Source organism: Parapedobacter pyrenivorans (genome assembly GCF_014636865.1).
GTDB classification, from domain to species: domain Bacteria; phylum Bacteroidota; class Bacteroidia; order Sphingobacteriales; family Sphingobacteriaceae; genus Parapedobacter; species Parapedobacter pyrenivorans.
In genome coordinates this window covers 1279132-1394474 of record NZ_BMER01000001.1, presented here as the reverse complement: position 1 = coordinate 1394474, position 115343 = coordinate 1279132, and the positions used below count along the sequence as shown (strand labels likewise).

The following is a 115343-nucleotide window of genomic DNA, read 5'->3' as shown; positions in this document are numbered from 1 at the left end:
AGAAACGCAAAGTACGGATCATCATCCCAGGCAAAGACGAGGGCATGATTACCATCGAGAAATCAGATAAAACGTACGAGTACAAAAAGGATGACGACGACACCAAAGCGCATGACGTAAAAGTGACCACAGACCATCCCCGCAAATCGTATCCCATTTATGGCATTACGTTTTCACGGATAGATCTCGGCTTGGTGAAGCTGATTGACAACGGTAGCTTCACGCTTTCTGATGATAACCGTGATTTCCGGTACCGCCCCGGAAAGACCGTCAACTTCGGATTCGACCTCTTGCAGGCGGGCTATCGGTTCAACGACAATTTCCGCATCTTCCTGTCCGGTGGATTCGATTGGACCTATATCCGGCTACGGGAAAACATCGACTTCCTGGAGAATACCACACCGCTGGAGTGGGTGGATTCCCCCGTGGATTATTCCAAAAACCGGCTTACCGCCACCTACCTGCGATTACCCCTTACGTTCGAATTGCGCAGTACGCATCACAGTGGGCTTGGCCGGCTACGATTTGCTTTCGGGCCCGAAGGCGGTTTTCTTCTTAAAGGAACGCAACGCTTCAAGAGCGACGAGCACGGCAAGCAAAAATTCAAAGACGACTACAATTTCACGCAATTCCGCTACGGGGCATTTGCCCGATTCGGGGTCGGCTCGTTCGGCATCTACGCCAAATATTACTTCAATGACCTGTTTGAGAACAGCCCCGCGCAAGCAGGCCTGCAAAACATGGCTTTTGGTTTGACGCTTGGGTTTTAAAAGTGCACAGCGGGGCACGGAGACCATAGTTACATAATATTTCCTTATTTTTGTGCCACCCCGGATATATCGGGGTGGCTTTTTTATGGCGATACCCACCACCCATTTCCCATCTTGTTCGGTACCGAATGATGTACAGCGCGAAGGCCTTCCATTGATCCATGGAGAAAGCCTCAGCCGCTCCTTTCAGGCTAAAGAACGGGTTGTGGCGATCAGCGAACTGACATTCGGCATCCGTGAGGGGCAGATTACGGCCATCATCGGCGAAAGTGGCAGTGGGAAGAGCACACTGCTCAAGCTCATCTATGGGTTATTGGAGCCTGATGGCGGCGAGGTGCGCTATAGGGGATGGCGGGTACCCGGCCCCAGGGAAAAACTCATTCCCGGCCATGACGCCATGCGCATGGTATCCCAAGGGTTCGACGACCTGAATACCTACGCCAACGTGTGGGATAATGTGGCATCACAGCTGTCCAACACCGATTTAGAGGCTAAACATCGGAAAACGGAAGATAGCCTGCGCCGCCTGCGTATCACTCATCTAGCCAAGCAACGGGTGGCAGATCTGAGTGGCGGCGAGAAGCAACGGGTAGCGCTGGCACGGGCATTGGTTAATGAGCCTGAGGTGCTGCTGATGGACGAGCCTTTCAATCAGGTAGACGCATCTTTTAGTGAAATCCTGCAGCAGGATATCCGCAGCATTGTGGAAGAAACCGGCCTTACGGTCGTATTGGTATCGCACGATCCGGCCGAGGTCCTTTCGATGGCCGACGAACTGATCGTGCTGAAAACGGGGCGTTTGGTAGCAGCGGGTCAACCTGCGCGGCTGTACACCCAACCACCTAACGCCTACACGGCTCGGCTGCTGGCAAAGAGCAACATCCTCACCCAGGCCGAAGCTTCACTATTGGGAATCTGTGCTGGCACGGATGTCGTAATCCACCCGGAATGGCTTTCACTGAAGGAAGATCCGCGTGCGGGCTTCGACGTGGTGGACACCCAATTCAAAGGCTTCTACCAAGTCCTTACCGTCCGCCATGCCGGCATGACCTTACATGCGCTTGCGATGCCCCATGTCGATTTCCGAAAAGGCATGCGTGTCGCTGTCCACGTCACCCGTTTTCATCCGGTAAACGCTTAACGAGCGGACACCAACATCTCCCCATTGTAGTATGCTAAGATCCGCTGCCGGAGGTGCCATTGATAGCGAGCAATGACCAGGTTGGCGTTCGCATTGTCCATTTTGTTTTTGGCAATGAGGAATTCCACAGAGTTGATGGCACCGGCCTCGAAACGCACTTCCGCTATGCGGAATGACTCGGTATAATGCGCCACCTGATCTACCAGATTCGTATACCGCTCCTTCGCGGCGTCCAGATTGAAAAGCACCTGGCTCGTAGTTTGCTGCAATTCATTATGTTGCGCTGTTGCCACGTTCTCCGCATTCAACAAATCGAGCTTCGCCCGCGCTACGTTATTCCGCACCTGCAACCGATTTAAAATCGGAATGGACAATGTAAACCCCAAGTTCCGTCCAATACGGTCCTGTACTTGTTCGATATACGGCCCGTTGCCGTGTATGTAACTGCTGCCTAGTCCGGCTCCGACAGCGAGCGAGGGCAAATAAGACGAGCGTGCCGCTTTAAGTCCAAAACGTGCCGCTTGCTCCCAGTTTTCCACCGCCTTAATGATTCCCAATCGCTCAGCGGCCGTCGCATAGAGCTGTTCCCCTGTTGATATCCCCGAGTCGTCAAGCGGCAATTCTTGAAGGGAAGTGAGCTCCACTTCGGCGTTGTACGGTAGATTAATCAACCGGAACAGATTGACAAGTTCCTCGTTGAATCTGTTTTTAGCATCGTTCAAGCTGTTTAAATCATTGGCATACTGTCCTCTCAGATCATAGTAGTCGCCCGGGGACGCTGCTCCCTGCTCAAAAAGCACGGTACTTCGCTCTACCTGACGGCGTGTTACCGCGGTAAGGCTGTCTACCTGGGCAACCACGTCCCGTGCGGCAAGTGCCTGAATATATGCACCGGTCACGTTAAGCGCCACCTGCTCTCTAGCGTACTGTTCATCCAATTGCGTGGCCCGATAACTGTATGCTTGCTGTGTGATGCTACGGAACATCCGCAGTCCATCAAACAATACCATGGAACTGGATAGCCCTTGGCTTCCTGAGCGGGTGGTTACATTATCGAGGTACTGATTGGTTTCCGGGTCGATGTTCCGGCCTACTTGAAAATCATGACTTAACCGCGCATTCAGATCGGGCAGTAAGTTATGCTTCGCCTGTCTCAGGTCTATGCCCTGACTTTCCGTCCGGATACGGGCCTGCTGTACATCAAGGTTTTGTTCCATCGCCAATTGGACGCACTGTTCGAGGGTCAGTGTGTCTTGTGCAATCGTTACTTGGTTCGCCAAACTAAGGATTGCTACCAAGCAAATCAGATAACGGATATAATTAAACATTTTGTCGCTTCATTTTTGGCATAACGCTGTACACAGTTTGCGCCAAACTCGTAACTGCAAGATTATAAAATGCTTGCAAAAGCTTGTACTAGCGAGCTTGTTCGATATCGGGCAATAGGTGTCCGAAAACGGACAGTGTGCGCGGCACCCCAGTATGCTTCCACTATCCGGTGGCATGCGGCTTATCGGCCAGCCGTTTAATCATGGCCGAATATGAAGCGCCTATCGGAAGTATGCTTCCATTTACCGTAAGCTGGTGCCGTTCTATTTTTTGCACCTTCCCCATCGCCGTGATGAAGGAGCGGTGGATCCGCAAAAACCGGTCGGTCGGCAGCAGCTCCTCGCATTCCGTGATGGTCATCCGGCTCAGTACATGGCGCTCCCCCAGCACAAAGTTAACATAGTTGCCCGTCGCTTCGAGGTAGTCGATGTCGCCGAAATCCACCTTTACCTGATCATACCCTGTCTTGACAAAGATGTATTGCGGCTTGGAATCTGTGTTGCGTAGTTGCAACCACTCCTGCGCCTTATTGCAGGCCTTGAGGAAACGGGCGAGGGAAAATGGCTTAAGCAGGTAGTCTACGGCATCCAATTCGAAACCAGCAACCGCATGCTCCGAGTAAGCCGTGGTAAAGATAACCAACGGCTTTTTGCTCAGGCTTCTGAAAAACTCAATGCCCGAGATATCCGGCATCTTGATATCGAGAAACAGCAGGTCTACCGGGTGTTTCTGCAAGTAGTCCATGGCTTCAAAAGCATCGGTAAAAACAGCCCGAAGATCCAAAAAGGGCACTTTTGCGGCGTGGTTGTTCACCACATCAAGTGCAATCGGTTCGTCGTCTATGGCAATGGCGGTCATCATTTTGCTCCAAGGTACTAAGTTTACAGGTATTCCTCCAGTTGTTTCAGCAAATTTTGCCCATCGCTTGGCCTTTTAATATCGTCGACCATCAGATTTCCTTGCTTATCAAATATAAAGTAAGTCGGATACCGACCGTGACGGGAAGAATCATCAGGCAACAATTCTTTCCAGATGGCTTGTATGTCCTCATTATTTTTTCTCAAATGCACACCGGTAATGGCATTTGCCTGAATATATTCCCGCCACTTGTTGTCCTTTTCATCATCGTCCATATCCAGGTAGAGGAAGACAATATCTTTTCCCTCCAGGTGTTCTTTGATGGATGGCAGGTATCGCATCTCTTCTTTGCACGGGCCACACCATGTGCCCCAAATATCCAAGTACACAACCTTTCCCTGGAATTGCTTTACGAAGGTCTTGATCTGTTGGAAAGTCCGGTAGTCATCAGGAACGATGATATCGTTGTTTATGGTAGCCATTCTTTTCATCAGCGATGCACGTATGCTTGCCAACGTGTCCAGGTAGGTACTGTTCCGATTATGCAATTCAAGTGCGTCGAGCAGTTTATTACCGGTGGAAACTTCCCCGTCGTCGTATTTTTCCTTGACTTGCTGAGCCAGGTAACGTTCAGTTGTATTAGCGTCGAATGCCCGTTTTACAGCCATCCAGTTGAGGAATGTTTCGCCATGTTCGCGAGCTAAAGCCATCAGGCTATCGAAACTGTTTACACCATATACCGAATCCAGTGATGCAGCAAACCTTGTCGGGTCATCGCGGTTGGAAAACGCACGGTTCGCTAAAAAACCAACGTATGCATCAATAAACGAATAGTACATCGGCCCCTGCAATGCCGATTTGGGTTGGGGTGTTTCCCCTTGCATAAATTCGATGATAAAATTCGACCACTCCTTACGTGGCCAACGGGCAGTGCGCACATACAGGTCAACGTAGCCAATGAAGTGATAGTGCAGTTCGGCTTTTAGGAACTCTTTTTCCGGAGGTGTGAGTGTGCTGGCATCTACCTTAGCCATTTTAGCGGCCAGCTGTTGCATATAGGGCTGAATAACACGATCTTGCATTTCATTGGCCGCTACCCGTTTGCTGTCGGTAAAAAACAGGGGGGCTTTCCACAATTCCAGCTCGTGGAGCAGCTTATTGGTACCACCCATCTCACCGCCAAAAGCGATTTGGCCGTTGGAGCCGTCTAGCTCCACGGTTAAGTCGGTGCCAGGCCTCATCCATAGGAAAGCCTGGCGGTCTCCCCAACGCAGATAGCCAATCTTTTCTTCGTCCAATGGCAGCGTGACACTAAAATTCCCGTCTTCATCGGTGGTTAAGGGCGTTTTCATGTCATCAAAATACCCGAATACAAAGGGCGCATTCACCATCACGGTCTCCCCGATCGGTAGGTTTTCAATACGTCCCTTCAGATCAAATTGCGCGTACGAAAATAAGTAGCCGCTCACGGCCACAACGGTCAGTATGATTCTTTTCATATCCCTTAGCATACGATAGTCAAATGTACAAAATACTCCTGCGTGGTTTCCCGGATCACCAGGTCGTGCCTGTCGGGATACAGCATCGCCAATCGCTGCCGCACATTTTCCAGCCCAATACCCGAATGGCGTTGCTCGGGGTCCGTTTCCGGCTTGCGGTGGATGCTGTTATGGACGTCGAAATATACCTTTCCTTCCGCTTCGTACAAGCTGATTTTTATCCACGATTTATCTTTCAGGCTGATGCCATGCTTAAACGCATTCTCAACGAATGGAATAAGCAGCATCGGCGCAATGTAGGTACCTTCCAATGCATCGTTGATATCGCATTCAACGGTAATACCCGTAGAAGTGGCCGTACGCAGCAGTTGCAGGTCGATGTAATTGCGGAGATAATCAATCTCGCGTGCCAAAAGAATGCGATCCTGATTGTTTTCATGCAGCATGAAGCGCATCATGTCGCCCAGTTTCTGAATACCTGTAGCCGTACGTTCGGCATCTTCCTGCAGGGCGGTACCGTAGAGGGTATTCAAGATGTTGAACAGGAAGTGGGGATTGATCTGCGACCGTAGGAAACTTAGGCCAGCCGATGTCTGTCCAAGCTCCATTTTGAGGTTTACCAATTGGCTGATACGCTCCTTTTGCCGCTTATACACAAAGATAGCTAATGGAATCACAACGAGGTTGAGGCAAATCCATATCACGAAATACAGATCCTCCGCCGAACGCATAACATTCAAAAAGAATAATCCGGATGGAATGAAGGCGACGAACGATATCCCGACCGCCATAAGCCCATATAATTGGGGGCTATACCCTCGCTTCTCCTTCAACGGCAATAACCAGTAAATATTCAGCGCAAAGATCAGGTAAGCATAAGGGACTACCGCCAGCCAGAATGCCGCGAGTTTTTCCTCAACCGCCATCAGCATCACAAAAATCAATGTTCCCCCGCCCAGTACCACCAGGCTTTCCTTTGCAATGCGCGTTGCGAGCGTACTGCGAGTTTGCTGCAGGTAGCGGATAAGCCGCTTAATCCCTTCATAGGCAAAGAGCAGCAGGAATACGAGCAAAGCGCCCCCCAACGACTCCCCGCGCTTCAGGTGGGGCACAAACCGGCCGTCGTCCCACTGGTGGTAGTCGCGTAGGTGATAATCGCGTACCCACATACAGCCCGTGAGCCCCAGCCAAACCAAAAAGAAGAGCAACAGCGTGAGGGCTATACCCGCGTCGATTTTACGGACGCGGAAAAATACCGGCGAAATCCATTGTGTAAAGACCAGATATGCGCCATAGATAATGGTGGCGTACGCCATGAGAGAAACGACATGTCGTGTACCCCAAGCGTGACTCTGGTTGCTGAAAATGATAACAAGGACAAAGAGATAAATCCCTGTAGCCAAGATGGTTTCAATACGATTCAATTTCATAATAAGTATTTTCAGCAAAAAACACCAATTGTTTGCCGGATCGCAATCAAATGGGGTGAAATAGGTGGGTTTTGTGACGAATGGAAGATATTTATCAGGTTTAGTCTTCCCAGAGCTGGGCTTTATGCTTGTCCATACCCCGCTGCACCTTGATATCGTACACACCATCTACGATCGCCATTTCCGCATCGCGATCTTTGCCAGATCGGTGGATATCTACGGCCTGCCGGTCTTTTAGAGCGATGTCATAGGCATCCCGCGCACTCATCAGTTTGACAAATACGGGCAGGCATTCGAAGAAGATAAATAGCAGCATGATGAAGGTGATCGACCAATAGTTCGAACTGTTCACGGTACCGTCGCTATGGTACTTCAGATCGCCCAGCGCGGCATTCCGGTCGGCAAACCCAGCCCTGTTCACGGCGCTGTCCAGCTGTGCTCCCGTCAGTAGCCGTTCATCCATCAACCCGTCAAATTGCTTGCGCTGCTGGATAAAGGCCTCCCGTTGCCTGATGGTCGACCTTAAGGTATCGAGGTATTGTTCCTGCTTTTCCAGGTCAGCCTGCCGCTGCTTGGCGTACGGGCCGTACCCGACAATACCGGAAGTTTCCACGGTCTTTTCACCAAAAGTCTCCAACTTCAATTTGAGCCGATCCGCTTTGATTGTTGCCTCCAGTGAATCCCGCTCGGCTTTCAATTCCGTAATTTTACCCAACTCAATGGTGTACTTGCTATCGAATGCGTGGTTGAGGGTATCGATACTCGCCCGTTGGCGGTCGAGGTAAGTCACCCGCAGCTGATCACGGATTTCCTTGTCGAATACCTTGATTTCCAACGGCCGGGCTATAACGATACCGATCAGTACGGCCAGTAGGATACGTGGGGTAGCTTGCAGGAATTGCCGGGATGCGGAGGCGTTCTTATTGATGCTGGATACGATATAGCGGTCCATATTGAAAATCGCGAGGCCCCACAGCAAGCCAAACAATACGGCATACCCGATGGCACCCCCATCGCCGCTAAACACAAAGTACAGTGCATAGCCGCCCGATAATGCCGCAAACAATCCGGTAAAAAAAATGGTCGCACCGATGCCCACATATTTGTTCCCCTCGGCGGGGTAGTTGCCCAGCGTATCCTGATGCGCACCACTGCACCACCAAAAAAAATTCGTCAATTTTTCCATCGCGTCCGATTATTTCTTTAATAAGACAACTTGAAAGCCAAAATGTTACGCTTCCAGTTATCCTGCCCACAAAATTAAAAATCGTGGGATAAACCGTTGACCAAGTGGGACGAAAGCGCAAAATGACGGGATGAAATACAGGTCTTTGCACTTTCGCTCATCTTCCGTACTTTTGTCCGCAATGGATATGTTCGATGACATATTGACGAGCTATCTGGAAAAGACAGCCGATGTGGAATCCACATTGCTGGGGCACATCAACAGGGAGACTTACCTCAAAGAGCGGGCTCCACATATGCTGTCCGGCCACTATCAGGGAAGGCTGCTTGCCCTGCTGAGCAAGTTGGTATCGCCCAAAAAGGTCCTGGAAGTCGGCACCTTCACGGGGTACGCCACGCTATGTTTGGCGGAAGGCCTTGCGCCGGGGGGCGAAATCCACACGATAGATAGCAATGCCGAGCTGGAAGATCGGGTACGCGGCTATTTCGCCCAGTCGGGCCTGGATCACGCCATCCATTATCACATCGGTGATGCTGCTGCAATCATCCCCAACATCGACGGCCCCATAGATCTCGCTTTTATTGATGCCGATAAAAAGAACAATGGCCGCTACTATGAACTCATCATGGAGAAAAGCCGGACCGGCAGCCTCATTCTAATAGACAATGTATTGTGGAAGGGTAAGGTGGTTAACGCAGAAGCCGATACCCAAACCCAGCAGATTGCCACACTGAATAACCAGCTTGCCCATGACGAGCGCGTAGATAAACTGATTCTCCCTGTTCGCGACGGACTTTTCCTGTTGCGAAAACGATAAGGAATTAAAAACCATGACGTATGAGCGTATCCAATAAAACTACCCCAATCGTCCTATGCCTTACGATGTTGCTTATTGCCATGTCGACCACCCTCACCATTGCCCAAGAAAACAGTTCACAAACGTACATCGAGACCTACAAAGACGCGGCCATCCAGTATATGGAGGAATACGGATGTCCGGCCAGCATCATTCTCGCCATTGCCATGCACGAGAGTGCAAACGGAACCAGCCGGGTAGCCCGATACCTCAACAATCACTTCGGCATCAAAGGACCCAACGACAGCAAGGAAATCCGATCGGCTTACAAAGGCTATGACACCGTGGAGGAATCCTACGCCGATTTCATCGATTTCCTGAAGCGGCGCGAAAGCACTGAAAAACTATTCGACCTCTACCAACCCCACGAATACCAAAAATGGGTAAAAGGCATCGCCCGCTCGGGATACGCGCACAGTTCCTCCTGGTCATCCAAAGTCATCGGTATGATCCGCAAATACAACCTGCATGAACTGGATATCCAACCCGATGCAGGCACGGCAATTGCCGCCACCGCCGAGCCTGATGACGCGGAAATATATACGGTGCAAAAAGGCGACACGTTGTATGACATCGCCCGGAAATACGGCACCACGGTAAAGGCCATACAACTCGAAAACGGGCTTACCCATTCGCGGTTGCGTATCGGACAACAATTGACGCTGTAATGAAGGGAGTATTATACGCGCTGCTTACGCTGCTATTGTTTGCTTCCTGCTTGTCCAAACATGAAGTGCTCCAAAACCCCCGGGTGAGCAAAAGGCCGCCGCCGGTTCATCGGCCCGGCAAGGAGGCCGCCCGCCCGGCTAAGGAAACCACCCGCCCTCCTACCCCTGCCACCAGTACATCCGGCTACGACTACATCGAACAATACAAAGCCATCGCTATCGCCGAGATGAATCGTTATGGCATCCCTGCCAGCATCAAGCTCGCCCAGGCGCTCCTCGAATCCGGCAATGGCAACAGTACCCTGGCCCGCGAGGCGAACAACCACTTCGGCATCAAATGCACACCCGAGTGGGCCGGAAAGAAGGCCTATCAGGATGACGACTACCGCGACGATTGCTTCCGCGTCTATCAGCACGCCGAAGAATCATTCAAGGACCATTCCCAGTTCCTCCTGCGCAAACGGTACGCGGCGCTCTTCGAGCTCGATAAAGACGACTACCGCGGGTGGGCAAGAGGGCTTAAAGCAGCAGGTTATGCCACCAACCCACGTTATGCAGACCTGCTGATCAACCTCATCGAGCGCTATCAGCTCCACCAATACGACCGGCCGGAAAGCCAAAACGAAAAGCGCCAGCGTGAAGAAGTGGTCCAAACGGAAATCGTCGAAAACAAGCCGGAGGAACTGCAGGTTGCTGAAGCCAAAGCGCCCGTACGTATCGATATCCACGAAGTGAAACAGGGCGATACCCTTGCCGCCATTGCCCGAAAATATGGCATGTCTACCGGTGACGTGATGGATTTGAACGGCCTGAAAACCGAATCGCTCTTTGTCGGCCAACTGATCCTGGTGTCACAATAACCCAGCGGAATTGCAAAATGATGTTAAATTTTTCGCCGACTGCAAACTTAGCTGTAGTTTTACGACGGTGAACTCGATCGGCTGTTTTTTCTGTGGACTGCTTCTCAGTATGTGTTTCGGCTACGCAGTGGCCCAAACCCCCATTCAAGGTATCGTATTCGATACGCAGACCAAGCAACGCATTTCTCAGGTTTATGTGTACAATACGGCAAACGACGCCGGTGGTTATAATAATACCCGCGGAGAATTTACAATAGCTGCTTCGCCAGGTGATATTTTGATCGCTGCGGCAAAAGGGTACCATGCGGATACGCTGGTCGTATCCGAAAAGCGGATCGTACTGTTCAACATGGAGCGATCCACCCGATGGATAGACGAAGTATCTGTCGTCGCCAGGCGCAGCCCCGAAGAACGGCTGCTGGAAAACAAACGGGCGTACAGCACGGCTTATTCCAAGGGAGATGCAGGCTCCATCTTTTCGGTGGGCCCCACCGGAGCGGGTGTGAGCATCGATGCGTTGTATAAACTGATCAGCCGGGAAGGCAAAAATTCCCGCCGGCTCCAGGAAATCATCGAGCACGATTATCGCGAAACCGTTATCGACTACCGGTTTACACCGGATTTGGTGAGTAGCGTTACGGGCCTCCGGGGAGAAACCTTGGTCGATTTCATGCGGCAGTACCGTCCCTCCTATTATTTCGTGCTTAGCGCCAATGATTACAACCTTGCGTTCTATATCCGTTCGTCATTGGTCCGCTATCGGCAAAACCCCGCCGCCCTCCGGCTTCCGCCATTTCCCAGCGCGGAGCCCAGGTAAAAGCCCCTCATCGTGGAAAAAAACATCCACAATGAAAAACAGCACGATATTTGTTAATTTAGCAGCAATTATGAGACAACCGTTTTACTTTTTGCTTGCATGCCTGCTGCTTGGTACACTGGCAACAAATGCCCAGGACTACGATCTTGATGATTTGCGGCATAAACCCGACTCCAACAGCCTGAAAGTCGCGGTGCCTGAACTCGACATTCGTCCGGTCACCCTGCCCATATCGGCCTTGGATCTCCAGGTCATCTATTGGCGGCATTGGTCTTCGTTCGGCATCAACGCCAACCAATCGTCTTTCAGTGATAACTGGACCGGGGGTGGGGTAAACTCCATCTCGGTAGGCCTGCTGCTCAACCACAAATCCGATTATACGCGCAACAATACCAACTTCGTGACGGAATTGATGTTACAATACGGTAAACAAAAGAACAAGGACCAGCTCCCCCGAAAGAACAATGACCGGATATTCTGGGATAATAAACTCTCTGTAAAAGTTTCCAATCATTGGTCGCTTTTTACGTCGCTCACGTTTGAAAGCCAGTTCGATATCGGCAACAGCTACGGTAAAGACGCCGACGGGCGCGACAGCATTACGGGCATCATATCCAACTTTATGGCACCGGGATACCTCACCGAGTCGCTCGGTATCGAGTACAAGCCCGATAATACGTTTTCCGTGCGTTTCGGTACCGGTACCGCACGCCAAACCTTTATCCTTGATGATCGTTTGGTACCTACTGAAGCTACAGGGCCGCGCTTTGGTATAGAGCCCGGTGAGCGCTTCCGCAATGACCTGGCTTTTCAAGTCACGGCATTTCTGGATCGCAACATCGCCCAAAACCTCAACCTCAAAAGCCGGTATAACCTCTTCGCTAACTACGAAGAAATCACTGACCCCTCGCACCGGTTGGACGCCACGCTCACCGCGTCGGTTACCCGTCTCATCAACGTAACCCTCAGCGGCATCCTACTGTACGACAGCCGACTGCACGAGAACATCCAAACAAGCCAAACCCTGGCATTGGGGCTAATGTATAAAATCCCAAGGTAACCATGGCCATCCGGAGCATGCAGCTAAAAGATGCCGCAATAATCGTATTGACGGCACTGCTATTCTCCGCATGCAGCACAAACCGCTATGCCAAGACCAACAAGATTTACAAACAGCAGGTAAAGGCCCTTACCGAGCAGATCAGGCAACCACTGCCCTATGCCACGCCGCGTCTCGTTGCCACGTATGATACATCGGGAGCTGTCGTCGTATCCGAAGGTGGCCATGCAAAGCGCCATGCACAGTGGGCCGGGGCCATTCATTTCAACCTGCGTAAACCGAATTACGTCATCATCCACCACACCGCCCAGGATAGCCTGGCGCAAACCCTGCGCACCTTTACGGTGCCCCATTCGGAGGTAAGCGCCCACTACGTAATCGGTCGTGAAGGCGAAGTCTACCAAATGCTTAACGACTACGTGCGCGGATGGCATGCCGGAGCAGGCAAGTGGGGCAGTGTAACCGACCTCAACTCCATATCATTGGGCATCGAGCTCGATAATAACGGGAGCGAACCTTTTTCCGAGCCACAGCTCTACAGCCTGCTGAATCTCTTGGATACCCTCAAGCGGAAGTACAACATCCCGGCAGCTAACTTCATCGCCCATTCGGATATCGCACCCGGTCGGAAAGTCGATCCCAGCGCACTCTTCCCCTGGAAACGATTAGCCGAGCGGGGATTCGGCTTGTGGCCGGACGAATTGCTGACAACGCCACCCGAACACTTCAATCCCCTGGATGCGTTGCGCATCATCGGCTACGACACCCGCAATCCCGAAGCAGCCATCAAAGCCTTCAAGCTGCACTATATCCAAAACGATAGCAGCGCCACGCTAACGGATCATGATCTGAGCGTATTGTATAACCTATACCGGCAGCACGAATAACACCTCACTAATAATCGGAATATTCCGTAGGGTATAGAAAGAGCTGCTGGTTTCTGGATACATTGTTCTGGTATTCGGGCATGGCTGAGAGTTCCTTCCAGTATTCGTCTTTACCAAACGCAGCCCAGTGTTCATCGCGTGATTTTTTGTTTTCGAACGTCGTGAGGTACATCAGGTTGGGCATCCGACTTCCCGCCACCACTTCACCGTAGAAAACCGCATTGAATCCCAATCGCTTGAACAACCCGATTTCGTCGCCCTTGTTAAACATCTGCACTTTGTTGTGGTAGTAGGCTTCCGTGGGCCCTTCGTAACTTCTCAGCTCATATACCCGGTCAGACCGGGGCGAGGTCAGGTCCGGAAGCTGGAGTCGCGGACTGCCCGCAAAGGCGTTCAGCAAAATGGTTTCGATCCGGTCATAAGGTGGCGCATCATGGCTAGCAAGCAGGTACGCCTTACCGGCCTCCTGATAAACTTTATCACCCTGTAAACGGTCATCCAACGCCGCAAACTGGTCGTAAGACGGATAGGGAATCAATATATAGGTGAGTAATCCACCGTCCGTTACAGCAATCGGCTTGAACACCCCCACGTGGTTTATGCCAGCCCGGTGCAAGGCCGGTAGGTAGGCGTGTTCCAAAAAGTCATCCAACCGTTCCGCCTGGTGTGCCGTTTTCAGGTGATAGATTTTCAATTGATAAAAATCACGCTCCGCAGCCAAAGCGGTGCATACCGAAAAAGCGAGTGCTGCAAAAAGCAACAGGGTTTTAGTTCTCATGGATATTAGATTAAGCGATAATAGATCAAAGCCGAAAGACAAATCGCGATCAACAAACACAAAGTAACGGTAATTTTTGTTATTATTGCGTAACAATCCGGCAATAAAAACATGGCAAATCTATTCAAAAACAACTGGTTTCTAGCATGTGCATTCAGCCTTGTATTCGTATCCTGTATGCGAAGCGGCAGTCAATTGGTTATCGATCCGGAAAACGCCGGCTTGGTGTTGCCCGATGGCTTCGGGGCCCTGAAGGTAGCGGATAGCACGGGCACCGCCCGGCACCTCGTTGTCAACGCCAAGGGCGATGTTTTCGTTAAGCTGCAGGAGCCCGTCGATGGCAAAGGCATCATCATGTTGTCCGATGCGGATGGGGATGGCCGGGCCGATGCGCAAACCGGGTTTGGCAACTACGGCGGCACCGGGATTTTCATCAAAGACCGCTTCCTCTACGCCTCGTCCAACAGTGCCGTTTTTCGCTATGCATTGGGTGAAGACGGGCGGGTAACCCACCCATTGAAGCCCGATACCGTTGTTACGGGGCTGATCGACCGCCGCCAGCACAATTCCAAGTCGATTGCCCTCGATGACGCCGGCCATATCTATGTCAATATCGGTGCTTACTCCAATGTTTGCCAGGAGCAGGATCGCGCACCCGGCTCGCCGGGTATACGGCCTTGTCCCATCCTGGATTCAGCGGGCGGCATCTGGCAGTTCCGAGCCGATGGCATCAAGCAAAGCTATGGTGACGGCGAGCGCTATGCCACCGGGCTGCGCAACGTGGTGGGCCTCGACTGGAACCAACAGGCCGGGGCGCTGTTTGTCATGCAGCACGGCCGCGATAACCTACACGATTTTTATCCCGACCTGGTCGGCGCCGAGGCGGGCATCGATCTGCCTGCTGAAGCGATGTACCGGCTCAGCCCTGGAGCCGACGCCGGCTGGCCATATAGCTATTACGACCAGCATCAGCGCAAAAACATCATCAATCCGGAATTTGGCGGCGACGGCAAAAAGGAAACGGAAGCCGATGTGCTTGATCCCGTAGTGGCTTTCCCGGGCCATACCGCACCCAATGCCCTCCTGTTTTACACCGGCGATATGTTTCCCGACCGGTACAAAAACGGCGCTTTCGTGGCCCTCCATGGGTCGTGGAACCGCGCGCCCGACCAGCAGGGTTATCTCGTCGCCTTTGTGCCCTTCACAAATGGGGAGCCCAGTGGCGATTGGGAGGTATTTGCCGATGGATTCGCCGGTGTAGACACCATTCCCGCACCAAGCGATGCTAAGCACCGTCCATGCGGCTTGGCGCAGGGACCCGATGGGTCGCTCTACATTTCGGACAGCGTAAACGGCACGATTTACCGGATTGTCTACACCAACGGCCACTAACGCTGGGGTACCATGGAGCTCTACCTTGTCGTCATTGCCCTCATTGTCCTCGTCGTTGCCGTTATTTTATTGATGAAACGGCCGCAGGGGGCAGTCGTTACACGCGAGCTGACCGAGCTGCGCAAGGAAAAAGAAACGCTCACCATTGCATTGGCCCGTGCGCAGCAACAGGGCGAAAGCCTCCTTGCCGAAAAGGAACGCATCACCGCCATGCTCCGGGAAGAGCAGCAACGCCTCCTGTCCGAACTCCAGGCAAGCCGGGAGCAGCTGGCGCAGGCGGATAAATCGCTGGAAAATCTCCGGGCTTACCATCAGTCCCAGCGGGAGAAACTCGACGAGCAAAGGGCCGAGATCGAAACCATCAAACGGCAGTTCAACACCGAGTTTCAGGTCATCGCCAACCAGATCCTGGAAGAAAAGACGCAAAAATTCACCGAAGCCAACAGCAAATCGCTCGACCTCATCCTCAACCCGCTCAAGGAAAAAATCAAAACCTTTGAGGAAAAAGTGGAAAAGACCTACCAGCATGAGGCAGCCGAGCGCAATTCACTGAAAGGGGTAGTGCAACAGCTGATGGAACAAAGCCTGCGCATCAAGGACGAGGCCAACAGCCTCACCCGCGCGCTCCGGGGCGACAGCAAGAAGCAGGGCAACTGGGGTGAGGTCATCCTCGAGCGCGTACTGGAACGCTCCGGACTGGTCAGGGACCGGGAGTATCGCCTCCAGGCCTCCCTTCTGGACGACGAGGGGAAACGCCTGCAGCCCGATGCCATTATCGACCTGCCCGATGAGAAGCATCTGGTGGTCGATGCCAAAGTATCACTAATCGCTTACGAACGATGGGTGAATGCCGATACGGATGAGGAGCGCGAACTTGCTGCCAGGCAACACATCCAATCGGTAGAAAATCACGTGAAGGGACTATCGGCCAAAAACTATCACGACCTGTATCAGATCAATTCGCCCGACTTCGTCTTGCTCTTCATGCCCATCGAGTCGGCATTCAGCATGTCCATTACCTACAAGGCCGACCTGTTCAGCGACGCGTGGGACCGCAAAGTGGTCATCGTCAGCCCGTCTACCCTCCTGGCCACACTGCGCACCATCGCCAGCATGTGGAAACACGAGCGGCAGACACGCAACGTACTGGAAATTGCCAAAGAAGCCGGAGCGTTGTACGACAAATTTGTCGGCTTCCTGCAAGACATGGACAAAATCGGCGAGCAGCTCAACCGCGCCGTGCGTGCACATGAAGACGCAACCAAAAAACTCGGCACCGGTCCGGGCAACGTTATCAAGAAGGTCGAAAAGCTCAAAAAGCTAGGCGCCCGCGCTAACAAGCAGATCGATGGCGATCTGCTGGATGACGGGAACTAATCGCATCACACCCGCTTAAACACCACCGTCGCATTGTGCCCGCCAAAGCCAAAGGCATTGCTCATCGACACGTCGACTTTCCGCTCCAGGGCTTCCCCTGCCACAATACGGAAACTTTGCGGAATCGCCTCATCGCGATCGGTCATGTTGATGGTCGGCGGAACGACACCGTCCGTGATCGCTTTGATGGCCAGGATGGCTTCAACGGCTGCAGCCGCACCCAGCAAATGGCCGGTCATGGATTTTGTGCCGCTGATGCTGAGGTTTCCGGTATCACGGAAAACCTTGCCTACCGCATTCAGCTCCGCGATATCGCCGATCGGTGTAGACGTGGCATGCGGGTTGATGTAATCGACCTCCGCCGGATTTAGCTGTGCTTCCTGCAGCGCCAGTTCCATGGCTTTGGAGGCGCCGAGCCCTTCCGGATGCGGTGCCGTCATGTGGTACGCATCAGCGGTCATCGAAGCCCCTACAATTTCCGCATAGATATGTGCACCCCGTTTCTTGGCATGTTCGTATTCCTCCAAAAGCAGCGCACCCGCCCCTTCCGCCATAACGAATCCATCGCGGCCTTTATCAAACGGCCTACTGGCATGCGTAGGGTCGTCGTTGCGGGTAGACATCGCCTTCATCGCCGAGAAACCACCGATGGAAGCCGGTGTGATGGGCGCCTCAGAGCCGCCTGTAATGAACGCTTTGGCCTTACCCATCCGGATGTAATTAAATGCATCCATGATTGCTGTATTGGCCGTTGCACACGCCGATACGGTCGTATAGTTGATGCCCTGCAAACCATATTTCAAGGAAATTAGCCCCGATGCCATATTGGTGATGAGCCGCGGCACAAAAAACGGACTGAATCGCGGCACATAGCCTCCCTCCACATAATTGGTTACTTCGGTTTCGAACGTCTGCATCCCACCTTGGGCAGCGCCCCAAATCACGCCAATATCGAACGGATCCATGGTGGATACATCCAACCCGGCATCTTCCATCGCCTCCGCAGCAGCAAACAGCGCAAACTGGGTAAATAGGTCGCTGCGTTTAATCTCATTCCTATCCAGGTATTTTTCAGGCGCAAAGCCTTTTACTTCGCAGGCAATCTGCGTCCTGAATTGTTCCGCATTGAAGCGGGTGATCAATCCGGCGCCGCTGGCACCGCTTACGGCCTGTTGCCAAAAGGTTTTTACATCGTTCCCAAGCGGGGTAACGGCACCCATTCCGGTAATAACCACTCTCGTCATAAATACGTTATGTTAATGTTAGTTTTTCTTGATAACCGTTCAATCCGACCCGACACCGCAAACGCGCTGCTATCCGGATTTAGCTCGCAAAGGTAAACATCATATATCGAACCGTATAATAATATTCACTCGTGTATCCCCACGCATACGGAAACTACAGCTGAAGTCCGTAAATAACCGCAGCTATATTTTTATTACTTTTGCAAAAAACCAATTATGAAAAGACAACCACCAGCCACTATTCCCTTGTTTTTTGCATTGTCCATCCTGATCCTATTTACCTCCTGCAAAAAGGACCCGACCGTCGAACGCGGATACCAGGGGCCGCTCCAGTTCATCGTCGAAGCCGCTCACAATCCCGGGCTACCCCAAAACATTACACTGTACGCCTACCATGACGGCACCGTGAGCGGTCTGATCTCCGCCTCGCCGGCGATCGAAGACTATACGCTTACGTTGAAAATACCTGAGCACCAGCAGCTGTGGGTGGGCGATAGCCTGTACGCTGCCGATACCATCACCCTCCGCATGGGCGACCCGCTCGATTGTGTAGTCATGGATGACGACAGTACCCGGAGCGAATACCGCATCCAACTTTTCCCCGATGCCGGCATCCCTGTATTCTGGATAGAAACCGAACAACAGCAACCCATTGTTTCCAAAGACGATTACCTCAACGCCACACTGAGGGTCGATCCGGGCACGGCATATGAGCAGGAAAACCGGCTCATCGAAACCGAAATCCGCGGCCGTGGCAACAGCACCTGGGGCATGCCAAAAAAGCCCTACCGCATGAAATTCAAGGAAAAAGAGCCTATCCTCGGATTTGAACCGACCAAAAACTGGGTGCTGCTGGCCAATTATGCCGACAAAACCCTGCTGCGCAATTACGTCACCTTTGAAATGGGTCATTTGCTGATGGACGGCTTTACGCCGCGCACGCGGTTTGTGGAAGTGTACCTCAACGGTCAATACGAAGGCGTATACCACCTTACCGATCAGATTCGCGTGGAGGAAGACCGTGTAGCCATCGACGAACTGGAAGCGGATGATACCGATAGCGAACGCATCACCGGCGGCTACCTCCTCGAAATCGACGAGCGGCTGGATGCCGACCGCTGGTTCCGTTCCGCAGTAATGGACTTTCCGTTTACGTTCAAAAGCCCCGAAGAACCCAATACGCAACAATTCGAATACATCACCGATTACGTCAATCAGGTAGAATCCATCATCGCCGACCCGCAGGTCGGTGAGCGGTCTGCCGAGTATGAAGCGCTCATCGATGTGGCCTCGTTCGTCGACTTCTACCTCATCAGTGAAGTGGTACGCAACAACGACACCGGCGGTGGCGGCATCGGCATCTACCTATACAAGCCGCGTGGCGGCAAACTCGCCATCGGTCCGCTGTGGGATTATGACATCGCCATGGGCAACATCAACTACAACGGCAATGACCAACCAAAAGGTTGGTGGATCAAGACGGACAACCGGTGGTATAAGGCCCTATTTAACGATGCGAAATTCACGCAGGCGGTAAAGGCCCGGTGGCAAGAGATCAAGCCCACGCTCTTGCCAACCATCCTCGATAAAATCGATGAAGCAGCATTCGAAACCCTCCAAACCGGCCAGCAACGCAACTTCCAACGCTGGGACATTCTCAACGAGCAGGTGTGGCCCAATCCGGTGGCACTTGGCAGTTACGAAGCCGAAGTGGACTACCTGAAAACATGGCTCAGCACGCGGATCGATTGGATGGATACGGAGATCAGCGCGTGGTAGGTACGAACTTTTCGTAAATAAATTCGTCTTTTTCGTAACATTACTATATTTTCGTAGAATTATTAAAAATTCGAATATTATGGAAAAGAGCATTTTGAGCATCGCGTTAAGCGTCAGCAGCTTGCTAGCCCTATCGGCACATGCCCAACAAGCCGAGCCCGCACTGGCCAGGGTGATTTATGAATTCATGCACATCAATGATACCCTTCAGCCCGATAAGCCCCACAAGGAGGAAATGGTGCTGTACATCGGGCAACAGGCATCGCTTTATGGTACATATGCCAACGAGCGGGTCAACCAACAGATCAAGAAGCAAATGGAAAATCCCGCCTTCGATGGCAATCTCACCATCACCGGCAGCGGTCGCACCACGCGCGAGTCATATTATGCGCGGCCAGCCGAGCAGGTACTCAAGCAATTGAGCGGCCTCGCCGGCGATCAATACCTTGTCGATGATGATTACCCGGCTATCGACTGGCAGCTCACCGATGAAACCAAAACCATCGGTGGCTATACCGCCCAACAAGCGACCGGTCGCTTCAAAGGCCGCGATTATACCGTATGGTTTACCACCGATGTACCCTTCCAAGCGGGGCCGTGGAAACTGCTGGGGCTCCCCGGGCTCGTCCTCGAAGCCACGGACAGCCGCAGTGAGGTGGCTTTCCACTACGCAGGCTTCGAAACGCTGGCGGAAGGTGATGCCTCGGTTGCCGCGCCCGAAAATGCGATCGTCACCACACGGAAAGAACTGGATAAGCTTACCGCGGCCTTCCAGAAAAATCCCCAGGCATTCATGAATGCACGGGCACAATCGGGCGCACAGCGCCCAGGGAGCGGCTCAACCATCAATGGCGACCCCATTATGGACCCTTCCCGCATCAAGAGCATCAACATCAATAAAGACGATTCACAAACGTCATCCGTTACGAACAATCCCTTGGAGCTGGAACAGTGACCGCATACTCGAAGTCGGTGATCACTGGTCTGTGGCCGCTGGTTATTTGCCTGTGGGCCATGGATGCTTACGCGCAAAGTGCTACCATCCTCGGTTTACTGAAGACCACCGATGGCCGTCCCGTAGCACATGCCAGCGTCACGGTGCGCAACATGCACGGACGTATCGTGGCGTTCAGGGCCAGCGATTCGGCAGGACATTTCCGCATCATCCTACCATCGACACCCGTACCGGATAGCCTCCGGCTGCACGTCAACCACCTGGGCTATGCCAACGTAGACCTCCCACTCACAGCCGGAAGGGCCCGCTATGACCTCACGCTGGTCGAAAAGGCCATCGACCTCTCGGAGGTGGCAGTCAAAAGCCGCCCCCGCATCGATTCCCGGGGTGATACACTTAGCTATGATGTCGGCTCCTTTGCCAGGGTCGAAGACCGCAGCATCGGCGACGTGCTGCGCCGCATGCCGGGCATGGAGGTGAGCGAAAGCGGCCAGATCAAATACAACGGCCAAAACATCTCCCACTTCTACATCGATGGCGACGACCTGCTCAACGATCAATACCGCATCGGCACGAAAACCATTCCCCACGCCATGGTGCAGAAACTGGAAGTGCTCCAAAACCACCAACCCCTGAAGGTACTCAAAAATAAAACCTTCAGCGACCAAGTGGCCGTCAACCTCGTTATCAAAGACGACGCCAAGCTCAAACTCACCGGGCAGGCCAAGCTTGGTGCTGGCCTACCCCGTCAATACGACGGCGAGCTCAACACCATCCTCTTCAACAAAAAGTACAAGCTGCTGAATGTGCTGAAAGGAAATAACGTTGGGGATGACCTTGCCGCAGATTTCAACGCCTTCGGCTCGGCTGATCGGCTTTCCGGAGCAGGTCATTCCCTGCCGCAGGCATTGCTCTCATCCGGCACGGCAGGCAATCCGCCATTGCCCAAACAGCGGTACCACCTCAACAACTCCGCCTCGCTCAACGCCAACAACCTCATCAACCTCAAAAACGGCCTCCAGCTCAAATTCAATAGCAATGGGCTGCTAGACTACAATACGCTGGCTTACAGCAGCCTGAGCGAACGCTACCTCGGCAGCGACACCATCCGCTATACCGAGCGGCAGGACATCGGCAGGCACCCCTTCCTCACCGAAACGAACCTTACGGCTATGGCCAACGCTGATACGTATTATTTCAATAATGTGCTCACCCTCACTTATTCCGGCGAAGCGGGTGCGTCTACACTCGTGAGCAACGACATCGCCATGCGCCAGCACTTAGGCAGTCGCATCCGCAATTTTTCCAACACGCTGACGTATGCCCCTGCACGCAAAAATGGGGATGTCGTCAACCTCCATTGGTACGTTAACCATTACAACCAGCCGCAGACACTCACCATCAACCCCGGCATCAACGCCGAAGTGCTCAACGACGGAGAACCCTTCGCCGGCATCCGTCAATTTGCCGAAACGCCTACCTGGTTCAACCGCCTATCTGCTTCCTATCGGCTTGCAACAGGCCTCATCAAGCAGCGCTACCGCGTGGGCATCACCAACGAATGGCAGCAGCTCCGGTCGGCATTGCGGCTCACCCAGCTCGACGGCACCGAGCACCCCTACAGCGGCAGCGACGACAACCACCTGCACTGGCAACGCCATCAAGTATTTACCGATGGTGTCTACGAATACAAGCGTCGGCGTCTGGAAGCCGTACTGACACTCCCACTGGCTGTTCAGCGCACCGCCTATCGCGATGCAGCCTTCGCACTCAACGAAACGGAGCACCGCCTCCTGATCAACCCCTCACTGCGGGCAAAGGTGATGACCAACGTCGAAGATTACCTGTCTTTCACTTACCATTTCGGTAACGACTTCGGCAATAGCAACGGCGTCTACCGCGGAGCGGTATTGGTCAACTATCGGAGCATCCAAGCCAACGATGCCCAATTGCAGGAGCGGGATAGCCATACATTCGGCCTGCGCTACAACTACCAGCGCGCCATCCGCATGCTCTTCATCCATGCGGGGATCACTTATAGCCGCTCCACGGCCAACACCATTGCTTCCAGTGTCATCACGGACGACATTGCCCGCACGGTGCTCCTGCCCTTTGCCAACGATGTGAGCAGCTTCAGCGCCAGCGGCGGCATCAGCAAATTTATCTTCGCACTGGGAGCCACGGCCAGCCTCAAGGCCTCCTGGAGTACCAGCCGCTTCAACCAACTGCTCAACAGCGAGGCACTGCCCTTCCACAACCGGTCGTTTACTGTCAGTCCCGGTGCGGAAGCCCGCCTCTTCAACCGGGTCAGCATCAACTACAACGGATCGGGCACCTGGACCACCAGCCGGTTGGTGGAGCGCGAGGCCAGCACCCAGGTAGCCAACCGTCAAATCCGGCAATTCGACCAATCGATAGGCCTCACCTATTCACCATTCAACCGGATGTTTTTGCGGGTGGATGGGCGGCACCAATACACCAGCCAACAGCAGCCATCCACCGTCGCCTACTTCTTCGCCGACGCCCATCTTCGCTACAGGCTCGCCAAGTGGCGTACCGATCTGGAGCTCAACCTCACCAACCTGGCCAACGTTACATCGTACGAAACCTATTCGCTGTCTGCCAATCAGTTCGGGTATAATCATTACCAGCTTCGCGGGCGCATGGCAGTCGTGAAGGTTACGTTCCAATTGTAACGAAAAAAAACAGAAGTTATCCGAAATTTAGTTACTTTTGACCACCGGATTGCAGCCACGAAACTAGCCTAACCGGGATATCGAATAAATTAACAACCTAAATGAAAAGAGCAGCAAAATTTTTCCTGTATGCCGCCATCGCATTGGTGGTGATGATTACACTCGCGTTAAGCTATGCCTTCCTTGGCCTGCCCAATGTCGATGATGCACCCCCGTTGGTTGTGGAATCCACGCCCGAGCAGGTGGCACGCGGCCGCTACCTCGCCTACCACGTGATGGTATGTGCCGATTGTCATTCCCAACGCGATTTTTCGGTCTTTTCCGCGCCACCCACACCCGGCACCGAGTTTGTCGGGGGTGATGTGTTTGATGCCTCCATGGGATTCCCCGGGCGCTTCATTTCGCCCAACATTACGCCCCACGGTGTCGGCGATTGGACCGACGGCGAGCTGTTCCGCCTCATTACGACAGGCGTCAAACGCGATGGCGACCCCATTTTTCCGGTAATGCCCTACCATGGCTATGGCAAGCTCGATCCACAGGATATCGAAGCCGTTATCGCTTTCCTGCGCACCCTCCAACCGGTGGAAAGCGCGCACCCGAAGTCAACCGCCGACTTCCCGATGAATATCATCATGCGCACGATGCCCAAAAACGCCGAAATGGCCCCCAAGCCCGCCGAGAGTGACCATGTGGCGTATGGCGGGTACCTGTTTACGGCAGCCGGCTGCGCCGATTGCCACACCCAATTTGAAAAAGGCGCATTTGTTGGCCCGGTAGGCGGGGGTGGCCGCGAATTTAAATTTCCCGACGGCAGCATCCTCCGGGCGCCCAACCTCACCCCGCACGAAACGGGTCTGCAGCATTTCACTAAAGAAGCCTTTGTACAGCGGTTCAAGCAATATACCGACTCCGCTTTCGTCTTACCCCAGGTCAAGCCCGGGGAAATGCAGACGCTCATGCCGTGGTACATGTATAGCGGGATGACCGAAAGCGACTTAGGGGCCATCTACGATTACCTGCGCACGTTGGCGCCTTACGACAATCCGGTTGAGCGGTTTGTTTCGGCCAGGTAGGTCGAGACGGGCCCCGCGATTGGCAGGCTGTAGTAAAAACATGCACCCCCCTCCGGATTGTTGATCGCCCAGATGCGGCCATTCATTTTCGTGATCATCTCATGGCACACAATGAGTGCCAAGCCCGATCCGGCACTAACCGTTTCCGGCCGTTCCTTGGCAAACACGTAGGGAAGCAGCTGTTCTGGAATGCCCTTACCCGAGTCGGCGATGCACACGATAACCCGGTTGCCATCGCCGTCCCGTTTGGCGGTCAACACAATCTTTCCCCCCTCCGGCGTATACCGCAGCGCATTGCCGAGGATGTTGCGGTTCACAAAAAGCAGCATTTCACTTTGCGCAAGCAGGTCGATGGATTCCGGAATGAAATCCATGACGGCGATGCCCTTCTGAGCGGCCAACGCACCGTTATACCGCAAGGCATCACGCATATTTTCCTTCAGGCTCACCACGGCGGGCGTATAAGCCAATCCGATGGTGTTCAATTTCATCCAATGCACCAGGCCATCCATCGCCTGCAGGCTCGTCCGGGCATTCTGGCTAATCTGGTCAAATACATACTGCCGCTGCTCATCGCTCATTTGCTCCACCATTCCACCTTCACCCAGCATCAACATCGCCGATAGCGGTTGCCGCAGATCGTGCGACATGATGGAAATCAATTGCTGATGGAATGCATCGTTATCTTCGAGCCGGTTGTTTTGCGCCGCCAAGCGATCATTGCTGTCCTTCAAAATCCTGGCGAGTCTGCGTTTTTTCCGATACATGCCAAAAAAGAGCAGCGAAAAGATAATGGCCAGTAGGCCGATGACGCCCCATAGCACGCCAAGCATACGCCGTAGCCGTAGTTTGGCCTGTGCCGCTGCGACCTCCTGTTCGTTGAGGGCCAGCTGCAGGAAATCCATGCCCGTCTTTTGATTTTCCAGCGATTTCTCCCGCGAGCGCTCCAGCAGCCTGCGGCCGTACACGTTCGCTTGTGCAGGCATCGGCTGTATGCGGGCCAACGTCTCATACGCCTGGGCCATCGTTTGGAAATGGAGTCCTTCGTAGCCCGTTTTTTCCGCCAGCCCAATGGCCCTGTCGAAATAACGGAGCGCGCTGTCGGTATGCAGTGGCAGGTACATATTCGCCAGCTCCATGTAAGCCAGTGCGGTAAAATACTCATAGCCCAATTCCTTCGTTGTCGCAATGAGTGCATGCTGATCAGCGATCACCTCATCAGCCGGTACCCCATTCCGGAAACGGGCACCGTTGCGTGTCAACCTAGCAATCACCACAAACCGTTCATTGCCCTGCTTTTCCGCCAGCTGCTCGGCTTCATCCACCAAGGGCAACACATCGGGCGCACCCGGAGTGAATGACTGTGCCAATGCCAGGTTGAGCATCACCAATGGTTTGATGGAGTCCTGCACCAAGTGCTGGCTGAGCGCATACGCCCGCTGATACTGCGCCATTGCCTGGTCCATTTTACCCTCGTAGCTCAGCAGTACCCCCACGTTCATCGTCAGTTCGCAGACTTTCGGTTTGTTACCCAGCCGCTTGAAGGCCACGAGCGACTCATTGACGTATTTATAAGCCAGGTACGGATTGTCCTTCTCGTTGTAGTAAAATGCCAGCACATTCATGGCTTCCGCCTCGCCCGGTCTGTCTTTGATGCGCTTGGCCAGATCCAACGCCCGCGCGCCGAAATAGTAGCACGAGTCCAGTGAGCGGTTGGTATACAACATACCCAGGCGCGCATAGAGCGCCACCCGCTCGGTACTGTCGCGCAGGGTAGGTATACGTGCTCTCAGTGCCGTGATGTCCTTAATCTGGCCCACTAGGGAACTACTCAAGATAAGCATCATAGGCACGATGCACGCCAGTTTTCGAACAAGGCGTTTCATAGCTGTGGTATCAAAGGTAAGGAAAGCCTTCAATAAAACCGCGCGCGTATTGGCGAACTAAAACCGATACATCACCCCCAGCTTCAGGTGCAGGTTATTCTTATCCTGCGGGTCAAAGCCCCAATAATCATTCTTATCTTCCGCCGGTTGGAAGTTATATTGGTAATTGTAGGCGTGGATGTATTGCAAATGCGCGTTGAAGATGAACTGTTTGTAATCCCAGGAGCCATAGGCGGCCACGCTCGCGTCCACCCAGTTGCGGCGGCGATCTTTGATGGTATGTACAGCAAAATCTTCATTATGCACGTACCGTTCAATCATTAAGCCCAATTGCTTTAGCTCGCTAATCCAACTGAGCTGTACGGTCTGGTTGTTACCCCCCGGGCCGATGCCCGCGCCCAGCATCTGCCCGCGATGGGTATAGCCGTCGCTGACTTGATGGTGGATATACCAAGAAGCTGCTGACCTTACCCCTCGGGTATTCGATACGGCGATCTGTGTAACCTCCCCAGCCAATTGCAGATACCCGCCGAAACGGTTGTGTAACGGAACCAACTTGCGAAGCCCAACGGTATACGCACGCGTATGGTCAAGTTGAATCATCCCATCCCTACTATCCCAGTTGTGATCGTTTTTGGCATACTCCCCGTAAAACTCCACGTTCGCTTTGGGCACCATATAACGGAAATGGAACGAAAGCATTTGATCGCGGGGTATGCCATCGTCGGAGCTACTATCCACCGCGATCTTATTTTTACTAAAGGCTTCCAAAAATGGTGCATAGTACCTTAATCCACGCCCCATGTCTTTCTGGTTTGTATTATATGTGCGGATGAAGCCCAAGAACAAGCCCGGAACCCATTTGGGTTGGTAGTTGAGCGTAATTCCCGAAAAATACCGCCAACCCTCAGGCTTTACCCTCGCGTATTGTTGATGTGCACTGGTATCACCCAGCAATGATGACGGATAACCCGACTTTTCCAGATGCCCGCCCACAAGCTGCGCTTCAAAGGAGCCGATATAGGTCTTGATGGGTTTGGAGGTATTCAGCGTTACATGGTTAAATCCCGGTGCCGTATTGCTCATCAATATCGAGTTACGCAGCCCCGGGCCCCACCACAGGTTTTCGGTGGAGAAACCCAGTGAAACCGGATCGAGTGTCAACCGAATACTACTTTGCCCCAAAAATGCTTTCGTATATCCACCGTCCCCAAATAGCTCAGGCAGGTCAATCCGGTTTCCATACCAATACCAATCGCTGTCAGGACCTGCCGCTCCCCCGTACCCCTCATATATCCGGTTCTGCGACGCCACCAGTTCCGGTCGGAACTGCACACTTAGCCACCGGTACTTGGCAAAAAAACCTGCACTCAAGTACGTCTGTACGCCCCTTGCAGGAATCATCGGCCCGTCATTCCACCCATAGGGATAGGCCGTGTTCAATTGATTTTGCCATACCACCGGCAATACTTGCAAATGCCCATGGCCATCGGCGCTTTCCCACACCACATCGGTGCGGCTGCTATCCGGATAGTGTAGGTATCTGCTCCGGTCTAAGGCCTGGGCGGTAATCGGGCGAATGGTAAACGAAATTGCGGAGTCCACGTTACCCAACAGCTGCTGCTGCCGGTAGTAGTCTTCCAAAACAGGCAGCCCCACAGGAACTGTCTGCGCATGCAGTACTGCCGAACCTATCGTTGCAATGAGGCCTGTACTGATGGCGAGCAGGTATTTTTTTATCATTGTAAAACGCATCATAGACACCCTGATTAAAACCGATAAGCCACACCCAACCGCATCAAGAAGTTATTCCTATCCTGCGGTTCAAAGTTCCAAAAGCTATTCCCTTCCGGCATCAAGAATTCGTGCCGGTAGTTGTAGCTGTGTACCTTCTGTATTCGTGCATACCCCAGAAAGCGGTCGAAATCCCATTCCCCATAGAGCGACCACCCAAAGTCCGCCCACGATCGGCGGATGTCTGCCACGTACATGTAAAAGAAGTCCTCGTTATGCATCAAGCGCTCCAGCTCAAACCCGATCTGTTTAATTCCACGTACCCATGCTATGCTCACCGTCTGCATATTACTTCCCGGTCCTATACCCGCTCCCAGCACCTGGCCTCGATGCGTATAGCCATCGCGCACTACATGGTGCGTATACCACGTCGGGTACGCTCGGTTCACCCGATTTACAAAGTACGTATTGTTCATCGACAATTCTGTGGCTTCCGCACCCAGTTGCAAGTAGTCCCCCGGTGAGAAGCCCAGCGGCACCAACTTACGGAAACCGAGTACGTACCCCCGCGAGTAAGATGGCTGCACCATCCAGTCGCGGCCATTCTCCGCTTTCACATTCCGCCCATATTCCCCATACACTTCGAGTTGGCCTTTTGGCATTACCCATCGGAAAAACACCGAGCCATAGCGATCGCGTACTTCCGTACTGGTTCGCTCCACACCCGCCCCATCGAGGTACGTCGTTTCTTTCACCGATGGCTTAAAAAACGGCAAGTAATCGCCGAAGCCTTTCATATCGTTGTCATTCACCACAAAGGAGCGGATGATACCCAGTGACAATCCCGGTATCCACTTCGGCTGGTAGCTCGCTACAAACCCAGAAAAATACCGATTCACGTCCGGCTTCTCTACGGCATATAGCTCATCGTGCAAACTTTCCGGGGTCAAGGACGTCGGGAATCCCGAAGCGCGTAATGTTCCACCTACCAGCTGCCCTTCAAACGAACCGATGGGTGTACGCACCGGTTTGCTCGTATGCACGGTAAAATGCGGGAATCCCGGCGCATTATTACTCATCAACAGCGAATTTCGCATACCCGGCCCCCAATACAGATTTTCCGTCGAAAAGCCGAAGCTCACCGAGCCAAAGGTCGCCTTCAAGCTCGATTGCCCCAGCAGCGCCCGGGTATACACGGTTTTTCCGAAATACTCCGGCATATCGATTACATTGCCTACCGCCCTATACCATTCCAATCCATAACCGGGAGAATTCGCCATCCCTTTATATTTATTGTTCGTGGCGTAGATCAGTTCCGGCTGTAGCTGCAAGGTCAAAAACCGGTATTTTGCCAGTATGCCACCATAAATCCGCACCTGCCCCCCGCCAGTCGGCACCATAGCACCATCATTCCAACCATAGGGGTAGCTACCGTTCAGCTTATAATCCAATCCGATCGGTAACGCCTGAATATATCCCGTTCCGTCAGGCCGCGTATACAGGTTACTGTCGATTCCCCACATGCCATCTGGGTTAAAGACGTTGGTTTGGCCCAACGCCTCGGCCGAAAGTGGCCGAACACTGAAGGATAGGGAAGAATCCACCTTGCCCAGTAGTTGCAGCCTCCGATAGTAATCTTCCAGCACGGGAGTGCCTACCGGTAACGTTTGGCCCAATACGTTTTCTTGCAAGACCGCAATCAAGCATAGGCTATAGAGTAAATATCGGATATGCATATAATCGATAATGTGCCTACAAAGAAGCAAAAAATATTCCATTATCAGGTTTTGCAACAAGCGAAAGCTTGATATTACAACTTGCTAAAAGGCAAAGAACAAAAATGCAAAGTGCAAACTGACAAAAAGTTTATCTTTGCCGAATGATTTACGGGGTTATCACTATCCTATTATTTTTGGCGATGCTGGCGTATTTTCGCGTTGCAGCGCGCTACAACATTATCGACAAACCAAACGAACGGAGTAGCCATACCGTTATAACCATAAGAGGCGGAGGCATCGTTTTTTACCTCGGTGCGGCGGTGTGGTTTATCTGGAGCGGTGCAGCCCACCCGTATTTTTTTGCAGGCCTTACCCTTATCACCCTCATCAGCTTTCTCGATGATATCCTCACGCTGTCTAATCGCATCCGCATCGGCGTCCACCTGCTCGCTGTTTTATTGCTATTGGTCGAGGTTCAGCTTTTTACGCTCAATTGGTACATCGTCCCTATCGCTCTGGTCTTAATTATCGGCACGATCAATGCTTACAATTTCATGGATGGTATAAATGGCATCACCGCGATGTATAGCTTTGCCGTGCTTTTGCAACTTTGGCTAGCCAATCGGGAAATCCATTTTATAGACGATCGTTTGTTATACTGCACAACCCTCGCTAATGGCGTATTTGCCTTTTTCAACTTCCGCCAGCGTGCTAAGTGCTTTGCAGGCGATGTGGGTAGCGTAGGGATAAGTTTTATTTTGATATTTGCTACGTTGAGCCTTATCCTTTCCACAGGCAACCCAATCTATGTCTTATTTTTTGCTGTATACGGCGTAGATACGGTGTTGACTATTATCCACCGACTTTTTCGGAGGGAGAACATCTTTAAGGCGCATCGGTCGCATTTGTATCAATACTTGGCAAATGAGGGTAAAGGCAATCGATTGGTGATTGCCGCTTGCTATGGTGTATTGCAAGTGGGAATAGGTTTACTCACACTTGCTACCACAGCCGAATCTTCTGGAACGCAGATCCGTGTAGTCCTTTGTGTCCTGTTTTTAATGGCAGCACTCCATATTGGTATTCGGCACTACATTTTGCGACCAATTAAAACAATATTGCATTCTAAAAACACCTAAATCATTATTATACTATTTCCCTCATCTTTTCTATTACACGGGTCGGAGTCCACCCCAACTCTTCCCTTGCTTTTCGATCATCGAATGTTAATGTAGAAGTGATTTTTCGAAGCTTATTTGAATTAAACGGGGAACGACTTCCAATGATATCTCCCGCAAGCGCCAGTCCATTAGCCACCCAATACGGAACGCTAATAGGTCTAGTTTTACCCAATGTCAAAGAAATATTTTCTTCAAGTTCTCCAAATGTTGGATGGTATCCGTCCGTTAGGTTGAATATTCCACCTTTCTCAGCAAGAACTGGGATGATTTCGGCAACATCTTTAATCCAAACCATACTTTTCCTGGCATCAGCTTTGCCAATACTTAAGTATTTTCCTGATTTTATCCCTCTGATCATTGCACCGAGATTACCCGGTGGATTAGGTCCAGCAATCAAGGGTAAACGTAAGATCCCCAATGTTATCTTATTATCTTCTGCCCATTGTTGAAGCCAATACTCCGCCAGGATTTTACTGTCTGCATAAGGCGTACCTCCATTAAGCGGGTGGCTTTCCGATATTCCAGCACCCTCATCTGCTCCATAAACAGCCACGCTGCTGATAAAGATAAAGCTCTTAGGTATAGTCTGCAACCCCTCTAGTGCAATACAAAGGTTTTTGGTGCCCTCTAAGTTGGTGTCATAAAAAGCTTGCCTCTCATCCTCGGTTTTAGGCACGGAATGTACTTTCCCTGCCGCATGAATGACGATATTAATGGGTTGGTCTAGCTCAAGCCGAAAAGGTTGTGAAATGTCAATGCGTGACTGCTGGTTGCCGCTGCCGTAAAAGACCGCATGATTCAACGCGTTTAACTCCTGCTTTAGGACACCACCGAGAAAGCCCGTTGCCCCCGTCAAAAAAACATTAGTTATTTTGGTGCACATGATTTAATATGTTCAACATTTTTGTTGCAAGATAGTCTTTATCAAAATACCTCTGTGCAACTTCCAATGCCCTATCGCCCATCGCGGCTAACTCTAACGGATGATCCTTAATCCAGATTAGTTTGTTCGCAAGTTCATTCTCATCATTGGGGTCCAAGGTAAACCCTACTTTATGCTCATTAAGAAAGTCTTGCATCCAGCCTTTCGTGTTTTGTACCACCGGTACACCAGCAGCCAGCGATTCAAAAAACTTATTAGGAGATGACGTATCCAGTACAGGTGTACCCATTAGGGGCACTAAAGAAACCAACGCATTTTGAACAAACCCCACCAGCTCATGCTTTGGCATCAATCCCAATCGAACAAAGTTTGTTACCCCCTCTTTTTCCGCAAGCTCCTCCAGCTCCTCCCGCTGTTGCCCTTCACCAATTAAAACAATTTTGATGTCGTCTCGGCCTTTTTCCTGTAATACTTTTGCGGCGTTGTATAGCCAATGCGAGTTATTCACTAATCCAATATTCCCAGTATATACGGCGTATGCCTTAGAAACGAGTCCATTCCCATTGAAAGCAACTGGCGTGGAAAACAACGGAATGTTGGCCGCGTTTGTAACATCATCAATGTAAGTGATATCAAATCGCTTTTGGATATTACGAGTCATGCCCGGTGATAAGGTAACGATAAATGAGGACGCCTCATAGCAGCGCTTTTCGAACCAATAAGCTAACTTCTTTATTAAAGGATTTGTGATGATTCCCAATTCAATGGCCCCCTCGGGCCACAGATCCCTTGTCTCAAACACCAATTTCCTCCTTTTCAAGTATTTTGACATCAATCCTGGCAGCCCAACGGTTATAGGTCCAGAAGATGCTACCACAACATCAGCTTTCAGTGCCAGCGCATAATAAGAAGATAAAATACTATAAGCTATAAAAGACCATATTCGTTTTACAAATGTTTGTTTATTGTCAATCTTCAAGTTTATCACTTTAACATGAATTCCTTCAAAATACTGGTCCTCTATTATTTTTGAAGCCTTGAGGTCAGACTTACTATAAATAGTCGTTACCACGGTCACCTCATGTCCCGCAGCCACCCATTCTTTTGCAAATTCGTAAACGCGCGTTCCCCAAGCCCCTTTTGGGGTTGAAAAATATTGGTAGAAATATAAAATTTTCATTGTTTATACCGCCGCAGTTGCTGCAGAGGCTTCAGTATTCTGAAATTCAATTAAAAGTCTAGACACAATACGTTCCGCTGCTCTTCCATCCCACAGCGGGATATCTCCCCCTTGTTTCCATTTACCGGCAAATAAACGTTCCATTGCAGGGCGTATAGCCTTTGGTCTAGTCCCTATCAGTTCGTTTGTTCCCATTGTCGTGGTTTCAGGCCGTTCTGTGTTATCTCGTAACGTCATGCATGGAATACGCATCACCGAAGCTTCTTCGGTTATTCCGCCGGAATCCGTCACTACAGCTTTTGCTCTCTCTACTAAATAGTTGAACTCCAAATAGCTTAAAGGCTCTATCATATGGAGACGTGGGTGAGAAACGCCCAACTTTTGTAAGATTTTGGCTGTACGTGGGTGTACTGGAAAAACTAATGGCATGCCTTGTGAATGCTGGATGATTTCATCCATTAGTACCCTTAATTTGCCTTCTTCATCGACATTAGCGGGCCTATGCAAAGTCATAACAATATACGCTCTCTCACTTAGCCTCAGCTCGTCCCAAACCCTTGGCTTCCTAAAGTTCGACCGGTGTTTTAGGAGGGTATCGATCATGGTATTGCCCACAAAAAATATCCGACCTTCTTCAATGTCGTTTTTACGAAGATTCTCGTTCGCTTTCTCCGAAGTGGTAAAAAAGTAATTCGTTATGCTATCGGTCACTAGTCTATTGATCTCTTCAGGCATCGTCCAATCGCCCGACCGAATACCGGCCTCAACGTGCGCAACCTTCACCTGTAGTTTTTGAGCTGTGATAGCACAGGCCATTGTTGATGTAACATCGCCCACGACTAATACCAAGTCTGTTGGGTTTTCTAGCAAATCCCTCTCAAACCGTATCATAATAGCAGCGGTCTGCTCCGCTTGTGTCCCACCTCCTGCCTCTAAATTTGCATCAGGCTCGGGTATGCCCAACTGTTCAAAAAAATCACCAGACATTTTTTTATCATAGTGTTGACCCGTATGAATCAGTCGATATTGAATGTCGACGCCTTCAGATTGCTTCTTTTTAATTGCCTCAATGATGGGGGCGATCTTCATAAAATTGGGCCGAGCCCCAGCGATGATTGTTATTTTCACAGCGAGATTACTTCGTTAGGTCTTCTAAATAATACTTGATAAGGGAGTTTTTATCAAGATTTACATTTGATTTAAGGGATCGTTGCTGGCCAACACGCTGCATATATGTATTAAAACTCGCATCGCTAGGCTCCCAAACCAATACGCCGGAGGCTTTTAAACCATTAAAGGATGTAGTTGCAATTAAATTCAGATAATCATTGAACTCACTTTTATCAACCAGATTACCGCCATATTCCTTGTTCGATGGATGGATAATATGCCAAACCCATGGTATAACCGGCTTTCCAAATTTTTCTCCCAGTTCTAATGCATATTTTAAATTACTTTCTATATACGCTTTATTTTTGGTGGTCCCAATTTGCCTGTTAGGATACATCATGTATAGTGAAGGGGAGATATAGTCTACGACTTTAAAAAGCTCATCGAACTTGCCACCATCGTTAACTCCCTTTTGACTAGAGTAAAAAAATCGAAAAGGAATCCCATATATCCCCACCTGAACGTTCGGTCGCTCCCGTTTGATAATTTTGACAATCCTAATAAATTCATCCGATGCGCTTTTTGCTTCTTTATCTCCAGTTTTTTTGTCCCGGAGTTTTTTGTATATATCACTTTCGATATTCAATGATACTACACTTGTTGCCGATGGGTCGGGAATATAATTGTTTATTGCCGATACGATATTGCTTTCTTCAAATTTTCCGGTTTTTCTTGGGTCGATTGCAAATTCTCCCAAATAAACGTATGGTTGTATGTTCTCATTCGAGTTAAAAAAAGCTCTTGTTGCTTCATCATATCGGGTGTCCAAAACATAAAATGTCAAATCCTTGGTACAAGTATTTGCAGAAAACAAAAAAAACGCTAGAACCGTAGCCAAAACTATTTTACTTTTCATCTTTATACAATTTTAAAAGCTCAAAATAATCCTTTCCTATATCGGCCCAATTGAACGCAACTAAATCGACTTTTTCGATCTCTGCGGCATTGTGGGCAGTGAGAGCTGTCAATATACCATTTTCTATCGCTTTTACCGAAAAAGGATTGACTTTTACCGCAACCTCGTCAAACATGCCGTCAACCCCCTCGCCCCTACCTATTATTAAAGATAAGCCCTGTGTTAATGCTTCTACATAAACCAGACCAAATGTTTCACGATAAGACGGCATTATAAATATATCATGCTGTCGATATATGGTTTTAAGCTCATTCTTATCCTGTATGAGGCCAAAATAATTTATTTCAGGAAATCTTGACGCATATGAACGCACTTTTTTAGAAAAATATCCGCCATCCCCCACTATGCCGAGGCTAAGCGCCATACCGTGCTTTTGATTCAAAGCTAAAACCGCTCTAATTGTACGGTCGATATTTTTCCGCTTAATTAAGCTACCAACATAGAGTAGCCTTTTCGGCAACGTCGTTAGCGAGTGATGCCTGTTGTCTAGCCAAAAATTATCAATGCCATTGTGTATAATTCTACTTTTAAGACGATAACTCTCATTGTCTCCGATTCTATCGAAAAACTTATTTCGCACTCCTTTACTTATGAATATTATTTGCTTCGCGCTATTCAATATCTTATGCAAGATTCTTACGAGATCAGGTCTAACCCTCATAAACACATCGACATCCGAACTTCTGACAGCGACTATATAAGGGAGCTTGAATTGCTCATTGAGCTTAAACGCCAAAAAACCGTCACTATAAAGCGTTGAAGCAGACACGATATCAAATTCTCTAACATCTAGCTGTGATGTCAACGAATCGTAAAGATAATTGACCTTTTGTCGAAAAAACACCCTATGATAATGTTTCAGAATGGATGAAAATACCACCGTTGTCCTTTCAGAATGAAAATAGTCGTGTGTGCTTGCCTTTTGCTCTTTCCCTTGACGAAGCGGCACAAAAACCGTCTGACGCACATTCAGCTTTTCCAGGTGACGATACAGAAGCGTATGAACCTTTGACCCTAAATAGTCATTACATAGATGTAGACAATTCATCTGTCGTATATCGTTTTTGAGTCTTAAGAGATAAGCGTACACTTATTACAAGCGCTAAAGAAAACCAGAACCAACTGGCATTATAAATTGCACCACTAAACATGTTTTGGGACAAACTTTGTAGGAAAAACACCCCTATCCAGCAAAACTCTCTGTGATTCCGAAAAAGAAGAAAGCATTCCTTGATTCCAATAAAAATCAAACCGATAAATGGCACAAACCCGAGAACACCCAAATTCTGAAGTACCTCGATAAAAATATTATGTGGATAGATATTATATCCTACAAGCTCCATTCGGTCTCCTATGATTGGGTTACTATAAAACTGGCTTAATGACTGTTTCCAAATCAACACTCTTTCACCGGCCGTGCTACTTGAGTTTGAATCAGAAAACATATTAAGAAATCTGTCGAAAATATTACTTCCAAAATAATCTGAAATAATCACCAGAAATATTAAAGCGATCAAGGACGCAAAAAGAACTTTAAGATTGGCGACAGCTTTCCTATTAGTAATCACCAGAAATATAATAGGCAAAGCAATGGCAAAGATAGACCCACGAGACGCTCCAAGGAAAAAGGGAGTAAGTGCCAGCAACATTAGCACAATTAATGACATTTTTTCTCTGAATTTCTTTCGCGTTGTCGTCAGCCATAAATTCATACTAACACCTAAAACCAATGCACTACAATAAGATAAAATTAAAGGTGAAATCAGGTCATCTGTAGAAACCCCACTAGTTAGACGTCCCACTTGCCCAATAAATTTGGCGTATGACAATGTTGCGAGAAGTGAAAATGCAAATGCCGAAACAAAAAACCATTCCCTCATGGCTATAAGAGCATCAACACGAAAAGATGTATGTCGTATTGCGAGAAACGGAATGAAGCCAAATGTTAGAAAGTAGAAAAATACCTGCTGATAACTTATATACAGGTTTCTGTCTAATAATGCATCGGTCAATATTCTCAAAAAATACAGTACCGCGAAAAGTAAAAACAAGAGTGTACTGCCACCAACGTTATACTTCTGCCGCTTTATAAAACCCATGCAGAGACAAGATACAATCAGTATCCGGAGAGGAACCGTTACATAACGAGAGAATTCCAAAAGGTTCAGATTGGCAAATACAAGGAGAATGCAATAAAATCCCAAAAAATTGAGGAAGAAAGCTAATAAGCTGGCTTTGTTAATTAAAGTAATGACGGCAGGAACTTTCATTCTTCGATCAATTCCAGAAATTTAGCTGTATTATTTTCCACATTAAACTTTCCTACGCTAAGGGCTGCAGCGCGACCTATTTCTGACCATTTATTTTTGACCGTCATAGCAACGTCAAATGCACTTACCCAGCTCTGTATATCGGGCTTTTTAACCAACCAGCCAGAGACATTATCAACGATCATTTCACTTGGTCCTCCAAGATAATACGCTATAACTGGCTTTCCTGCCGCTAAGCCCTCAGCGATTGAAATCCCAAAAGGCTCAGCATTTCTGCGTGCATTCAGTGCGACGTCTATCGTCGAATAAAATTTGGGTAAGTCATCAATTCTCCCAATAAAGTGTATCTTTTTATCAAGCTGCTCGCCAGCCAATGATACTAAATTATCTCGTACGGCCTTGCTTTCGAAACTTCCCGCAAGCACCAAGTGTCCACCACACTTAAAGGCACTCGATTTTAAAAATGCTTGTATCAAAATATCCTGGGCTTTATTTAGACAAATCCGTCCTGCCATCCCAAAAACTGGCGCACCCTCACTGATGTGTAGTTCCTGCCTAAAGCTCTCCGTCACAACTCTGATTCGATCGGTAGAAAAACCAGGATAGATAACATGTTTACAGATATTTGATAAGGTAGCTCTCGTATACTCACTGTTGGCTAAAGGAACGATCCGATAACGTTTTAGAAAAAAAGTGTAAAAAATCTTAGAAAACCCATTACTCACAATATTCGGCATATGCCAAAACACTTTTGTTCGTGATACCCCACCCACCATACCTGCAAGAAAAATGAAAATTGGTCGGCGATATACAATAGCAGAGTACTGTGCATTAAGACTTGTCACTTCTCTTGTATAGCGATTGCCATATGACCATATTTTAAATATTTCTCGAATTTTGCTAAAAAAACTCCCTCCGAGATTTGAATGTAGCGGAGCGAGCAATATGCTTTTGTAGGCCATTTTCTGATATGCTTTTACCCGATCTCCGTTGCCGATTATCACCACGTCAACAATTATACCCTTGTTTTTGAAACTTTGAATATAATTGCATTCGCTTGTAAATATACCACCATCATCATTGCCGTTTACAAATTTTAATATTTTCATTGCTCCAATTACAAACTCTTGCTCTTCAATTTGATATTGCCAAACATAATTAAACCACTCAAAGAAAGACAAAGATTCTTTATTTCTAAACTAGCCAAATGAAGTTACCGGTTATACTTAAAAAGTTGCGCGAAAAATGACTTCATTGCAATTACACTAATAACAAATCGATATTTTTCCTTCTTACTTCCAAAAATTGAACGAACACCAGAGATTAGGATATTTACAATGTTAAAAAAAAACCATTTCCCCCTTCCTTTCTTTCTTCTGAATCGCTCAAGTCCAGTCCGCTCTGCGCGCTGCATCGCCCATTCGATTGTACATTTCTCCAACGGCACGTAGTGCCACACCAAATTCTCTTCGATCAGAACGGGCTTCAAGTTTAGCTTTCTCAATCTATCCTGCATCTCCGCCTCTTGGCCTGTGGCTCCTGTTTTTGAACCAGGGCCAAAATTTGGATTGAACAACCCTGCCTTCATAAGATCGTCTTTATGGGAAGCCCAGTTACACCCAAGAAACGCTCGATCAGGCCTTTTCCTATAGGTCGAGTCATCCACACCTCTAGCAGACGGTGGCAGCGACGCTAGTAGGGCTTGATCCACCGTTTCCTCGTAATCGACGCCCAACGAAGATCCAAAAAAATGCCCCCTACCCTCCCTCTCAAACGCTTTTGCGTATTTAATCAACCAGTTTGGGTTAAACCGAATATCATCATCTGTAAAAATAATGAAATAGTCGTCCGGCACATATGCCTCAATAGCTATGTTCAATGCAGTACTTTTCCCTTTTTGTTTTGTAAAATAGCAAGAAATTGGCATTTTATCGACAGCCGATAAAATCGATGTGTCCAGCGCAGGCTTGTCTCCGTTTTCAATGACAATTACGCGATCAAACCCAGCGGGAATGTGCACTGATGACAGCGATTTTACAGTACTATAAATACTCTCACTACTGCTGTGGCAGGCTATCAAAACAACAAACTTCATATCTGATTATTGTACTTAAAATCGGAATATCCAACCAATATCTTGCGTATCCGCCGCAAAATTCATTTCAACTCTCTTCAGTATCATTGTTCCTTTTGGTTTTTTTGAGGAAAACAAGTAGTTTTTCCTCGCTTAATTCGTTCTCAAAAAGTTCCCGGTGTAGTTTGATTTTTTCCTCAGGCCATTCCCACCATTTTAACTTTAACAACAATGCTATAACCTTTTCAGGAAAACGATATTTTATTACTTTGGCTGGCGTACCACCAACGATGGCGTATGGCGGGATATTCCCATTAACCACGCTATTAGCGGCTATGATAGCGCCGTCTCCGATTTTACTTCCCGACAAAATAACACATTGTGCTCCAATCCAAACATCATTTCCGATCTCTATAGGTCCTTTTGAATGAACATCGAGTCTTCTATCCTCTTTAAAAATATTCAAATGAATGTGATAGGTTGAAAGTGAATTATGATTGTGATTAAATTCTTGGATATTTACTCCTCTTGCAATACTACAAAACGCTCCAATAGAAACTGGATTTATAAGTGATCTAATATCTGTATTTGGGCCATTCAAAGAGGTGAATCGTTTCACAGTTATCGGAGCATGTCCCATTAATCGAACGCCATTAATAATTTTACATTTTTCCGCTATCGACACCTTTCCGCTGAGCTTGGACCCTTTCAATACAGAAGAAGGGTGGACCTGATATCCAGATTTTAATTGTACGACATTGTAGTCTTCAAAATATCTAATGAAACGATTAACCACTTTCCGATAATATTTCTTCATTATTGATTATGTTAAGTATATAACATGCATTCACATATATCCGAAAACCTTCGAGTATACTTAAATAGTAGGTAAAAAAACATCACCTTTAATTCTCAACGAGAAAAGCGTCTAATAAACAAAAAACCAATTACGAAAACCAAAATGGAAGAAAGAACTTTTATAAAAATATTTTGATCAACAATGATTACTGAAATAAGTGTGAGGATTATCGTTATAACTAACCAAACTATTTGATGATAAGGAACGTTGTTAGCTTCTCTAAAAGCTTTTAAATAGTAGCCTGCGTACGCCATATACATAAGTGAAACAAAAGTAGTAATCGCCGCAACTTCAAAACCAAATGCGGGAATTAGACTAAAGTTTAAGGTAACATTCAATATTCCCGCGATGAAAGTAACTTTTAGTAGACTCTTGGTCTTTTCAGCATAAAACAATTTACTATTGGCACCAAAATACATAGGCCGGTAATTATATGCCATTAAGATAACAATACCTAATGGATACGTCGCTTGCAATTCTCTATTTTTGAGTAGCAACTGAAAGATTTCCTTCAGCCAAACTGCTGCCAAAAATGTCAATATAAAATAAGTAATCTGCAAAATAAACACCAAATTTCTCGCTTTCAAATCTTGACCAGCCTTAAAAGCAGCATTCATCATTGGGCCAATAGCAAACCCTGCAGCTGTGCCAAACTGCTTAAACAGGTTACCTACCGTATAAGCGGCGTTGTATAATCCTATATTTGCTGTACTCACACCGACCACCTTCATAATTAAGCGATCTGAGGTATCCAAAAGATACGATGCATAATAGTGTGGCACGGTCGGTAAGGAAACCCTTAATGACCGTCTGATATAGCGCCATTTGAAATTGAAGATAGGTTTCAATCCCAGCTTAAAATTGATTGGTATGAAATAGGATGCCTGACTTAAAATCGTCGATATCCCCGTAGATATAAACCACCCCATATACCCCATTTCCAAAACAGCAATAAAATATATATTAAGAAACACCGTAATCAAGCCAAATATCGTACTGCGAACAACTATTTGGCTAGGTCTTTGTTTCAATTGGAAAAAGGTAACCCCAATAATCGATGTTGGTCCAAAAAGCACTATCGGTGCGATATTTAATGCAATAATTTCCCAACGATCACTAACCGCTTCTTGAGGAACAAACCACCATAAAACACTCCCTAACAGCACGGTATAAGGTATGCTCCAAAGCATCAAAAAACCGTACACTTGACGCCAACCCCATTTATATTGTTCTGGACTTTTGTAAAACGAATTAGTCAGAATTATTCTTAATCCCAATGTATTCAATACAGCAATTGAACCGGCGACAGCCGTAATAATACCATATACCCCAAAGTCGACGCTATTGAGGTATTGTGTAATAACAGGCAGCGAGAGTACACTTGCAATTCGCGTTACCTGAGGAGCCAAGCCATAAATAGCAGTATGCGAAAAAAGTTTCTTAAGCATTTAGTTTCTTCATCCTAATCAGCTTCGCTGGCACGCCTCCATAGATGCTGTTCTCAGCAACATCTTTGGTTACCATAGAATTAGCTCCCACCACCGAGTTTTTGCCAATTGTAACTCCTGGAGAAATAAATACATTCGCACCAATCCAAGCGAAATCTTCAATTACCACATTTCCTTTCTTAATCGGCACACTCTCTTTATCAGAAAAATCTCCGTCAGCTGATTTGGAGGAAGTATATATTCTGACATTGTGGCTTATACTACATCCTTTCCCTATAAACACTTTACAGTCTTCATGAATTTGTATGGTCGATAGCCCACCTATATATGAGTTCTCATCAATTATCAATCGTCCGGCGCCGTAAAAAGAAATAAATCGCCCGTTGAATTTAAAGGTGGGGTGGATTTCATACTTATTGCGCAAATCACTCTGAATCATATCGGATTCTAACCGATTGAGCCACCTAATAACTTTAAATAAAAACCGCTTTATTATCATCTCCCAAAGTAATCAATTAATTAATTTTTCGACGATTGACTTATAGGTATGCTCTTGCAAACTTTCAAGAGTTGTCCTTTCTATTTTCAGAATTGCGTTCAGTATTTCGTCTGTACTGAATAACGCAGTAGCTTTACCCTGCCTAATTAAGTCTCTATAATAGACAGTGCCTATCTCTTCCAAAATAATCGAGGGCACTCCAATTTGTGCTGCTTCAATAATGGACCCTGACGACCCGGAGAGGTGAATATGCGTATTTAATAATATTGTCGGAAGCGGATAATAAGTGGCCTTTTCAATCTCAAAACAATCAAATTGCACTCCGCTATCCAATAGAAGCTTATTGATAATAGGTTTAGATTCCAACTTTCGCGGATGTAATCTAATCCACCATTGAAAACGGTCAGGGGTAGATTTTATCGCGTCAATGATGTGATCGGGTATTTCGCTATATTGGAGAGTGTAGAGAATAATATTGCGATTTGTAGGAAAGGAGTACATTTCACCACTCTCCTTCACATACGGTAGCCAAGGATTACCTCCCACTATTGCCGAATGATACTTGTTATTTTTTACCCACTTCTCTATCAAATGCTTGCTTGATTCGTCCCATAACCAAAAGGTTGCAGGAAGCAAGTTATATCCGCCTGTAGGTAATTTGCTCCAACCACTATAGCTTACATGATCTCTTCCCATTCCCCCGTGTTGTATTTCTACTGTCCTAACTCCAGTTTGAAAAGCCGCGTGGTTGATACCAAATCGTAGTGTGCTGTAATAACACAATTCAAAAATCACACGAGGCTTGTACTTTTTGATTAATAAGTGTATGATTGCACTATATGCGAGAACATCGCCAATTTTACGCCGAACTTGCGTCGGATATTTTTCACCAACTTGAAGGTGTCTAAATCTGGAATCGTTAAGCTCGGCTATAAATTTATTATAACCGTCTAATTTTGAGCGACCTTTATTACGGGAGAAAAGCCTCCGCCACAATTTTGCTCCTAAAAGATACTGATGAGCGAAAAATACGGGTTCATTTGATGGATAGCGCTTTAGGTTCCCCTTATCATCACTTATAGAAAGATAGTTGAACTCAGAATCCTCACTTTCTAAGTGTTCAATGATTGGTTTGAAGTATCGATTGATGAACGCCTCATGGTGAACTACCCGATGACCTTCAGAATCGGAAAAAAAAGCATGAACCTGCTTTTTCTTTTTTAAGAATAAGAGTAGAAAACGTAAAAGAGAGCCCGCGGCTTTCGCCAGCACCTTAATACGATTTGGTTTGGATGGTTTAGGAAGTAACGCGTTCAGTGCTTGATCTTTACCTTCGCTTTTGACATGTCGAAAAAAAAGATCAATCTTTATAAGTGGCCAAACATGTACGCTAGCAATTTCCCATGTTTCGACAGGATACCGTGATTCTGCATTGTCAAGGAAGTCAAGTAATTCCCGACGCGATAAAGGTGAATGTTGCATGCACAAAATTTAAGACAGGTGCTCCCAATCTAAACGGCTCCCCTTATTTAAACTACGATTAAATTTTTTTCCTAACACTTCGCCAAAATGTTTAGGGTGAAGTCCAAATCCCGGCCGCACCGACCGTACATTCATCGCGTCGACAACATTTCCTTCTTTCACATCCTTAGCTACATACAAAGAACGAGAGAACGCCTTGCCTGATTTCTGCTTTTCTGTCAACACATAAGACTCAGTACCAATAGCAGATTCTGCTTGCCTAACTGCGTTAACCATTTCTGTAAATTCTTGTTCATTTAACGAAAAAGAAGCATCTGGTCCGCCAATAGCACGGTCAAGAATAAAATGCTTTTCAATCATGGTCGCACCCATTGCCACCGATAACAGAGGAACAACTATACCTAGGGTGTGATCAGACAGTCCTACTTTTACGCCAAAATCTTTGGCAAGGCGCCCCATCATCACAAGGTTTGCTTCTTCGATTGGGGCAGGATAGGACGATGTACACTTCAGTAGCGTAATATCATCATTTCCTACGGACCGGCATGTATCAACTGCCAATTTGATGTCTTCATAATCAGCGATTCCAGTAGAAACAATCATTGGCTTCCCTTTGGATGCAGCATATTCAATTAATGGGATATCAGTAATTTCAAACGATGCAATTTTATAAATTGGAGTGCCCAGATTTTCCAAGAAGTCAACAGCGGTCTTGTCAAAAGGTGAAGAAAAGCAAACCAATCCTTCCTCATTGGCTACTTCGAAAAGTTTCTCATGCCACTCCCAAGGTAGAAATGCTTCTTGGTATAAGTCATAAAGTTTTCGCTTCTCCCAAATGGTACCTTTGATGATAAAATCATCACTATCGCAATCGAGTGTTATGGTATCTGGAGTGTACGTTTGTAATTTTATCGCATCGGCACCAGTGCGTTTTGCAGCCTTAATCGTTTCAATTGCGGTTTCAATTTTACCACCATGATTAGCTGAAAGTTCAGCTATTATGAATACCTTGTTTTTCATTGCTTTGCCAATTCGTATTTTAACGCGGGGCTTCCATCTACCAGTATTTTCTTAACCAACCGAAAACCAGCTTTCTCAAAAGATTTTATGGATGGAAGGTTTTTAGGCTTAATATAAGCTTCGATGGATGAGTCGTTTGCTTTAAAGACTTCATGGCAAGCAGCTGTTAAAAATTGGTGGGATAGCCCCTGACCTCGGAATTTAGGTGCCATATTGATACCTATAATAAAGTTAGTCCCACCTTTCTTTTTATCAAAACGAATTATACTCGCTGGACTACCGCCAATCTCTCCAACAAAGTAAAAGGCGTTAGGATCATTCATTTTTGCTGTCCACCAATTACAATGAGCTTCTAAAGGAATGGGTTCAGAAGAAAATGAATTTTGACGCGAGGCCTCATCATTTGCCCACTCATGAGTAACACTGGCATCCGATTCGACCGCCCGCCGTATCGAAACTTTATTACTTATTTTCGCGTGAATTACCACATCCTTGTAGTCTCCATCGAAATAACAATGCTCAGGGAGAACTGCTTCTTTTTTATACCCTACTACTTCGATGGCCTCATATAGATGCGGTCTAACATCAAAAGCATAGGTATATATTTTATGTAAACCAAGTTCTTCAAACGCTACCGCTTCTAACATTTCCAAATAGATTCCCCAGTGCTTATGAAAATAGTCCTTTTCGAGGCTCGTGGCCATAATAAAAGAGATTTCCGCATTTCTATCAAGCCAATTGATATGTACCAACCCTCCGTAACCGACACAGTGCCCATTGTCTAAGTACGAAAATAGTATTTGATTCGGCTGCTCTTGAACAAAAAGTTTAGCTACGACACTAGAAAAATACCTGTTTTGGTCTTCTTCGGTTAGAGGTCTTTCTTGTCTCAGATGATAAATTTGCTCGTTACGCCAACGCATGATGTCATAACGGTCTTGGAAGCGAATGGGGACAATGGCATACCCACCATATTTAAACATATTGGAACCAAGTACTTTATAACTATTTGGAAATTCTTTCATGCATTAATGAATATTTTAATTCAGCCATATTCCAATCCACTAAAGTATCAATATCTTGAGCTTCCAGTTCGCTAATATGAATACTCCCCGAATTGTTTGTCATAATACTATTAAGTTGTAAAGCTTCTTTTTTCAACCAATAAAATTGTCCCGCGTCATAATAGGAAGCAGGCAAATCTTGACTTCTTTTATTAGCATTTTCCGGCCAATTAAAAAAAACCCTTCCTTCCTTCATATTCAGAGACCGTTGAATAGGATACCCATAGCGTAAAACCGGAAAAAGTGTATCAAATTTATTGTCTCTAAACACTTCAAATGAATTTTTTAATGTCTGTGCTTCGACAAAAGGTGCCGTTGCATAAATACAGCATAAATTATCAAAATGAATTTTATTATTAGCATACTCGGTTATCACCTCTCTCAACACATCCAACGTAGTAGCATAATCATCTGAATTCTTCTCAGAACGCAAAAAGGGCACCTTTGCCCCGTATTTTATGGCAATCTTTTTAATATCCTCGTCATCGGTAGATACCATAACTTCCTTAAACAATCCACTCTTCAGTGCAGCCTCTATAGAATATGCAATGATTGGCTTTCCTAAGAATTCTTTGATATTCTTTCTAGGAATGCGTTTGCTTCCACCGCGAGCAGGTATGATGCACAGATTAGCCATGAAAATATTGGTGGATGGTTGAGATTACGTATTCTTGCTCTTCTTCACTCAATGTCGGATACATCGGCAAACTTATACAGCCACGATAATATTCTTCTGAATGAGGTCGATCGCCTTCTTTACAACCGAACTGCCGGTAGTAGGGCATTAAATGACAAGGGATATAATGGATTTGAGCAAATATATTTTTACTGCGCAAGTAATTATATAGCCCCAACCTATCCCGTACTTCTAAAATGTATAGATGGTATGCATGGCCTTCTACTACACCTGATTGTCTTTTGATGTAATCTTTGCCAGTGAATGCATTCTCGTATCTTTTTGCTAGTTCCCGCCGCCTTTTTATCCCTTGGTCTGCACGCTTTAACTGGCTGATGCCTAACGCGGCTTGAAAATCGGTTAGTCGGTAATTATACCCCAGAGTCTGCATTTCCATATACCAACTAGGATAAGCTTCATCGCCACCGGCAAATTCGATGGTGTTAGTATAAAGGTTATCCTGCTTAATGATACCATGTGTACGCAATTGAAGTAACTTGTAGTAAAGCTTCTCATCATTGGTGGTAATCATCCCTCCTTCTCCGCTGGCGATGTGCTTGACCGGGTGAAATGAGAAGATAGCTAAATCTGCAAAATTTCCATTACCGCAACGTTGTTCATTTCCCTGCGTATCGACAAAGTATCCTCCCGGCGCGTGGCAAGCATCTTCTACAATCCATAGGTTATATTCTTCAGCAAGTGCTTTAAACACCTCTAAATCAATTGATCTCCCCGCAAAATCGACCGGCACTATTCCCTTATAGGTTCCCTTCGGGGAGCTCTCCAAGAGATCTCTCACCGAATTGATGTCCAGTAAATATGTTTCTGGGTTGATGTCGCCAAATACCACTTCTCCGCCACAATAACGTATACAATTGGCTGAGGCAGCAAAAGTAATTGGCGTAGTGATGACCTTGTCTCCTGGTTCCACATTTAATGCCATAGCACATAAATGCAATGCTGCAGTTCCATTGGCTACTGCCACGGCATACTTGGCACCAATATAGGTAGCAAAGGATTCTTCAAACTCTTTAATCTTTGGTCCTTGAGTAAGATAATCCGAACGAAGGGTTTCAATGACAGCCTGAATGTCTTCGTCCGTAATATGTTGCCGACCGTAAGGAATACTATTATTTGCCATGACTACGATTGAAATGTCGGGTCAACGTGTTCTTTAATTAAAGTGCGTAATGACTCCACGGTTTCCCATTCGGTATTACCACCAGAATTGTATGCGAAGCCTTCAGCAACCTTTGTACCATTAAACTCCTTTAAGAATTCGGCCAAATTCCATTTGGTGACCGATGGTAATATGGTATAGTACTTACCTAAATCATAAGTATAAAACGAGTCGGAAGGGGTAATCATCTCTTCGTGCACTTTCTCTCCGGGTCTTATCCCCACAACTTTATATTCGCAATCGGGTGCTATCGCAGTAGCGACATCCATAATTCTATAGGAAGGAATTTTTGGGATAAAAATTTCCCCTCCCCACGCATAGAACAATGCATGCATAACCATATCCACCCCTCCTTGGAGGCTAATATTGAATCTTGTCATGTTGGAATCCGTTATTGGTAATACTCCTGTTTTCCTCTTATTGATAAAGAAGGGAATGACAGACCCGTTAGACCCCATTACATTCCCGTAACGGACTACCGAAAAACGTATAGGATTATTGCCCCGAATATTATTGGCTGCAACAAATAACTTGTCGGATGCAAGCTTTGTTGCTCCGTATAGGTTAATCGGTGCACAAGCTTTGTCAGTAGATAGTGCTACCACACGTTCCACCTCCGTTTCAAAACAAGCGTCAATAACATTTTGTGCGCCATGGATATTTGTTTTAACACACTCATCCGGGTTATACTCCGCAATAGGGACGTGTTTCATTGCAGCGGCATGAATTACATAATCCACTCCTTTAAAGGCCCTAACCAGTCGCTCTCGATCGCGCACATCCCCAATAAAGAATCGAATTTGAGGAAAACGATCCGCTGGGTACTCCTGAGCCATCTGAAATTGCTTTTGCTCATCTCTAGAGAAAATTACTAGTCGTTTGATATTTGGATAACTTTCAATGATATGTTTGGTCAACGCCTTTCCAAGCGAACCGGTACCACCCGTAATTAAAATTGATTTGCCTCCAAGCATATTGATCTTTTTGGTTTATACAAAACGAAGGGATTTGTTCTTATGATATATGACAATAAATCACCTATAGCCGACCATCAACCAAATCTCGATTGAGACAAGCCTTAGTATCGAAAACTACCCCATTATTGCGCTTTACTTTATGATAATCAAACTTAAGAAATTCGTTGTGAGCGACAGCAACAACAATAGCATCGTAAACCACATGGGTGTCTACTTCGTTTAGAATCGTCAACCCATATTCGTGTTTAACTTCTCCTGCATCCGCCCAAGGGTCATAAATATCCACGCGGAGACCAAATTGCACCAATTCGTGATAAATATCAACCACGCGAGTATTCCGAATATCCGGGCAGTTCTCTTTAAAAGTGATGCCCATGATTAATGCCCGGGAATCTTTAATCTTATGGTCTTTCTGAATCATCAATTTCACCACCTTGTCGGCCACGAAAGCGCCCATGTAGTCGTTAACCCGGCGGCCGGAAAGGATAACCTGTGGATGGTAGCCCAAGGCCTGTGCTTTATGTGCAAGGTAATAGGGATCTACACCGATACAATGGCCACCTACCAAACCCGGCTGATATTTCAGAAAGTTCCATTTCGTTCCTGCTGCTTCAATAACATCGTGGGTATCGATACCGATGCGATCGAAAATTAACGACAATTCGTTTACGAATGAAATGTTCACATCCCGTTGCGCATTCTCAATGGCTTTCGAAGCTTCAGCCACTTTAATGCTCGGTGCCTTATGCGTACCAGCCTCAATAATGGAACGATAAAGGCTATCCACCCGGTCGGCAATTTCTGAGGTTGAACCGCTAGTTACCTTTTTAATTTTCGTCAGCGTATTGACTTTATCTCCGGGGTTAATACGCTCCGGAGAATAGCCCGCAAAGAAATCTTGATTAAACGTGAGCCCGGAGATACGCTCCAAAACAGGCACGCAGTCTTCTTCTGTACAACCGGGATAAACCGTCGATTCGTATATTACAATATCGCCAACCTTTAATATTTTTCCCAACATTTCAGATGCTTTGATCAGAGGGGCTAAATCTGGAGCCTTAAACTGATCGATAGGAGTTGGTACGGTAACGATGTAGGTGTTATATGAGGCAAGGTCTTCTATCTTGGAAGAGAACGACAAACCAACATCTGATCCTTTTTTCAACCCTATCACGGCTTTCAAGCTCTTTAAGTCTGCCTCTTGAGTACGATCCTTGCCCGATTGAAGTTCTTGTACTCGCTCTCTGTTGATATCGAATCCCAATACGTTATATTTCTTTCCAAATTCAATTGCTAGTGGTAAACCCACATAGCCCAATCCAATAACGGCAAGGTTGACGTTTTCTACAGTTGTTGATGAAGAATGGCTGCTCATCTAATCGAATATTTTTTTGGTATATTAGGGTGTTTTAGTTATCTGTCTCAACTCCAGTAATGCATGAGCAACAAAAGTACTCATTTAAATTCTTTTCGTAAAATCCGTATTATGAATATGGCAATAAAAAGAGAAATCAGCGTCCTCTTCCAAGCAAGTCATGTCAAATTGTTACTTTCCGTAATTATCTTCCGCCATAATATTTTGAAAGTATTTACTTAAAATTACCGAAAAGACGGCTAAAAACGCAAAAAAGAAACCACCTATGACAATTCCTTTTATTTTGCCAACTCGTTCTATTTTAAGCGGATAAACTGGCGTGTCAACCAACTGGATGAGTGGCTGTTCCTGCAAAAAAGTCATTTTGGTTAATTCCAGGTTCTGCAGTAATTGACTTAGTATCGCTTTATTAGCCTCTGCAGAAAATTGAGCCTCCTGTGTCGGAGCAATCCGTTGCACTTGTCGTGTAGGATTAAGATTTGGTGTAGCATCCGAAACACGCGCTGCCGAATAAATTGCCCCGGTCATCACCGCACGGACAGAATCTACCTTCTGTTCCAAAATCACAATGTTGTCCGTCGACTTTCTTGTCTTTGTCTGAACATAAAATTCGTTCACTTTTCTAACTAAGGTTTCATTAAATACCTTGGAAAACACCTCATCTGGTGAAGTTACATCCACCTTTATGATAGAAAGGTTTTTATCAATCTTTTCTACCAATAACACATCCGACCTAATAGCGTTGACAAAAGACGAAATCGCACCATTGCGCAGTCGGTGTGTGAGTGAATCTAAGATTTCTGGATCACGACGAAAATCTAAATTGAGCAACTCTGGTTGGTCCTTCCAATCGTCTTTTATTTCGTTGTACGCAATATAACGCTCAATGAGCAATTCGTCTTTATCAGGGTTCGCTTTAGACAATAATGTTTGCTCCAGCATCCTGCGGGATTTATACAATTCCAAGATATTATTGCCCTGAAAAAGCCCACCAACGTCGCCTCCAAGATTAATCCCGGCCATGGCTGCCACTCCGGAAAGCCCCCCAAGCCCGCCCTTTCCAACATCATTCCCTTCTAATACAAAGGTCGTACTGGCCGTGTACAGTGGTTTCTTCAATACCGAATACCCTAAACCTACGATACCGCCCAAAATACCGATAATCAGTATAACTTTCCATCTGGACAGAAGATAACTTAACCATCCTTGAACAGCCAATATTAATTCCTTAAAGGAAATCTCATCATCTTCCATCTGATTTCTCGGTTCAGTTGCCATGTTCACTACCTCAATAAACTAACAATCACCGCCGCAAGAGACGTTGCTACACTGCCCATACTCACCCAAGCCTGCACCCCGAGCTTTTCGCGCTCCGGTTTGGTGGGTACAATGATTTCACTACCGGGTTGCACGTCGGGATAACCTCCTATAGACCCTTCCACTGCGCCGTTGGCGTGCTGAACAAACGTTTTGCGCTTATGCGCCTTCGCCGTAAAGCCACCGGCTTGGCGGATGTAATACTTCAACGATTTTCCATCTTGATATACTACCCGATTAGGGTTAAGCACCTGCCCACGAACCATCACCGTTCGCAGTTGTCGAGGTACAATAATTACGTCCTCGTCCTCCAAGGGAATATCAAACTTCCTAACTCCATCTAGAATCTTGTCTAGCCGGATGCCTACATAGTTGCTGAAAAACAAATCTGACTTTGCACTGTCTCCGCTTTGGAGTGTATTCTCGAGCGCCATGCTTTGTATTTCTTCCTGCTCCTTTTCTAGCGCTAATAATTCTTGACGGGCAGCGCCAGTCAATGCACTGTGGCCCTGCGCAACCAATGCGTCTGATACGTTGCGCTGAAGCGAGGCACCGGGTAGGTAAGCAAACTCCGTAACGCCTCCGGCGCGCTTGATGAGGTCGGAGATGGTTTCGTCTTTCTTTAACAACACATACTCACCGGGATACCTCACTTCGCCCTCAATACGTACCAACCGCTGTACTTGATAGCCCGTACTGGTTTGCACGCTCACCACATCGAAGGGTTCCAGCACAAAATCCGACTGCATCGCTTCCTCCCGGTTATTGAATTTTACCTGCACCAATTCCGAGAGTACCGAGTCCGGTTCGTTGGTATTCTTTCGGATTCGCCGAGCCACATCGACCATTTCGATATTAGCGGCTTCGGCTAAGCCTCCGCTTAGCTGGATAAGGTTACCAAGCGTCATATTTTCGACATAAGGAAACTGACCCGGCTTGCGGACCTGTCCACTGATGGATACCGTGTATTCTTCACGGAGGTCAAAGATGGACGAGATGATGACTTTATCTTCACGCTGTAACACCTGATCTTGTTGCGCATTCCCCGCCATTAATTGATTCAAATCAACCGTAATCAGTTGTTGGGTATTATCCGGGTTAAGTCGATTGATATAAGCCCGCGCCATGAAGGCGTCCTCCTTGAGACCATCAGCGCGTTGAATCAGCTGCCGGAGGGTAAGTCCGTCTGTAAGGGCGTATAAACCCGGGCGGAATACCGCTCCTTCTATCGCTACGCGGTTATCATACCGGTCGAGTACCTCTTCAACTAGATACTGGTCGCCGTTTTGTGGCGTATAGCTGGCGTAATCTTCGGCATAAATATCGGCTACGCTGCGCTGGCGGTCAGTGATCTGGAGTACCTTTACCTTGGCCCGGTAAGCTTCCGGCGCAAAGTCGCCGGCAAACCGTAATACATCCGCCAGCGTTTCACTCGCTACCGGTTCGAAAATGCCAGGGTTGTTGACTAAGCCATCAACAGTGACGTGCCGATCAAATACGGGGATATGGATGACGTCGCCATCTTCCAACCGGACATTGCCGGGTTGGATGCCTTTGGTCAGGAAGTCATAAGCATCGATGGTTTCAATCACCTGATTATTCCGCACGAGCTGGATGTTACGGAACGTACCTTTATCGGTAGGACCGCCGGATGCGTATAGCGCGTGGAACACGTTGGCCAACGAGGGCAGCGTGTACGTACCGGGGCGGGTAACATAGCCCGTGAGCGTCACTTTGATGCTGCGGATATTGCCCAATGTGAGTGATAACCGCGTGCGGCCTGAACTCAATTGCGGATAAGTAGATCGTAGCTGGCTACGGATTTTGTTGCTCGCATCTTCGACGGTGAGGCCGGCGACCGGCACGATACCTACGTAATCGATGTTGACGGTTCCTTCCGGTGTGACGGGAAGCGTGTAACTAGCTTCGTTATCGCCTGTCAGCACAAGCAAGAGTTCATCACCCGTGCCAATCACATAATTTTTGGGTGTTGGAATATTCAGGTTCGGCTGGAAGCGGATATCCGTGTTGCGGAACAGTTTGGCGCCAAAAACACGGCTGGTGTCGGCGGTATCTTTCATTAATACGAGACTGTCCAAAAACGCGGTTGTGGTATCTACGACACGGCGTCCCTGTTGGTCAGTGGGCGCCGCCAGAGTCGAAGCGCGCTTTCCTGCTGGCGTATTTTGCTGCCGCACGAGCGCAATCCGGCTACGGAGCTTTTGCTGTTCAGCCGCGGGCATCCCGCGCTGGCCTAAGCTCTGTATCAACTGGTCGTCCGTCAAGTTGCGTTTCTCCGCTTCGGTGATGATGCGCTTCACTTGTTGATCCGACAACTGCTCTACGCGGACTTTGGACACATCTGGCATTTGGGCCTGTGCTTCGGCCATGACTAACCAGAAAAGGCCTGCCAGCAATAGTGTACATCGTTTGATCGATCTATTCACTTTTGTTATTTTATATAAGGTTCGAATGTGGCAAAGGTACATATTCTCGTTAGTCCTCAATTGTTTTGTATGCAATTTAACGTTTTTTGAGCGGAAGCACCGCTAAAACTGCGCCAGTTTTTTTAATGTTCATATAACACCAAGCCATCATCAATTCTCTCACTGCTCAAGGTGAATATCACCTTCCGCTCGATCACCCCTTCTACCTTCGGTGCCAACTGCTCCAAATAGGCCGCATTCAGCTCTTGGCCTACAATGACGACCTCAATCGTGCCGCTGTCGCGCCCTTCGGCATAATCGCCAATAAGAACGACTTGCTCCACATCGCCCATGCGCCTCAGCACGGTTTCCACGATGCGGTCCAATCCCAAATACTTGTGTACGATATCTTGCAGTGATCCAAACAGCGGATGCTTTACATTGGCACGGTAGGAAACCCGGTTCTGCTGGGCTTCTTTTTCCAAGTAACCGGCCTCAGACAGGTTGTTGAGTTCCTTACGGATGGCATTGGTGGATTCGTTGAATTCTTCTGCCAGCCCTCGCATATGCCCGCGGTTGGCGGCGTTGATGAAGAACTTCACCAACAGGCGCAATCGGGTTTTTGAGGTAATCAGCGAATCGAGCATGTAAAGCGTCCGTATAACGAGCAACAAAAGTACTCTTTTTTCGGGTGATTGCAAAGTTGGTTTTTTGCGATTTGCTGTTTGCTTCTATTGCAAAGGCAAAACGCAAAAGGTAAACAGCAAAAATGTAAATGTTACCTGTCTCCGTAGTGCCCTTTTGCGGAAATAACTGTGACGGTGACCACGTCTTCGTTAACTTTATAGATGATTCAGTCTTTTTGATTTATTCTTCTGGACCAATGGCCAGCGTAGTTATATTTAAGGAGCTCAGGTTCTCCTGTTCCGACGTACGGTGTTTCCGAAAGTTCACGAAAAATTTGCTCGATTTTTCGTACGCTTACCTTGTTTCCTTATCTATGATGAAATGCAAGGTGTTTTTTAGCTTCTTTAGAGATGTCTACAAAATACTTTCCCATATATTGTTGACGTCTTTAATCCGAGTTACCCTGCCGGCCTCGACATCTGCAATTCCTTTATCAAGCAATTCGACATTACCTGACTCAAGAAACCATTTATCCCCACTAGGGCTTGGATTTTGTGCACTAGAATAAGGGATCCCGACTGCATCAAGGATTTTCAGCAACATCTCACGTTTACTTTTGCTTCTCAATTCTATAGTGATTCGTTCCATATTTGCGCCAGTTTAGGCCAAATATACGCAATCTTTAAGTTCTGCGAAAATTGGGAGCAGAAAGTTTTAGCAATCAAAGCGGATGCTAGCGCACCCGCTTTGAACATTACCTCCGCCTGCGCCACCGCTGCAACAGTAGCGTCACACTAAAACTCACCGCGGCGCCTATTGCGGCAAGTAGGGCGGTTTTTATGATATCGTGCATGCCCAGTTGACCGATGATACCCAGGAGCGCACCGCCGGTGGTGCCTATGCCGAGCTGATGGTTAGTCTTCATCGCCGTCGTCCCCTTTCTTTGCAGCACTTTCCACGGCTTCCAGTACGCCGAGCGCCAGCGCCACATACTTGGCGACGGTCACCACTTTAGGCGGCAGCTTCAATGGTGCAGCGATAATAAACTGGCTGGCCATGGCCAAGGTTTCTTTGATCCTGTCGTATAATGTCGGCTTTTCCGCTTCGGGAAGCTCGACTGTGTTTTTTTCGTTTTGCATTTTTCAACTGTTATTGATTGAACAAAAAGCCGCAGGGCCTTCCCCGCCCCGCGGCATTGAATCCAACCTCCGGTTATGGCCCCGGTTCGGGTTCGTCCTCAGCCACTACTACTGTGCCCAGGTAGAGGCTGTTGCACGCAATGCCACCCGTCTTGCTCACCATCCCCAGGTACACGTGCACTTCATCACCGGCGAAATAATCCGGCAACTCCAGCAGCAGCTCCTCGTCGAGGCGCTTGGCACTACCGATATCATACTGGTACTCCGCCTTGGCGGCGTTGTACGCCACCACGATGGCCTGGTCGCTGTGATCCGATTTGGTGCGTGGTTTCGTGTTGTCTATCCACGACACGCGCAGCACCTGCCCCGGCAATGCCTCCGCCGAAGGGTTGAACGGCCGCACCAGGTCGCCCGCGCTGATGCGCACCAGCGCCGGGTCTACCGACACGTCGGGGTGCTCGCCAATAATGGCCTCCTTGTAGATCTGCCGCACGGCCAGGTTGTAGCCCGTGAGCTTTTGCTTGGCCTCCTTCCCATAGCCAACGTTGAATACGTAGCTGATCGGCTTGGCAAACACCACCGCTGCGGCGAACCGTACGCGGTGCATCAGCTGCTCTTCGGTGACCGGCCTGCCCTTGTTTACCCGTGGCAGGCTGCGCATGTAATCGATGCCGCGCCAGTGGGCGCCTACCACGTTTCCTACTTTTCCCGAGAATCCGCCGTGGATTCCCCTGTTAAAACTTCCCATAATACTTATTAATTAATATTTTCAATACTGTGCCTGCTGCCGGAACCGGCGTGGGCAGCTGGCGTTCGTTACTCCGTTTTCGTACCGGTACAGTGCCGTTTCCGGAAGCAAACATCGGGTGGGAAAAGCGTGGAAAAAACCTGGTGGCAACCATTGGCCGCGGCTGGCCAGAGGTGGCCGGGAATGGCTGCTTGCGACCAGATCTGTATCACCTAATAAGTATCCCGCTATACCTTCCCTACCCTTCGTTTACCCATTCGCTACCTTTCCCCTACCCCTTTGGTAAAGATTTGGTAAGGAATTGGTAAGCCCGAGGTAAAGAATAGGTAAAGAATAGGTAAGGAATAGGTAAGCAACTGGTAAGGCGGAGGTAAGGAAAGGGTAAGCCAGTAGTAAGTGAAGACTAAGCAGAAGGTAAGCATTTGGTAGGCATCAGGTAAAAAAAAGCCTGCCACCCCTACGGTCCGGCAGGCTTCTATCATTAAGGATGCGATCAGCTTGTACCGCTACTACCCGATTCGATGATGTCACTCATCAGGTAGTAGCGCATGCCGCCGATCTTGAGCGGCCGCAAAATGCCCTGTTCGTTGTAGCGCCGCAGCGTGCGGATGCTGATGCGCAGCATCATGGTGACTTCTTCGGGCAGCAACAGCCCGTGCTGATGGGCCGGGTTGCCCAAGCCGGCAAGCAGCCGTTTGAGCAGCTCGGCGAGCAGGTTGAGCAACGGAAGCACCGCGTCCACCACGGCATTTTCCTTTTTTGGGTACGAGAGATAAGGGTTCGATTGCATAAAAACCTCCATTTTTGAATTGAAAAAAGAAACACGTTAAGCATTAATAGATTTTACTTCGCGACACTTTAGCGATTCACCGCAATAATTTCTGGGAATGGTTGGCGTAGCGACACTTTGCAAACTGACTCATCGCGTCGACGGAACACATGCTTCCAACACCTCCGCTAGCGGGATGCCGGTATATTCGGCAAATTCGCGGAAGGTTATGTAGTGCCGGTTTTCTTTGCCTAGTGCTGCTTTGATAAGGCGCAGCTTGCGCTCGCCTTGTTTTTTGTCGACACCCAACAGGGCTGCCGCTTCGTTGGTACGGATACAAATGCGTTTGATGATCATAGGTGACATACTGTTTATGCAGCCGCCGACCCTTACCACGCTATGGTGATGCGTTCCACAGGCAGTGGTAATCGATTTTTCAACAATGCTTTACTATTACTTTGCATGTGCTTTACACGCGTTACACAGTGCACAAGCCCTGCATAAGCAGCATACTGCACGATGCTTGGCGTCAAATATAGCCCTAAACCAGTTATACCACAAGGAGTAAAAGGGCACTTTGGGTATAACATGGAGCTTTTTGGTAGGTTTGGGCATAAATGCCGCACGGGGCGGCCTTTTTTTACTTAGCTGGGATTTTACGCAGAATCCACGGCCAACGAGGCAGCAGCTGATCTCGGATTGTACCGCCCCCCATGCACCTGAAGAAGCCCCTGGGAATGCCAAGAAAGCACGGTATCTGCTCCTAATCGACCGTTTTTCGCATTTCCTTCCACCGCATACACCCACATGAAACGCACCGAAAATATACCCGATAGGGCATCGCCCCCTTTAAATAAAAATGACCAACTTTATCGGCATCAGTCAGACACTAAAAATAACCGTTATGAATTTAAGAAAATTGCAGCCAGCAATGGCGACCATTTTGTTTATTTCAGCTGCCTGCTCGGGTAACGTCGGGGAAGATGCCCTGACTTCGGTATCGCCAATCACCCCGGACTCGGTGATCGTGCCTGTCGCAACGGCTAAGCAGCTGGTGGCCAACTATGCCCCGCATGCAGGGTACGTCGTCAATGCGCAGGGCGACACCTCTTCAAACACACGCGCGCTATGGTTTAGCGCGGAGCAACTTGAGGCCCTCCTAGACCGAATCCGGACCGATGGTGGGGACGGCATCCGTTTTTACCTGGCCACTTATAACGATCATTATCCGGATAGTGGTGAGGCCTACGTCCCGCCGCGAGACCAATGGGGGCACCATACCCTGCTTATGGTACCCACACGCGAAGCAGCGGACACCAATGGGATGGTATTCCACCAAGACTATTATGCCGACTACGCGTATGGGCAAGAAAGCATCGAACTAAGGATTGCCGCACCGATCGAAAACGATGCCGCGATGTGCCCGCCGAATTGCCCCGGCGCCGACCTGATCGAACCGCCTCTTCCATGAACAGCCTCTTTACCTATTATACCTGCATTGAAGCGGCTTGCCTCATGGCCTCACTGGTTTTCCTCCGCCACGAACGGGGCAGTGCGTGGGGTATGTTGCGCTGGTACCTGGGTATCGTGCTGCTGGGTGAGCTCACAGCCCTGTATTGGACTTGGGTGCTGGGCCATCCGGCTAACCAATGGGTATACAATCTAGTCATGCCAGCCATCGCGGTGTTCGTTGGCCGGTTGACATTTTCGGGCATTGGCCAATTGATTACCATCCAACGGGTATGGCTATACACCTGGTGGTGGGCATGCGCAGTAGCCTACGGTGCCGAAGCATGGGCCAACGGGGGCCTATACGTATACCTACAGCATACCCGGCTTTTCATCAATATGAGCATTAGTGCAGGCTGCTTTTACTACTTTATCCTGCAGCTGCGAGCCAAGGAATACCGCAACGTGAAGGCCACGCCTGAGTTTTGGTGGATTTATGGCACCTGCTGCTTTTTCTTTGGGCAAAGTATCGCTAACCAGTATATCCGGCTGCTGGCGGTTACCGACACGACCATCTGGGGTGCTTCGCTGCACACGGTCATCTATGTTATTTTAATCAGTTTATTGTACGGACTATGGAGTTATGCGTTTTACTTGCGGCACAAGCAGCACAGCTTGGCCATCAATTCCTGATCGTACTGTTGCTCCTCATGGTGGCTGTGCCATCGATGCTCGCCTTTTTTACCGTCCGGCAGCATGAGCAACGCAAGCACTATGATGCCCAGGCGGAGCGGATGCGAATGCAGGCCGAAAATGACCAGCTACGGGCAGCGCTTGACGCCGCCCGGGAAGAAACCGAACGCATCGGCCGCCAGCTGCATGATGGGGTGGGCCATTATGTGACGCTGCTCAGTACGGAGTTACACCTCATCAGGGAGTACCCCGAAGAATTCAATCCGGAGGTCGCCGCCAAGCTCTGCGAGGACATCAAACTGATCAGGGAGGAGATCCGCAATACATCCCACAACTACGCCGGGCACAACTTCAAGATGTTTGGGTTGGTGAAAGCCATCCAAAAAGAAATCGAACGCGTACGGAAAACCAGCAATCTGACCGTCGAGCTGGCGGTAAACAAGTATCACGAAGGAAGCCTGACGCATAAAAACACGGAACACCTTTATTACATCTTCCTCGAATCCGTGCAGAATGTACAGAAGCATGCGGGCGCTTCTCACCTGAAGGTATCGCTCAGCGGGCAGGGGCAAAACGTTGTCCTGACGGTTAGCGACGATGGGTGTGGGTTCCAACCCGAGCATACCAACGGGATGGGGCTAAACAACATCCGTTTCCGATCCATCCTTTCCGAGGGCACCGCTGTCGTGGAAGCTTCGCCTGGAAAGGGTACGACAGTCACCATTAATCTACCAAAATATGCCTAGAAGAGACATACGCGTTGCCCTGGTTGATGATAAGGAACTTTTCTACACCGCATTGCAGCACAAGCTAAAGCACATCACCGGAGCCAAAGCGGTGTTTCATGCCGCTAGCACGCAAGCACTACAAGACCGCATTGCCTCTTGCTCGCCCCCGCCAGATATTGTGCTTATGGATATCCAGCTTGGCGTGAACGATAATGGATTTGAGTGTACGTGTTGGTTGCGCGAAGCCTATCCCCAAATACGGGTAATCGGTTACTCAGACTATCCACATGCGGAAACCATACAACGGCTTATCGGCTGCGGCGCACGCGCCTTCATCGAAAAAGGATTGGGAGCCCAGTCGCTCAAGTCGGCCTTGTTTGATGTGTACGAATCGGGTTACCACTTCAATGCGTTTATTCCAGACGACGCTTTTTTGGATGCCGCGCAACGCTTGGTGCTGGATGATCCGTGTAAAATAACAGGCACCCTGCAGCAGATCATGTTCTTGTGCGCTACAGACCTTACTACTGCGCAGATCGGTGAAGCGGTGTACCTCAGCGAACGGACCGTAAAAAATTACATCAGCCACCTTTGCCGGTTTTTCGGGGTTACCTATGCCAAGGCCATGGTGGCCCAGGCTTTCTGGCATGGGCTCATGCCCAATAGCATGCCTGATGAGCTCCGGGAGACCGTAAACCGATTAAAAACGACCAAGAACGAATAATAAACTAACCAATTACAGACACATGCAGACACATTTAACCATCTTACACCGAAAGCTCATCACACTGGGCATCACCCCGGTTGCGTGGCAGGCATTATCAGCTACCACCGTGCAGGTTACACGCCGCAAGGGGCGTTCGCTCCCCTATCTTTGCGGGGACTTCTTTTTTGTTGCCGAGGGCTTGCTTAAACAGGAATACCTCTTCAATGGCGCGCCCGTTATCGAACGGTTTCTGGACAAAGGCACGCCGTGTTTCATTACGTGGCCAGGCCAGCAGCAGGATTTCGAGGCGCTGGAAGATTCCGTGCTCTTGAAAATCCCGGCTGACGACCTGCGGCAGCTCACGCAAGCAGATCCCCTATTGGCTACCTTATTCGCCCTGCTGTTCGCAGAGTGGATGAATCTGTTGGAAATACGCATCGCACTGCTCCACGGACTGAAGAAAGACCGGGCAGCCGCATTCCGGGCAGCCTTTCCGGGCATGGCCAGCCGGATTGCAAAAAAAGATCTTGCCCAGTTTATCCACGTCAGCCCGGGCTACCTGAGCGGCAATCTGTAAGCATGCCCTACCGACAAACCACCTATTTTCGAAGCCAACTGTTTCGATTTCCAACGTGAGCACTTCGCATTTCGGCGGTTCACCCGCAGTGATTGCACGTATCTTGGCCCTTATGAAAAATTAATACAATGGTTTAACCGCGGTCACCGCGCCAACCAGATTTTTCAACATGCTTTACTGCCGGTAGCCCTACGGGGCACCGGTTTTCGAATGATGATGCAAACCATTACCATACAATTGCAAAACGCACCGAAGGCGATGTTCCAGCCGCTCGATATGCTTCCAAAGGACTGCGAACACCGCATCCCTTTCGGCGATATCAGCCTACTGGCAGACCGGGGTACCGATAGCCGTATCCTTTGCCAAGGCGTGAGCGGATGGCAATTTGAGCTATCGTTGTACCGATGCCGATGCCGAGACCGTACGCCCATCACGCTTACCGTCAACGAAAGCCGGGTGTTTTTCCTGTATGCCCTAAACGGAGTATTTCATTATCGTACGCCGAACGGCGGGCGCCATAGCCTCTCCCATGGGAATTATGTGGCGATTTACCTGCCAAAAGGCAAATACAGGTTGACATTGGGCAAACCACATCATACACTTTTCGGCTTCAGCCTGCCTTATGGCTACCTCATTTGGCTCACACGGCATTACGCCGAGCTAGCCGGACTGGCCGACCGGTGGAAATTACTGCCCAATGAACCCTTTGCATTGCCCGCTTGCAAGCTCGATGGTACCATTTGGCGCACCTTTGCGCAGATAAAAAGCTGCCCCAAGCGCGGCACCGAATTGGACGGGGCGCTCAAAGTTTACCTGGCACGGTTGGTTACCCGCTACGCTACGCAACTTGCTGAGCAACGGTTGTCGGCTGCGGAAAAGAACGAAGGCCTATCGAGACGGGTAGCGGCCTACCTTCAAGAGCACTACCATGAAGCGGACCAGATTTCCGCCGAAGCGCTTATGCAACAATTTCAAATCAGCGATACCCATATGCGCCGTATTTTCCAGGAAAGCTACGGTATCACCATACGCGGGCATATCCAAACGCTACGGGTGGAAGCGGGGAAGGAACTTTTGCAAACAACCAACCTCACAATTGCCGAAATCGCAGCCAAAGTCGGCTACGAATATACCGATAGCTTTATTAGACTGTTTAAGAAACAGGTCGGCATGAGCCCTTCCGTGTTCCGGAGGCGGCACGCCTGACGGCTTCCTGCCCGAATCAGTTTAAAACGAACATTTAGCATACAAATTATCCGGTGCGTGTTCGTTTCGACTATCGGATGAGGGCGAAATAGCCGTTACCTTGGTTGTATTGAATCGGAGAAGTACCCGCGCGGAAAGGAAGCTTCAGATAGCGGCTCCGATTCAAAAATTTTAGAAGAAAGGAGGTATTAGGTATGCCATGGTTTTCTTACGATTCAGGCAATCCAACAGCACCGGGAAGTTATTCCCCTGTTGACGGTGATCCCGATTGTAACACCGGGTCGCAACTTTGCGCTATAAATGCCAGCGGTTCGACACAACCTACAATTACAGCACCGCTCATCAGCGAAATGTTGGTAGCCGTCGTCACACAAACGCCCAGCGCGAATGTGCGGCTGAAGCCAGAACAATAGCAGATAGCTATTACCCCGGGTAGGTAAAGGTTGGCCTGAGTCTAACGCGGGCCAACCTTTTGTTTATCGACATTCTACAATCGGTTACCGCGGGCGGTTTTCCGGATTACAAAAAGATCGACATTACGTTTTGCTGAGACGAATTTAAGACCCTGCTTTTTGAGCTTGATGTTTAATCGGCTAATGTCTGACCATTCGGGATTATTTAAGTCCAATTTCCCCAAATACCCGGACTCGTCAAAGACGGGTGGATTTCCGGTTTGGCAATTCATCCGGTAAACCATATCGCTTGCCGGGCTGCCTTGGCCAACCAAAGATTTGAATGCATCTTCAGGAGTGGTGCTCAGGATGGTCTTTGAGGGACTTGTTTCAGTATCGGATATTTTACGCAATATCCAGCAATCCACAGTTCGCCTTTCAAATCTAGCCGTTATTCCCAGCAGGCGATTGAGTTCAGCAATCATAAACAGATAAATATCCTGTTCAGATTGGTTGGTGTCCTGCAAAACGACTTCAAGCGATAGGTCATGTTCGCGCTCCCAGGCGGCCTGGTAGCCCGAAACCTTCCGATCGTACCAAATGTCGTTGATATCGAGCCCCTCTACAACCAGTTGGTTTGGCGTGAGGAACAAATGGGGTCGATGAAGGGCAAATATGTCAAGAGTCTTCATCTGTAGCAAAAAATAAGCATTAACTATGGGTAGATTAATAATATACCCTCTACGGGTGCCACTGATCGAATCGACCGAAATGTCCAATTTTCCAGATAATCCATCCTGGTACCCCATCAGCGCTGTATATTGCAGCTTTTTGTCTGTGAATTGTCGATTGGTGGTCAACTGCAATAGCGGTTTGTTATAATCATAGCCGTTTTTCTCATTTTTTACCGGCCAGTTAACGGGCTTGCCATCCAGTATCATTTGGACGTTTTCTTTATTGATGTATTCGGTGCTTGTAATAGCTGTCACGACGCCTTTGTTAATCCAAACGATATGCGGTATGGACCGATGAGGAAAATGTCCACCCAAGGTTGTATCCTGTATGACGGTAGGTAGTTTAATCCGTTGGCCAATTGGATTTTTTTCCATGAATTGCCTTACCAACGCCTCATCTTGATAGGTGCTGAGCAAGACGTGGATTCGGTCACCAAATAAACGTTGCAATGAATCCAACTTTGGAAATGATTTGATACATCCCGAACAATAGGTCGACCAAAAGTCTATGATAAGCAAGCGGTCATCAAAATCTCGAAGGGCTTGTTCGTGAACTATTCCATTGTCCAACACGTATGGGAGCGAAATATCAGGTATCCGATCCCCCACCGAGACAGACGTAGTCGAATTTTGGAATAGTGGCTGCTCCAAGAACTGTGCGCGGGAATCGGTCCACGTGAACATGACAAATAGGAAAACACCAAATGATAAGTTAATTTTTTTCATTTTACCGTTTGTTTTGAATAATGGATGTGGTTTGAATAACTTCAAGGGGGAATAATAATGTATAGCGATAATCTTCGGGAGGCAACTCGTATATGGAGTTGTTGATATTGCGGATCGGTGTGAACTTCAACTGCTCATATTGGTTTAGGCGACGTAGATCGGACCAGCGCGCGCCTCTCATAACCAGTTCTTTTCGACGTTCGTGGAGTACCAACCTCAATAGCTGTTCTCGGTCTAATCCTACCGGAGGCCGGTAATCGCAGTTCACCCACCTGTGCCGCAGCAATAATTCCAGATCCCCAACAGCATCTTCAATGTCCCCATTTCGCGCCTTGCATTCTGACAGGATGAGATAAAGTTCGGCGGTCGTCAGCCCATTAAATAGCGTGCCATTCATCGTACCGTCATAACTGCCCCTGAAAGCGTAAGTACCATCACCGTTAACCGAAAAGAACAGCGATTTCCGGAGGTCGTTGCTGTCGTAACTTTCGACCAATGTACTGTCCACCCAGGCAGCGTATGGCGATAGCAAGCCGCTGTACTGACAGGTACTGTGAAAGATGACCTCCTCGTTGAATCGAACAAACGGGATGTATGCCTGTGGGTCAAGGCCATTGTAATCGATTAATTCCGCTTGTAGATCCAGTGCTTTCGTTGCTGCTCCAGAAGCATCAGCATAACGTCCCATCGTTAAATACACCCGTGCAAGCATTGCAGATGCTGCCGCCCTGGTTGGCTGGGTAGGAACACGGGTTGATATCGGCAAAGACACCGAGGCGTTATCCAGATCAGAAAGTATTTGCCTGTAGAGTGTTTCCAAGTCGACCCGCGGAGCGGGCCCGTCCAGATCAGCCGTTAGCCGGAGAGGGACCGAGGGGACTTCGTTCGTTCCTTCGATACGGTAAGCCGGAGCAAAAAGTTGTACCAATTCATAGTAGGCGAAGGCCCGGAAAAAAAAAGCCGATCCACGTATTTGATTGTAGCGATCCACTTCATGGCTCTCAGGGTTGAGTTCGTCGACCGTTTTCAACACCAGATTTGCATTGTAAACCACTTGATATGGGTAAAGCCATTCCGTGTAAGCGGGATAGGCATTTTCTCCCCAGATATACAATTCGCGTTCAGACAAATTAAGATACTGCCAATTTTCGGTTGTCAAATAGTAATTGTCTGCCGAGGCTTCACCTGCTGAAGGGTAGTTGCCATTCATTTTGCTGTAATCATTAAGCAGGGCTTCGCAGTCTCTTAATGTCTGCGGGATCACGAGTTTGCTACTCGATGGTTTGTCAAGAAAATGTTCACATCCAGCAAGGATTGGAATGATGATAAAAAATATATTGAGTCTTTTCATAACAAAAAGTATTAGGGGTTAGTAGGTGATTTGTATTCCGACTGCGTAATTGGACGGTATGGGCATGGGCCTATTGGCATATAGATCCGGATCCAACCCATGCTTATTTGCCCTCCAAACGATGCCCAGATTGCTGGCCGTAAGAAAGAAGCGCGTTGAAATACGGTCATTCCTGCCCATTCTTGACTCATAAGCAGCGGTAATTTCCTGGATCCTTACATGGTCACCGCGTTCGGCAAGGGCCGAAGAGTTTGCATAGAAATCGTTCCGATAGTTGTTGTTGGGATAGCGCATTGACGGCACCGCCGTGTAACGCTCGTCGCCGGGCTGTTGCCATCTCTTGTAGAAGTCGGCATGGCCGTAGTTATTGGCGAACAGATCTCCGTAGTTGATACTCTGCCGCATGAAATAGTATCTCGCTTTATATTGAATATTGATGCCGAGGCTGAAAGGGCCAAAGAAGACGGTTTGCCTGACCGAACCGAAATAACGGGGCGAGGAGGATCCGAGATACTGGTAATCTTCTAACGGAGCGTTAGTTAACCCGATATAGTCGGTGCTCAGCTCTCCTTCGAGATAACCCTGGGGATCACCGTTTTCCGCATCAAGACCAGCATATCGATAGACAACGACCGAATATGCATCTTTTCCTTCGATGGGATTAAGGGACATGTTTCCGACAAACCGCATTGGATAGAGTGTAGGCTCAAGATATTTTGTGACCCGCTGCCGGTTATAGCTGAACAGGTAGTGACCGTTCCAGCTGAATTTACCCCTTTTAAGATGCTCGGCTTGCAGGTTGACATCCCAACCGGTCACATGCAGGTCAGCACTGTTGACCGTAAGTGTCTGGAATCCCGAACTAAGATCAACAGGTGCACTCGCGATCACATCTTTGGGTCGTTTGTCGTAGTATTCGATACTGCCCGAGATACGATTGCCCGCCAGTGCAAAATCCAAACCCGCATTGAACTGTCCTACTTTTTCCCAACGTAAGGATGGGTTCGGCGGATTTGAGGTCGTTGCATAGGGGAGCCCGGTATTGAAATCTGCCCCGGCCAAATAGATTACCGGCACAGCGGGTACGGTGTTCGACGTATTCCCGCTGTACCCGTATGTGGCACGCAGCGTGAGTGCCGAAAAAGGGGTTAATTTGAAAAATGCTTCGTTATGCACCTTCCAAGAAGCCCCGATTGACCAAAAGGGGCTTCCCCGTCTGTTGCTGGTTACCCCAAAAAGATTACTGGCGTCCTTCCGTGCGCTTGCCGAAACGGTATATCGGCCATTATAGTCGTAAGATAGGTTTGCAAGGATGGCCGTATAGCGGTTATAGATATCTTCCATGGAGGAAGAATAAGGTAATCTTTGGGTGCCTCCGAAGAATGTTGGTAATGGCCGGATTGGATCGATATTGACGGTGGTACGCCGTTGTGGATCATATCCGAAGTACCGTGTAGATTCGGTATAAAAATTGGAACTGCGCAATTCTGCGGCTGCGACACCGAAAAGCTGGTGTAAACCCATACGTTTATCGATATCTACCTGGGCGCGGATGTTATGCACAGTCAGATCGGTGGTTTGCGGCAAATAATAGTCGCCGAGTGGAAACCCGTAGTTGGGTACACCATTCTCAATCGTGGTAAAATTATTGATGTAGTCTCGCACCAAATAGCTTTCCTGTTCATACAGCCTTGTGCTGCGTCTGTGCCCTGTCTCGTATTGGTATTTGGCGGAAGCTTTTATGCCCGGTAGCAATTGATAGTTAAGGCCCGTATTAATCAGTATATCTCCATCGTTAATGCTATAACTGCTCGTATTTGCCACGTCAAGCGGATGTGTGCGCCAGTCCTGCAACAATCCATCGCCAAGGGTCGGAAGCGCACTCATCCTGATCCGCGGGGAGCGGTAAATTTTGTTTCCATCATCGTCAAAAAATGGAAGGTAGGGAACGGGCTTCCGAGCATCATACCCATATTGGATGTCTGTATCTGGGCCGATATCCCGGGTGTTGGTCTGGCTATACCATATTCCGGAGGTGATTTCCAGGTCTTCAATGGGTCGGAAGCTTGCATCCGACCTTAGGGTGAGACGAGCGAAGGATCCGGTAACCACGTGCAGCCGGTTGTTGTCGTATCCCGCACTGAATCCGTATTTGATTTTCTCATTACCGCCGCTCAGGGCCAGCGAATGCTGTTGGTTAACCGAGGGACGATAGATATACCGGCTGTAGTCCCTGCGTACGTCCTGCTTGCTATAAAACATCTTTTGTTGGTTTAGGTCTTCTTCGCTGATAAGACCGCGATCGAATTGATCCCATAGATCTACCATCGGGCTGACCGAGGGGAATGTACGGGTATTCGTTAACCGGGATCGATAATATCCCTGGTCATATAACTCGCGTTCGACCGCTATAAGATCCTCCGGCGATATCTGAGGGACATAAAATAAATCAGGCCGCTCACCGATTGTCATGGCACTGTTTAAGGAAACCCGGAGCGGCTGGTTATAGCGGACCTTCTTGGTTGTGATCAGTATCACCCCGTTTCCGGCCCTTGCTCCCCAGATGGAGGCTGCCGCGGCATCCTTAAGCAGGGTAACCGACTCGACGTCATTTGGGTTGATGTTGTTTATATCGCCTTCGTAAGGAAAATTATCAACCACGATGAGCACCTGGCCCGAATGGTGCAGGCCGCTTTTTCCCCGTAATGTAGGTTCCGGGCGCATGACGTGGTTTATCATGGCGCCGTAACCGGCATAGGGAAATTTTACGGCGGTGGTTATACCGTCTAACCGGTTGATAATGTTGGTGGCGGTGTTGTGGTTGAGCAGCGCGTTGTCGACCACCTCAAAACTTCCCGTAGCCCGTTCTTTCGGGATGGTCTGGTAGCCGGTGCTTACATCCACCTCTTCCAACATTTTTTCGGTGGGTACAAGCGTGAAATGGCCAGGGCCGATGTCTGCTTCATTAAATTTTTCTTGGATGGCCTCATGGCCGACGTAAGAGATGATGACTGTGCCGGTTTGCTGTGGTGCACGCAGGTTGAAGCGGCCATCGCGGCCGGTGATGGTTTTGGTGTTCGTGCCCTTTACCGCCACGGTGGCCCCCGATATGGGGCGACCTGTGGTATCGGCAACAACACCCGACAGCACAGGCCCCGAAGAATCGGGGCGCTGTGCGCGGGCATACAAACACATGATCGTTAGTATTGGCCATAGCATGGCCATTAAGCGTATTTTTTGCTTCATTCGGTATTGGTTTTAAGTTAGTTACAAATTCAAGCTTTAAGTAACCGACCGCCAAACCGATTGAAAAGTCAGTGTTTTATTTGTAGGTAAAGGGAAAAGAAGCTACCTTTAATCGAAATTGCGAATAACCGATAAAGTAAGCTGCCCTTGACCTGTAGCAAACATGTGCGTTTTCTGTTGGCATGGGGTCGGTAGCAACCGGGAAGCGGGGCTTTTTTGCCCGTGCTTTCGGGGTAGGCTTTCTTAAGTTGCCTCTTCCCTATGCGTTTCCACGGTCGCGGCGTTTTTGGCAGGCCTTACTCGGGCGCAGATATGACGTTTTTTGAAATGGATTGAAGAGGTTTGGCACGCACGCGGAGGTTATCGCAATGTGCGATACCTACCGCTAGTGAATTGCGGGCTAGGTGCTTTGGTTGTTTGGTAAATATCGTTCTCATAATCGCTTTGGTTTATGATTACGACGTGCACTCAAGAAGCTTAAAGGCAAGCAAATTGGCATAAAACCAATAGAGCGAACCCTTATGCTTTGGATGTGGCACCGCCAAGCGCCCCTTAAATCGAAACTTAAGTTCCACAAAGTCTTACAAAGAGCTCGCCCTATTGGAATATATCGCGAAGATACAAAATCCAATAGAAAGCGAACTCCGCATCGACTCATGTGGAAATATTGGCGGTTTTCATCCATGAGTGACATCGTAAATGAGAGTACTTCCCTCATTCAAATTCGCATATCAACGAAACAAATATAGAATATTAATATGACTTTTAAAAGTATTTCAATCAAAAGTCACATAAAATAGTTAATATGGCAACATTATTAGGAGCCTATCTGAATAAACTAGGGGTGACGAAAGAAAAAGTTAGGAGCTTGGCAAATGTAAAGAGCCCAAGAATGAACGACCTAAATAACAAAGATACAGCTAAGCCCTTACCTGAAGAATTTTATAAAATCATTGTCGTAGCAATCAAACTAGCCGATTTAGAAGACAAAGAGTTCGTAAATGCAATTGACTTCATTTTCCCCGATAGGCCAAAGAATAATTTTTTAGAAGGGTTTCAGCATATGTCAGAGGATATAAGGTTTCTAAAAAAACATATGCTTAAGCAAGGTGAAGTCGAAGAAAATATTGGGATGGCAGAAAATAAAATTAGCAGACTTGTAAATAATAAAGCCAAAGACTTATTAGCCGTCGAATTGATATGTTTTATAGAAGGTTTAGGACTAGATGTGTTGGAGACGTTCAAAGAAATATTTGGACCAATCGGTGAAGACGAAAGCGCTTCTCTCCCTTACCCTGAAATTTTAAATGAAAGAACTACTAAAATCTACCAATACATAGAAGCTTACAATGAATTCGACGTACCCAATATGTTGGATCATATGGCTGATTCGGTAGTTTTTGACAACTACGAAAACAACCAGTCAACCTTGCATCTGGAAGGGATTGACGAGTTTAGGAAACAGGCTGTGGAGGCACTTGCCTATTTTACTGAACGACAACAAAAAATCCTATCCATAACTCACAAATCTAACACTACGGAAATCACCGTTAGCTATGAAGCAATAGCGGGGATGGATTTTCCAAATGGCATCAAAGAGGGCGATAGGGTACAACTATCGGGTAGGTCTGTTTTTGAGTTTTTGCCAACCGGCAAGATTTCTAAGTTGACGGATTATAGTTAAAACGGTACCCCAGTATTTGGGTTAATTAGCTGATTTTAATGAATTTAAACGAATAAGAAAAGAAAAATCAAGATACTAACCAAACTTGCGGTCACAAATTGTGACTTCAAGATTAGCCTAAAGACAAACTATTCCACTACTTCTACGGTAACGGCGAGCGACCGATGGGTGGGGGATAACTTTGAGGCTTACGGCATCCATATTGAACTCCAGAATACCGATTAAGTAAACCTCCGGCAATTGGTAATCATTGGATGCCTTGCCCTTTTTCAGCAACCGCTGGATGAGCCGCGATACGTAATACAGTGCCCTATCTTTGAAGAAATCCTGCCTGATGCGCTGCATCTCGACGATGAAATACTCGCCGTTATCGCCGCGGCAATGTAGGTCGAAAACAACGCGTTTGTCCTCATCGCCATCGTGTTCGTTAGGTGCATATTCGAGATCAACGATATGCATCTCTCCCTGAAAAAGGTCGTTTAGGAACTCTTTTAAAATCTCCTTGTTGGGCTCCTGCCCGATCCCCAGTCGGTTAAAGGGTCTATGAATTTCCCTACTTTAGGTTCCTTTGATTGGTCTTACGCAAAGACAAAAATTTTAGCTTAATTTTGCCGGCAATTCAGGTTGCTATTGAAAATGTGCGAGATGCCGTATATCCACACCGCAGTTTTGAATTAAAAAATGTGTCGTCAGTTGCAGCGGCTAAAAAGCCCCGGACGAACTTCGGACAATACATGAAGGATCATTTCGAAAGCGAAAACACAGTTATTGTAGGCGATGAGAATAGCTTTGAAAAAATCCAAGCTAAGACCGGAATCCCGGAGCAGCGGTTGAAAGACATCTATTTCAACACCGGTGCGCCGGAACCTTATGAGTTTTTGCTTATCGAAAAAGCTGTCGGAAAACTGCCCGGTGAAATGATGAAAGACTATGTTGAAAAGTATCCGGTAAAGAAAGGAAAAGAATAATATACGAGCGAAACTTGCGGGTTACAAATTGCGATCGTTGATAAGTTTATCGATAGTCGAAAGGAGGGAAATAGGAACTATTGTATATTCTGGAATAAAGTAAAAGCCACCCTACTGGATGGCTCGATATCATTACAATGGCAAATTAAGCTGCCGCTATTTCTTTTTCTGGGCCAGATCAGCGCGGACTTTCTTGACGAAGGATTCGCGCACTACGGCTAACGATGCGATCTTGGCATCATCAAACGCTGTATTCTGAATTAAGTTCTTAACAAATTCGTAGCTTTTAACTTCGGCACCTTTTTCAATGCCTTGACGTTCAGCCCTATCCAATAAATATTCCTTTGTTCCCATAGCTTCTGTGCTCCTTCCTTCTAGCTGTACTGTTTCACTTTCAAAGATAGCGAATTGATTCGAATCTTCAAAGGATACATAATATTTCAAGAAATCGTAAATGCCGGCGCGAGCGTACTTTGGCATCTTCCGCCCCTTCATCTCGTGGTACAAGTCACGCTTGATATTCCGCAGTAATTCATCATCTGCATTCTTTTGCTTAATGGCCAGCAGTGCCGTTAGTATCACCACGGCAAACGGATTCGGGTCAGTCCGAAGTGCAGCCTCATCCTGGTCCAGTATCTTGTAACTGGTAAATTCATAGGTGAGCCTGGTGCCCAGTAGCCCTTCCTCATATCCCGATGGCCGGTAGTTTTTATTACCGTCCCCAAGTATGGCAACGGCCGTAACGGGTACTTTGTACCTTTCCCTGAGCTTGATGTAATAATCTGCCATGCGCTTGGCCAGATCCCTCCTGCCTTTCTGTGACTGCACTTCGATGTGGCATAATATGAACTGCTCGCCGCCATCCTTGAGAAATACCTTGACCAATTTATCCACATAACGTACACCCCTGCTGCCACCCCGACGATGTTCGGGAAAAAGCTCATCTAATTCCTTATCCCAGTATTCAAAACCTTTGCTGAAATCAAATATTCCTGCCGCATTCGGAAAGAAGAATTTCAGGAAATAGGGGAATACGTGCTCCAATACAGCTTTCCATAGCCGGTCATCCTGCCTGGTGTTTCCATTTGCCTTTTTAGGTTCAGCCATGCTTCATAGTTGGTGTAAAGGCAAATGTAAAATAAACCAGTATAAATTGCTAATTATTTTATCCGTTAAACGGAAGCCTCATTCAATTCTTCCACTATTTCTGCGGCTTCACCCTCCCCAACTTCTTCAACTTCGACAAACCCCTGCCATCGGCCGACAAGCTAAAGGCGCAACTCATCAAGTTCCACAAAGCGAACGGCTCGGATGTCTATAAAAATCTCTTCAAAGACCCCAAGCTGATCGATCTGCTGGAAGACGGACTGATCCCATCAGGCTATTTCAAGGAGTGGCGTGATGTATCGGAAGTGCAGCAGCATTGTCGCAATGCCTTACGCTTTTACCGAACATGGCGTACTGATGTTGTCTAACGTATTAAAGAGCGAGTTAGCCACGAAAAATGAGCATCAAGCTAATTGAGATTTTCGTTCACTTACGAAGGAACCTGACTGCTCACACTGAACTTAAATTGGAAATCGAGCAAATTAAAAACTATATCACACATCAAAGCAGAAAGCAGGAAAATCAAGATAAAAACATAGAACTGCTGTTCCAATATGTGGATCGACTACAAGAGAAATTGGAAGAACCCGCTCCGAAAGAACGGCAAAAAATTGGGTATCAGAGTGGTGGAAACAAAGATGAAGGTTTATAGGTATTTTTTGGGTACTACTATTCGAATAATGATAAGCTTTCCCAAAACGTGCAAGCATAAATTTTCCATTCCAGCAGAAGGAATAGAGAAGCAGCGGCCGCAAGACATCTATTTCAACACCGGTGCGCCGGAACCTTATGAGTTTTTGCTTATCGAAAAAGCTGTCGGAAAACTGCCCGGTGAAATGATGAAAGACTATGTTGAAAAGTATCCGGTAAAGAAAGGAAAAGAATAATATACGAGCGAAACTTGCGGGTTACAAATTGCGATCGTTGATAAGTTTATCGATAGTCGAAAGGAGGGAAATAGGAACTGCTGCCATATTCTGGAATAAAATAAAAGCCATCCTACTGGATGGCCGAATATCATCATAATGGCAAATTAAGCGACCGCTATTTTTTCTTTTTGCCCAAATCAGCGCGGACTTTCTTTACAAACGCTTCCGTTACCGTAGCAAAGTTGGCAATTTCAGACACGGTGAATTTTCCGGTAGCCAACAGATTGCGGACAACCTCATAGCTTTTTAACTCGGCACCTTTTTCAATTCCTTTTTCGATCCCTTTTTCGATCCCTTTTTCGATCAATAAATCATACGTACTCATGACAGTATCTCTAATTGTCAACGGCAAATCCTTCACCATTTTCACCAATTGTTCTGGCGTGAATTTGGCTCTGTTAAAGTAATATATCAAAAACGCCTGCTGCAGCTCGCCACTCCCATCATCCAAACCAACCGCCAACTCACCAGTGAAATTTTGGCTGAGCCAAAATTCCTCGAAAGCGTGCTTAAGCATCAGCAAAGAGGATACCAAAAACCGGTTGCCTACCGCCTTGATAACCTCGTCGGGCGTATCACGCAAGTTGGTGTAAATATAGTCAAACTTCGGCAGATATCCAAGCAGCTCCCCGTCCAATCCGTCGAATAGCCTGTCCAGCGTCCAATACTCCCACTGTTGTTCGCCATGGTAAAACAGGACGGGTATGATGGGGGATAATCGCTTACGCTTCTGCTGGATTTGCTGCTGGTAACCGGAAAACAGGTAACCGCCGATCTGCACGGGCGTATATTTGTCCGGTGCGCTCTTGTGCTCCAGGAGCAGCGAGATGTGTATGCTCCCCCTGCGGTCTTTGCGCTGGCAGGTATAGACCACATCCGCGATGGCGGTTTGCAGCTCTTTGGAAACATACGTTCCGGGCAATGGACTGAGGGTGCTGAAATCCAGCTTATCGGCAATGTGTGCCGGCAACGCAGACCGGAAATAGTCGATGGCCATTTGCTTATCGGCAAGCAGGCTCCTGACGAAAGTGTCATGTACGTTAAGGGTGTTGGCCATGGTCCGGATGGTTATTCATAAACGGTGAAGTAATGGTGTCAGCGCTCACAAATATACCGAATGATAATTTAATTAGCAAAAACAATTACCCTGCTTGGAAAGAAAGAATCTTGAAAATGTGCGAGATGCGGTATATCCACACCGCAGTTTTGAGTTAATAAATGTGTCTTCAGTTGCAGCGGCTAAAAAGCCCCGGACGAACTTCGGAAAATACATGCAAGACCATTTCGAAAGCGAAAACATAGCTATTGTAGACGACGAGAATGGCTTTGAAAAAATCCAGGCTAAGACCGGAATCCCGGAGCAGCGGTTGAAAGACAGCTATTTCAACACCGGTGCGCCAGAACCCTTATGAGTTTTTGCTTATCGAAAAAGCTGTCGGCAAAGAGCCGGGTGAAATGATGAAAGACTATGTTGAAAAGTATCCGGTAAAGAAAGGAAAAGAATAATATACGAGCGAAACTTGCGGGTCAAAGACCGTGGCTGCTGCACATTGCGCCCGACTCTCGTACTACTAGGTTTCCAATATATCAGGAGCTGGAAATAGCTTTGACACGGTTAATTCGGCATAGCGACTGGATTCTTTTGCGATGTATTCGCCGATATCATCCAAATCGGCAATGGCATTATTTGTCCAGACTATTTCTTTCTTGACGAAGTCAATGGACACTTCTGCTACGCCTGCTGCAGCCTCGTATAGTAGTGCTTATTAAGAATGGCTTTTCGTTGTCGGAATCGTTATGGGATTTATAAAAATACCTTCTACTGGGTATTTAACCCTCGTCCATAAGACCCTAATTTTGCCACACACTACCCGTACTTAACGTCATGAACTATTCATTTCCTACACTGAGGTATTTAACATTGCTCCTTGGCATCCTATTCGCAGCTTCCTGCCAGAAAAAAGATCCGAACACGCCCGAGCCACCCGATCCGGAAGAGCCACCTGTACAGGTGGTTCCGGATACGGAGAGCACGCAAGCCGGTGTAACCACGATTCCCTACCCGGCAAACCTGGATAGCACGTCATTTCGGGCAACACTGGGCGACGTTGCAGTGCACGTGCTGAACAGTGGCGATACGGCCTTGATTGTAGCGATACCGCCGGATATTGACACCGGTATCGTCACCTTAAAGATACCTGCCCTGAGCTTTGAATACCACATCCGGGTGAAAGAATCCGCTCCCTTAACAGGTATTGATGAACACCACGCAGCGGTAAGTGGGTTGATCGAATCACTTGCCGGCCAGCTCGGCGAGTTCATGCCCCAGGAGCCACCGGTGGGCTATGAGGCGATACACCGCTTTTTGACTCAGCTGTCGCCAACCGATAAGCTTCGGCTGGCCCGCTTCTTCAAGCTGATCCAGCAGGCATCGGCGCCTGAAAGCCAAGCGCGTTTACCGGATCCGCTATCCAATCTGCTTAAAGTCGGGTCAGTTAAAGGTGTACCCTATGCCGGTGTGCAGGATGGAACCGCCCAACTGGCTACGGAAACAACTCGGTATGCGGCAGCGTGCTTCCAACTGGATGCCTATGCGCGGTATGCGCTGTTGGCTCCGCCAAACTCGCCAGAGAAAGCGATAGTGACTTATATCGGTTGGCTATACGGACAACTCGCGGGGTATCATTTCCGGCAAGTGCTGGGAAGCCAGCCGATCATCGACCGGGTGTTTCTTTCGGCAAACCAGCTGATGGAGTTACCGCCTCCGCCGGCAGCAACCGATCCGGCTTCGTTTCCCATTTTCAAAGCAGGGCTTGAATTTCCGTTCTATGCCGCCGTGACGTTCCGCAGCATCGCGATGGTAGACCGCCCAACAACGGACAGTGGCAGCGCCCCGCGATTGCTACCGTTGTTTTTTGACGCTTACGACTTGGCCGTAGTCGGAGCCGAATACATCAATACCGCCATGGCGGCAGTACCCGAATACCCGTTTTATGAAGATATACCTGCACTTGCGTTGCCGCTGCTGCCCGAAACAGCACCGGATCAGGACTACCTATGGGCGCCTATGTCTGCGCAATGGATCGCTGAGCATCTGACCCTAGATGACGCCACGGACCGCTTTGTGATGATAGACAAAGCGCCGAATCCGGGCATGGCGTTGCTAACGGTTGGCTATAATGGGAACTTCCGCGCCAAATACCGCGAGGTGCACGGCTTGGATATTCAGTTTGAGCGGATTGATGACTTTAATGCATACCGCCAGCACGTACCCATAAAAATCCAGGCCCCGGATCCCGAGCGCATCGTCATATCGGCTGAGGATGATACACCTATGCGTTTTACATTGCCTTATGGCCGGATGAATTTAAAGCTCAACGCGCGTGTATATCCAGAAGCGGCACCACAGGACGTCTTTTGGTCAATCACCGAGGGGCATAAGCTAGCCACCATCAGCCAGGATGGCGGGGTAACTTCTACCTTTAAGACGACCAACGACACAACAGGATATGGCTATACGACCGTACGGGCACGTGCGGCAGATGATGAGTCCATCCATACCGAGGTTGAGGTCAAGACAACCAGCTACAAAATCAAATATGTAGCTGGTGCAGGCCAATCGTTTACCGGCGGTATTCCTTATCCAATAATGGTCAGTGTAGAAGATCGGCTGGACGGCTCATGCCTATTCAACCCGGTAGCACCCCGGACGGACAACGCGGAAGAAAAACTGCGCTTGGCTGGTTTTGCGGTGAATGCCCGCTTTGGGGATGGTAATGACTTCATGTACATCACCGGTGATAGCGGCCCGATACCGCAAATGTGTGCACTATCCTTGTATTTTTCTGTTCCGAGGCGGGGAGTCGATCCGTACGACCTCCCGCTGTGGGTATACCTTTATCAGGATGAACACATCATTGACCGCTTAGCGATTAAGGTACGTATCACAGATTTCAAACCTTAGGACTTTGCGTATCTTTTGCTTTTATAAGAACCTGAACGATTGTCTCGTAATGGCTGCCTATTTTGTTCGCAATGCCTGGAGGTATTCGAAAATCGGAATATCGAACCCCGCCACCATCATGCCCCGGTCCTTCGGATTCCCATCAAAGACGGGAATGGCGTAGGAAAGGTTGAAACCAAGGCTATTGAAAAAGGTAACGCCAGCTCCGGCTCCGGCAATAGCGTAATCGAACGCCTTTTCGGACTTGAGGTTGACTACGTTGTACAATATTCCCGAACCGTATAACGAAAGATAGAGGTTGCTGACCAATGGGTTGCTTGACGGGGCCTTCCACCGACGGTAACTCCCTCGGTACCGGAACCATTCCATGGGCCGGTGTGAATGGGTGTATTTGAAATCGGCCAGGATAATTTTGAAACCGAATTTTTCGGACACATAAGCCAGCTGGGAAAAATCTGGGGTCTGCGGTGCTAGCGGAACGATTCCCATAACGGTCGCAGCCGCATTGTTGGTTTTAACACCGTAATTGATGCCGATATCGAAGAACGGCACAAACCCGACGTACCAACGCTGGATACCATTCCTACCCGCATTGGCGAATTGGTCTTCCAGTGAGAGGACAATGGATTCGACATCAATCTGGAATTGGTACAGCTTCTCGGTCTCGTTTTTCGGAAGGTCGATGATTACATAGGTAGAGATGACGTCGCCGATTTTGGCGATAAAACTGTTCCGACCGATTTGCTTGCGGAAAAAATCCAAGGAGCCGGAAAACAGTTCCATCAGTTTTTTGATATCACCCCGCTCCAATGAACCGAGGCTATCAAGGCTTTTACTTGGGTGGTGAAGGAACTGGTCAACCCAGTCAAGGGATGCCGTATTCTGCTCGACCGCTGCGATAAACGCGTCCATCTTCTCGATAATCGCGGCGCTTGTGATGGAATCCAACTCGGAATAATCGAGTTTGTAGCCCCCTTTGAACCGCCCAACGAAGGGGCGCTTTTGGAACAAGCCTTTAGCGCTGAAAAACGCGGTTTCGCTCAACTTGTTCCACAGCGTATCAACCACAAAGTTCACGATAACATCGTCCGGTACCCGAACGACCATTCCGACCTTTTCCGGCTTCCTTTTCGACGTTATATCCTTCTGTATGTCCTGATCGCTCCGCTTTTTCGTTTCATCGAGTTCAACCGCCGTGGCCATCAGTTCATACAGGTTCTTTCCCGCTTCAAGCTGAACGGCAGCAATGCCAGGAGACCTCAGCGTATCGAGAAAACGGTTAGCAAGCGCATTGGTGATGGCGTAGTCGGCGATTTCAGCAATCAGGTAATTGGTCATCACGGTTTTGTTCTTTTCAGTGGTGATGATATCGAGCAGGTTGTAAATCGTGTTATAGGTGGTGTAGTTGGTTGGCTTAATATTTTTGACGACGATGTTTTTTAGCACCCGTTTCTTGATTTCCTCTTGCTTGGCACTGACCAATTCAGATACCACCTGCACATCAGGTGTATAGAGCTGGGATTTGGCGGTACGCAAACCAAAGGTAAATACCAGGATTAGGGCGAGGTTGGTGTAGCGGATTTTCATTGGTTCTAGTTAATCATCACGGTTAATGTGGGTCCGTACGCCGGACAGCTGTAAAAATGAAAAAAAATCATTGTATTTCCGTATCAGTTCAAAAAATATCGGGGTGGTATCTTCATAGGCTAAAGATTTTCAAAATACGCGATTTGTATCAAGACGTACCGGCGATCCACGCTTGTATGAGCATTTTTGTTAAATTTGAAGGGTATACTTGCATCTAATCAAAAATGAATGAACTGGAAATATATCTCGAAAGCTTAATCCATTTTACGGAAAGTGAAATGAAGCGCTTTACTTCACTGTTTGCTGAAATTCGGTTAAAAAAATCGGATTATTTTGCCAAAGAAGGAGAGTTTTCAACAAGGTTGGCTTTTGTTTCAAATGGAGTTTTACGAGCCTTTTTTCGTAATGATGCTGGAAGTGAATATAACAAAACGTTCTTTACCCCCCCAAGTTTCGTTGCAGCTTATTCCTCAATAACAACTAAACGGAGAAATTTAATCAACATTCAATGTTTGACAGACTGTACACTATTTGTTGCTGACTTTACACAACTCACCGCGCTTTATAAAGACTATCCAAAATTTGAAAGTCTTGCTCGAATACTAGCAGAATATAAATTTGCCATAAAGGAGAAACGTGAAATTGAACTCGTAACCCTTGAGGCAACCAAACGCTATGAAATTTTCAAAATAGAACATCCTAATTTAGAAAACCTAATTAACCAATACCATATCGCTTCGTATTTGGGCATTACTCCAACTCAATTGAGCCGAATAAGGGCAAAGAAGTAAAATCTTTACCTATGTAAATGCTTCCCGATTCTATTCTCGTGAAATTTGCCATACTATCACGGACATGAATTCAAATCGGCATTATTAAAAACGTATAAAATGAAAATCAAGAATTTAATTGCAGCAGGAGTGCTTTTATCCAACACGGTTTCTGCCCAAAACAACAAAATACTGTTTGTAATGAGTGCAGCAGACACCTTGGAATTAAACCATGGTGAAAAACTGCGACAAACTGGCGTTTTTTTGAATGAGTTTTATCTTGCCTATAAATCGGTGACTGAAGCCGGATATACCGTAGATTTTGCAACGCCGAATGGCATCGTCGCAACAATAGACGAAGAAAGCATTAACGATAAATACTGGAAAAACAACATGGAAGTAAAAACCGAGGCGTTAATATTCACGAAGACCGATCATTTGTTTAATAATCCTCAAACACTTGAACAGGCTATTGAGCGAAGATCTGAATATATAGGTTTAATCATTCCAGGCGGGCAAGGCTTAATGGTAGACCTGAAAAATGATCGTCACATACCCGTTCTCTTAACGTACTTCGCAAAGCAAAATAAACCCACGGGGCTGATTTGCCATGCACCAAGCCTGATACTAACTATCCCGAAAGGTGAGAACCCATACATCGGTTTTAACGTCAACTCGGTCTCGCCATTTGAAGAGTTTGTCATTGAGCGTTTCATTATGAAAGGGAAACCCAAAGACAGAAAAATAGCAAAGAATTTAAGAAAACTGGGCCTAAAATACAGCAGCGGACTACCAAAAGCAAACTATGCGGTAAAAGACAGAAATTTGGTGACCAGCCAGAATCCGTTTTCGGGAAGTGCGTTTAACCAACGATATCTAGCGGCGCTAACTGAATATTTAGGAAACAATAACCAGTAATAATCGTATCTTGCAAGCCATTATTGTATTGATATATCAACGACTTATGATTATTGTCGCAGACGGGGGGTCTACAAAGACCAATTGGTGTCTCATTAATGAAGATGGCAACAAAATACACTTTAATACGGAGGGGTATAATCCTTTTTTTGTAGATACTTCATATATTATTAGCTCGTTAAAAAAGGCGTTGCCTTCGGATCTTCCGCTAGAGCAGATAACCGAGGTAAATTATTATGGAGCCGGTGTGCACGGCGAAAGCAAAGCAGGCATTGTCAGCCAAGCCATCAGTTCGGTATTTACCGGGGCATCGGTGTTCGTTGGACACGATCTCTTGGCCGCCGCCAGAGCACTACTTGCTCACCAGCCGGGGTTTGTAGCGATACTGGGAACGGGGACCAACTCCTGTATATATGATGGCAAGGTGATTACTCATCATATCGACTCGGCCGCGTACATACTGGGTGATGAGGGTAGCGGGTGTCATATGGGAAAGAAAATTTTAACGGATTATGTGAGGGGTTATATGCCCCTGGAAGTCCGTGAAAAGTTTTGGGAGATCTATGGCCTTACCCCCGATGAGGTGATGGATGCCGTTTACTCCAAACCGCTTGCTAATCGGTTTTGCGCAAGCTTTAGTAAGTTTGTGTATGACAATACGGTCAACGTGGAGTATTCCAAGGCGATTGTACAATCCGCGTTTGAGGATTTCTTTAGAAATCTGGTCAGTAATTACCCCGGATATCGCGACTATTCGTTTAACTGCATCGGGTCAGTCGCCTATACATTCAGGAACATCCTTGAAGACACCGTAAAGAAATACGGCATGGAGATGGGTCAGATTATACGCTCGCCGATAGATGACTTAGTTAAATTTCATCTCGGCGCTGCCCAAGCCAGCTAAACCCCGCTTAGCACATCAGGCGAAATAGGTTTTTTCTGCGTTGATACGATAGATCTTATCAACCACGGATCGAGGTAAACCCATCCCTCGAAACGCACCGGTTACTTTTGGTGCTTCCATCAACCCGGTTGTGGTGAAAAATTGCCAATGCCGTTTTCGGATCGTGTTTATACGTTGCCGGAAGCTTTCGCTCTCCTCACTGCCGTCATCTACGATATCCGTTCCGTACATGATTCGATCTTGGTAAGCCATAAAAAAGTCGCGCACGTGCTGCCAATCCGAAACGGCTTGATGCTGCAAGTGGCAAATCCGCTCGGCCGTATCAACCATCATATTGGGATAGGCGTCTAACCGCTTCGCCAATTCGTCAACACTCCACTCGAGACTGGCTAAGTGCGCGCCTACGAAGCGAAGCTGGGGAAATTTTGCTAGTAAGCGGTCCCGGGCTGCTATTTGCTCCTCGTATGACGGAAAGGATGGATGCAAAAACATGTGATATTGCGGGTAGTCCGAAAAGTAACTTCGGTCACTGCTAACCGTCATTTCTTCAAGGGGTAGCCAGCAATTTCTTGGCTCACCCAAGTGGCCGATAAGCGGGATTTGATGACGAACCAAATGCGCCATGATCGGGTCGAACCTGGGGTGGTCAATCATGATGAACTTGCCGGACGTGTCTCGCAATTCCATACCGATGTTTTTCCATACTTTCACGGCAACGGCGCCTGCGGCGCGTGCTTGCTCGATGCGGGCGATTGTGGAAGCGGCCCAGTCCTCGTGCTCCCAATCGTTGACTGGAAAGTTGCAGGCAAAGGCAAAATCGCCCCGGTAGTCGCCCAGGTGCGCCACGCTGATCGCAAGTTGTTCTTCCAACGGCGGAAACCCGGGTGCAATCAGATTTATACTCAATAGTTTGAAATTGTCCGACTTCGAAAATTCAACAAGCCTCCCATCCGGTATATTTGCATGGGTGTGGACGTCATACTTGGGTACGGCTGGAAAATCTTCAAGGGTATAATCCCCTGCCACAGTTTCGAGCTTTTCTTTTACCAATGCCGACACGGCTTGCGTAGCGGGAGGGAATACTTTCCGTAGGTCAATTTCGTCACTTTCGGAGAGCAGTCGTTTCAGGTTACGCATAAACGTGTCTTTGATCTCTGTGGCTAAATTTATTTTACATATCCCCCGCTGGATCGATTCCTGCAATACATTAGCTGGAATGCCGGAGCCGCCATGAAGCACCAGTGGGATTTTTGTGGCTTCCTTGATCGCACTTAGCCGTTCCAGATCGAGCTTGGGTGTTTCCGTGTAAAAACCATGGGCCGAGCCAATGGCAACGGCCAGTGCATGTACGCCCGTATCGTACACAAACTGCCTGGCTTCTTCCGGTTCGGTAAAGCCGAGCTTCGCTTTCGTCTGGCCGAGTTTGGCAACATAACCGAGTTCGGCTTCTACGTTGGCATTGTATTGCTCGGCGAGTTTCACCACCTTTTTAGTCATCACCACGTTTTCATGAAATGGCCGTTCGCTGTAGTCAATCATGACGGAGTCGAATCCGGCGTCCAGACAGCGTGCGATCAAGTCATAGGATTCGGCATGATCCAGGTGGAGCCAGCCGCCAGCTTCATGGCCTGCCAAAGCCGACTTAGCCATGCTCACCGCCATAGACAGCCCCAAATAATCGATCGATCCTTTGGTGACCTGCAGTATGATCGGTTGCTGCAGCTCGGAAGCTGCGGCCATTACGCCGGAAAGCGTTTCGAAGTTATAAAAATTGGTAGCCAGTAAACAGCCGTTTGATGAATAAAGCGCTTGCAGCTTATCTGTTAAGGTCATTTTTCCGTATAATTGAAGTAATCTTTTGCTTTTTTCATTACCGCAGAGCGGCTGGTAAACGCACCTGTTCCGCCAGGGGCTGTCGTGGAAATGGCGCCAATGAGGTTGCCAAATCGCTGGCAATCGCTGATGGTAGCCCCCGAGAGATAGCGATAGATAAAACCCGCATTAAAGCTGTCGCCCGCCCCGATGGCATCCACTACTTCACTGTTCAAAAAGGGCGGAACATGCGTTTGAACCGCGTTGTGACAGGATACCGATCCTCGTGTACCCAATTTTACCACTACGGTATTCGAATAGCCACCAATGTGCTGGAGAGCACTTTCTACCGTGGGCTGATTGGTAAGCCATTTAATCTCCGCTTCATTGGGAAGGAAGACATCGACCAACGGCAGCAATGCCGCGAGATCGAGTTCCCATTTCTCGGCGGGATCCCATTGCGTATCGAGTGAGGTTGTTAGGTTTTCGGATTTTGCTTGGTCTAGCAGGGTGAGCAGGTTGCGTTTCAGCGCAGGCTGTAAAAACACGGACGAAATATGAAGGTGCTTTGCGCGACGCAATAAATCTGAATCGATGTCTTCAGCACCATACTGTTCCATGGCACCCGGATACGTAACCATCGCTCTGTCGTTTTCGAAGTTCATCGCCACGGTAGCACCCGTTTTTGTTTGCTCATTCCGTACGATGGCAGCAGTATCGACTCCGCGCTTAGCCAGTTCGCTTACAACAAAATCGCCCAACATATCGCATCCCGTAACCCCTTTGAAGAGCACTTTTGCCCCCAATGTACTGAGGTTGCTGGCAAAAATAGCGGACGAACTGCCCAGCGCGACTTGCATATCCTGTGCTAATACTTCCTTACCTATTTGCGGAAAGGTGCTGATATGATTCAGGATGAGATCGGCATTTAGTTCGCCGACGACGATGACGTCAAATTGGTTTTCCATACGTGATTATGATCTGACCATAAATATAGTCATTACCCTTATAAGCGGTTAAATGCATGGATATGGTCTGCACGGTATGGATAAATTGTGACGCCCTGCACGACACGGGTAATCGTATCGTTTGCTGATGGAGCATCGGGCTTGAGCCCCAAATTAACCGACTTAAAGAAAGCCAGGATTTGGGCGGGGAGGACACTGCAAACGGATAGGAAGTCCTCTTCTATTTTTTCTCCGTAACCGGAAAAGTAAATGCCCAATGTGGCTTGTAGATCGTTGTCTGGAGACTCGCTGATGCCGATCTGCCCAATCCCTTTCTCTGTCGCTAAGATGGATTTGACCAGGTCAGCCTCGTATAAGTGTACGTAATCATCATTGGAGTACAAGAAAAAGATAAGGGTTTTGGGGTCGATAACCACTTTGGGTCCATGCCTTAATCCTAAAAATGAATCGTGTTTGCAAATCACTTTACCGTCCGTAAGCTCCTGCAATTTCAACTGTGATTCCTGGGCAGCGCTTTGCAGGGGGCCTGAGCCCAGGAAGACGGCGCGGTTAAAATCAAGCGACGCCATGTCCTTCAGCGGCTGTGTGTATTGGCTGATAATGCGATTACCATAATCTGCAAGACGTGAAACGGTTTCCTCATAGCGGTGAATCCGGTCTATGCGCGTTATCAGGAGTCCGGCTAATAACATGCAGGTAAAACTGCTCGTCATCGCCAAACCGCGGTCATTCGTTTCCGCTGGCAAATGAAAAACAAAACAATCGGGCCGGTCGCCCATACGGGCCAGGTCTCCTTCGGTATTACAGGTAATGATGAGGTGAAATGCCTTTTTACATAACGCATTAGCCAGATTAATAGCGGCAACGCTCTCCGGGCTGTTGCCTGAACGCGCAAACGAAACGAGTAATAAGCTGCGGTCTGACTGGAAGTAGTGATGCGGATGGGATACCAGATCGGTTGTAGGCACGGCCCATGTATGCTTATGGGACCCTTTCTGAAAAGGGTCGCGTAATATACTACCAATATAGGCAGACGTACCAGCACCGGTCAAGATCACTTCCATATCCTCGGAGGCGAATATGGTACCAAGAAAGGCCTGTAGGGCTGATTTGTTTTCGTTGACCAGCGCCCAGGTGCTTTTCCATAATCGCGGTTGCTGTGCAATCTCCTTCGCAGTAAAAGTTCCGCCGGCTTCCCGCAATTGCATCCCATCCATTCCGAGCCACGTTTTTCTTTCCGTTGTGGTTTCAGCAGTTATACGCTCTTTATCCATTTTCCTAAATACGTTTAACGTTTCAAACGCAAATATATAAATTTTTATTTCCTTTTATATTTATTGATATTTTTTATTTTTCCTTACATTATTTGATTTTATATTTTTTTTTCGTTTGTTTGTGCAGTCACCGTTCGATAGTGACGATTTTTTAACTGATCATTCATTTACATGCGAAAGAAAAGAATTGCGTTGGTTACGGGTGGTTATACCGACGAATTTACCATCTCATTATTGAGCGCGGCGTTCGTTGAAGGCATGCTCGACGCCACGAAGTATGAGGTGTACAAAATAGTTGTTTTTGAGGACCGATGGGAATACAGCGATGAAAACCAGGATACTCACCCTGTAAACCGTGCTGATTTTACCCTACAGCTACCCCATGAGATCATTCATTTTGACGTTGCTTTTATCATGCTTCATGGCATTCCCGGAGAGAACGGTTACGTTCAGGCGTACCTGGAATTATTGGGTATCCCCTACACATCGTGTGATGCGGCAACATCTGCCATTACCATGAATAAAGCGTATACAAAAGCGGTGGTGGCCGATATCGAAAACCTGTTTGTTGCCAAGTCTGTACAGATAGACAAGTCGGAAAGGGACGTGGCGAAACGGCTAATCACCGAGCGGCTCCGACTGCCGTACTTTGTAAAACCCAACTGCAGCGGCAGCAGCATCGGCATGAGCAAAGTGAGATCGCCCGAGGAACTGCCAGTAGCGTTGGACCGTGCATTCAGCACGAAAAACGCGGGCAACCAGATTCTTGTGGAAGAGTTTGTAACCGGCAGGGAATTCTCTGTCGGGGCTTTTAAACGGGGCAATAAGACGATTGTATTGCCCATTACCGAGGTAATGGTAGCCGATGGTTTTTTTGACTACGAAACCAAGTATCTATCGGAAATAGCCAATGATATGACACCCGCACTGCTGAGCCAAGATCAACGCAGCTTGGTGGAAGAGGTGGTGATTGCGGTATATAAGCGCTTGGCCTGCAAGGGCATGGTACGGGTTGATTTCTTTCTTGAAGATCAAACTGGAAAGTTCTATTTTATTGAGATTAACACCATTCCGGGTCAGACCGACCATAGCTTCATTCCAAAGCAGGTGCGTGCTGCAGGCATGGACCTACCGTTGTTTTACGAGGAATTGATCGAGGCCGCGACGGAAACGCCGCTTAAGGAATAACAAAAACCAACAATAAGTCCGTTATGAAACGTATACACCTAATGTTAGTATGGAGTGCCGTTGTACTTGGCTGTACCACCGACCAACACACATCCGAAAAAGGAGCGACCCCGCAGAACGAAAAGGCAACAAGCCTGCTGCTGAAAGATTTTAAGCCCCGGTCCCTCCACAGAACCGCGGAAACCGCCATCGGGCGGGCAGCGTTTCCCGTGATCGACATGCATTCGCATGCTTATCCGAAAACGCTTGAAGGCATTGATGAATGGGTCATGACAATGGATAGGCTCGGCATCGCCAAGACCGTGTTGCTCACCGGCCAGACCGGCAACGGATTTGACTCGTTGGTGAATGTGTATTCCAAATATAATGACCGGTTTATTTTGTTTTGCGGATTCGATTATACGGGATATGATCAACCGGGATTCGGCCCCGCGGCGATCAAAGAGCTTGAACGATGTGTAGCGGTGGGAGCAAAAGGCGTGGGCGAGCTTGGCGACAAGGGTTGGGGCGAAATGTATTCCAAGCCGCAAAAGGCGCTGGGTATGCATCCGGATGACGCCCGAATGAAACCTTTGCTGGAAAAATGTGCCGAACTGAATTTGCCGGTAAGCATACATGTGGCAGATCCGATCTGGATGTACCAACCCATGGATTCGCTGAATGATGGATTAATGAATGCCTTTAAATGGCGTCTTGATGACAAGGAAGCCATCGTGGATCATGCGGGCATGATGGAGGTACTGGCTAATGTGGTTGGAGATAACCCACAAGTCACCTTTATTGCGTGCCACTACGCTAATTTCTCCCATGATTTGGCGTCACTTGCACTGCTGCTTGATCGGTTTCCGAACCTTTACGTAGACAATGCAGCGCAGTATGGAGAAACATCGGTCATCCCGCGAACGACTGCAAAATTCTATAAACGGTATGCTGACCGTATCGTGTACGGCACAGACATGGGGGTGGAAGAAGCCATGTACAAGACCACCATCCGGATCCTCGAAACCGAAGACGAGCATTTTTATGATCATCAGATTTCGACGTATCACTGGTCGATGAATGGTTATGGTCTCGACAAGAGTGTTTTGGAAAAGGTATACCGATTGAATGCATTAAAGATATTAGGCCTTGAACGTTAACATTCCACTCCTTTTGCTGACTTCTTGTACCGCCTTATACGGTTGCTTGGGGAGGAAAGACACACAGGCGCAATTGACCGCGCATTGCTTTAGCTGTGACCAGGCACCTCCGGGAACGATTTTCTGTGACGATTTTGAGGCCGATCTGGCACTGAGCGAAAAATACTTTGAATATGCGGACGGCGGTGGGAAATTTGTGCTTGATGACACGGTGGGTCGCAATGGTAGCCGGGGCATGAAAGCCGTTTTCAAAAAGGGTGATGTTGATGTTGGTGCGCTGAGAAAATCAATAGGCCGGACACCGAGTGAATATATCGGAAAAAATGCTGTGAATCCGGAACAGGACTTTGATGAAATTTATTGGCGGATAGACATCAAGCTTCAGGAAGGCTGGCGAGGCGGCGGCGGAGATAAACTCACGCGGGCCACGGTAATAGCCAACGATGACTGGGCACAGGGGGCCATCGGTCATATTTGGTCTACAGAAAAATGGTACCTTATGGTGGACCCCGCAAGTGGAATTACGGAGGAAGGCGTACTGAAGGCCACCCGGTATAACGACTTCGATAACTTGCGTTGGAATCTGGGGAAAGCCGTCGGAACGACCCCGATATTCAGTGACAAATATGCGGGAGAATGGTTTTGTATCGAAGGCCACATGAAACTCAACACACCGGGACAACATGACGGCGTGTTCGAATTTTGGATCAATGACGAATTGCAGGCCAAGGCCGTTGGCATGAACTGGCATGGCGACTGGAATAGCAATCCGGATCATTTTAAAATAAACGCCGTGTTTTTTGAGAACTACTGGAATAGTGGCTCGGTCCAAGATCAGGAACGGTATTTCGACAATATTGTGATTTCCACCAAACGGATCGGTTGCAATTGCGCAAGATAAGGGGTCACTTTAAAAATTTATCTTTAACTTTCGAAAGTATTTGAAAATTGCAATATCCTGATGAGCGTAAAAAATAAGAAATCCACGGTACAACGTAGGGTAATCATCCTTGAAAAACTAGATCAAGACGGGCAGGTCGATGTCATTTCCCTTAGTAAGGAGCTAGGCGTAACCGAGGTGACCATCAGAAACGACCTCGCGCGGCTAGAGCAGAAAAACATGTTGATCCGGGCGCGGGGCGGGGCGATTAAAGTGGACCGCGTGAGCGCAGATTTTACACTATCCGATAAGAATAGGCATCACTACGAGGAGAAATCCCGAATCGGCAAGGCCGCCGCCCAGCTCATTGAAGATGGAGACACAATCATCTTGGATTCGGGTACTACGACGTTGGAAATCACCAAAAACCTGCGTGTTGCCGGGTTGACGGTTATCACGAACGCCCTTAATGTAGTGAATCAACTGGCCGACCATGAGCATGTGGCCGTCATTGTTCCCGGTGGGTTCTTGAGGAAAAATTCCCTCTCTTTGGTGGGTGCCGGTGCCGAAGACAGTCTTAAAAATTACTTTTGTGATAAGCTTTTCCTCGCTGTCGATGGGATCAGTGCCGACTTTGGGCTCTCCACCCCAAACGTAGAAGAGGCGCATCTCAACCGGATTATGATCGCTATTTCCAAAAAAGTAATTGTTGTGACCGATTCCAGCAAATTCAATAAGCGGAGCCTGGCCTTCATCGCCTCCATTGCTGAGATTGATGTTGTGGTCACCGATGAAGGTATCCCCGTAGAAGATAAGCGGAAACTGGAAAACGCCGGAATTGAGGTGGTTATCGCTTTGTAGCGATTTACTGGCCGTTCTTTCGATCCCACGATAACACCGGCGGCTGATGAGCGATGACCTCATCAGCCCCCTTGTCTTTTCTTTACAACCCGAACCAATAACTTTATCCTTTCTTTTTTGTTAAAAAATAAATGTTTTGAAAAAATTATCCTTACTTTTACTTCTGTTTAGTAAGCTTTCGCAAAATTACTGAATTATGAAAAAAAGATTAGGCTTCTTAAGATCAGTTATTACGCTGCTGTTGGCCATCAGCTATATGGGCGCGCCCACAAGTTGCGCACGGACCGACGACGACCGGGAGAATGGAGTAGCCGACTCGCTGCTCGCCGACCAATACCCGAATGATAAGGGTATCGAAACCGACCCCCACGTGCGCTTTGCCGAACTATTCGACGGGGACCTTGAGGAGATATTTGCCCGGTATACCGATGTCAAAAACGCAGCGGATATGTCTTTAGAAGCGGACGCGCCTGCGGGGAGTCATATCGGTAAATCGATCTGCATCACCAACAACGGGGGCACAACAGACGGTGGGCATTTGTATAAACGGTTCGCTCCAGGGATCGATGACACCGTTTTTCTTCGCTACTACGTAAAGTATCCGCAAGCTTCTCGAAATAACTTCCACCACGTCAGTGTCCGCATCGGCGGTTACGATCCGCCGTCCGATTGGCCGTATGGAACCGCGGGCATATGCGACCTGCCTACGCGGTTCAACGTATCTTACGAACCGATTACCGGGCAAGATGGCGAAATGGAAACTTATATTTACTGGCCCGAGATGCGGGCGTCAAATGCCGCTGGCGACCAATGCTACGGCAATTACCTGATCAACAATGCCGGAAGGAAATCCGTCGCCTATGACCAGTGGATCTGTGTGGAACTCATGGTTAAGTTGAATACACCCGGCAAACACGACGGCGAACTGCGGGTATGGCATGATGGGCAGGAAATGGGCCATTGGAAACCGGGCAGCCCGCGCGGTAGTTGGAACCGGGACCGATTTACGCACGCCGCTGACGGAGACCCGTTTGAAGGATTCATGTGGCGTGACGCCGCGCATCCCGGACTCAACGTAAACAACGTGAAGTTTGAATTTTACGACACGAAAAGCCCGGAAGGGCATCATAACTATGTACAATACAGCCACCTGGTCATTGCTACCAAACGCATTGGCCCGATTAGGCACTAACAAATTAATTTCGATGAATACTGACAATTTATCTTCATCCCGAAGGACGTTCCTGAAAAATTCCGCAGCGCTGGCAGGCGCAACGCTATTGGGCACCCATTCGGTTCGGGCTAACGGCCACCTGTCGGGCAGTGACACACTCAAAATCGCACTCATCGGGTGTGGCAGCCGCGGCGCGGGTGCCGCGGTCAACGCATTGCGGGCCGACAAGAACGTCCAGCTGGTGGCTATGGCCGACGCCTTTGCCGATCAGCTGGCGACGACCCACAGTACATTACTTAAAATCACAGACATTAAGGATGCCGTACGGGTGCCGGAAAGCCACATGTTTGTTGGATTTGATGGGTATAAGGAGGCTATTGCCCTGGCAGATGTGGTGATATTAGCAACTCCCCCCGCTTTCCGGCCATTGCATTTCGACGCCGTTGTAGCAGCGGGTAAGCATACGTTCATGGAGAAACCGCTTGCCTCAGACGCTCAGGGTATCCGGCAGGTCTTAGCCGCAGGGGAGGCAGCCCGCCAGAAAAACCTAAAAGTATCCGTAGGGTTGCAGAATCGATACGACCCGGCCTTCATCGAGCTGAAAGAACGATTGCAGGGGGGTCAAATCGGTGAAATCGTTTCGGCGACCGACTACTATTTGATCGGGCCGGTACGGCATGTAGACCGCCTGCCCGGACAGACCGAGATGGAATACCAGATGCGAAACTGGCGGTATTTCAATTGGCTCTGGGCGGGGTCGCCGGCCGCGCTCCAGATCCATAATACCGATATTGTCAATTGGGTAAAGGGAGGCTATCCCGTAAGGGCCCAGGGAATGGGCGGACGCAGCGGCTCCTATGCGCCTGGATATGGCGATATTTTTGACTCCTTTTTTATCGAATACGAATACGCCGACGGCACGAAGCTGAACAGCCAGATCCGCAGCATTGCAGGCACATGGAACCGCGGTGGCGCTACGTTTATCGGTACTGAGGGACGAGCGGATGCGGCTGCCAAGACGATAAGCGACTTGCAAGGAAACGGACAGTGGCGCAGTGAAAGTCGCGCGAACTCCTACCAGCTGCAACACGACCAGTTTTTTGCAGCTATTCGAGATAACACCCCCATGAACGACACGGAATGGGCAGCGATGAGCACGATGACGACGATCTTGGGCCGGATGGCAGCACACTCGGGAAAGCTGGTCGAATGGGAAGACGCCCTGAATTCGGAATTGTCTATCCTACCCGAAACATTTGCGTGGGATGCCGCTCCGCCCACGCTGCCGGACAACGAGGGCCGATACCCTATCCCGATACCTGGTCAAGCCCTGGTTTTATGAACGTGCACGTTATCTTACCGATGGCCGCTGCGTTGACGTTCGCCATGTCCACGCCGGTGTTGGCCGGGCAATTGCCGGCGAACGCCGAATCCGACCTACTGTTCAACGGCCATAATCTGACGGGATGGACCAATGTCAATACAGCCAAAGATACCTGGATCGTTGAAGAAAATGCAATATACTGCTCAGGATCTCCCACGGGCTACCTGCGAACTGACGATATGTACGAGAACTATATCCTTGATTTCGAGTGGTTTTCCGTAAATGGACAGGATCTTCCTGAGCTATTGATCCATAGTGATGCCCTTCCTGCCGTGGGTAGTCCATTTCCGCGTGGGATCAAAGGTCCGACATTGCGTGCGGGGCTCGCTGCGACAGGCAGTGCATCGATCAAACCCCGCCGCTTCGTGGGCGATATTGTTCTGAGTGGTTTATGGAATACCTACCGCTTGGAATGCCTGGGCGGAACAATTGTGGTTTCGGTCAATGATAAGGAAATTGCCCGGGGAACCGCTGCGCTGCCCCGGAAAGGGCACATTGCGTTTGCGGCTACCGGCCCATCCATTGCCTATCGCAACATCAGGCTTAACCGCTTGCCTACCCATCATCCAAAAGCCAATCAGATTGCCACAGCCGGTACCGGCTGGACAACCCTGTTTGCTGGGGAACAACTGGAAAACTGGGATCTCAAACCCGGACACATCGGGCATTGGGTGGCAAGGGATTGGCTGATCGATTATGATGGCAAAAGTGAGGAAAAGGACAAGTGCCTGTGGAGCAAAGCTTCATTCAGGGATTTCATGCTCATCGCCGATGTACGGTTTACGCGCGAACCGGAGACGATGCCAGCGCCGGTCATACTGCCTAGCGGCGAGCCTGCACTCAACGAAGACGGCTCTGCAAAAACCGTAGATTTACCCTATTTCGGCGATACCGGCATTTACTTGCGAGGGCATTCGAAAAACCAGATCAACATCGGGAATCGGTATATCGGTTCCGGAGAAATCTATGGGTACCGCGTGGATACGAACCTCCCGGCTGCGGTTAGGGCTGCAGTTACACCAACTACAAAAGCCGATAAACCGGCTGGGGAATGGAATCGGCTGATCATCACCATGGTTGGGGATTACATAACCGTGGTGCTGAATGACCAAGTGGTCATTGACCACGCAGTGCTACCTGGCATTGCGGCCGCGGGCCCTATCGCACTTCAAGACGACCATTGGGATGACAATCGCTTTCAATTCGCCAATTTATTCATCAAGCCGCTAGATTGAACCTCATGACACCTCATATCAACATATGTTTCCGTTGCTTGGTTTCGGCAATGATATTTTGCCTGCACGCGGCGGCGCAACCCCAATCCAGCGGAATCGCTGAAATCGTACAAGCCGAAACCCCAGAACTGATTGCCTTATACCAGCAGTTACATCAACACCCGGAGCTTTCGGAACAGGAAAAGGAGACCTCACGGCTGCTCGCCGATGAGCTGCGCGCGCTGGGCTTCGACGTCACCGAGCGGGTAGGTGGATATGGCGTGGTAGGGGTGATGGAAAATGGCGACGGACCCGTGGTTATGGTGCGGACCGATATGGACGCGCTTCCTATTGAGGAACTTACGAACGTTCCTTACGCCAGTAAGACACCCGGTGTCATGCATGCATGTGGGCACGACGTTCACATGACGGTATGGAAAGGTACGGCGTCGGTTGTATCGAAGCTTCGGGACCGGTGGCGCGGCACCGTTGTTTTTGTTGCACAGCCTGCCGAAGAGACTGGCATCGGTGCCAAAGCCATGCTCGCCGACGGGTTATTTACGCGATTTCCAAGACCGGATTATGCACTCGCTCTCCATGTCAGCTCGACACTGCCCGCGGGTACGGTAGGGTATCATGCAGGCATGTTTTTAGCGAGCATTGACAACCTCCATATCGCGGTGAAGGGCCGAGGGGGGCATGGAGCCGCCCCGCAACAGACTATTGATCCGATCGTGTTGACGTCAAAGATTGTCTTGTCGCTCCAGTCGATCATTAGCCGGGAGATCGCGCCGACCGAACCGGCGGTCATCAGTGTAGGCTCCATTCACGGCGGATCACGCAGCAACATCATCCCCAGTGAAGTGGAACTCGCTCTTACGGTCCGCACATTTGAAGACCAGACGCGCCAACACCTCTTGAACGCAATAAAGCGCGTTTGTGACGGCGAGGCGCATGCGGCGGGACTGACCCCGGAAGAATATCCACAAATCAAGCATGACGGCGAGTTTTTCCCCTCCATGTATAACGATCCGAAGTTGACCGCGCAACTGGCATCGGTATTCCGCCAAACACTGGGCGAACAGCATGTGCTGGAGCTTCCCCGGGAACTCGTAGGTGAGGATTTTGCACGGTACGGACGGGAGCAGCCGCCCATACCCACGATGATTTATTCGCTAGGCACCGTACATCCAGACCGCGTGGCCGCGGCAGCTGCCGGCCAACTGATATTGCCACCGCTGCACGGGTCGTTGTACGTTCCGGAGCCCGGCCCAAGCATACCCACCGGCGTGAAAACCATGAGTGCAGCAGTCCTTTCGCTGCTGCAGCCAAAGCAAACGGATCGCCGATGACGGTGGCCTGTAAAGGCTCCATCCCGCCAACGCGGACAAGTGCTGACAACTGAAACAAAAAATCAAACAGATGAAACATATTCCGAGACGAACATTTATCAAACACGGCGCCATGGCTTTCGCTGGGGCCGCATTACTGCCTCCCCAGTTTACACTGGGGAGGCCCATGAAAAAAATCCGGCTAGGCTTCATTGGCGTAGGGTTGCGTGGGCGGGCCCATGTAGCAAGCGCCTTGATGATTCCCGGCGTCGACATACCCGCCATATGCGACATCGATCAGGATGCCATCGCGGAGACACAGCGTATCCTGAGGAAAGCCGGATTGCCGGAAGCGAAAAGCTATACCGACGGCGAGCACGATTTTGAGAACCTCGTCCGACGTGATGACTTGGATGGCGTTATTATATCGACCCCCTGGGAATGGCACGTGCCGATGGCAGTGGCCGTGATGAAAGCTGGGAAATATGCCGGCCTTGAAGTCCCGGCGTCCATTACTGTAGCGGAAACCTGGAAGCTGGTCGATGCGCACGAATCGACGGGAAGCCATTGCATGATCCTAGAGAATGCATGCTACCGGCGGGATATCTTGGCTGTCCTGAATATGGTTAGACAAGGTCGACTAGGTGAAATCATCCAGTTGGAAGGCGGATACCTGCATGATCTTCGGCATGTTAAATTCAATAACGGCAAGCAACCGTATGGCGGTGGCGTGGAATTCGGCGAAAAGGGCTTCAGCGAAGCACGCTGGCGTACCCAGCACGCAGTGGAGCGCAACGGCGACCTGTATCCCACCCATGGACTGGGACCGATGGCGGAAATGGTCGATATCAACCGGGGAAATCAGTTTGACTACCTGGTCTCTATGGCCACCAAAAGCAGGGGACTCCATAATTACATCGTTGACAATGGCGGTAAAAACCACCCGAACGCCGACGTGGCTTTCAAACTCGGCGATGTGGTGCGTACGATGATCAAATGCATCAACGGTGAAACAATTACCATAACCCACGACACCAACTTGCCCCGTCCATACTCGCTTGGATACACCGTGCAGGCCACCAAAGGCATATGGCGGTATAAGAATGAGTACGAACCCAACGAGATCTACATCGAACACGAATCGGAGGATCACAAATGGGAATCCTTTGAGCCTTACCTTGAGCAATACGACCACCGCCTGTGGAAGGAGTTCGGACCCGAAGCCGAAAAAACAGGGCATGACGGTATTGACTATTTTGTGATCAAGGAATTTGTAGATGCCATCCGGGAACAGGCAACGCCACCAATGGATGTTTACGATGCAGCGGCGTGGTCTGTTATCGGACCTTTATCAGCGCAGTCCATCACCCAAGGATCCGCCCCGGTTAAGATTCCGGACTTTACACGGGGAAAATGGAAAAACCGTAAACCGATATTCGCGCTTTGAGTATCGCTTCGCCTGCCCTTCATAACCGTAAGGCATCATTCTTTTGTCGGATTTCTTTCACGTAATAAGGCTAATCAGCCCTTCTCAAAGAAAGGATATATGCTTTTATAGCAACGCGCCCCGATAGAAAACAAAGGTTACGAAAGAAAAAATAAATAATTTTTGCTTAAAACAAAAGATTTTATCTATATTTGATTATTGGATAGTCGTCAATATCCGCCAGTCAACAGAAAAAGTAAATTATGAAAGGAAACCGCTGCTTGAAAAAGACCTGTTTTAAAAACGCAAACAGGGTAATCGTCCCCGCTTTACTTTTCATTGTGAATTTATTGTTGCCTTTCCTAACCCAAGGAGACACACCGCTTTATAAAGCCGGCATTACATTAATCCCCTACCCGCAAGAAGTTCGGCTTACCGGAGAAACATTCAATCTTCCAAATCCGTTAACCATTGCTATCGACCACGATGCAACTGAAAAGGACAAGTTTGCTACCGGCGAGCTGCGGCGTCAATTGAGCGATCGCTGGAACATCAGCACGGAATTGACAACCAATCGCCGCAGCGCACATATCGTATTGACGAAAAGCGATACAGAGAAGAAGCACGGGAATCAAGGTTACCAATTGCAGGTAACGAGCAAGCGCATAACCGTTAGCGCTTCGGGTGAACCGGGTTTGTTTTACGGCGTGCAGACACTTTGCCAACTTATTCAATCGGGCGATGGCACATCTCCCTTTGTACTGGGCATGGCCATCAAGGACTGGCCGCATACCGCTAATCGGGCCATCCATTATGACACCAAACACCATCAGGACACACGTGAATACGTCGAAGGGTTCATTCGCGATTTGGCCAAATACAAGATAAACCTATTGGTGTGGGAGTGGGAAGATAAATTCGCCTATCCCAGCCATCCCGAAATCGGAGCACCGGGAGCGTTCACCATGCAAGAAATGCAGGAGATTACCCGGTATGCACAGAACTATCACGTACAGATCGTGCCGTTGGTGCAAGGGCTGGGTCATGTGAGCTTTATCCTGAAGTGGCCCCAATACGCGCATCTGCGGGAAATCCCCGCTTCCAATTGGGAATTCGATCCGTTGAATGAGGGGTCTTATGATTTGCTATTCGATCTTTGGGCCGATGCGATGGAAGCTACTCCGGGCTCGCGATACATCCACATTGGCTCGGACGAAACATTTGAATTAGGGAAAGGCCCCACAACGCGCGAAAAAGCAAAGGAAATCGGGCGGAATGGCTTGTATCACCTGTTTGTTGAAAAAAGCGCCCGGCATTTGCAGAAAACGGGGCGCGAGGTTATGGTTTGGGAAAGGCCGATGGGCTGGACGCGGGACGTGACGACCGACGAAGGTGTGGGGCAGGAATTATCCCCGCAGTACAAGGTTACCCCGCATGAGGGAATTGTATTGACGGAAGCCTACGGCTATGAAACGCCGGATCTGAAATACGCACGGCAGGCAAAAGCGCTGGGCTTTCAGCTTTTTGCTTATGACCCGAATGCGGGAATCGAATGCCTTTTCGTACCTTATTTTCACCGAAAGAAGGGAGCCATGCGCAATAATCCCCAGGTTATCGAGGGCAGTTTGGAACATTCCTATCATTTCTTCCGCTCGCGTTTGGGCGAAAACCTATTTGACGGCATGATCTGTACGTCGTGGGACGACTCGGGCCTCCACAACCAAACCTGGATGTTGCGCTTCATCACCGCGGCCGAATTTTCATGGAATGCACGTTCAGATCAGTCACTCGCGGAATTTACCGCGAAGTACTTCCGAAATTATTACGGCGACGACGTTACCGACATGGAGGAGCTGTTTCTGCTGCTCAATGAAGGCGCCTATTTTTATCAGGAGAGTTTTGAACGCAATGTCTGGCACCACGGCGAAATCGGTAAAACCCATATCCCCGATCTGCCGCGAACGGATGTGCTGGAATACAACCCGTATTGGAACACGGAGTATGCGCACCGGGTGACCCTCGCGAATGAATTTCTAGGGAAAATGGAACGCGCATTGCAGATTTGCGAAAATAATTTAATCGCCGACATCGATAATAAGTACGATTTCGAGGTATTCACATCCCTAGCTAAGCTGATTGAACATACCGCAAAAACCTACCTCGACCTGTCTTCCCTTGAGCATTCGATTACGAAGGCGCACCAACAACGGTTCCTCGATCTCGATTCCACCCTTTATCACTTGGATCAAGCGCACGCTACGGTGAACAATCAATTGGCGAGGCGCAAGGAAGTGTTTGACTACTTGGTTGGCGTTTGGGAAAAAACGCGTCTGCCCAAGGGGATGGATACGGAAGAAAAGGAATATTTCTTCCAGCAAGACCGTGCCCGCCATTTTGCAAACCGGACGCCCGATCTGACTTATCACATCTATGACGAGCAGCTTTTGGGACTGGAAAACTACTTGGATAAACTGACCGCTTATCGGGACCTTTTTTACGAGCGTATCGTCAAACCGGAGCAAATATACTTAAAATGATAACCGCCGTTACCCTTATTAGGCTCACGTCTTCAGCCCTGTTTTGCGTTTGGCACCCTTCTTTTCAGGGGATGGACTCGTATGTGGCGACCATTCCCGGCACAACGGTCACCTTTGACATGGTAGCGATCCCGAAGGGCACTTTCCAAATGGGAAGCCCTGCCTCCGAAAACGGAAGGAACACCGATGAGGGACCGGCAAGGACGGTGGCGGTCGACGCTTTCTGGATGGGTAAATTCGAAGTGACTTGGGACGAATATGAACTGTTTGTCTATGCTGAATTGGAAAAGCAAGCAACCGTTAAAAAGATGCCCGATGCGAGGCATCCGCTTGTTGACGGCGTAACGCGCCCCACGCCACCCTTCATGGACATGAGTTTTGGCATGGGGAAAAGTGGATTTCCAGCTGTGAATATGACGCAATACGCGGCATTGGCTTATTGCAAATGGCTGACGGCGAAGACCGGTAAATTCCACCGGCTTCCGACCGAAGCGGAGTGGGAATATGCCTGCAGGGCCGGCACCCAAACTGCCTATGGTTTTGGGTCGGATGCGAAACAGCTTGGTGCCTACGCTTGGTACCTGGGAAACAGCGGTGGGAAATACCATAAAGTGGGTACCCGAAAGCCGAACGCCTGGGGCTTGCATGACATGCACGGCAATGTGGCCGAATGGACACTGGATCAATACGTACCCGATTTTTACCGTACCCGGACCGATACGAAGAACCCGTGGGCGAAGGCTACCCGCCTTTATCCGCACGCGGTGCGTGGCGGGCATTGGGAGGCGCCGGCACCGGCATTGCGCTCTGCCGCACGCGGACAATCGCGGCCCGAATGGAAACAACGCGACCCCCAGATTCCCAAGAGCGATTGGTGGTTGACGGATGCGTCATTTGTGGGCTTTCGGATCGTACGACCCTTGAAGCAGCCGACCGCCGAGCAAATCGAAGCCTATTTCACTTCGCCATTACCTGATTATTAACCATACACGTATTCCGTTAACACGACAATCAATTAACCATGTTTTACACGTAAAACTATTATGAAATGAAAATGAAACTACTCAACAAATTATGGACGGTAACGCTGATTGCTTGTTGCTTTTCGCTTTATGGTAAAGCACAGCAGGCGATTTCTGGTCGGGTTACGGCAAATGGCCAACCGGTTGTTGGTGCTTCCGTACAGGTTGCAGGCACGTCGACTGCCGTACAGACAAATCAAGACGGGACCTATTCGATAACAGCGGCGTCCGGCAGCAGTATGTTGGTGGTGTCGTACGTCGGCTTTGTAACGCAGCAGGTACCCATCAATAACCGCACGGTAATCCATGTGGAATTGCAGGAGGGCGCTACGGAAATCGGCGAAGTTCTGGTGACGGCGCTTGGTATCGAACGGGAAAAGAAAGCTTTAGGTTATGCTATCCAGGAAGTCGACCTGTCGACCGTTACGGAAGCACGGGAATCAAACATCGCCAATTCCCTGAAAGGTAAGGTGGCCGGCGTACATGTAAGCCCAACAACAGGCGGGGCAGGTTCATCATCGTTCGTGGTGATCCGAGGCAGCAGCTCGATTGCTGGTGAAAATCAACCCCTGTATGTGGTAGATGGCGTACCTATTGACAATCAATCGCTGGATCAGGCCGGTATCTTCGGCGGTAAGGATTTTGGTGACGGTATCAATAACATCAATCCGGACGATGTTGCGGAAATGTCTGTGCTGAAAGGCCCCGCCGGTGCGGCACTCTATGGCGCACGCGGAGCAAACGGCGTCATTTTAATCACCACCAAAAGCGGTAGAGGCCGGAAAGGCATCGGCGTTGAATTCAATTCCAATTTTGTCATGGAAACCATCAATGTGATCCCAACCATGCAGGACAAGTGGGGGGTGGGGTATGGTGGCACCAACGGTTTTGGATCGATGGAGTATGAAGGCACGACTTATCCCGCACAGACGGGAAATGGTGATCAATTTGGGGGGCCGCTGGACGGGCAGCTGATTATGTACACGTACATGCCGGAATGGAGCCCCAGACCGTACTCACCACAGCCTGCCGATAATATCCGTGATTTTTTTGAAACCGGAAAGACATTCACAAACACGATTGCCGTTTCTGGAGGGGGCGATAAGAATGCGTTCCGACTATCGGTATCCGATATGCGGAATACGGGCATTCTGCCAAACAATAAATTAGACAGGCAGACCATCAATTTAAGAGCGACATCGAATATTACGGATAAGCTTTTTGTTGAAGGAAAAATAAATTACATCCGCCAGACCGGCGAAAACCGGCAATCGACCGGTTTGACTACGCAAAATCCGGCCTACAGCCTCTACCTGACACCCCGTTTCGTCGACCTAGATTGGCTGAAAGACTACAAGAAGGAAGATGGAACCATGGTGAACTGGAAAAGCGGAACGCCTTACAATCCATATTGGATTGTTAACGAATTCCTAAACGAGGATAAGAGGGATCGGGTTATCGGTATGCTGATGGGCAGGTACGCCTTTTCAGATTGGCTGAGTTTGCAGGCACGGGCCGGAACCGATTTTTATACGGATGTTCGCTTCGACCGCAAGGGAACCAATTCTCCACCTGCCAATTTAATGCCTGGGACGGTGAGCAACACCACCTGGCATGTAAAGGAAGAAAATTTCGACCTGTTATTAACTGCAAATGGCGACCTGTCGGAAAATTTCAAAGGGTATTTTTCTGTGGGTGCAAACCACTTAAATCGTAAACAGGAGGTTGTCGGATTAGACGGACAGAATCTGAATATCCCCTACGTGTATCACATCAGCAATGCGCAGCTGGTAACGCCGCGGAATTCGTTGAGTCGGAAACAGATGAATTCCGTATACTTCGCGGGGCAGGTCGGCTTTAAAGACTATTTGTTTTTGGACATCACCGGGCGGAACGACTGGTCGTCCACCTTGGGACTAAACAACAATTCGTTTTTCTATCCATCCGTTGCCGCGAGTTTCGTCTTCACGGACGCGCTTGGCATGAGCAACAACCCGGTATTGTCTTTCGGTAAAATTCGGCTCTCTGTTGCGCAGGCGGGTAACGATGCGTTGCCCTTTCAAACGACTGGCGGCTACGCCCTTGACATGGTGGGATATGGAGCGGGGTTGCCGTATGCCACATTGCGCAGCCAGGTGCCGCTTATTGACTTGAAGAATGAGCTGACTACCGGCTATGAAGCCGGCACCGAGTTGAGGTTTTTTAAGAACCGGTTGGCGATCGATTTCACCTATTATTCGCAATCCACCAAAAACCAGATCTTACCGGTTCAGGTATCGATGGCCACGGGCTACGCTACACGCGTAATCAATGCAGGTGAAATACGAAACCATGGCGTTGAGTTACTGGTTAACGGAACACCGCTTGCGATAGGCAATTTCCGCTGGGATCTTTCACTGAACTTTTCAAGAAACCGTTCAAAAGTCATTTCGTTGGCTCCAAATATTTCGACGCACGTACTGATTGATAACGCAAACGGACGAATAGAGGCGAGAGTTGGTGAAGCCTATGGTAATATCGTCGGGTTCCCGTTTCTCCGTACGGATGACGGCCGCTTGTTGCTTGGCGAAACGGGTATTGTTCAACGTGCCGCAGAGCAAGTGGTTTTGGGGAATATTCAACCTGATTTTCTTGGTGGGTTGACGAGCACGTTTGCTTATAAAGGCCTTTCGCTAAGTGGGCTGTTCGATATCCGCTTGGGCGGACAGGTCTATTCGTTCAGTAAAGATCAGCAGACACGCAAAGGAACCGGTGTATTCACCAGCGATAGGGAAAACCTGATCAATGACGGGGTTATCTTGCAGGAAGATGGCACGTATAAGCAAAGTGATATCGTGCTAACTTCTCAAGACTACTACGCACAGCGGGCGTGGGGAAACGTCGGAGAGGATTTTGTGTTGGATGCCGATTACATTGCATTGCGGGAGTTAACATTAGGGTATGCGTTTAGGCCGGGTTTCTTGGCGAAAACACCTTTCAATAGTGTTAAATTGTCTTTGGTAGGCCGGAACCTGTTTTACCTCAAACGCGACCCGCAAATGAAGCAGATGGGGATTACACCCGAAGGCGCTTTTGCTCCTAATTCAGCGGCGCAGGGGTATGAAGTAGCAACACTTCCAACGACAAGGACGTTTGGCTTCAATCTATCATTTGCGTTATAATTTATCATATGATCTTGTTTAACATGAAAAAGAGATATTTACAGCTTGCACTGATCGCTTTATTGGGTGGTTCGTGCACCCAAAATTTCGAGGAGATTAATACGAATCCCGCGATGATAAAAGAGGAAAATTTAAAACCGGAGATGCTGCTTACGTGGTCACTGAAGCATTCTGTTTTTGAATATTTCGGCCCGAACACGCCGTGGTCTATCAGAGAATATGCCGGTTATGTCGCCTATGAAGAAACAGGTGACATTTTTCTCCCTTGCGACTGTGCCAATCCCTTCAATTATTATCGCCGGTTTATTGTCAATTTAAATGAACTGATCAGGCTAGCCGCTCCTGATCCTCGAAAAAGCAACCAGGTGGCCATTGCCCGGATCTGGAATGCGTTTCTTTATCAGCGTATGACCGATGCTTATGGCGACATCCCGTACAGTGAAGCGGCAAAAGATCCCGCCAATGTGATCAACCAGCCGGTTTACGAGCCGCAGGCTTCGATTTATGCGAATTTAATGAATGAGTTGAAAGAAGCGGCTCAAATACTTAGCAGCGCACCCGATCAGATTTCGTTCGGTAATGCAGACCTTATCTATCAAGGCGATCCGGAATTGTGGCGGCGGTTTGCCAATTCATTGCGCCTTCGCATGGCCATGCGCATCCGTTATGCTGACGCCACATTAGCAGGCCAACACATCCAGGAGGTGGTGACCGCCCCCTTGTTGGAAGATAACTCCCAGAATGCGTTGCTAACGACCTTGCCTCCGGGTGGCACCACACCTGCGGGAAACGTGAACCCCGTTTACAACAGCGGCCTCTCGGGGGCTAACCCGATCCGGTTCGGTTTTGCCATCTCCGAAGTGATGATGGAGCGAGAAGATCCACGATTACCGGCCTATGCGGTTGCCGCTACCGACGGCGTGAGCGGCTATAAAGGCCGGCCAATCCAACTGGAAGGTGAGGAAGAGCGGAACTACTACAGCCGCACGAATACGGCCGAAATCGGACCGTTGCTAACGGGCGAAGTCGCTGATATCGTGGTGATGAATAGCGCTGAAGTATATTTTCTCCGTGCGGAAGCTGCGCTGGCCGGCTTATCGTCCGAAAATGCGCAGCAGATGTATCAACAAGGCATTCAACAATCCATGGCACAGGTGGGCATTGAAGACGAAGCTGCCGCCTATATGGCCAAACCGTTAGTGATTTTAGCCGGCGACGAGGAAGAACAGCTAAAGAAAATTATTTTACAAAAATACATCGCCATTTACCCCAATGCCACGGAAGCATGGGCCGAATGGCGCCGGACCGGATATCCAGCCATGTGGACTGGAAGCATGAAAGGGGCTACCAATGGGCAGATCCCCCGGCGAATGACGTATCCGATCGACGAGTTTGGGAAAAATGAGGAAAATCTTCGTCAGGCGATCGATCAGCTTCCCGGCGGCGACACATTCCTTAGCAAGGTATGGTGGGATAAAAAGCCCGGACTCCCCTATACGCATCCGAATCAAGGCATGTTTCCGCCTAATTAACACATTTCATGATCATTTCCCATATTGATATTTATCGGTTTAGCATTCCCATGGTGCCTTTTGCAATCGCAACAGGCACCATGCTTCACGCCCAAAACGTGTTTATCCGAGTTCATACGGATGAAAACCTATATGGAGTCGGCGAATGCTCTGCCTTTCCGATGATTGTCGGAGAAACACAGGATACCTGCCTCGTTGTGGCCCAAGACTTTGCCCGGCTTTGGAAGGGACGCGATCCCATGGATATCGAATCGCGCATGCAGGAGCTACACCATTTTATTGATGGCAATAGCACCATTAAGAGTGCTTTTGATATGTGTCTGTATGATTTGGCTGCTAAAACTGCTGGTCAGCCGCTGTGGGAGTTTCTGGGGGGAAAAAAAAGGCAGGTCGTTACCGATGTTACCGTAGGAATAGCTACGGTGGATGAAATGGCTGAGCGAGCGATGATGTTTGTAGCACAAGGAGCAACGATACTTAAGATTAAACTGGGCAACGACGTGAGATCTGATCTCAAGCGGTTAACTAAAATACGCCAGGTGGTCGGCCCGGATATTCAAATTCGCGTAGATGCCAATCAAGGCTGGACTTATACAGACGCATTGCATATACTACAAGCTACGCGAGAACTGAATATTGAATTCTGTGAACAACCAATGCGCAGTTGGGATGATCATCTTCTACCGAAACTCAGAAGCCATTCGCTGGTTAAAATCATGGCAGATGAAAGCTGTTATGATCACCATGATGCCCGGCGCCTCATCGCAGCAGGAGCTTGCGATGCCATCAATATCAAGTTAGCCAAGTCAGGTGGAATACACGAGGCCTTGCAATTACATCATGTGGCACAGCAGGCAGGTATCCCATGTATGATGGGCGGGATGCTAGAGAGTCGCATTGCGCTTAGCGCGAGCCTACATCTGATTTATGCTTGCCCGGGTATTGTGTACTATGATATGGACTCTTGCCTCCTTGGTCATTTAGCTGATCCTGTAGTCGGCGGTGTTCAATATGCCGATTTTACATTGGATATCAACGATGAACCAGGCTTGGGAGCAGACGCAGATGAGCAGTTTTTAAAAAACTGCGAACGGATTACCATTTAAAACAGCGTAGTTCAATTTCATTTCTAAATTTTGTCTATATTGGAAAATCCCATCGTAAAACATAAAAGAAACATCAGCCCCATAGCTATCATTGGTGCCTTGTTTTTTATATTTGGCTTCGTTACTTGGCTTAATTCGGTACTGATACCCTACCTCGAGATTGCGTGCGAGCTGAATAAATTCCAATCGTATTTTGTCACGTTTGCGTTCTATATGGCGTACCTGATCATGGCGCCACTATCGACAGCTACACTCCGTCGCTTTGGTTTCAAAAATGGCATGGGCGTAGGGCTGCTCATCATGGCATTCGGCGCGCTGCTGTTTATTCCTGCAGCACTCAGCCGAACGTATTTTCTCTTTTTGACGGGCTTATTCATCATGGGCAGCGGGTTGGCCATCCTGCAAACCGCATCCAATCCTTACATTACCATTGTTGGCCCGATCGAATCAGCGGTGAAACGCATGAGCATCATGGGTATCTGCAACAAACTGGCAGGCGCCCTGGCACCGATTATGCTCGGGTTGTTCTTAAAATTAGACGACACCGATCACCTGCTGGCGCGCATCAATTCCCTTTCGGCTACGGCAAGAGCTGCCGCGCTCGACGAAATGGCCATACGCGTTATACCGCCCTATATCGCTATTATTGTGGTATTGTTGGTGCTAGCCTATCTTATATTTAAATCCGGCCTTCCTGAAATCGATACGAACGCCGAAGATGACCACGCGGCCGTTCAGGCGGTTGGCAAGAAAAGTGTGTTCCAGTTTCCGCATGTGATCTTAGGCGTTTTCACGCTCTTCTTATATGTAGGCGTTGAAGTGATGGCGGGCGATACGATCATTAGTTACGGGCTTTCGCAGGGTATCCCCTTTGCTACAGCAAAACTCTTTACCACCGGTACATTGGTCGCCATGGTCATCGGGTATATCATCGGTACGTTTGCGGTACCTCGATACATCAGCCAGCAAAATGTGCTAAAAGTAAGTGCTTTATTAGGGCTTGTGCTGACGATCAGTGCGGTATTTGCTGAGGGTTACCTATCCGTTGGATCCGTGGCCCTGCTGGGCTTGGCCAATTCGCTTATGTGGCCGGCCATCTGGCCACTGACGCTTGCAGGCTTGGGCCGATATACCAAGGCTGCGTCGTCTTTACTTATCATGGGCATTTCTGGAGGGGCCATCATTCCACTTATTTACGGGGCGACTATTGACCACCAAGTGCAGCAGTCAATGTCTGCGGGGGTAGCTAAGGTTATGGCTACGGCAGATGCTTCACAGCAGGCCTACCTGATTATGTTGCCCTGTTACTTGGTGATTTTTTATTATGCCGTAAAAGGCCACCGATTAGGGAGGGAAACGAAAGGATGAACAACAAAATCGGCCGGATGAGAAGTTGGCTTCATGCGATCGGACCCGGCATCATCACCGCGGCGCTGGTCTTCGGACCAAGTAAAATGACCATTACCTCCCAGTTGGGTGCGGATTATGGATATGCTCTTTTATGGATTGTGATCGTTGCGATTTTCTTTATGATTACCTATACGACGATGGCCGCTCGTATTGGTTTAGCCACCCAACAATCGCTGCTATCGACCATCAAGCAGCGATGGGGAAAAGCGATAGCCATCACGATTGGTGGTTGTATTTTTTTGGTAACCGCTTCCTTTCAGGCAGGTAATGCCGCAGGTACAGGTATTTCGCTGAGCGAATTGACGGGGGTTTCGCCGCGGATAACAATCGTATTGTTCAGTCTCCTTGCCGCAGGATTGCTTTTCTTTAGGTCATTTTACAAGCTGTTGGAGACTTTCATGACAGCGATGGTCATTGTCATGTTGCTCGCTTTCGTCGCCACGCTTTTTTTGGCAACGCCTGAATGGCGTGCGGTATCTATAGGTTTCCGTCCATCATTACCGAAGGGGTCTGAGGTACTCGTCATTGCATTTATCGCGTCGTGCTTCTCCATTGTTGGCGCTTTCTACCAATCCTATCTGGTCCAGGAAAATCGCCGGGTCAGCCACCTTGCCGATCAGCTAGTTGCCAAAGACAAAAGTATCGCCGGTATGCTGATATTGGGGTTCATGAGCATGGCGGTGATGGTATGCTCGGCCAGCATCCTGCATCCGGCGGGCATTGCTATTCAAACGGCATCCGACATGGGCAGCGCGTTGGAACCGCTTTTTGGTCAACGGGCTGCTGCTATATTCCTTATCGGTTTGTTTGCAGCTTCATTCTCTTCGCTGGTTGGTAATGCCACGGTAGGCGGCACCTTACTGGCCGATGCCCTGGGATATGGTCACCATTTCAGCTCGCGTGCGGTTCGTATTTGCATTGCCCTGGTGATGCTTGCGGGTGTGATCGTGTCCATCCTTTTTGGTAGGGTCCCACTGCAATTGATCGTTTTAGCGCAGGGTGTCACGGTATTCATCGTGCCCATCATTGGGGTTGCTATGTTCCTGATTGCGCGTGACAAACGGATCATGGGAAACTCTGCTAACTCACTTTTTACTAATTTCTGGGGTGCACTGGGACTGCTCTTGATAATTTTTCTTGCCGTAGCTGGGCTACGGTCTTTGATCTTATTGTGAACCATATATAATTACACGCTGATGGATACGACAACAGCATTATACCAAGCGTACCTCCGCCCATCGGCGGAGCTGATCGCTGATGTTGCAGCCTTGAATGACGATATATTGATTTTGGGTGCCGGCGGGAAAATGGGACCTTCTTTGGCCCTATTGGCCAAGCAGGCCATGGATTTGGCCGGCTTATCGACAAAAGTGATAGCGGTGTCCCGCTTTTCGGAGCCGGGCATTTTAAGGACATTGAACGCCGCTGGGGTAACAACCATCCAAGCCGATTTATTGGATGACAGCGATTTGCAGCGGTTGCCTACCGCAACACATGTGCTTTACCTCGCAGGAACCAAATTCGGCACTACCGGCAATGAGGGGATTACTTGGGCGATGAACAGCTACCTTCCCGGTAGGATTGCCCAGCAATTCAAATCATCCAACATGGTCGTATTTTCCACGGGCAACGTGTATCCGCTTACCCCTGTCGCTGAAGGTGGGGCTACTGAAGAAACGCCACCGGCGCCCATCGGCGAATATGCACAATCGTGCCTCGGGCGGGAACGCCTATTTCAATACTATGCGGGTCTGCATCAAACGCCGACATTGGTTTATCGATTAAACTATGCGAATGACGTATCGTACGGGGTGCTGCTCGAAATTGCCAAATCCGTATTTTCGGGCCGCGAGATATCGTTAGCCATGGGCCACGTGAATGTGATATGGCAACATGACGCCAACGAGATGGCGCTGAGAAGCCTGCTGCATTGCCAATATCCGGCCAGGATACTCAATATCAGCGGACCGGAAACCGTTTCCATCCGGTGGGCTGCTCACGAGTTCGGCAAGCTATTCGGCAGATCACCAATTTTTGTTGACGAAGAACAGCCGTCGGCCCTATTGAGCAATGCTGCAGAAGCGTTCCGAATCTTTGGGTATCCAAAAGTTACCCTCAAGCAGATGATTGAATTGATCGCTAAGTGGGTCGAGGAGGACGGACGAACACTGAATAAACCCACTCATTTTCAGGAACGTGAAGGAAAATTTTAACCGAAAAGCGATGTTATCAAAGCCGATTCGAGACTTGCTGCATTCCGGAACTGTTATACCAGCTCATCCACTGGCATTAAATGCGTCTCTTCGTCTGGATGCCGAACGGCAACGGCGTCTTAGCCGATATTACATCGATGCCGGTGCAGGCGGCGTAGCCGTAGGCGTGCATACGACACAATTCGAGATTCGACAACCGGGGATTGATCTATACGAGCCCGTGCTGCGGCTGGCATCTGAAGAAATTCGTGCTGCGGATTTGCAGCGGCCGTTTATACAGGTGGCCGGGATTTGCGGACCCACAGACCAAGCCTGTCGTGAAGCGGAAGTAGCGTTGAAACACGGCTACGACTTGGGGCTGCTTAGCATGGGTGGATTGCAGCATCTATCCGAGGCTGACTTACTGGAACGGACCCGTGCGGTAGCGGCAATTATACCCGTATTTGGGTTTTACCTTCAGCCTGCGGTGGGCGGTCGTGTGCTTAGTTACACATTTTGGCGTGAATTTGCAGAGATTCCAAACGTGGAGGCAATCAAGGTAGCGGCATTTAACCGGTACCAAACGCTGGATGTAGTCCGTGCCGTTTGTAACTCGTCTCGAAGAGACGATATTGCTTTATATACCGGAAACGACGACAACATTGTGGTTGATTTGCTGACTCCATACCGTTTTGACGTAAATGGTCAGCCAGTGACCAAACATTTCGTTGGTGGATTGCTTGGACATTGGGCCGTTTGGACGGAATCTGCCGTCGCACTGTTGCGGCGGATTAAGCATTGTATCGCTACGGATTATACAGGGGTGGCAGCATTATTGGAAACCGGCGGTAAAGTAACCGATATGAACGCCGCGCTGTTCGATGCCAAGCATCACTTCAAAGGCAGTATTGCCGGTATCCAAGAAGTCCTGCGCCGAGCTGGCCTTTTGGAAGGTGTGTGGTGTTTGAGCCCGGAAGAAAAGCTATCTGACGGGCAACTCGCCGAAATAGATCGGGTTATGCAGGCTTATCCTGAATTGATTCGCGAAAAATGAAATCACCTGACGTAGCTGTGGCAACATGTACCGTAGGTACGGAAAGAAAGGCAGTGGCGGCACTACCGGGGCGATGATATACCTTAATGAAAGATGATGCATATGGTTAGCCTATCTTGTTTGTTGTTGGCGTTGTTGGCCGGTGCGGGCTGTAGTGCGGACAAGCGTCCTGATCGTCTAAATTTCTTGATTATCGTAGCCGATGATTTGAATTGGAATTCGGTCGGTGCTTTTGGAAGTCCGATTAACGACATCACGCCGAACATAGACCAGTTGGCAGCGGAGGGGATGCGTTTCAACCGCGCCCATGTGACCGTTGCAGTCTGTCAACCATCTCGAGGGGCGCTTGCCACAGGCAGGTACCCCTACCGATCGGGCATAACGGGTTTTTTCCACACCGAAAAGCCGATCCCCACCCTTGTTCCGCTGCTGAAGGACATTGGATATTTTTGCGGCATACTGAGCAAGGTGGAACACTCATCGCCCACGAAAGATACACCCTGGGATTTTCTAGTAGATATGCAATCGCTGGGGATGGGGCGTGATAAGGACCGCTATCGCGAAGAAATGGAAGCATTCATCGCACAATCCCGCGCCAGCAGCCAGCCATTTTACCTGATGCTCAACTCCAACGATCCCCACCGGCCTTTTTCGGGTAGCGACCAAGAAAAAGAGATGTGGCCGGAGACCCGCATCGTGCCGCCGTCGAACGCCTATAGCCCTGCGGATGTCCCTGTGCCGGAATTCCTGCCCGATTTGCCCGAAATCAGGCAGGAACTGGCTGAATATTATAGCTCGGTTAAGCGACTCGACGATTTGGTCGGTGTCGTGCTCGACGTGCTGGACAATGCGGGACTTGCCGACCATACCATGGTCATGTTCTTGTCAGACAACGGTATGGCGTTTCCCTTTGCGAAAACCAACTGCTACCTCAACAGTACCAAGACGCCATGGATTGTTCGATGGCCGGGATATGTGCAACCGGCCAGTTTGGACAACGAACATTTTATTTCGGGCATCGATTTCTTCCCCACGATATTGGAAGCGGCGGGTGTGCCGGTTCCCGCAGGGACCGACGGCACTTCCTTTGTATCCGTGCTGAATGGAAAAAAGCAATCCGGTAGGACGGCCGTGTTTACGCAGTTTTACGAAACCAGTGCTCGGGAAGAATTTCCCATGCGCTGCATACAGACCGAAAACTATGGCTATATTTACAACTTCTGGGCCAATGGTGAGCAGGTCTTCCGTAATGAGTCGCAAACGGGCCGCACTTGGCGGGCGATGCAGCGAGCCGCGGCATTACACCCGGATGTACTACGGCGGACGACGTTCTTTTCACATAGGACGCCCGAGGAATTTTATGACCTCGAACGTGATCCTGATGCATTGCACAACTTGATAGATCATCCCGATTATCAAGATGAGGTAGCAACGATGAGGGCTGCGCTGTTTCGGTGGATGGAACAACACGGCGATCCTGCATACAGCGCATGGCCCCAAAATATGAAAAGTACGCTAGCAAGAGATAGTATATGAGCAAACAGCAGATCGGTTTCATATTGCTGACCATGGCAATGGCCATGGCATGCAACCCGGTACAGAAAAAGCAACAGGCTTCGAGCCAACCCAATATTATCTATATCATGAGCGATGACCATGGCTACCAAGCGGTCAGCGCTTATGGGTATGGCATCAACAGCACACCTAACATTGATCGCATTGCGCAGGAAGGGGCACTGTTTACCCGGGCCACGGTTACCAACTCATTGTGTGCGCCCAGCAGGGCGGTATTGCTCACGGGCAAACATAGTTTCGTCAATGGAAAGGTGGATAACATGTCGCCGTTTGACTGGTCACAGGATAACTTCCCAAAGCTGTTGCAGCGGGCGGGTTACCAAACGGCAATGGTGGGCAAAATCCATATGGACGGGCTACCACAGGGGTTTGACTATTCTGCGGTGGTGCCGGGGCAAGGTGATTATTATAACCCGGACTTTTTCGTCAACGGCCAGAAAGAACGGTTTCATGGATATGTCACCGATATCACCACAGATCTCGCGCTGCAATGGCTGGGTGAACGCGACAAGGACAAGCCCTTCTGTTTGCTCTTCCATCAAAAGGCTCCCCACCGGGAATGGCTGCCTGCAGAGCGGCACTACAAGGAATACACGCAGCTGACCTTTCCCGAGCCGGAAACCCTATTCGACGACTATAAAGGACGCGGTACAGCTGCAAAATCCGCAGAGATGAATATCTTGAAGGATATGAACTGGGCAGGGGACTCCAAAATACCGCCATCGATAATGGACGAGCTAGGTATTCCGAGCACGCTTAATTGGGACAAGAATGCCTATGAAAATAACCTGGGGCGCATGGATTCGGCACAACGGAAAGCGTGGGATGCCGTGTACGACCCGATCGTCGAGGATTTCCGGAAACGCTATCCGTCGATGACTAAGGAAGAGCTGATGAGGTGGCGCTATCAACGGTACATGCAAGATTACCTGGCGACCATAGCAGCTGTAGACGACGGGGTAGGCAGATTACTGGATTACCTACGTGCTCATGGCTTGGAGGAAAACACCATCGTGGTGTACACGTCAGACCAAGGGTTCTACCTAGGGGAGCATGGATGGTTCGATAAGCGGTTTATGTATGAAGAGTCGCTCAGGACGCCGTTGGCAATCCGTTATCCCAAAGAGATAAAGGCTGGTACGAAAATCGATGCGTTGGTGCAGAACCTGGATTTCGCACCCACGTTTTTGGACTATGCCGGCGTACCCATCCCCGCCGATATCCAGGGCCAATCGTTTAGGCAACTGGTATCCGGCGAAACGACGGATTGGCGTGACGCCATCTATTATACGTATTATGAGTACCCGTCGATCCACATGGTTAAGCGTCACTACGGTATCCGCACGGACCGCTACAAACTGATCCACTTTTACTATGATATCGATGAGTGGGAACTCTATGATTTGGAGCAGGATCCCAAGGAGATGCTCAATGTCTATGACGATCCCGCATACAAGCAGGTCCGGGAAACCATGCACCAGAAGTTGGATGAAACCCGGAAAGCCTACAACGATTCCGATGAGAACGACAACCGGTTTTTGGATGCTTATAACAAAGCGCTGAAATAAGGCAAAGAAATAAAACACCACGATTCTCCTATCGGCCGGTAAATCGCTGAGCGACCAACAAGGCCACCAAAATCAACGCGCCTGAAACGTAATGATACGTCATCAGTTCTTCGCCAAACAAAACGGCCGTCGCAGCGGTAGCTAGCGGAATGATGTTCATGAATACCCCGGCACGGCTGGCTCCCAGCCGACTAAGTCCGTAATTCCAGAGTAAATAAGTGACGCCCGTTCCCAAAACGCCGAAAGTGACAGCGGCTATCCAGAAGGAGGTTTCATATTCCATAGGGCGGGGGTGCGCAAAAAACGGAAGAATAACGACGAAGGCAAGTAGGCAAATTAGGTTGGTGAAGAAGGTGAAAGACTGATTGTCAAGTGCCCCCCGGTACTTCGTTACCCAGCTGTTATAACCGGCTGAGAGCAGCATGGCTATCACCACCAACAGATCGCCTTTCAAAAACACCAGCTGCCTCAAGTCGTGGATATTCCCTTTGCTCACTAAATAGATAACCCCGGTTACGCCTAGAATGGCTGCGGCGATTTGCCGGGGAGACAGGTTTGTCTTTAAGAACAGCCGCGCGACTAAAATGGTAGCAACTGGATTCAAACTCATGACCAACGATGCGTTGATCGACGTCGTGTGGTTCAGTCCGGAAAACAGGAATAGGTTGAAACAAAACAATCCCAATAGCCCGACAAGCAGCACACCCTTACTGTTTGCTCGGAAAGCAGCCCAGCCGGCCACGTCTTTCCGAAGTAAAAACACCAACGAACAGACCGCAAACAGGTAGCGCCAGAAGCCTGCTTCCATAACATGCACGCTGCCGATCATGATTTTCAACAAGTGGAAGTTCAACCCCCACATCAAGGCTGCGGCAACAAGGCAAAGTACGGCACGCATGGCGGTTGGAACGATTAGTCAGTGCTGATGATAAATTTTCGAAACGATCTGCCAGACCCCGGCAATTTTTGCGAGGAGAAGGAAATCGGTATAAACGACGCGTTCACCGCACAGAAGATCGAGGGTTGCGCAGGCTTTGTCGCCAACCCAGTCGACGGTTCTTAACCGCGCAGTCAGGGCCGCTGAGAGCGGATCGAAATCGTTGTCTTCCAATCTTTTCTTGAGCGCACATTCCCACATGGACCGGGTAAAATGAGCCATGCTGCCGTCTTCGAGGATATTGATGATGGCAAATTCGGGGTGGAAGGCGGCTTTGAAAGCGTCGATATCTGTTTCGTTAAATGCACCGTGAAGATAATTCCTAATGGTGGTCGCGTGGAGCGCTTCAATGTCCATAATGTATCATTTTCTGGTAATTCGTTCGTTGCGTCGGTTCTTAGCTTTGCGAGAAGCGTAATGCTCCACATCGTGCTGTATCCAAAGTTGCGCATCGTGGTCTACCAACCAGCGCCGAATTTTGGCGATGGATTGCCTGCTTGCCTCGGGGTCGGTGTTAAAAATGGGTATCCCTTCGCTATCAAAATGGTGCTGGGTATAGCTCACGTCGCCGGAGATGATCATCGTCGTATCCTGCAGCCGCAGCATGAGTGATTGGTGTCCTGGCGTGTGGCCCGGGGTAGCTATAAAGGTAATTAAGCCATCGCCAAACAAGTCGTAATCGC

Annotated in this window: 102 protein-coding genes and 1 pseudogene (2 of these 103 only partly in view); 51 read left to right on the top strand and 52 right to left on the bottom strand. The window is 48.7% G+C overall.

Going from position 1 to position 115343, the window contains the following annotated elements; translation table 11 throughout:
• Together IEV98_RS05575 and IEV98_RS05570 are read left to right on the top strand one after the other, a co-directional pair.
• Window positions 1–770 carry the 3' portion of an outer membrane beta-barrel protein gene (locus IEV98_RS05575; RefSeq protein WP_188504893.1) on the top strand. It extends 142 nt beyond the left edge of the window, so only the last 770 of its 912 coding nucleotides appear in the window; its start codon lies beyond the left edge, outside the window; its stop codon occupies window positions 768–770.
• Window positions 771–855: 85 nt separating this feature from the next.
• Entirely contained in the window at window positions 856–1911 is a 1056-nt protein-coding gene (locus IEV98_RS05570) for an ABC transporter ATP-binding protein (protein WP_188504892.1), read from the top strand.
• Here the strand turns inward: IEV98_RS05570 and IEV98_RS05565 are convergent.
• From IEV98_RS05565 to IEV98_RS05545, 5 genes are all read right to left on the bottom strand, one after another.
• Entirely contained in the window at window positions 1908–3239 is a 1332-nt protein-coding gene (locus tag IEV98_RS05565) for a TolC family protein (RefSeq protein ID WP_188504891.1), read from the bottom strand. The genes IEV98_RS05570 and IEV98_RS05565 overlap by 4 nt on opposite strands.
• A gap of 163 nt (window positions 3240–3402) precedes the next feature.
• The gene (locus IEV98_RS05560) at window positions 3403–4101 is read right to left on the bottom strand and encodes a LytR/AlgR family response regulator transcription factor (protein ID WP_229738592.1); all 699 of its coding nucleotides are present in this window, start codon (window positions 4099–4101) and stop codon (window positions 3403–3405) included.
• A 20-nt stretch (window positions 4102–4121) separates the two neighbouring features.
• The gene (locus tag IEV98_RS05555) at window positions 4122–5597 is read right to left on the bottom strand and encodes a TlpA family protein disulfide reductase (RefSeq protein ID WP_188504890.1); all 1476 of its coding nucleotides are present in this window, start codon (window positions 5595–5597) and stop codon (window positions 4122–4124) included.
• Between the two features lie 5 nt (window positions 5598–5602).
• Window positions 5603–7027 carry a sensor histidine kinase gene (locus tag IEV98_RS05550; RefSeq protein ID WP_229738591.1) on the bottom strand — a complete coding sequence of 475 codons (1425 nt, stop codon included), beginning with the start codon at window positions 7025–7027 and terminating at the stop codon, window positions 5603–5605.
• Between the two features lie 100 nt (window positions 7028–7127).
• Entirely contained in the window at window positions 7128–8213 is a 1086-nt protein-coding gene (locus tag IEV98_RS05545) for a DUF4407 domain-containing protein (RefSeq protein WP_188504889.1), read from the bottom strand.
• A gap of 181 nt (window positions 8214–8394) precedes the next feature.
• Here IEV98_RS05545 and IEV98_RS05540 point away from each other — a divergent pair, with 181 nt between their 5' ends.
• From IEV98_RS05540 to IEV98_RS05515, 6 genes are all read left to right on the top strand, one after another.
• Window positions 8395–9030 carry an O-methyltransferase gene (locus IEV98_RS05540; RefSeq protein ID WP_188504888.1) on the top strand — a complete coding sequence of 212 codons (636 nt, stop codon included), beginning with the start codon at window positions 8395–8397 and terminating at the stop codon, window positions 9028–9030.
• Between the two features lie 20 nt (window positions 9031–9050).
• Entirely contained in the window at window positions 9051–9737 is a 687-nt protein-coding gene (locus IEV98_RS05535; protein ID WP_229738590.1) for a glucosaminidase domain and LysM peptidoglycan-binding domain-containing protein, read from the top strand.
• A complete protein-coding gene (locus IEV98_RS05530; RefSeq protein WP_188504887.1) occupies window positions 9737–10597 on the top strand; it encodes a glucosaminidase domain-containing protein in 861 nt (286 codons plus the stop codon). The genes IEV98_RS05535 and IEV98_RS05530 overlap by 1 nt, the downstream gene beginning before the upstream one ends.
• Before the next feature lie 109 nt (window positions 10598–10706).
• Window positions 10707–11414, top strand: a complete 708-nt coding sequence (locus IEV98_RS05525; protein WP_188504886.1) for a peptidase associated/transthyretin-like domain-containing protein — start codon at window positions 10707–10709, stop codon at window positions 11412–11414.
• Window positions 11415–11484: 70 nt separating this feature from the next.
• The gene (locus IEV98_RS05520) at window positions 11485–12474 is read left to right on the top strand and encodes a DUF3078 domain-containing protein (protein ID WP_188504885.1); all 990 of its coding nucleotides are present in this window, start codon (window positions 11485–11487) and stop codon (window positions 12472–12474) included.
• A 2-nt stretch (window positions 12475–12476) separates the two neighbouring features.
• On the top strand, window positions 12477–13361 hold the full coding sequence (locus IEV98_RS05515) for an N-acetylmuramoyl-L-alanine amidase (RefSeq protein WP_229738589.1): 885 nt from the start codon (window positions 12477–12479) through the stop codon (window positions 13359–13361).
• 7 nt (window positions 13362–13368) lie between these two features.
• On the opposite strand, the gene IEV98_RS05510 is transcribed toward IEV98_RS05515, so the two are convergent.
• Window positions 13369–14139: an NIPSNAP family protein gene (locus IEV98_RS05510; protein ID WP_188504884.1), complete on the bottom strand. Its 771-nt coding sequence runs from the start codon at window positions 14137–14139 to the stop codon at window positions 13369–13371.
• A gap of 111 nt (window positions 14140–14250) precedes the next feature.
• Here IEV98_RS05510 and IEV98_RS05505 point away from each other — a divergent pair, with 111 nt between their 5' ends.
• Window positions 14251–15531 (top strand): PQQ-dependent sugar dehydrogenase, encoded by a 1281-nt coding sequence (locus IEV98_RS05505; protein WP_188504883.1) that lies wholly within the window; start codon window positions 14251–14253, stop codon window positions 15529–15531.
• A 12-nt stretch (window positions 15532–15543) separates the two neighbouring features.
• Complete coding sequence (locus IEV98_RS05500; RefSeq protein WP_188504882.1) at window positions 15544–16908, top strand: DNA recombination protein RmuC; 1365 nt, start codon at window positions 15544–15546, stop codon at window positions 16906–16908.
• A 5-nt stretch (window positions 16909–16913) separates the two neighbouring features.
• Here IEV98_RS05500 and fabF read toward each other — a convergent pair whose 3' ends face one another.
• Entirely contained in the window at window positions 16914–18152 is a 1239-nt protein-coding gene (fabF, locus tag IEV98_RS05495) for a beta-ketoacyl-ACP synthase II (protein ID WP_188504881.1), read from the bottom strand.
• A gap of 216 nt (window positions 18153–18368) precedes the next feature.
• On the opposite strand from fabF, the gene IEV98_RS05490 reads away from it, so the two are divergent.
• The 4 genes from IEV98_RS05490 (at window position 18369) to IEV98_RS05475 (ending at window position 24658) form a co-directional block, all read left to right on the top strand.
• A complete protein-coding gene (locus IEV98_RS05490; protein WP_188504880.1) occupies window positions 18369–19931 on the top strand; it encodes a CotH kinase family protein in 1563 nt (520 codons plus the stop codon).
• 79 nt (window positions 19932–20010) lie between these two features.
• The gene (locus IEV98_RS05485) at window positions 20011–20886 is read left to right on the top strand and encodes a GLPGLI family protein (protein ID WP_188504879.1); all 876 of its coding nucleotides are present in this window, start codon (window positions 20011–20013) and stop codon (window positions 20884–20886) included.
• 59 nt (window positions 20887–20945) lie between these two features.
• On the top strand, window positions 20946–23582 hold the full coding sequence (locus IEV98_RS05480; RefSeq protein ID WP_188504878.1) for a carboxypeptidase-like regulatory domain-containing protein: 2637 nt from the start codon (window positions 20946–20948) through the stop codon (window positions 23580–23582).
• A gap of 101 nt (window positions 23583–23683) precedes the next feature.
• Window positions 23684–24658: a c-type cytochrome gene (locus IEV98_RS05475; protein WP_188504877.1), complete on the top strand. Its 975-nt coding sequence runs from the start codon at window positions 23684–23686 to the stop codon at window positions 24656–24658.
• Here IEV98_RS05475 and IEV98_RS05470 read toward each other — a convergent pair.
• The 3 genes from IEV98_RS05470 to IEV98_RS05460 are packed head-to-tail and all read right to left on the bottom strand — an operon-like array spanning window position 24619 to window position 30014.
• Window positions 24619–26544 (bottom strand): ATP-binding protein, encoded by a 1926-nt coding sequence (locus tag IEV98_RS05470; protein ID WP_188504876.1) that lies wholly within the window; start codon window positions 26542–26544, stop codon window positions 24619–24621. The two genes, IEV98_RS05475 and IEV98_RS05470, sit on opposite strands and share 40 nt — an antisense overlap.
• A gap of 57 nt (window positions 26545–26601) precedes the next feature.
• Window positions 26602–28302 (bottom strand): capsule assembly Wzi family protein, encoded by a 1701-nt coding sequence (locus IEV98_RS05465; protein ID WP_229738588.1) that lies wholly within the window; start codon window positions 28300–28302, stop codon window positions 26602–26604.
• A gap of 11 nt (window positions 28303–28313) precedes the next feature.
• Window positions 28314–30014 (bottom strand): capsule assembly Wzi family protein, encoded by a 1701-nt coding sequence (locus IEV98_RS05460; RefSeq protein ID WP_188504875.1) that lies wholly within the window; start codon window positions 30012–30014, stop codon window positions 28314–28316.
• A gap of 143 nt (window positions 30015–30157) precedes the next feature.
• Here IEV98_RS05460 and IEV98_RS05455 point away from each other — a divergent pair, with 143 nt between their 5' ends.
• Window positions 30158–31135 carry an MraY family glycosyltransferase gene (locus tag IEV98_RS05455; protein WP_188504874.1) on the top strand — a complete coding sequence of 326 codons (978 nt, stop codon included), beginning with the start codon at window positions 30158–30160 and terminating at the stop codon, window positions 31133–31135.
• Between the two features lie 7 nt (window positions 31136–31142).
• On the opposite strand, the gene IEV98_RS05450 is transcribed toward IEV98_RS05455, so the two are convergent.
• The 26 genes and pseudogenes from IEV98_RS05450 to IEV98_RS05325 form a co-directional block, all read right to left on the bottom strand.
• Window positions 31143–32060: an NAD-dependent epimerase/dehydratase family protein gene (locus tag IEV98_RS05450; RefSeq protein WP_188504873.1), complete on the bottom strand. Its 918-nt coding sequence runs from the start codon at window positions 32058–32060 to the stop codon at window positions 31143–31145.
• Window positions 32041–33240, bottom strand: a complete 1200-nt coding sequence (locus tag IEV98_RS05445) for a glycosyltransferase family 4 protein (RefSeq protein ID WP_188504872.1) — start codon at window positions 33238–33240, stop codon at window positions 32041–32043. Before IEV98_RS05445 ends, IEV98_RS05450 begins: the two co-directional genes overlap by 20 nt.
• A gap of 3 nt (window positions 33241–33243) precedes the next feature.
• Window positions 33244–34368, bottom strand: a complete 1125-nt coding sequence (gene wecB / locus IEV98_RS05440) for a non-hydrolyzing UDP-N-acetylglucosamine 2-epimerase (RefSeq protein ID WP_188504871.1) — start codon at window positions 34366–34368, stop codon at window positions 33244–33246.
• 7 nt (window positions 34369–34375) lie between these two features.
• Entirely contained in the window at window positions 34376–35266 is an 891-nt protein-coding gene (locus IEV98_RS05435) for a hypothetical protein (protein WP_188504870.1), read from the bottom strand.
• Window positions 35256–36374: a glycosyltransferase gene (locus tag IEV98_RS05430; RefSeq protein ID WP_188504869.1), complete on the bottom strand. Its 1119-nt coding sequence runs from the start codon at window positions 36372–36374 to the stop codon at window positions 35256–35258. The genes IEV98_RS05435 and IEV98_RS05430 overlap by 11 nt, the downstream gene beginning before the upstream one ends.
• Window positions 36352–37596, bottom strand: coding sequence for an O-antigen ligase family protein (locus IEV98_RS05425; RefSeq protein ID WP_188504868.1), 1245 nt, complete (start codon window positions 37594–37596; stop codon window positions 36352–36354). Before IEV98_RS05425 ends, IEV98_RS05430 begins: the two co-directional genes overlap by 23 nt.
• Entirely contained in the window at window positions 37593–38777 is a 1185-nt protein-coding gene (locus IEV98_RS05420; RefSeq protein ID WP_188504867.1) for a glycosyltransferase family 4 protein, read from the bottom strand. The genes IEV98_RS05425 and IEV98_RS05420 overlap by 4 nt, the downstream gene beginning before the upstream one ends.
• 32 nt (window positions 38778–38809) lie before the next feature.
• Window positions 38810–39691, bottom strand: coding sequence for a glycosyltransferase family 2 protein (locus tag IEV98_RS05415; RefSeq protein WP_188504866.1), 882 nt, complete (start codon window positions 39689–39691; stop codon window positions 38810–38812).
• 67 nt (window positions 39692–39758) lie between these two features.
• Window positions 39759–40487, bottom strand: coding sequence for a CatB-related O-acetyltransferase (locus IEV98_RS05410; RefSeq protein WP_188504865.1), 729 nt, complete (start codon window positions 40485–40487; stop codon window positions 39759–39761).
• A 95-nt stretch (window positions 40488–40582) separates the two neighbouring features.
• Entirely contained in the window at window positions 40583–41977 is a 1395-nt protein-coding gene (locus tag IEV98_RS05405) for a lipopolysaccharide biosynthesis protein (protein WP_188504864.1), read from the bottom strand.
• Window positions 41970–42416 carry an acyltransferase gene (locus tag IEV98_RS05400; protein ID WP_229738587.1) on the bottom strand — a complete coding sequence of 149 codons (447 nt, stop codon included), beginning with the start codon at window positions 42414–42416 and terminating at the stop codon, window positions 41970–41972. Before IEV98_RS05400 ends, IEV98_RS05405 begins: the two co-directional genes overlap by 8 nt.
• A gap of 72 nt (window positions 42417–42488) precedes the next feature.
• On the bottom strand, window positions 42489–43958 hold the full coding sequence (locus tag IEV98_RS05395) for a hypothetical protein (RefSeq protein ID WP_188504862.1): 1470 nt from the start codon (window positions 43956–43958) through the stop codon (window positions 42489–42491).
• A 9-nt stretch (window positions 43959–43967) separates the two neighbouring features.
• Window positions 43968–44978 (bottom strand): pseudaminic acid synthase, encoded by a 1011-nt coding sequence (gene pseI / locus IEV98_RS05390; protein WP_188504861.1) that lies wholly within the window; start codon window positions 44976–44978, stop codon window positions 43968–43970.
• The gene (locus IEV98_RS05385) at window positions 44975–46003 is read right to left on the bottom strand and encodes a GNAT family N-acetyltransferase (RefSeq protein WP_188504860.1); all 1029 of its coding nucleotides are present in this window, start codon (window positions 46001–46003) and stop codon (window positions 44975–44977) included. The genes pseI and IEV98_RS05385 overlap by 4 nt, the downstream gene beginning before the upstream one ends.
• Window positions 45984–46679 carry a pseudaminic acid cytidylyltransferase gene (gene pseF, locus IEV98_RS05380; protein ID WP_188504859.1) on the bottom strand — a complete coding sequence of 232 codons (696 nt, stop codon included), beginning with the start codon at window positions 46677–46679 and terminating at the stop codon, window positions 45984–45986. The genes IEV98_RS05385 and pseF overlap by 20 nt, the downstream gene beginning before the upstream one ends.
• Window positions 46672–47859 (bottom strand): UDP-4-amino-4,6-dideoxy-N-acetyl-beta-L-altrosamine transaminase, encoded by a 1188-nt coding sequence (gene pseC / locus IEV98_RS05375; RefSeq protein ID WP_188504858.1) that lies wholly within the window; start codon window positions 47857–47859, stop codon window positions 46672–46674. The genes pseF and pseC overlap by 8 nt, the downstream gene beginning before the upstream one ends.
• Before the next feature lie 2 nt (window positions 47860–47861).
• Window positions 47862–48872 carry a UDP-N-acetylglucosamine 4,6-dehydratase (inverting) gene (pseB, locus tag IEV98_RS05370; RefSeq protein ID WP_188504857.1) on the bottom strand — a complete coding sequence of 337 codons (1011 nt, stop codon included), beginning with the start codon at window positions 48870–48872 and terminating at the stop codon, window positions 47862–47864.
• Between the two features lie 64 nt (window positions 48873–48936).
• Window positions 48937–50250, bottom strand: a complete 1314-nt coding sequence (locus IEV98_RS05365; protein WP_188504856.1) for a nucleotide sugar dehydrogenase — start codon at window positions 50248–50250, stop codon at window positions 48937–48939.
• A 171-nt stretch (window positions 50251–50421) separates the two neighbouring features.
• On the bottom strand, window positions 50422–51528 hold the full coding sequence (locus tag IEV98_RS05360) for a Wzz/FepE/Etk N-terminal domain-containing protein (RefSeq protein WP_188504855.1): 1107 nt from the start codon (window positions 51526–51528) through the stop codon (window positions 50422–50424).
• 5 nt (window positions 51529–51533) lie between these two features.
• Window positions 51534–54014 (bottom strand): SLBB domain-containing protein, encoded by a 2481-nt coding sequence (locus IEV98_RS05355; RefSeq protein WP_188504854.1) that lies wholly within the window; start codon window positions 54012–54014, stop codon window positions 51534–51536.
• A gap of 122 nt (window positions 54015–54136) precedes the next feature.
• Complete coding sequence (locus IEV98_RS05350; RefSeq protein ID WP_229738586.1) at window positions 54137–54667, bottom strand: helix-turn-helix domain-containing protein; 531 nt, start codon at window positions 54665–54667, stop codon at window positions 54137–54139.
• 179 nt (window positions 54668–54846) lie between these two features.
• Window positions 54847–54969 (bottom strand): annotated as a pseudogene (locus tag IEV98_RS24405) (type II toxin-antitoxin system YoeB family toxin); the annotation flags it as partial.
• Window positions 54970–55034: 65 nt separating this feature from the next.
• Window positions 55035–55268: a hypothetical protein gene (locus tag IEV98_RS05340; protein WP_188504853.1), complete on the bottom strand. Its 234-nt coding sequence runs from the start codon at window positions 55266–55268 to the stop codon at window positions 55035–55037.
• 106 nt (window positions 55269–55374) lie between these two features.
• The gene (locus tag IEV98_RS05335) at window positions 55375–55545 is read right to left on the bottom strand and encodes a hypothetical protein (RefSeq protein WP_188504852.1); all 171 of its coding nucleotides are present in this window, start codon (window positions 55543–55545) and stop codon (window positions 55375–55377) included.
• Window positions 55535–55759, bottom strand: a complete 225-nt coding sequence (locus tag IEV98_RS05330; protein ID WP_188504851.1) for a hypothetical protein — start codon at window positions 55757–55759, stop codon at window positions 55535–55537. The genes IEV98_RS05335 and IEV98_RS05330 overlap by 11 nt, the downstream gene beginning before the upstream one ends.
• A 73-nt stretch (window positions 55760–55832) precedes the next feature.
• A complete protein-coding gene (locus IEV98_RS05325; RefSeq protein WP_188504850.1) occupies window positions 55833–56507 on the bottom strand; it encodes a DUF6266 family protein in 675 nt (224 codons plus the stop codon).
• 29 nt (window positions 56508–56536) lie between these two features.
• Here IEV98_RS05325 and IEV98_RS05320 point away from each other — a divergent pair, with 29 nt between their 5' ends.
• Window positions 56537–56815, top strand: coding sequence for a hypothetical protein (locus IEV98_RS05320; protein ID WP_188504849.1), 279 nt, complete (start codon window positions 56537–56539; stop codon window positions 56813–56815).
• Window positions 56816–57000: 185 nt separating this feature from the next.
• Here IEV98_RS05320 and IEV98_RS05315 read toward each other — a convergent pair whose 3' ends face one another.
• Window positions 57001–57297 carry a helix-turn-helix domain-containing protein gene (locus IEV98_RS05315; protein WP_188504848.1) on the bottom strand — a complete coding sequence of 99 codons (297 nt, stop codon included), beginning with the start codon at window positions 57295–57297 and terminating at the stop codon, window positions 57001–57003.
• A gap of 129 nt (window positions 57298–57426) precedes the next feature.
• Entirely contained in the window at window positions 57427–57642 is a 216-nt protein-coding gene (locus IEV98_RS05310; protein ID WP_188504847.1) for a hypothetical protein, read from the bottom strand.
• A gap of 538 nt (window positions 57643–58180) precedes the next feature.
• Between IEV98_RS05310 and IEV98_RS05305 the strand changes: the two genes are divergently transcribed.
• The 6 genes from IEV98_RS05305 to IEV98_RS05280 all read left to right on the top strand — a co-directional run bounded on the left by IEV98_RS05305 (window position 58181) and on the right by IEV98_RS05280 (window position 62635).
• Complete coding sequence (locus tag IEV98_RS05305) at window positions 58181–58747, top strand: hypothetical protein (protein ID WP_188504846.1); 567 nt, start codon at window positions 58181–58183, stop codon at window positions 58745–58747.
• Window positions 58744–59418 carry a hypothetical protein gene (locus tag IEV98_RS05300; protein WP_188504845.1) on the top strand — a complete coding sequence of 225 codons (675 nt, stop codon included), beginning with the start codon at window positions 58744–58746 and terminating at the stop codon, window positions 59416–59418. Before IEV98_RS05305 ends, IEV98_RS05300 begins: the two co-directional genes overlap by 4 nt.
• Complete coding sequence (locus tag IEV98_RS05295) at window positions 59361–60164, top strand: sensor histidine kinase (protein ID WP_188504844.1); 804 nt, start codon at window positions 59361–59363, stop codon at window positions 60162–60164. The genes IEV98_RS05300 and IEV98_RS05295 overlap by 58 nt, the downstream gene beginning before the upstream one ends.
• A complete protein-coding gene (locus tag IEV98_RS05290) occupies window positions 60157–60870 on the top strand; it encodes a response regulator transcription factor (RefSeq protein ID WP_188504843.1) in 714 nt (237 codons plus the stop codon). Before IEV98_RS05295 ends, IEV98_RS05290 begins: the two co-directional genes overlap by 8 nt.
• 22 nt (window positions 60871–60892) lie before the next feature.
• Window positions 60893–61429 (top strand): cyclic nucleotide-binding domain-containing protein, encoded by a 537-nt coding sequence (locus IEV98_RS05285; protein WP_188504842.1) that lies wholly within the window; start codon window positions 60893–60895, stop codon window positions 61427–61429.
• 210 nt (window positions 61430–61639) lie between these two features.
• On the top strand, window positions 61640–62635 hold the full coding sequence (locus IEV98_RS05280; RefSeq protein WP_188504841.1) for a helix-turn-helix domain-containing protein: 996 nt from the start codon (window positions 61640–61642) through the stop codon (window positions 62633–62635).
• 487 nt (window positions 62636–63122) lie between these two features.
• Here the strand turns inward: IEV98_RS05280 and IEV98_RS05275 are convergent, their stop codons facing one another.
• The 4 genes from IEV98_RS05275 to IEV98_RS05260 all read right to left on the bottom strand — a co-directional run bounded on the left by IEV98_RS05275 (window position 63123) and on the right by IEV98_RS05260 (window position 69521).
• The gene (locus tag IEV98_RS05275; RefSeq protein WP_188504840.1) at window positions 63123–64487 is read right to left on the bottom strand and encodes a TlpA family protein disulfide reductase; all 1365 of its coding nucleotides are present in this window, start codon (window positions 64485–64487) and stop codon (window positions 63123–63125) included.
• A 1-nt stretch (window position 64488) separates the two neighbouring features.
• Entirely contained in the window at window positions 64489–65838 is a 1350-nt protein-coding gene (locus IEV98_RS05270) for a RagB/SusD family nutrient uptake outer membrane protein (protein WP_188504839.1), read from the bottom strand.
• An 18-nt stretch (window positions 65839–65856) separates the two neighbouring features.
• The gene (locus IEV98_RS05265) at window positions 65857–69084 is read right to left on the bottom strand and encodes a SusC/RagA family TonB-linked outer membrane protein (RefSeq protein ID WP_188504838.1); all 3228 of its coding nucleotides are present in this window, start codon (window positions 69082–69084) and stop codon (window positions 65857–65859) included.
• A gap of 296 nt (window positions 69085–69380) precedes the next feature.
• Window positions 69381–69521, bottom strand: a complete 141-nt coding sequence (locus tag IEV98_RS05260; RefSeq protein ID WP_188504837.1) for a hypothetical protein — start codon at window positions 69519–69521, stop codon at window positions 69381–69383.
• Between the two features lie 368 nt (window positions 69522–69889).
• Here IEV98_RS05260 and IEV98_RS05255 point away from each other — a divergent pair, with 368 nt between their 5' ends.
• Window positions 69890–70768 (top strand): nuclear transport factor 2 family protein, encoded by an 879-nt coding sequence (locus IEV98_RS05255; protein WP_188504836.1) that lies wholly within the window; start codon window positions 69890–69892, stop codon window positions 70766–70768.
• A 117-nt stretch (window positions 70769–70885) separates the two neighbouring features.
• On the opposite strand, the gene IEV98_RS05250 is transcribed toward IEV98_RS05255, so the two are convergent.
• The gene (locus IEV98_RS05250; protein ID WP_262892479.1) at window positions 70886–71290 is read right to left on the bottom strand and encodes a PD-(D/E)XK nuclease family transposase; all 405 of its coding nucleotides are present in this window, start codon (window positions 71288–71290) and stop codon (window positions 70886–70888) included.
• 212 nt (window positions 71291–71502) lie between these two features.
• Between IEV98_RS05250 and IEV98_RS05245 the strand changes: the two genes are divergently transcribed.
• Window positions 71503–71736 carry a hypothetical protein gene (locus tag IEV98_RS05245; RefSeq protein WP_188504835.1) on the top strand — a complete coding sequence of 78 codons (234 nt, stop codon included), beginning with the start codon at window positions 71503–71505 and terminating at the stop codon, window positions 71734–71736.
• Window positions 71737–71892: 156 nt separating this feature from the next.
• On the opposite strand, the gene IEV98_RS05240 is transcribed toward IEV98_RS05245, so the two are convergent.
• Window positions 71893–72843 carry an RpnC/YadD family protein gene (locus tag IEV98_RS05240; protein WP_188504834.1) on the bottom strand — a complete coding sequence of 317 codons (951 nt, stop codon included), beginning with the start codon at window positions 72841–72843 and terminating at the stop codon, window positions 71893–71895.
• Between the two features lie 397 nt (window positions 72844–73240).
• On the opposite strand from IEV98_RS05240, the gene IEV98_RS05235 reads away from it, so the two are divergent.
• Both IEV98_RS05235 and IEV98_RS05230 read left to right on the top strand, forming a co-directional pair.
• Window positions 73241–73495, top strand: a complete 255-nt coding sequence (locus IEV98_RS05235; protein ID WP_188504833.1) for a hypothetical protein — start codon at window positions 73241–73243, stop codon at window positions 73493–73495.
• A 28-nt stretch (window positions 73496–73523) separates the two neighbouring features.
• On the top strand, window positions 73524–73730 hold the full coding sequence (locus IEV98_RS05230) for a hypothetical protein (protein ID WP_188504832.1): 207 nt from the start codon (window positions 73524–73526) through the stop codon (window positions 73728–73730).
• 157 nt (window positions 73731–73887) lie between these two features.
• Here the strand turns inward: IEV98_RS05230 and IEV98_RS05225 are convergent, their stop codons facing one another.
• Window positions 73888–74829 (bottom strand): Rpn family recombination-promoting nuclease/putative transposase, encoded by a 942-nt coding sequence (locus tag IEV98_RS05225; protein WP_188504831.1) that lies wholly within the window; start codon window positions 74827–74829, stop codon window positions 73888–73890.
• A 94-nt stretch (window positions 74830–74923) separates the two neighbouring features.
• Between IEV98_RS05225 and IEV98_RS05220 the strand changes: the two genes are divergently transcribed.
• Both IEV98_RS05220 and IEV98_RS05215 read left to right on the top strand, forming a co-directional pair.
• Window positions 74924–75184, top strand: a complete 261-nt coding sequence (locus tag IEV98_RS05220) for a hypothetical protein (protein WP_188504830.1) — start codon at window positions 74924–74926, stop codon at window positions 75182–75184.
• Window positions 75185–75657: 473 nt separating this feature from the next.
• Window positions 75658–77736 (top strand): hypothetical protein, encoded by a 2079-nt coding sequence (locus tag IEV98_RS05215; RefSeq protein WP_188504829.1) that lies wholly within the window; start codon window positions 75658–75660, stop codon window positions 77734–77736.
• A 57-nt stretch (window positions 77737–77793) separates the two neighbouring features.
• Here the strand turns inward: IEV98_RS05215 and IEV98_RS05210 are convergent, their stop codons facing one another.
• Window positions 77794–79323, bottom strand: a complete 1530-nt coding sequence (locus IEV98_RS05210) for a hypothetical protein (RefSeq protein WP_188504828.1) — start codon at window positions 79321–79323, stop codon at window positions 77794–77796.
• Window positions 79324–79547: 224 nt separating this feature from the next.
• Here IEV98_RS05210 and IEV98_RS05205 point away from each other — a divergent pair, with 224 nt between their 5' ends.
• From IEV98_RS05205 to IEV98_RS05195, 3 genes are all read left to right on the top strand, one after another.
• Window positions 79548–80114, top strand: a complete 567-nt coding sequence (locus IEV98_RS05205) for a Crp/Fnr family transcriptional regulator (RefSeq protein ID WP_188504827.1) — start codon at window positions 79548–79550, stop codon at window positions 80112–80114.
• A gap of 99 nt (window positions 80115–80213) precedes the next feature.
• A complete protein-coding gene (locus IEV98_RS05200) occupies window positions 80214–81011 on the top strand; it encodes a DJ-1/PfpI family protein (RefSeq protein WP_188504826.1) in 798 nt (265 codons plus the stop codon).
• Window positions 81012–81057: 46 nt separating this feature from the next.
• Entirely contained in the window at window positions 81058–81915 is an 858-nt protein-coding gene (locus IEV98_RS05195) for an N-acetylglucosamine kinase (RefSeq protein WP_188504825.1), read from the top strand.
• Window positions 81916–81930: 15 nt separating this feature from the next.
• Here the strand turns inward: IEV98_RS05195 and IEV98_RS24400 are convergent, their stop codons facing one another.
• The 3 genes from IEV98_RS24400 to IEV98_RS05175 are packed head-to-tail and all read right to left on the bottom strand — an operon-like array spanning window position 81931 to window position 85969.
• Entirely contained in the window at window positions 81931–83748 is a 1818-nt protein-coding gene (locus tag IEV98_RS24400) for a ketose-bisphosphate aldolase (RefSeq protein WP_229738585.1), read from the bottom strand.
• Window positions 83745–84695, bottom strand: coding sequence for a carbohydrate kinase family protein (locus IEV98_RS05180; RefSeq protein WP_188504824.1), 951 nt, complete (start codon window positions 84693–84695; stop codon window positions 83745–83747). Before IEV98_RS05180 ends, IEV98_RS24400 begins: the two co-directional genes overlap by 4 nt.
• A gap of 38 nt (window positions 84696–84733) precedes the next feature.
• Window positions 84734–85969 carry an SIS domain-containing protein gene (locus IEV98_RS05175; RefSeq protein ID WP_229738584.1) on the bottom strand — a complete coding sequence of 412 codons (1236 nt, stop codon included), beginning with the start codon at window positions 85967–85969 and terminating at the stop codon, window positions 84734–84736.
• A 171-nt stretch (window positions 85970–86140) separates the two neighbouring features.
• On the opposite strand from IEV98_RS05175, the gene IEV98_RS05170 reads away from it, so the two are divergent.
• The 20 genes from IEV98_RS05170 to IEV98_RS05075 all read left to right on the top strand — a co-directional run bounded on the left by IEV98_RS05170 (window position 86141) and on the right by IEV98_RS05075 (window position 113723).
• Window positions 86141–87157 (top strand): D-alanine--D-alanine ligase family protein, encoded by a 1017-nt coding sequence (locus tag IEV98_RS05170; protein ID WP_188504823.1) that lies wholly within the window; start codon window positions 86141–86143, stop codon window positions 87155–87157.
• A gap of 23 nt (window positions 87158–87180) precedes the next feature.
• Complete coding sequence (locus IEV98_RS05165; RefSeq protein ID WP_188504822.1) at window positions 87181–88296, top strand: amidohydrolase family protein; 1116 nt, start codon at window positions 87181–87183, stop codon at window positions 88294–88296.
• Window positions 88286–89197 (top strand): hypothetical protein, encoded by a 912-nt coding sequence (locus IEV98_RS05160; RefSeq protein ID WP_188504821.1) that lies wholly within the window; start codon window positions 88286–88288, stop codon window positions 89195–89197. Before IEV98_RS05165 ends, IEV98_RS05160 begins: the two co-directional genes overlap by 11 nt.
• Window positions 89198–89257: 60 nt before the next feature.
• Window positions 89258–90037, top strand: a complete 780-nt coding sequence (gene agaR / locus IEV98_RS05155) for a transcriptional repressor AgaR (protein ID WP_188504820.1) — start codon at window positions 89258–89260, stop codon at window positions 90035–90037.
• 196 nt (window positions 90038–90233) lie between these two features.
• Window positions 90234–91229: a polysaccharide lyase gene (locus tag IEV98_RS05150; protein WP_188504819.1), complete on the top strand. Its 996-nt coding sequence runs from the start codon at window positions 90234–90236 to the stop codon at window positions 91227–91229.
• Window positions 91230–91242: 13 nt separating this feature from the next.
• Window positions 91243–92553: a Gfo/Idh/MocA family protein gene (locus tag IEV98_RS05145; protein ID WP_188504818.1), complete on the top strand. Its 1311-nt coding sequence runs from the start codon at window positions 91243–91245 to the stop codon at window positions 92551–92553.
• The gene (locus IEV98_RS05140) at window positions 92550–93830 is read left to right on the top strand and encodes a 3-keto-disaccharide hydrolase (protein ID WP_188504817.1); all 1281 of its coding nucleotides are present in this window, start codon (window positions 92550–92552) and stop codon (window positions 93828–93830) included. The genes IEV98_RS05145 and IEV98_RS05140 overlap by 4 nt, the downstream gene beginning before the upstream one ends.
• Window positions 93831–93835: 5 nt before the next feature.
• On the top strand, window positions 93836–95161 hold the full coding sequence (locus IEV98_RS05135; RefSeq protein WP_188504816.1) for a M20 metallopeptidase family protein: 1326 nt from the start codon (window positions 93836–93838) through the stop codon (window positions 95159–95161).
• Between the two features lie 70 nt (window positions 95162–95231).
• The gene (locus IEV98_RS05130) at window positions 95232–96587 is read left to right on the top strand and encodes a Gfo/Idh/MocA family protein (protein ID WP_188504815.1); all 1356 of its coding nucleotides are present in this window, start codon (window positions 95232–95234) and stop codon (window positions 96585–96587) included.
• Window positions 96588–96907: 320 nt separating this feature from the next.
• The gene (locus IEV98_RS05125) at window positions 96908–99103 is read left to right on the top strand and encodes a beta-N-acetylhexosaminidase (protein ID WP_188504814.1); all 2196 of its coding nucleotides are present in this window, start codon (window positions 96908–96910) and stop codon (window positions 99101–99103) included.
• Window positions 99100–100086, top strand: coding sequence for a formylglycine-generating enzyme family protein (locus tag IEV98_RS05120; protein WP_188504813.1), 987 nt, complete (start codon window positions 99100–99102; stop codon window positions 100084–100086). Before IEV98_RS05125 ends, IEV98_RS05120 begins: the two co-directional genes overlap by 4 nt.
• Before the next feature lie 65 nt (window positions 100087–100151).
• Complete coding sequence (locus tag IEV98_RS05115; RefSeq protein WP_188504812.1) at window positions 100152–103286, top strand: SusC/RagA family TonB-linked outer membrane protein; 3135 nt, start codon at window positions 100152–100154, stop codon at window positions 103284–103286.
• A gap of 23 nt (window positions 103287–103309) precedes the next feature.
• Window positions 103310–104818: a SusD/RagB family nutrient-binding outer membrane lipoprotein gene (locus IEV98_RS05110; protein ID WP_188504811.1), complete on the top strand. Its 1509-nt coding sequence runs from the start codon at window positions 103310–103312 to the stop codon at window positions 104816–104818.
• Window positions 104819–104826: 8 nt separating this feature from the next.
• Window positions 104827–105924, top strand: a complete 1098-nt coding sequence (locus IEV98_RS05105; protein ID WP_188504810.1) for a mandelate racemase/muconate lactonizing enzyme family protein — start codon at window positions 104827–104829, stop codon at window positions 105922–105924.
• A 39-nt stretch (window positions 105925–105963) separates the two neighbouring features.
• Window positions 105964–107292 carry a sugar MFS transporter gene (locus tag IEV98_RS05100; protein ID WP_229738583.1) on the top strand — a complete coding sequence of 443 codons (1329 nt, stop codon included), beginning with the start codon at window positions 105964–105966 and terminating at the stop codon, window positions 107290–107292.
• On the top strand, window positions 107289–108509 hold the full coding sequence (locus IEV98_RS05095; protein WP_188504808.1) for an Nramp family divalent metal transporter: 1221 nt from the start codon (window positions 107289–107291) through the stop codon (window positions 108507–108509). Before IEV98_RS05100 ends, IEV98_RS05095 begins: the two co-directional genes overlap by 4 nt.
• Window positions 108510–108530: 21 nt before the next feature.
• Entirely contained in the window at window positions 108531–109547 is a 1017-nt protein-coding gene (locus IEV98_RS05090; protein WP_188504807.1) for an NAD-dependent epimerase/dehydratase family protein, read from the top strand.
• Between the two features lie 10 nt (window positions 109548–109557).
• Complete coding sequence (locus tag IEV98_RS05085) at window positions 109558–110580, top strand: dihydrodipicolinate synthase family protein (protein ID WP_188504806.1); 1023 nt, start codon at window positions 109558–109560, stop codon at window positions 110578–110580.
• A gap of 93 nt (window positions 110581–110673) precedes the next feature.
• The gene (locus tag IEV98_RS05080) at window positions 110674–112116 is read left to right on the top strand and encodes a sulfatase family protein (protein WP_188504805.1); all 1443 of its coding nucleotides are present in this window, start codon (window positions 110674–110676) and stop codon (window positions 112114–112116) included.
• On the top strand, window positions 112113–113723 hold the full coding sequence (locus tag IEV98_RS05075) for a sulfatase family protein (protein WP_188504804.1): 1611 nt from the start codon (window positions 112113–112115) through the stop codon (window positions 113721–113723). The genes IEV98_RS05080 and IEV98_RS05075 overlap by 4 nt, the downstream gene beginning before the upstream one ends.
• 28 nt (window positions 113724–113751) lie before the next feature.
• On the opposite strand, the gene IEV98_RS05070 is transcribed toward IEV98_RS05075, so the two are convergent.
• The 3 genes in view from IEV98_RS05070 to IEV98_RS05060 are tightly spaced (at most 18 nt apart) and all read right to left on the bottom strand, a layout consistent with a single transcriptional unit that may run on beyond the window.
• Window positions 113752–114621: a DMT family transporter gene (locus tag IEV98_RS05070; protein WP_188504803.1), complete on the bottom strand. Its 870-nt coding sequence runs from the start codon at window positions 114619–114621 to the stop codon at window positions 113752–113754.
• Window positions 114622–114639: 18 nt separating this feature from the next.
• Entirely contained in the window at window positions 114640–115017 is a 378-nt protein-coding gene (locus IEV98_RS05065) for a nuclear transport factor 2 family protein (protein ID WP_188504802.1), read from the bottom strand.
• A gap of 6 nt (window positions 115018–115023) precedes the next feature.
• Window positions 115024–115343: the final stretch of an N-acyl homoserine lactonase family protein gene (locus IEV98_RS05060; RefSeq protein WP_188504801.1), read on the bottom strand. The gene runs 445 nt beyond the window's last position; only the last 320 of its 765 coding nucleotides appear in the window; its start codon lies beyond the right edge, outside the window; its stop codon occupies window positions 115024–115026.

Excerpts from the sequence above, each read along its gene's own strand:
- IEV98_RS05570 (WP_188504892.1), top strand. The coding sequence starts at position 856 with ATGGCGATACCCACCACCCATTTCCCATCTTGTTCGGTACCGAATGAT.
- IEV98_RS05565 (WP_188504891.1), bottom strand. The coding sequence starts at position 3,239 with ATGTTTAATTATATCCGTTATCTGATTTGCTTGGTAGCAATCCTTAGT.
- IEV98_RS05560 (WP_229738592.1), bottom strand. The coding sequence starts at position 4,101 with ATGATGACCGCCATTGCCATAGACGACGAACCGATTGCACTTGATGTG.
- IEV98_RS05555 (WP_188504890.1), bottom strand. The coding sequence starts at position 5,597 with ATGAAAAGAATCATACTGACCGTTGTGGCCGTGAGCGGCTACTTATTT.
- IEV98_RS05550 (WP_229738591.1), bottom strand. The coding sequence starts at position 7,027 with ATGAAATTGAATCGTATTGAAACCATCTTGGCTACAGGGATTTATCTC.
- IEV98_RS05545 (WP_188504889.1), bottom strand. The coding sequence starts at position 8,213 with ATGGAAAAATTGACGAATTTTTTTTGGTGGTGCAGTGGTGCGCATCAG.
- IEV98_RS05540 (WP_188504888.1), top strand. The coding sequence starts at position 8,395 with ATGGATATGTTCGATGACATATTGACGAGCTATCTGGAAAAGACAGCC.
- IEV98_RS05535 (WP_229738590.1), top strand. The coding sequence starts at position 9,051 with ATGAGCGTATCCAATAAAACTACCCCAATCGTCCTATGCCTTACGATG.
- IEV98_RS05530 (WP_188504887.1), top strand. The coding sequence starts at position 9,737 with ATGAAGGGAGTATTATACGCGCTGCTTACGCTGCTATTGTTTGCTTCC.
- IEV98_RS05525 (WP_188504886.1), top strand. The coding sequence starts at position 10,707 with ATGTGTTTCGGCTACGCAGTGGCCCAAACCCCCATTCAAGGTATCGTA.
- IEV98_RS05520 (WP_188504885.1), top strand. The coding sequence starts at position 11,485 with ATGAGACAACCGTTTTACTTTTTGCTTGCATGCCTGCTGCTTGGTACA.
- IEV98_RS05515 (WP_229738589.1), top strand. The coding sequence starts at position 12,477 with ATGGCCATCCGGAGCATGCAGCTAAAAGATGCCGCAATAATCGTATTG.
- IEV98_RS05510 (WP_188504884.1), bottom strand. The coding sequence starts at position 14,139 with ATGAGAACTAAAACCCTGTTGCTTTTTGCAGCACTCGCTTTTTCGGTA.
- IEV98_RS05505 (WP_188504883.1), top strand. The coding sequence starts at position 14,251 with ATGGCAAATCTATTCAAAAACAACTGGTTTCTAGCATGTGCATTCAGC.
- IEV98_RS05500 (WP_188504882.1), top strand. The coding sequence starts at position 15,544 with ATGGAGCTCTACCTTGTCGTCATTGCCCTCATTGTCCTCGTCGTTGCC.
- fabF (WP_188504881.1), bottom strand. The coding sequence starts at position 18,152 with ATGACGAGAGTGGTTATTACCGGAATGGGTGCCGTTACCCCGCTTGGG.
- IEV98_RS05490 (WP_188504880.1), top strand. The coding sequence starts at position 18,369 with ATGAAAAGACAACCACCAGCCACTATTCCCTTGTTTTTTGCATTGTCC.
- IEV98_RS05485 (WP_188504879.1), top strand. The coding sequence starts at position 20,011 with ATGGAAAAGAGCATTTTGAGCATCGCGTTAAGCGTCAGCAGCTTGCTA.
- IEV98_RS05480 (WP_188504878.1), top strand. The coding sequence starts at position 20,946 with ATGGATGCTTACGCGCAAAGTGCTACCATCCTCGGTTTACTGAAGACC.
- IEV98_RS05475 (WP_188504877.1), top strand. The coding sequence starts at position 23,684 with ATGAAAAGAGCAGCAAAATTTTTCCTGTATGCCGCCATCGCATTGGTG.
- IEV98_RS05470 (WP_188504876.1), bottom strand. The coding sequence starts at position 26,544 with ATGAAACGCCTTGTTCGAAAACTGGCGTGCATCGTGCCTATGATGCTT.
- IEV98_RS05465 (WP_229738588.1), bottom strand. The coding sequence starts at position 28,302 with ATGATGCGTTTTACAATGATAAAAAAATACCTGCTCGCCATCAGTACA.
- IEV98_RS05460 (WP_188504875.1), bottom strand. The coding sequence starts at position 30,014 with ATGCATATCCGATATTTACTCTATAGCCTATGCTTGATTGCGGTCTTG.
- IEV98_RS05455 (WP_188504874.1), top strand. The coding sequence starts at position 30,158 with ATGATTTACGGGGTTATCACTATCCTATTATTTTTGGCGATGCTGGCG.
- IEV98_RS05450 (WP_188504873.1), bottom strand. The coding sequence starts at position 32,060 with ATGTGCACCAAAATAACTAATGTTTTTTTGACGGGGGCAACGGGCTTT.
- IEV98_RS05445 (WP_188504872.1), bottom strand. The coding sequence starts at position 33,240 with ATGAAAATTTTATATTTCTACCAATATTTTTCAACCCCAAAAGGGGCT.
- IEV98_RS05435 (WP_188504870.1), bottom strand. The coding sequence starts at position 35,266 with ATGAAAAGTAAAATAGTTTTGGCTACGGTTCTAGCGTTTTTTTTGTTT.
- IEV98_RS05430 (WP_188504869.1), bottom strand. The coding sequence starts at position 36,374 with ATGAATTGTCTACATCTATGTAATGACTATTTAGGGTCAAAGGTTCAT.
- IEV98_RS05425 (WP_188504868.1), bottom strand. The coding sequence starts at position 37,596 with ATGAAAGTTCCTGCCGTCATTACTTTAATTAACAAAGCCAGCTTATTA.
- IEV98_RS05415 (WP_188504866.1), bottom strand. The coding sequence starts at position 39,691 with ATGAAGTTTGTTGTTTTGATAGCCTGCCACAGCAGTAGTGAGAGTATT.
- IEV98_RS05410 (WP_188504865.1), bottom strand. The coding sequence starts at position 40,487 with ATGAAGAAATATTATCGGAAAGTGGTTAATCGTTTCATTAGATATTTT.
- IEV98_RS05405 (WP_188504864.1), bottom strand. The coding sequence starts at position 41,977 with ATGCTTAAGAAACTTTTTTCGCATACTGCTATTTATGGCTTGGCTCCT.
- IEV98_RS05400 (WP_229738587.1), bottom strand. The coding sequence starts at position 42,416 with ATGATTCAGAGTGATTTGCGCAATAAGTATGAAATCCACCCCACCTTT.
- IEV98_RS05395 (WP_188504862.1), bottom strand. The coding sequence starts at position 43,958 with ATGCAACATTCACCTTTATCGCGTCGGGAATTACTTGACTTCCTTGAC.
- pseI (WP_188504861.1), bottom strand. The coding sequence starts at position 44,978 with ATGAAAAACAAGGTATTCATAATAGCTGAACTTTCAGCTAATCATGGT.
- IEV98_RS05385 (WP_188504860.1), bottom strand. The coding sequence starts at position 46,003 with ATGAAAGAATTTCCAAATAGTTATAAAGTACTTGGTTCCAATATGTTT.
- pseF (WP_188504859.1), bottom strand. The coding sequence starts at position 46,679 with ATGGCTAATCTGTGCATCATACCTGCTCGCGGTGGAAGCAAACGCATT.
- pseC (WP_188504858.1), bottom strand. The coding sequence starts at position 47,859 with ATGGCAAATAATAGTATTCCTTACGGTCGGCAACATATTACGGACGAA.
- pseB (WP_188504857.1), bottom strand. The coding sequence starts at position 48,872 with ATGCTTGGAGGCAAATCAATTTTAATTACGGGTGGTACCGGTTCGCTT.
- IEV98_RS05365 (WP_188504856.1), bottom strand. The coding sequence starts at position 50,250 with ATGAGCAGCCATTCTTCATCAACAACTGTAGAAAACGTCAACCTTGCC.
- IEV98_RS05360 (WP_188504855.1), bottom strand. The coding sequence starts at position 51,528 with ATGGCAACTGAACCGAGAAATCAGATGGAAGATGATGAGATTTCCTTT.
- IEV98_RS05340 (WP_188504853.1), bottom strand. The coding sequence starts at position 55,268 with ATGGAACGAATCACTATAGAATTGAGAAGCAAAAGTAAACGTGAGATG.
- IEV98_RS05335 (WP_188504852.1), bottom strand. The coding sequence starts at position 55,545 with ATGAAGACTAACCATCAGCTCGGCATAGGCACCACCGGCGGTGCGCTC.
- IEV98_RS05330 (WP_188504851.1), bottom strand. The coding sequence starts at position 55,759 with ATGCAAAACGAAAAAAACACAGTCGAGCTTCCCGAAGCGGAAAAGCCG.
- IEV98_RS05325 (WP_188504850.1), bottom strand. The coding sequence starts at position 56,507 with ATGGGAAGTTTTAACAGGGGAATCCACGGCGGATTCTCGGGAAAAGTA.
- IEV98_RS05315 (WP_188504848.1), bottom strand. The coding sequence starts at position 57,297 with ATGCAATCGAACCCTTATCTCTCGTACCCAAAAAAGGAAAATGCCGTG.
- IEV98_RS05310 (WP_188504847.1), bottom strand. The coding sequence starts at position 57,642 with ATGTCACCTATGATCATCAAACGCATTTGTATCCGTACCAACGAAGCG.
- IEV98_RS05305 (WP_188504846.1), top strand. The coding sequence starts at position 58,181 with ATGAATTTAAGAAAATTGCAGCCAGCAATGGCGACCATTTTGTTTATT.
- IEV98_RS05300 (WP_188504845.1), top strand. The coding sequence starts at position 58,744 with ATGAACAGCCTCTTTACCTATTATACCTGCATTGAAGCGGCTTGCCTC.
- IEV98_RS05295 (WP_188504844.1), top strand. The coding sequence starts at position 59,361 with ATGGAGTTATGCGTTTTACTTGCGGCACAAGCAGCACAGCTTGGCCAT.
- IEV98_RS05290 (WP_188504843.1), top strand. The coding sequence starts at position 60,157 with ATGCCTAGAAGAGACATACGCGTTGCCCTGGTTGATGATAAGGAACTT.
- IEV98_RS05285 (WP_188504842.1), top strand. The coding sequence starts at position 60,893 with ATGCAGACACATTTAACCATCTTACACCGAAAGCTCATCACACTGGGC.
- IEV98_RS05280 (WP_188504841.1), top strand. The coding sequence starts at position 61,640 with ATGATGATGCAAACCATTACCATACAATTGCAAAACGCACCGAAGGCG.
- IEV98_RS05275 (WP_188504840.1), bottom strand. The coding sequence starts at position 64,487 with ATGAAAAAAATTAACTTATCATTTGGTGTTTTCCTATTTGTCATGTTC.
- IEV98_RS05270 (WP_188504839.1), bottom strand. The coding sequence starts at position 65,838 with ATGAAAAGACTCAATATATTTTTTATCATCATTCCAATCCTTGCTGGA.
- IEV98_RS05265 (WP_188504838.1), bottom strand. The coding sequence starts at position 69,084 with ATGAAGCAAAAAATACGCTTAATGGCCATGCTATGGCCAATACTAACG.
- IEV98_RS05260 (WP_188504837.1), bottom strand. The coding sequence starts at position 69,521 with ATGAGAACGATATTTACCAAACAACCAAAGCACCTAGCCCGCAATTCA.
- IEV98_RS05255 (WP_188504836.1), top strand. The coding sequence starts at position 69,890 with ATGGCAACATTATTAGGAGCCTATCTGAATAAACTAGGGGTGACGAAA.
- IEV98_RS05245 (WP_188504835.1), top strand. The coding sequence starts at position 71,503 with ATGAAGGATCATTTCGAAAGCGAAAACACAGTTATTGTAGGCGATGAG.
- IEV98_RS05240 (WP_188504834.1), bottom strand. The coding sequence starts at position 72,843 with ATGGCTGAACCTAAAAAGGCAAATGGAAACACCAGGCAGGATGACCGG.
- IEV98_RS05235 (WP_188504833.1), top strand. The coding sequence starts at position 73,241 with ATGAGCATCAAGCTAATTGAGATTTTCGTTCACTTACGAAGGAACCTG.
- IEV98_RS05230 (WP_188504832.1), top strand. The coding sequence starts at position 73,524 with ATGATAAGCTTTCCCAAAACGTGCAAGCATAAATTTTCCATTCCAGCA.
- IEV98_RS05225 (WP_188504831.1), bottom strand. The coding sequence starts at position 74,829 with ATGGCCAACACCCTTAACGTACATGACACTTTCGTCAGGAGCCTGCTT.
- IEV98_RS05215 (WP_188504829.1), top strand. The coding sequence starts at position 75,658 with ATGAACTATTCATTTCCTACACTGAGGTATTTAACATTGCTCCTTGGC.
- IEV98_RS05210 (WP_188504828.1), bottom strand. The coding sequence starts at position 79,323 with ATGAAAATCCGCTACACCAACCTCGCCCTAATCCTGGTATTTACCTTT.
- IEV98_RS05205 (WP_188504827.1), top strand. The coding sequence starts at position 79,548 with ATGAATGAACTGGAAATATATCTCGAAAGCTTAATCCATTTTACGGAA.
- IEV98_RS05200 (WP_188504826.1), top strand. The coding sequence starts at position 80,214 with ATGAAAATCAAGAATTTAATTGCAGCAGGAGTGCTTTTATCCAACACG.
- IEV98_RS05195 (WP_188504825.1), top strand. The coding sequence starts at position 81,058 with ATGATTATTGTCGCAGACGGGGGGTCTACAAAGACCAATTGGTGTCTC.
- IEV98_RS24400 (WP_229738585.1), bottom strand. The coding sequence starts at position 83,748 with ATGACCTTAACAGATAAGCTGCAAGCGCTTTATTCATCAAACGGCTGT.
- IEV98_RS05180 (WP_188504824.1), bottom strand. The coding sequence starts at position 84,695 with ATGGAAAACCAATTTGACGTCATCGTCGTCGGCGAACTAAATGCCGAT.
- IEV98_RS05175 (WP_229738584.1), bottom strand. The coding sequence starts at position 85,969 with ATGGATAAAGAGCGTATAACTGCTGAAACCACAACGGAAAGAAAAACG.
- IEV98_RS05170 (WP_188504823.1), top strand. The coding sequence starts at position 86,141 with ATGCGAAAGAAAAGAATTGCGTTGGTTACGGGTGGTTATACCGACGAA.
- IEV98_RS05165 (WP_188504822.1), top strand. The coding sequence starts at position 87,181 with ATGAAACGTATACACCTAATGTTAGTATGGAGTGCCGTTGTACTTGGC.
- agaR (WP_188504820.1), top strand. The coding sequence starts at position 89,258 with ATGAGCGTAAAAAATAAGAAATCCACGGTACAACGTAGGGTAATCATC.
- IEV98_RS05150 (WP_188504819.1), top strand. The coding sequence starts at position 90,234 with ATGAAAAAAAGATTAGGCTTCTTAAGATCAGTTATTACGCTGCTGTTG.
- IEV98_RS05145 (WP_188504818.1), top strand. The coding sequence starts at position 91,243 with ATGAATACTGACAATTTATCTTCATCCCGAAGGACGTTCCTGAAAAAT.
- IEV98_RS05140 (WP_188504817.1), top strand. The coding sequence starts at position 92,550 with ATGAACGTGCACGTTATCTTACCGATGGCCGCTGCGTTGACGTTCGCC.
- IEV98_RS05135 (WP_188504816.1), top strand. The coding sequence starts at position 93,836 with ATGACACCTCATATCAACATATGTTTCCGTTGCTTGGTTTCGGCAATG.
- IEV98_RS05130 (WP_188504815.1), top strand. The coding sequence starts at position 95,232 with ATGAAACATATTCCGAGACGAACATTTATCAAACACGGCGCCATGGCT.
- IEV98_RS05120 (WP_188504813.1), top strand. The coding sequence starts at position 99,100 with ATGATAACCGCCGTTACCCTTATTAGGCTCACGTCTTCAGCCCTGTTT.
- IEV98_RS05115 (WP_188504812.1), top strand. The coding sequence starts at position 100,152 with ATGAAAATGAAACTACTCAACAAATTATGGACGGTAACGCTGATTGCT.
- IEV98_RS05110 (WP_188504811.1), top strand. The coding sequence starts at position 103,310 with ATGAAAAAGAGATATTTACAGCTTGCACTGATCGCTTTATTGGGTGGT.
- IEV98_RS05105 (WP_188504810.1), top strand. The coding sequence starts at position 104,827 with ATGATCATTTCCCATATTGATATTTATCGGTTTAGCATTCCCATGGTG.
- IEV98_RS05095 (WP_188504808.1), top strand. The coding sequence starts at position 107,289 with ATGAACAACAAAATCGGCCGGATGAGAAGTTGGCTTCATGCGATCGGA.
- IEV98_RS05090 (WP_188504807.1), top strand. The coding sequence starts at position 108,531 with ATGGATACGACAACAGCATTATACCAAGCGTACCTCCGCCCATCGGCG.
- IEV98_RS05085 (WP_188504806.1), top strand. The coding sequence starts at position 109,558 with ATGTTATCAAAGCCGATTCGAGACTTGCTGCATTCCGGAACTGTTATA.
- IEV98_RS05080 (WP_188504805.1), top strand. The coding sequence starts at position 110,674 with ATGATGCATATGGTTAGCCTATCTTGTTTGTTGTTGGCGTTGTTGGCC.
- IEV98_RS05075 (WP_188504804.1), top strand. The coding sequence starts at position 112,113 with ATGAGCAAACAGCAGATCGGTTTCATATTGCTGACCATGGCAATGGCC.
- IEV98_RS05070 (WP_188504803.1), bottom strand. The coding sequence starts at position 114,621 with ATGCGTGCCGTACTTTGCCTTGTTGCCGCAGCCTTGATGTGGGGGTTG.
- IEV98_RS05065 (WP_188504802.1), bottom strand. The coding sequence starts at position 115,017 with ATGGACATTGAAGCGCTCCACGCGACCACCATTAGGAATTATCTTCAC.